The organism is Dactylosporangium aurantiacum (assembly GCF_000716715.1).
In the GTDB taxonomy this organism is placed as follows: Bacteria; Actinomycetota; Actinomycetes; order Mycobacteriales; family Micromonosporaceae; genus Dactylosporangium; species Dactylosporangium aurantiacum.
On the sequence record NZ_JNYJ01000014.1, the window covers coordinates 1 to 114,128 of the forward strand.

A 114,128-nucleotide genomic window follows, 5' to 3' on the forward strand; every position below is an offset into this window, starting at 1 on the left:
TGGTGCACGCCGCGGCGACCCCGGGCAGCAAGGGCTTCGCCGTGCCGGACACCGCGAAGGAGCTCGTCGACGCCTGAGCCGCATCACCACGACACAGCCACGGGACCCGGGCCTCCACCAGGAGCGCCCGGGTTCCGGCGCGTCGCAGGTCCGTCAGGTACCGGCTACGATGTGCGCTCGACGGGTGGGTCAAGGTGAAGGACGACGTGTGACGGTGACCAGCGGGCACGTCCGCGGTGTCGTCCGGTGCCTGTACGCGGCACCGGCGCTGCTCGCCGGGGTGCTCGGCTGTCTCGGCGCCCAGGGGCTGACCGGCCGGCTGCTCGCCCACACCCACGGCGCCGCGCACGGCATGGCCGCGGGTGTGCCGCACGTGCACGACCGGCTCGCGGCGTCCGCGCTGCTCGCCGGGTGCCTCGTCACGGTGTCGCTGGCGGCCGCCCTCGCCGCCGCCGGGCGCCGCGCCGCCACCCGCGCCGCCGTCATGTGGGCGAGCGGACTGTCGATCATCGCGTTCGTCGTCATCGACCGGCTGTCGCACGGCACCGGCGATGCGCTGCGGCCGTCGTCTCCGCTGCTGGTGCTCACCGGGACCGCCGTGCACGTGTGCGTCGGCGCCGGTGTCGGCCTGCTCTGGTGGCGCTGGCTCGACGGGGTCCGGCCACCGGTCAGCGCCGGCCCGCCCGACCCGCCGGCCGTGGCGCGGCCGGCCCGGAGGCCGCGGCGGGCCGAGCGGTTACGCCGGCCGTGGTGGGTGTCGCCGATCGCCGGGCGCGCACCACCGTGCCGCACCGTGTGAGCACAGCACCGCCGCCAACGCCGGTCCTCCGCCGACCGGATCCCTTTCGCCGCACACGTACGCCGCTGCCGCCAGCCGGTCCCGGCCGGTGCCGCCCGGCGACGACAGCACCGGGAGCATGCATGCGACTCGACGACCACGACGACCACGACAACGACGGCGACAACGACGGCGATGACGACCGGGCCCGGGTGCAGGGCTCAGGGGCGATGATCCTCCTCGGCGTCATCGGCATCCTCGTCATCATCGGTTTCCTGTACTCCGTGATGGCCCAGTGACGTTCCGCCCGGTGGCGGGGTCCGCGGACCCCGCCACCGGGACGCGGACGGGTCATCCGGCCCTGGCCCGGGCGGCCCGCGAGGGCGCAGCCTGGAACTGACCTCCCCGGCGGTGCCTCGTGCCCCCGATCTGCCACACGGCACCCGGCCGGCCGGGACGGCGGTGACGGACGGAGGGCCGCACGGTGTGGTGGCGACGGCGCGAACAGATCCTGTTCCTCGCGACCGGGGTGCTGACGGTGGCCGGCGTGGCCGGCTGGGTGGCCGGCGGGGCCGGCATCGCGACGGCGGCCTGGACGGCCGCGACGGTGGTCGGGCTGCTGTACTCGACCGGCTCGCTGGCGGTCGCGGTGCGCCGCCGCCAGCCGAGCGTCGACGTGATCGCCTGGCTGGCGCTGGCCGGCGCCCTGGCGGTCGGTGAGGTGTTCGCCGGCGCGGTGGTCGCGGTGATGCTGGCCAGCGGCGCGCTGCTGGAGGCCCGGGCCGCGGCCCGGGCGCGACGGGAGCTGCACGCGTTGGTGGCGCGGGCACCCCGCACGGCGCGGCGGCAGACTCCGCACGGGGCGGTCGAGGTGCCCGTCGACCAGGTGGCGGTCGGTGACCGGCTGCTGGTGGGCGCGGGCGAGATCGTCCCGGTCGACGGCCGGCTGCTGGACGACGCGGTGCTGGACGAGTCCGCGTTGACCGGTGAACCGCTGCCGGTGACCCGCCGGGCCGGCGACGACGTGCGCAGCGGGACCGTCAACACCGAGGCGCCGGTCGGGCTGGTGGCCACCACCACCGCGGCGGCCTCGACGTACGCGGGCGTCGTGCGGCTGGTCGAGCAGGCGCAGGCGGGCAGCGCCCCGTTCGTGCGGGTCGCCGACCGGGTCGCCGTCGCGTTCGTGCCGGTGACGCTGCTGCTGGCCGGGGCCGCGTGGTTGGCGGCCGCGGACCCCACGCGGGCGGTGGCCGTGCTGGTGGTCGCGACGCCGTGCCCGCTGCTGCTGGCCGCGCCGATCGCGATCATGTCGGGGTTGTCCCGGGCGGCGCGCGGCGGGGTGATCGTCAAGGGTGGTGCCGCGCTGGAGCGGCTCGCGACCGGGAAGGTGCTGCTGTTCGACAAGACCGGCACCCTGACCGGTGGCCGGCCGGCCCTGACCGACGTGGTCACCCCACCCGGCGGGCTGGACGCCGACGAGGTGCTGCGCCTCGCCGCCGGCCTGGAGACGGTGTCCGCCCACGTGCTGGCCGCGGCGATCGTGACCGCGGCCCGTGACCGTGGCCTGCCCGCCGGCGGTCCGCACCAGGTACGTGAGGTGCACGGCTACGGCGTCGAGGGGGTCGTCGACGGCCGGCGGGTCCGGCTGGGCAAGGCGGCCTGGATCGTGACCGGCCAGGCGCCGGCGTGGGTCCGGCACGCCCGCCGGCGGGCGGCCCTGGACGGGTCGCTGGCGGTGTTCGTGGCGGTGGACGGCGCACCGGCCGGCGTCCTGCTGTTGGAGGATCCCGTACGGCCGCAGGCACCCCGGATGGTCCGTGCGCTGCGGGCCGCGGGCATCGCCCGGGTCGTGCTGGTCACCGGCGACCGTGCCGAGACCGCCGAGGCGGTGGGCCGCGTGGTGGGCGTCGACGCGGTGCACGCGGACTGCGACCCGGCGGACAAGGTGGCGCTGGTCCGTGCCGAGCAGCGGCACGGGCCGACGGTCATGGTCGGCGACGGCATCAACGACGCTCCGGCCCTGGCCGCCGCGGGTGTCGGCGTCGCCCTCGCGGCGCGCGGGGCGACGGCGTCGGCCGAGGCCGCCGATGTGGTGCTCACCGTGGACCGGATCGACGCGCTCGCCGACGCGGTCCTCATCGCCCGCCGGTGCCGCACGATCGCCGCGGCGGCCGTCGGTGCCGGGATGGGTGCCTGCGCCGTGGCGATGGTCGTCGCCGCCGCCGGCCACCTGCCGCCGGCCGTGGGTGCGGTGCTGCAGGAAGGCATCGACCTCGCCGCGATCGGCATCGCGCTGACCGCGCTGCTGCCGGTACGGCTGCACACGGTCGCGATGCGCCCGGCGGACGTCGCGGTCGCGCGGCGCCTGTACACCGAGCACCGCGGGGTGCGCGCCCTGGTGGAGCAGGTCCGGACGGTCGCCGACGACCTGCTGGACCCCCCGTTCGACCTGGCCCCCGTCCGGGTGCTACTGGCCCGGCTGCAGGCCGAGCTGCTGCCGCACGAACGGGCCGAAGAAGCGCAGCTGCTGCCGATCGTGGCCCGGGCGCTCGGCGGGTCCGGGGCAGCCGGTGCGCTCAGCCGCACGCATGCCGAGATCGAGCACCAGGTCAGCCGGCTCCGCCGGAGCCTGGAGGACCTGCCGGACAGCGCCCAGCCCGAGGACGTCGTCGACGTCCGGCGGGTGCTGTACGGCCTCTACGCCGTCCTGCGGCTGCACAACGCCCAGGAGGAAGAGGACGCGTTCAGCCTCATCCCGGCGCGGCGGCGGGCACCGGTGTCGGTACGGTCCTGAGATACCCCAGGGGGTATATTCCCGCGAGGTCGAGTGAGATGTGCCGCCCTGCGGGCCGGTTGACGCCGCCGCTGGTCGAGCTATGGTTGCCGCATACCCCCGGGGGTATCTAAACCGGAAGTTTCCGGACCATGGCCGGTGGCAGGGGATCAGTGCGCGGGTGCGCGCGGACCGGCCGACGGTCCTCAGCGGGCACACCGCGGTCCGGGCCACCTTCCGGGCCCGTTGTCCGAAAGGAACATTCCAGTGCCGCACATCTTGCCGATCGACACCGCGACCCTCGGCGACCGCAGCTACCTCGTCCATGACGGGCGGGTCGCGTTCGTGGTGGACCCGCAGCGCGACATCGACCGGGTCCTGGACCTCGCGGCCGCCGCGGGTGTGGCGATCACCCACGTGTTCGAGACCCACATCCACAACGACTACGTGACCGGCGGCCTCGCGCTCGCGCAGCGCACCGGCGCCGCGTACCACGTCAACGGTGACGACGCGGTCGCGTTCGACCGGGTCGCGGTCCGCGACGGGGACGTCGTCGCCGTCGGCGAGTCCATGACCGTGGAGGTGCTCGCCACCCCGGGACACACCTTCACCCACCTGTCCTACGCGCTGCGCGAGCACGACGAGCCGGTGGCGGTGTTCTCCGGCGGGGCGCTGCTGTACGGCTCGGTCGGCCGGCCCGACCTGCTCGGGCCCGACCACGCCCGCGACCTCGCCCACCACCAGTACGCCTCCGCGTGGCGCCTCGCCGGTGCCGTGCCCGAGTCCGCGGCGCTGTACCCGACCCACGGGTTCGGCAGCTTCTGCTCCGCCGGCCAGAGCGACGCCGTCGCGTCCACGATCGGCCACGAGAAGCGCGTCAACCCGGTGCTGCTGAGCGACGAGCAGGCCTTCGTCGAGGAGATCCTGACGGGACTGGACGCCTGGCCCGCGTACTACGCCCACATGGGCCCGGCCAACGCCGCCGGCCCCGGCGCGCCGGACCTCTCCACGCCGGCACGGGCCGACGCCGAGCAGCTGCGCGCCCGGCTCGCCGCCGGCGAGTGGGTCGTCGACCTGCGCAACCGGGTCGCGTTCGCCGCCGGCCACGTCGCGGGAACACTGAACTTCGGCCTCGACGGCAGCTTCGCCACCTACCTCGGCTGGCTCATCCCCTGGGGCACCCCGCTCACCCTGCTGGCCGAGACCGCCGAGCAGATCGCCGAGGCGCAGCGGGAGCTCGTCCGCATCGGCATCGACCGGCCGGCGGCGCACGCCACCGGGGCACCCGCCGGCTGGAGCACCGAGCCGCTGGCCTCGTTCGCCCGGGCCACGTTCGCCGACCTCGCCCAGGTCCGGCACCACCGGCCGGTCAACGTGCTCGACGTCCGCCGCGACCTCGAGGTCGCCGCCGCGCGGATCGACGGCACCGTCCACGTGCCGCTGCACGAACTGCCCGGCCGTCTCGCCGAGGTCCCCGACGGCGAGGTGTGGGTGCACTGCGCCGCCGGCTACCGGGCCTCCATCGGCGCGTCGATCCTCGCCGCGGCCGGCCGCCGGGTCGTCGCCGTCGACGACGCGTTCGACCGGGCCGCCGACGCGGGACTGCCCGTCGTCACCGCGACGCGCGAGCCGTCCATGGCCGAGCGCTGAACCCACAACCCACCCGCCACGGGCGGCAGCGCCCGCCCCGTCCGATGATTCCGACCGCCCGACGAGGAGCACCATGCGCACCACCGACCCCAGCTGTCCCGCCGTCATCGACGTGCCCACCCTGCGCCACCGGCTCGACGGGGGTGACGCGCCGCGGATGCTCGACGTGCGGACCCCCGGCGAGTTCCAGGCAGGCCACATCCCGGGCGCCTACAACGTCCCTCTCGACCTGCTGCGGGAGCACCGCACCGAGCTGCTGGCCCACCTCGACGAGGAGGTCGTGCTCGTCTGCCGCTCCGGCGCCCGGGCCACCCAGGCCCAGCAGGTCCTCGGCCAGGCCGGGCTGCCGAACCTGAAGGTCCTCGGCGGCGGGATCGCCGCCTGGCAGGCCGACGGAGCGCCGATGCGCCACGGCCGCCCCCGCTGGGACCTCGAACGGCAGGTCCGCCTCGTCGCCGGCGGTGTCGTCCTCGCCAGCGTCCTGATCTCCGTCGCGGTGCCCGGCGCGCAGTGGGTCGCCGCCGCGATGGGCGCGGGGCTCACCGCCGCCGCGCTCACCGACACCTGCGCGATGGGCATGCTGCTGTCCCGGCTGCCCTACAACCGGGGCGCGGCCTGCGATCTGGACAGCGTCGTCGGGCAGCTGCGCGGCACCGCACCCGCCGGCGGGCGGCCGTGACCGCCCTGATCGTGACCGTCGTGCTGGCCGGCGCCATCGGTGTCAGCCTCGGCCTGCTCGGCGGCGGCGGGTCCATCCTCGCCGTCCCCCTGCTCGTGTACGTCGCCGGGCTGCCCGCCAAGGAGGCGATCGCCACCTCGCTGCTCGTCGTCGGCGCCACCAGCGCCGTCGCCGTCGTGCCGCACCTGCGCGCCGGCCGGGTCCGCTGGCGCACCGGCCTCATCTTCGGCCTGGCCGGCATGACGGGTGCCTACACCGGTGGGCGGCTGGCCGCGTACATCCCCGCCGGTGTCCTGCTCACCGGGTTCGCGGTGATGATGCTGGCCACGGCGACCGCGATGATCCGCGGCCGGCGCGGCACCGGCGGCGAGCCGGCCCCGCGCGAGCTGCCGCTGCCGCGGGTCGTCGCCGACGGGGTCGTGGTCGGGCTCGTCACCGGCCTCGTCGGCGCCGGCGGAGGCTTCCTCGTCGTGCCGGCCCTCGCGCTCCTCGGCGGCCTGTCGATGCCGGTCGCTGTCGGCACGTCGCTCGTCGTCATCGCCATGAAGTCCTTCGCCGGGTTCGCCGGGTACCTGTCCGGCGTCAGCGTCGACTGGACGCTCGCCGCCGCCGTCACGATCGCCGCCGCGGCCGGCAGCCTCATCGGTGCCCGGCTCGCCGGACGCGTCCCCGCCGAGGTGCTGCGCAAGACGTTCGGCTGGTTCGTCGTCGCCATGGGCACCTTCGTCCTCGCCCAGCAGCTTCCCGGGGGTCTGCGCGGCGACCCGGCGTTCCTGGCGGCGTGCGGCGCGACCGCGGTCGTCGTGGTGGCGGCGTCCGTGGTGCGCCGCCGGACGCGCCGGGCCCGCCCGCCCGGCAGGCCGGAACTCCAGGGTGTGCCCGGGCGCCGGACCGTCCAGGAGACCCGGGAAGCGGCCCTCTGAACCAGGTGGTGACGTCCGGCACCGGTGCCGGACGTCACCGGTTCGAGCACCGGCGGCCGATGCCCCCGGGGGTATTCTGGGGAGCCGGGACGAAGGGAACGACGGCATGCAGATCGACGGCGACGCGCTCGGCGACGTGATCAAACGCCTGCGGCGCGCCGAAGGGCAGATCCGCGGCATCATCGCGATGCTGGAGGACGGCCGCGACTGCGCGGACGTCGTCACCCAGCTCGCCGCGGTGTCCAAGGCCCTGGACCGGGCCGGTTTCAAGATCATCGCCACGGGTCTGCGGCAGTGCGTCACCGCGGAGAGCGACGGCAAGGACCCGTCCATCGACGTGGCCCAGCTGGAGAAGCTGTTCCTCTCCCTCGCGTGACCGGGGCGGGCGCCGCCCGTCAGCGCCCGCGGGTCGACACGGCCGGCGTGCGGTCCCACACCGCCCGGGCGCCCGAGTCGCCGACCCGGTAGACCTGCACGAGGTTGGCCGCGGCCACGACCAGGGCGAGCACCGACAGCGTGACGCCGAGCGCGCCGCGACCCGCCGGGCCGGTCCGGGCGCGGCGGCGCGTCCAGACCAGCGCCACGGCGACGGCGAGCAGCGGTATGGCGAACCAGATGAGGGTGTCGCCGAGGTGGGCGTGCGCGCCGGGGTCGCCGACCCGGTGCTCCAGGTCCTCCCCGGTGCTGGTGGCGACCGGGATGGACACCGTCGCGAGCGCGGCGACACCGACGATGAGGGACCCGAACCGGTCCGCCAGCGCCGGACGGACGGCGAGCGCGGTGACACCGAGCACGGCGAGCGGGAGCAGCACGACCACGGCGTGCACGACGAGCGGGTGCAGCGGCAGTCCGTTGAAGGTGGGCATGGGCACCACCCTGGCAGCGCGATCTTCGAGGATTCTTAGCCGGCGGCGTGCCAGGCTTGCGCCATGCCCACCGCCGAGGACGCCGCGCCGGCCCTGCTCCTGGTCGAGGACGAGCGCGAGCTGTCCGACATGCTGGTCGAGGTGCTCACCGACGAGGGGTACCGGGTCGACCGCGCCCGCGACGGCCAGGAGGGCCTGCATCTCGGGCTCACCAGGCGCTACGACGTCATGGTGCTCGACCGGGGCCTGCCCGCGATCGACGGCCTCGACCTGCTGCGCAGGCTGCGCGGGCGGGGCGTCGCGACGGCGGCCCTGCTCCTGACCGCGCGCGGCGCCGTCGCCGACCGGGTGGAGGGCCTGGACGCCGGCGCCGAGGACTACCTGGTCAAGCCGTTCGACCTGGCGGAGCTGCTGGCCCGGCTGCGGGCGCTGCGGCGCCGCCACCAGCAGCACGCCGACCGGGTCGCCGTCGGCGGGCGCTGGCTGGATCTCGACGCCAGGCAGGTCCGCGACGACGCCGGCCGCGCGGTGACCCTCTCGGACCGCGAATGTGCCCTGCTGCGCACGCTGGCCACCCGGCCACGGCAGGTGTTCAGCCGCGACGACCTGCGCGCGCTGGTGTTCAACGCGGCCGAGCACCCCGGCGTCGTCGACACCTACGTGCACTACCTGCGGCGCAAGCTCGGCCGCGACGTGATCCGCACCGTGCACGGCCTCGGCTACCAGATCGGCCCGGCGGAGGGGCCGGCGTGAGCGCGGCGCCCGACGCGCGGATGGTCCGCCGGGCGGCCGTCGGCATCGCCGCCCAGGTCGCCGCCGCCGTCGCGGCCACCGTGCTGCTCGTCAGCGTGCTCGCCCTCTCGCTCACGGTGCTCGCCGAGCACCGCGACGAGGAGCGGACGGTCCGCGAGGTGACCGTGGCCGCCGGACCGCAGCTGATCGGCGCCGACGGGGTGGTGCTGCTGCACCGCGACCCGTCCGGCACCGTGCGCGCGGGACCGGCGGTGCCGGACCCGGTGACCCGGCTGGACCTCGGGCGGCTGCCTGCCGGCCGGGGCAACGCCAGGGTCGCCGGGCGCGAGTACGAGACGTACGCGGTCGACCGGCCCGACGGCGGCCGGACCGTCGGGCTGCTCGACGTGACCGTCCGGGAGGAGTCGGGAGAGCGGCTCGTGGGATCGCTGGTCCTCGGCGGCCTCCTCGGCATCGCCGCCGCCGGCGCGGCCGGGCTGCTGCTCGGCCGCCGCGCGGTCCGGCCGCTGGCCAGGGCGCTGGAGCTGCAGCGGCGGTTCGTCGCCGACGCCAGCCACGAGCTGCGCACGCCCCTGGCGGTGCTGCACACCCGGGCCGAGCTGATCCAGCGCCGGCTCACCCAGGCCGGGGCGCCCGCCGGGGACCGGCTCCGGGCCGACGTCGCGCAGCTGACCGCGGACACCCGCGCCCTGGGCGAGGTGGTGGAGGACCTCCTGCTGTCGGCCGAGCTGCAGCACCGGCCCGCGGCGGGGGTCCCGGTCGACGTCGGCGACCTCGTCGCCGAGCTGGTCGCGGCCGTCGCGCCGGTCGCCGAACGCCGGGGCGTCACCCTCGCCGCCGACACCGGCGACGGGCGGCTCACGGTGGAGGGCGTGCGCTCCTCGCTGCGCCGGGCGCTGGCCGCGCTCGTCGACAACGCCCTCGCCCACGTCGACGCGGGCGGCACCGTCACCGTCGGCGCGCACCGCGGCGCCGGCCGGGTCCGGATCGCGGTCACCGACGACGGCGACGGCCTGGATCCGGCCGAGGCACGCGAGCTGCTGCGCCGCTTCGCGCGCGGCAGCGGCCACGCCGACCGCGAGGGTCGCCGCTTCGGTCTCGGGCTCGCCCTCGTCAGCGAGGTCGTCGAGGCGCACCGCGGCCGCCTGGAGATCAGCGGCAGGCCCGGCCACGGCGCCCGGTTCGTCATCGACCTCCCCGCCGCACCGCACCGATGACGCCGCACCGATGACGCCGTACGGACGACGCCGCACCGATGACGCCGTACGGACGACGCCGCGCGGCGGGTCTAGTCGCCGGCGACGGCGGCCGGCTCGGCGGACAGTTCGAGCATCCGGATGCGGGTCGCCTGCATGCGTTCGACGACCACCGCGATGAGCCGCCGGGTCAGCTCGTAGCCGAGCTCCGGCTCCGCGGCGCACATGGCGCGGATGCCCGGGCCGTCGAAGGCGATCGCCAGGACGGCGGTGTCGGCGGTGGCGCCGAAGTGCCACCGGTACGGCGGGAACATCCACGACCAGCCGAGCACCTGCCCGGGGCCGATCGTCTCCAGCACCACGTCGCCGCGGCCGGGCAGGTGGGTGTCGAGGCTGACCAGCCCGTCACGGATGAGCCAGAACCGGTCGGCCCGCCCGCCCTCGCGGAAGATCCGGGTGCCGGCGTGGAACGTGGCGCGGTGCGAGTAGTGCGCCATCCGGTCCAGGAACCGGTCCGGTACACCGGCCATGAACGGGTGCGCGACGAGCAGGTCGTGTGCGGTGATCACTGGTCTCACCTCCGCCAGCGGTGTGGTGCTTCCGACTCCAGCGAACCCCGCGGGCGGGCCCGCCGGTAGGGCCGCTCGCCACCCCGCGCCCGGGACCTACGGCCCTGCCGAGCCCGTGCCCCGCCGCCGGTCAGGTGGCCGCCGGAGGGTGGACGATCAGCACCGGGCACTCCGCGTGGTGGATGAGCTGCTGCCCGACGGAGCCGAGCAGCAGCCCCGCGAAGCCGCCGTGCCCCCGGCTGCCCACGACGACCAGCTGTGCGGTGCGGGAGGCGCCGATGAGCACCTGGGCCGCGCGGCCGTTGCCGAGCAGCGGCACGATCGCGACGGACGGGTACTTCTCCTGCCACCCGGCGATCGACGCCTCCAGCACCTGCCGTTCCGTCGTCTCGATCACGCTGTACGGCAGCGCGGTCACCGCCGGCGGGACGTAGGCGCGCACGGCGACCACCCCCGTGCCGCGGGAGCGGGCCTCGTCGAGCGCGACGCCCAGCGCGGCGTCCGAGCTGGCGGAGCCGTCGACCCCGACCACGACGGGGCCGTCGGTGGCGTCGTGCCGACCCCGCACCACGACGACCGGCGTGCGGGCGTGCGTCGCGACCTGCAGGCTGACCGAGCCGATCAGCAGGTTGGTGAGCCCGCCACCGCCCCGGTTGCCGACGACGAGTAGGTCAGCGGCGGCGTCGAGCAGCGTCGGCGCGGGTGCCGCATGGACCGCCGAGCCGGTGACGTCGACGCCGGTGCCGCGCCGCCGCACGTGGTCGACGACGTCGGCGACGAGCCGGTCCGCGTGCCGCTGCGCCTCGGCGACCAGGTCCGTGACCGGCCCGTCGTACGCGGCGCCGGGCCAGGCCAGCTGGTATGCGTAGAGGACGTGGAGCCCGGCGCCCGAGCGCTGCGCCGCGGCGGCGGCCCAGTCGACCGCGTCACGGGCCTCGATCGAGCCGTCGTACCCCACGACGATCCGCTGCGTGTGCATGACATCCTCCTTCGCGAACCCTCCGGGCCCAGCCTGGAACCGGCCCCCGCCGACGTGCCAGGGACGGTGGATCGGGACGGGCGGGACCTTCGACCCTGCGCCGGGTCAGGCCGCGCCCGGCGCCCGCTGCCGCCGCTGCCACGGCCGGGGCACCGTGCACGCCGAGGCCGGACGCCGGGGACTGCCCGGTGCCGCCCGGCCGTAACCGATGCGCAGGATCATCTGCGGCCACCGGTGGGCCCCCGTACCGGCGAGCAGCATGCGCACGTCGGGCAGCTCCAGCGCCTGGGTCATCGGCTGGACCGCGACCCCGCGGACGGTCGCCGTCAGCAGCACCCGCTGCAGCGCCTGGCCGGTGCGCAGCCACGCGGCGCGGTCGTCGCCGTCGCCGTACAGCATCAGCAGCTGCGGCTCGGCCTCGAACCGGGCGGTCTGCCGCTGCTGATGCGGCACGGACAGGCCGAAGTCGCGCACCGCGACGGCCGACGTCGCCGGCCGCGGACCGAAGGCCTGGGCGGGCACCCCGTCGTGCCGCGCACCGTCCTGCCCGGTCCACGCGATGATCTCCCGCCGGTACGCCGGATCCGCGCGTTGCCGCGTGTCGGCCGTCCAGGTCAGGCCGAGCACGGCGGCGCGCCGGACCGGGTCCAGGGCGGTGAGCGCGGCCCCGGTGCCGTCCGCGGCGGCCCGCAGCTCCCGCACCGTGCCGGGCGGGACCTGCGCACCGTGGTACGGCAGCCGGTTCGTCCGCCGGCGGGTGATCGCCGCGGCCAGCAGCCGCGTGCCCGGCGCGGGCATCCGCCGCTGCCCGAGCTCGACCCGGGCGACCTGGTCGGCGTCGCCGGACACCGGCACGAGCAGCGGGGTGTGCCCGGCGGCCGCGAGCGCCAGCCGCAGGTTGAACACGGCCGCGCCGAGGCTCAGGTACATCGCCCGCCGGTGCGGGTCGATCACGTCGAGCCCCCGGTCGTGGTCGGCCAGCACGTCGAACCCGCCGTCCCGGACCCGGAACCGCCACGGCTGCGTGTTGTGGATGGACGGTGCGGCGACCGCGGCGTTCAGACCGGCGGCGACCGCCCGGTCCGTCAACCCTCCGCTCATGAGGAACCTTCCTTGCGCGGGTGTGTTCCCGGCCCGGGACGGGCGACGATGACCGGGCAGTTGGCGTGGTGGACGGCGGCCTGGCTCACCGAACCCAGCAGCAGCCCGGTGAAGCCGCCGTTGCCGCGGGCGCCGACGACGAGCAGCTCCGCGCCCGTCGAGGCCTCGGCGAGCACCCCGCCGGCGCGGCCGACCACCACGTCGAGCCGGACGTCGACCTGCGGGTACTTCTCCTGCCAGCCGGCCATCGACTCGGCGAGGGCCCGCCGGGCGCCGGCGAGCGCGTCCTGCTCGCCGTAGATGGGCGCGGCGACGCCGTCGCGCTGGCCGGCGACCTGCCACTGGCAGGCGTTGACCGCGGTGAGCCCGGCCGAGCGGAACGCGGCCTGCTCGAACGCGACGGCGACGGCGAGGTCCGCGTCGTGGGAGCCGTCGACGCCGACGACGACCCGGCCGGCGTTCGCGCCGCCGGAGCGGTCCGCGCCGCGGACGATCACCACCGGGCACGACGCGTGCGCCGCCAGCTCGACACCGGTCGAGCCGACCAGCAGCGCGGCGAACCCGCCGAGACCGCGGCTGCCGACCACGACCAGCGAGGCCTGCCGGGAGGCGGCCAGCAGCGCCGGGACGCAGAGCCGGCTCGTCGACCCGGCGCTGATCTCCAGGTCGCCGCCGGCGTCGCGGGCGTGGGTCACGGCGTCGGCGAGGAGCCGCGCCGCGGTCTGCGGCGTATCGGTCTGCGTGACGACCGGCAACGCGAGTCCGACCGGCGGGTACGCGAACTCCGGCCAGCCGTGCGCGTGCAACAGGTGCAGCGGGCGGTGCCGCCGCGCGGCGTCCGCGGCGGCCCACCGCACCGCCCGCAGGCTGTCCGCCGAGCCGTCGACACCGACGACGACGGCGGTGGCCGCGATGGATGACGTGGTCATGACGGCTCCTCGGGTCGGTCCTGCGTCGCCGGTGCGGCGGCATCGCCCGGTGCGCCGGCGGCCTTCGTTCCCACCCTCGTCCGCGCGGCGTGCCGGTGGTAAGGCCGCAAGCCCGGCCGCGCCCGGGACCAAGGTCCCGAGTCGCGGCCGGCCCCGGTCCGGTGCCACGGCGGCGCATAGGGCCGGTCGTGACGGGCAGAACCCCCCGATGCGAGCGATGAACGCCTGGCGCGTCGAGCGGCCGGGCCCGATCGGCACCGGGCCGCTGCGGATGGCGTCGCTGCCGGTACCGGAGCCGGGGCCGGGCGAGGTGCTGCTCGAGGTGCGCGCCTGCGCGGTCTGCCGCACCGACCTTCACCTCGCCGAGGGTGACCTGCCGCCGCGCCGGTGGGGTGTCGTGCCCGGGCACGAGGTGGTGGGCGAGGTCGAGCGGCTGGGGCCGGACACCGGGGACCTGCGGGTAGGGGAGCGGGTCGGGGTGGCGTGGCTGCGGCACACCTGCGCCACCTGCCGCTACTGCCGGCGCGGCGCGGAGAACCTCTGCCCGTTCTCGGAGTACACCGGGTGGCACGCCGACGGGGGGTTCGCCGGGTACTGCGTCGCGCCGGCGTCGTACGTGTACCGCCTCCCGCCACGGTACGACGACGCGCACGCCGCCCCGCTGCTGTGCGCCGGGATCATCGGCTACCGGGCGCTGCGCCGCGCGGACGTGCCGCCGGGCGGCCGGCTGGGCCTGTACGGCTTCGGCGCGTCCGCGCACCTGGCGGCCCAGGTGGCGATCGCGCAGGGCGCCACGGTGCACGTGCTGACCCGCTCGGCGCGGGCCCAGCGGCTGGCGCTGGACCTGGGCGCCGCGTCGGCGGGTGACGCGACGGCCGCGCCGCCGGAGCCGCTGGACGCGGCGATCCTGTTCGCGCCCGTGGGCGAGCTGGTGCCGGTCGCGCTCGCCGCGCTCGACCGGGGCGGCACGCTCGCCGTCGCCGGCATCCACCTGACCGACATCCCGGTGCTGCGGTACGCCGAGCACCTGTTCCAGGAGCGTTCCCTGCGCAGCGTCACGGCCAACACCCGCGAGGACGGGCGGGACTTCCTGGCCTTCGCGCAGGAGCACCCGCTGCGGGTGACCGTCTCGCCGTATCCGCTGTCCGCGGCGGACCGCGCGCTGGCGGACCTCGCCGCGGACCGGGTGCAGGGCGCCGCCGTGCTGACGCCGCAGCGCTGACCCTCAGCGCACCACCGCGACGGGGCACCCGGCGTGGTGGATCAGGGCCTGGCTGACCGAGCCCAGCAGCAGCCCGGTGAAGCCGCCCCGCCCCCGCGAGCCGACGACCATCAGCTCGGCCCCCCGCGACAGGCGGGTGAGTACCGCGGCGGCGCCACCGCGGACCGTCGACTGGCGCACCTCGACGTCGGGGAACTTGTCGGCCCAGCCGGCGACGGACTCCGCGAGCGCCCGCCGCTCGTCGTCACGCAGGTCGGCGCGGTCGTAGACGAGTGGCAGCATGTCGCCCGGTCCGGTGGTGTCCGGCCACACGTACGTGTGGACGGCGGTCAGCCCGGCACCGCGGAACGACGCCTGCTCCAGCGCGAACCGCATGGCGCGGTCGGCGTTGTGCGAGCCGTCGACACCGACGATGACGTGCCCTGCCTCCGGGCCGGCGTCGTCGTCGCCGGCGGCCGACCGGATCACCACGACCGGGCAGGCGGCGTGCGCGGCCAGCTGCACACCGACGGAGCCGAGCAGCAGGCCGCTGAACCCTCCGAGCCCGCGGCTGCCCACCACGACGACGTCGGCCCGCTGCGACGCCTTCACCAGCGCCGTCGCGGCCGGCTCCAGCGCCGTGGCGGTGGTGACCGGCACGCCGGCCGCGACCGCCGCGGCCCGCGCCACCGCGGCGCGCAGGATGCGGTCGGCCGCCTTGCGCACGGCCTTGCGCAGCGCCGCCGTCGGCTGGGCGCCGAGCGGCGGGTGGACGACCGGCCACGCGTACGCGTGGATGAGGTGCAGCCCGCGTTGCCGGCGGGCGGCGTCCAGGGCGGCCCACTCCACCGCGGCGATGCTCTCGGATGAGCCGTCGACCCCGACGACGACCTCGGACTGCTGCTGCATGGCCCGGCCTCCGTTCACGCTTGCGCGGTCCCGACGCCTCCAGCGTCCTGCGGCGGGCCGCGATCGGCGAACGCCCGGCCGGCGCGGCGGTTCAGCCGCCCAGCAGCCGGATCGCCACCAGCCGGTGGTCCGCGTCCCGCGGGGCCGGCTGGCGGCGGCGGTAGACGGTCAGCGCGTCGTCGTAGCCGGGGTCGCCCGGGGCCAGAGCCACGGCGTGGGCGTCGTACGGGTGCCGGCGGATCGTCACCGTGGCGCCGCGCCCGACGCCGGTGAAGTTGCGCCACCAGCGTTTCGTGGCGGCGCGCCCGGCCATGACGACGACCCGGTCGCGGTCCTGCGCGTACTGGACCGGCAGTGCGTGCCGGGCGCCGGTGACGGCACCCGTGTAGGCCAGCTCGCAGACGCGCCCGCTGAGCAGGGCGTGCGCGGGCGAGGCCAGCAGGCGCAGTACGGTCCGGTTGCCGCGCTGGTGCGTCATGTCGATCACTCCCAAGGGGGCGGGGCCGCCGCCGGGTGCCGGGTGGGATGGGGGCGGCATGCACGACACCCGCCGCGGCGGGGGCATCCCGGTGCGGTGACCATCTTGGTGATGGCGAACCTGACGGCCCGACCCGCCGTCCGTATGTTCCGCTCGCCGGGACCCCCGCGCCGCTCGGCGGGTGTCGCACCTGCGACCTTTCCCGCCGCCGCCGGGAGACGGCAGGGGAGAAGGTCCCGCCTCCGGGGGCCGTGCGCCCCCGGAGGCCGGTCCGGTTCAGCCGGTCTTCCTGACCGGCTTGACGGTCTCCACGGTGACCGGGATGTGCCGCCCGGTCTGGCGCGGCTCGCCGACGGCGACGGTGACCTCGAGGATGCCGTCGCGGTACACCGCCGACAGCGTCTCGTCCTTGGCGCCGGGCGGCAGCTGGACGGTGCGGTGGAACGTGCCGTAGCGAAACTCGGAGTGTCCCTTGTCCCGCTGGGTCTCGGCGCGGGTGACGCTCAGCCGCAGGACGCCGTCGGCGTAGGCGATGTCGACGTCCTTGGCCGGGTCGACGCCGGGCAGCTCGGCCCGCACCGTGTACCGGTCCTCGTCGAGGTCGTCCTCGATGCGGATCGCCGGCTCCGTGAACGGGAACCAGGACGGCCCGTTCAGGTCGAACGACATGAGTGGGGCGGTGCGCAGTCTGGTGGCCAGCATGATGCTCCTCCTTCTTCCCGGGTCCAGCTCAGCACCCCGGCCCGCGCGGCACGCGGGGCGTAGGTCCCGGCCGACCCGTATCGAAGGGCCCGGATCTCAGTGGGTGGTGAGCACCTCGGACCAGGCGCGGCGGGGGGAGGGCGGGGCCGGCAGGGCGTAGCCGATGCGCAGGATCATCTGCGGGAACCACGGGTCGGCGGGGTCGGCCACCACCCGGCGCAGCCGCGGCAGCTCCAGCACCTGGGTCATCGGTTGCACGGCCAGACCCCGCACCGTGGCGGTGAGCAGGACCCGTTGCATCGCCTGCCCGGCCCGGACCCGGGCGGCCCGCGCGTCGCTGCGGCTGCTGAGCACCACCAGCTGCGGGTGCGGCTCGAAGGCGACGGCGGGGCGGCCGGGGGCGGCCGGTCCCGGGTCGAAGTCCCGCAGCGGCAGCCGGCCCGCCGCGTCCCGGGGCCCGAACAGCGCCGGCGGGATGCCGTCGCGGCGGGTCGGGTCGGCGGCCGTCCAGGTCGCGAGCTCCCGCCGGTACGCCGGGTCGCCGCGCTGCGCCGCGTCGGCGGTGATCATGAGCGCCAGCAGCGCGTCGCGGCGCACCCGGTCCAGCGCGGTCAGCTCGGCGCCTTCCGCGGCCGCCGCCGCGCGCAGCTCGTCGAGGACGCGGGCCGGCACGACGGCCCGCGCGTACGGTCCGCGGTTGGTGTGCCGCCGGAACACGGCGCCGCCGAGGGCGCGCAGTCCCGGGCCGGGGCGGCCGGGGCGGCCGGGCTCGATCCTGGCGACGGTGACGCCGTCGGCGGGGAACGGCCGCAGCACCGGCAGCCGGCCGTCCAGGGCGATGGCCAGGCGCAGGTTGAACACGGCGGCGCCCACGCTCAGCAGCATCGAGCGGTGGTCGCGGTCGATGACCCGCAGCCGGCGGGCCGGGTCGGCGCGCACGTCGATCCCGCCGTCGTGGACGCTGAACCGCCACGGCTGCGTGTTGTGCACCGACGGCGCGGCGACCGCCGCGTCGAGCCAGCCGCCGGTCGTCCCATCGTCCGCTCGCAGTGCCATGGCCGGTCATCTCCACCGTGTCGCGGGTCCTGCCCCGGCTGCCAGCCTCGCCGCCGCCGGCCGGGCGGGGAAGTGGCGTTGGTCTCGTGGCGGGGTGCCGGAGGTCCCGCCGGTCAGGGCCCGTCGAGCGCGGCGCGGACCCGGTCGAGCAGGACGTCCTCGGAGAACGGCTTCTCCACCAGGATCACGCCCGGGTCGAGCGTGCCCTGGGAGGCGAGCACCGGCTGGGCGTAGCCGGACATGTACAGCACGCGGACACCGGGGTACCGCTCGCAGAACTTCGCCGAGAGCTCCTTGCCGGTGGCGGGCAGGTACGCGCTGAACGCGGTGCCCGCGCCGGGGCTGGACTGGATCTCGGCGGTACCGCCGGTCTGGGTGATGATGCCGTACACGGTGGCCAGCCCGAGCCCGGTGCCCTTGCCCTTGGGCTTGGTGGTGAAGAACGGTTCGAAGACACGTTCGGCGATCTCCGGCGGGATGCCGGTGCCGGTGTCGCCGACGCGCAGCTTCACGTACCGGCCGGCGGGGCAGGTCCGGGCGTTGCGCGGCGCCGTCGACGCTGACGTTGGTGGTGTCGATGCTGAGGGTGCCGCCGTCGGGCATCGCGTCGCGGGCGTTGACGGCCAGGTTCACCAGGACCTGTTCGAGCTGGCCCGGGTCGGCCAGGACCGGCCACAGCCCGGGCGTGCGGGTGGTGTGCGGCTGGATGTGCTCGCCGAGGGTGCGTTGCAGCAGGCTCTCCACCTCCGCGACGACCGTGTTGAGGTCGAGCACCTGGGGACGCACGACCTCGCGCCGGCCGAACGCGAGGAGCTGGTGGGTCAGCTCGGTGGCCCGCTGGCCGGCCCGCTGCACCTGCTGGAGGTCCCGGCTGACCTGTGCCCAGGGCCCGCCTTCCCGCGCGGCGGCGGCGTCGATCTCCTCGGCGACGAACGTCGTGTAGTTGAGCATCACCGCGAGGAGGTTGTCGAAGTCGTGGGCGACGCCGCCGGCGAGCCGGCCGAGGCTCTCCAGCCGTTGCGACTGGTGCAGCTGCGCCTCGAGCCGCTCGCGTTCGGCGGCGGCCTTGAGCCGCTCCCGTTCGGCCTGAGCCTCCAGCCGGTCGGTGACGTCGCGGATGGCGGCGGACACCATCGGGCCGTCCTCGGTGTCCAGCGCCGACAGGCTGATCTCGGCGGGGAACTCGCTGCCGTCCTTGCGCCGCGCCGCCAGCCGCGTCCCGGCACCCATCGGCCGGGGCTGCGGCTGGCGGAAGTACGCGTCCCGGTGCGCCGGGTGCACGCCGCGGGCCGGGTCGGGCACGAGGATCTCGACCGGCTCGCCGAGCAGTTCTTCGCGCCGGTACCCGAACAGTCGCTCGACCTGCGCGTTGACCAGGGCGATCAGGCCGGCCGCCGTCACCGCGACGATCGCGTCCGGGGTCGCCTCCAGCAGCCCGGCCGCGTCGACGTCCGGTTCGGTGCGCATGTCGATCGCCTCATCCACCGTGCAGAAGATGACCAGGACATTTTCCCGTGACAATCCGAAAAAATCCGACATATTTACTCGGGCGGATTCGGGTCGCGGTGTGGTGCGGGCGGGTCCTACGGTCCCGTCGGGACGTGCCGTTCGGCCCTGCCGCCGCTCCCGGCGCGTCCGAAGGATCAGGTCCATGGACGCGCTCGATCTCGCCCGGTGGCAGTTCGCGATTGTCACCGTGTACCACTTCATCTTCGTGCCGATCACGATCGGCCTGTCGGCGCTCGTGGCGGGGCTGCAGACCGCCTGGGTGCGCACCGGGCGCCCCGAGTACCTGCGGGCGACGAAGTTCTGGGGCAAGCTGTTCCTGATCAACTTCGCGATGGGCGTCGTCACCGGCATCGTGCAGGAGTTCCAGTTCGGCATGAACTGGAGCGCCTACTCCCGCTTCGTGGGCGACATCTTCGGCGCGCCCCTGGCGATCGAGGGCCTGCTCGCGTTCTTCCTGGAGTCGACGTTCCTCGGACTGTGGATCTTCGGCTGGGATCGGCTGCCCAGACGGGTCCACCTCGCCACGATCTGGCTCGCGTCGATCGGGACCATGCTGTCGGCGTACTTCATCCTCGCCGCGAACTCCTGGATGCAGCACCCCGTCGGGTACACCGTCAACGCCGAACGCGGCCGCGCCGAGCTCACCGACATCGGCGCGGTGCTCACCAACTCCACGACGCTGGTGACCTTCCCGCACACGATCACCGCGTGCTTCCTCACCGCCGGCGCGCTCATGCTCGCCGTCAGCGCCTGGCACCTGCGCCGCGGCAACCAGACCGAGGTGTTCCGGCCGGGCCTGCGGCTCGGCGCGTGGGTGGTGCTCGCCGCCGGTGTCGGCGTGCTCGTCACCGGCGACCTGCAGGCCCGCGTCATGACCGAGCAGCAGCCGATGAAGATGGCGGCCGCCGAGGCACTGTACGAGACCTCACAGCCCGCCTCCTTCTCGATCTTCACCATCGGCTCGCTGGACGGCCGCGAGGAGGTCGCCAGCGTCCGCATCCCGTCGCTGCTGTCCTTCATGGCCACCGGCAGCCCCGACGGGCAGGTCGAGGGCATCAACGACCTGCAGCGGCTGTACGCCGACCGCTACGGCGAAGGCGACTATGTGCCGTACGTGCCCGTCACGTACTGGTCGTTCCGCCTGATGATCGGGTTCGGCGCGCTCGCCATGGCCGTCGCGGCGCTCGCGCTGTGGCGCACCCGCAAGGGCCGGCTGCCCGGCGGGCGCTGGCTGTGGATCGCCGCCGTCGCCACCGTCGCCATGCCGCTGCTGGCCAACTCCTTCGGCTGGATCTTCACCGAGGTCGGCCGCCAGCCGTGGACCGTCTTCGGCGTCTTCAAGACCTCGCAGAGCGTGTCCCCGACGGTGGGCGCCGGCACCGTCGCTACCTCGCTCGTCGTCCTGACGCTGCTGTACGGCGCGCTCGCCGTCATCGAGCTGATGCTCATGCTGCGGTACGCCCGGGCCGGAGCACCCGAAATTGTCGTACCTCACGACGAGGATGACGAAGACCGTCCGCTGACCTTCGCGTACTAAAGGGACGTCGACATGGAACTCACCACCGTCTGGTTCGCGCTCATCGCCGTGCTCTGGGCCGGCTACTTCCTCCTGGAGGGCTTCGACTTCGGCGTCGGTATGCTGCTGCCGGTGCTGGCCCGCGACGAGCGGGAGCGGCGCCTGCTCATCAACACCATCGGCCCGGTCTGGGACGGCAACGAGGTCTGGCTGCTCGTCGCCGGCGGCGCGACGTTCGCCGCGTTCCCCGAGTGGTATGCGACCCTGTTCTCCGGCTTCTACCTGCCGCTGCTGCTCATCCTCGTGGCGCTGATCGTGCGGGGCCTCGCGTTCGAGTACCGCGGCAAGGTCGACAGTCCACAGTGGAGGGCCCGCTGGGACCTGTGCATCATCGCCGGCAGCTTCGTCCCGGCGCTGCTGTGGGGCGTCGCCTTCGGCAACATCGTGCGCGGCGTGCCGATCAACGCCCAGCACGAGTACGTCGGCTCCTTCTTCACGCTGCTCAACCCCTACGCGCTGGTCGGCGGGCTCACCACGCTGTCGCTGTTCGCGCTGCACGGCGCGGTGTTCCTGGCACTGAAGACCGACGGTGACGTGCGGGAGCGGGCCGGGCGGCTGGCGGTGCGGCTCAGCCTGCCCGCCGTGGCGCTCGCCGCCGGGTTCCTGCTGTGGACCCAGCTGCGCCACGACGACGCGTGGGGCTGGGCGCTGTCCGCGGCCGCCGCCGCGGCGCTGGTCGGCGCGGTCCTCGCCGCCCGGGCCCGCCGCGAGGGCTGGGCCTTCGTGGCGACCGGCGCGACCCTCGTCCTCGCCGTCGCCGCGCTGTTCGTCACCCTGTTCCCCGACGTCATGCCGACCACCCTCACCGGCGGCGAGAGCCTGACCGTCACCAACGCGGCGTCCACGCCGTACACGCTGAAGGTCATGACCTGGGTCGCGGTCTGCTTCACCCCGATCGTGCTGGGCTACCAGTCCTGGACCTACTGGGTCTTCCGGCGGCGGCTGCGGGTCGAGCACATCCCGGTGAGCCACCCGTGAAGCCGCTCGACCCGCGGCTGCTGCGGCACGCGAGGGCGACCCGCACCTACCTGGTGCTGTCCGTCGCCCTCGGCGTCGCCCTCGCCGCCCTCGTCGTGGCCCAGGCGACCCTGCTCGCCGACGGCATCACCGCGGTCTACCTGCACGGCGCAGACGTGCACCGCATCGCGCCGACGCTGGCCTGGCTCGCCGCCGTCGTCGCGCTGCGGGCCGCGGTCGCCTGGGCGCAGGAGGTCGTCGCCGCCCGGTCCTCCGCCGCCGTCAAGCACCAGCTGCGCTCCCGGCTGCTCGCCCACGTCGCCGCCCTCGGACCGGGCGCGGCCGGCGACAGCGGCAAGGTCGCCACCCTCGCCACCCGCGGGCTCGACGCGCTCGACGCGTATTTCGCGCGGTACCTGCCACAGCTGGTGCTCGCCGCGCTGGTCCCGGTCATCGTGCTGGCCCGCATCGCCCCGGTCGACCTCGTCGCGGCCGGCACGGTCGCGCTCACGCTGCCGCTCATCCCCGTGTTCATGGCGCTCGTCGGCCTGCACACGGAGTCGGCGAACCGGCGCCAGTTCCGGCTGCTGGCCCGCCTGTCGCACCACTTCCTCGACGTCGTCGCCGGGCTGCCGACCCTGCGGGTCTTCGGCCGCGCCCGCCGGCAGGCCGGGATCATCGCGCGGATCAGCGCCGAGCAGCGCACCGTCACCATGCGCACCCTGCGGGTCGCGTTCCTGTCCTCGCTCGTGCTGGAGCTGCTCGCGACCCTGTCGGTCGCGCTCGTCGCGGTCGGCATCGGGCTGCGTCTCGTCGACGGCGGCCTGGGCCTCGCCACCGCGCTGCTGGTGCTGATCCTCGCCCCGGAGGCGTACCTGCCGCTGCGCCAGGTCGGCGCCAACTACCACGCCAGCGCCGAAGGGCTCGCCGCCGCCACCGAGGTGTTCCGGATGCTCGACACGCCGGTTCCGCCGCGCGGGGCGGCCCCCGCGCCGTCCGGCGTCATCCGGTTCGAGGGCGTCACCGTGCGCCACGACGGGCGCGCCGAGGCGTCGCTGCCGCCGCTCACCGCCGAGATCCGCCCGGGGGAGCTCGTCGCCCTGACCGGCCCCAGCGGCTGCGGCAAGTCCACCGCCCTGGCGGTGCTGCTCGGCCTCACCGCACCGACCACCGGCCGGGTCACCGTCGGCGGCCACGACCTCGCCGGCGTGTCCCCGGACGCCTGGTGCCGCCGGGTCGCGTGGCTGCCGCAGCGCCCCTGGCTGAGCGCCGGCACCATCGCCGACAACATCCGCCTCGGCGCCCCCGGTGCCACCGACACCGCGGTGCGCCGCGCCGCCGAGCAGGCCGGCGCCCTCGACTTCATCGACGCGCTCCCGGCCGGCCTGGCCACCGAGCTCGGCGACGACGGCGCCGGCCTGTCCGCCGGCCAGCGGCAACGGGTCGCGCTCGCCCGCGTGTTCCTCCGCGACGCGCCGCTGGTCCTGCTCGACGAGCCGACCGCCAACCTCGACGCCGACACCGAGGCCGGCATCCTGGCCGCGATCCGCGCCCACGCCGCCGGCCGGACGGTCGTCATGACCGCCCACCGGGCGACGCTGGTCGCCCTCGCCGACCGCACGATCCTGGTCGGTGCCGTGCCCGACCTGGTGACGGCGGCCGTCGCCGCTGCTGCGGAGGCGGCGGCATGACCGGCGTTGTCGCGATCCGGGGCCGTGCCGTCGGCGGGGCCTGCGCCGCGCCCCGGGTCGTCCGCGGCGTCCCGCGCCCCGGGTCGTCCGCGGCGTCCCGCGCCCGCGTCGCGTGCCGGGCCGCTGCCGTCCCGGGGACGGTTGGTGTCTGCTGGGCCGATGATGTGAGGCGGGCGATCGTCACCAGCCGGCCTCGGGGTGCTTGCCGGGCCGGTGCGGCGAGGCGGGCGGGTCGTGCGAGGCAGGCAGTGGTTCATGGTGCTCGCCGAGCCGGTGCTTGTGAGGCGGGCTCTTGGTATGAGGCGCGTCGGTGCTCGGAGCTGGGGCGTTGCGGTGACCGTTCGCCGTCGGGTTCCCGTCGCGGCCGCCGGCCGCACATGCCTGTCACCTCCGCCGACCGCGCGGGGCTCGGCCGGTGCCCGGTGCTGTTCGCCGCGCCCGGTCGTGCCCGCCGCGCCTCCGCCCGACGGCGTCCCGCCGAAGGTCCCGTCGTGACCGGCATCCACGCCGCAGTGCCGTTCGGTGTCGAGGCGCCGTTCGGTGTCGTGCCGTTCGGTGTCGTGCCGTTCGATGTTGCGCCGTTCGGTGTCGCCCCATGTGGTTTCGTGCCGTTCGGTGTCGGGGTGTCGGTTGGTCTCGCGGTGTCGGTTGGTGGCGTGGTGCCGGTTCCTGCCGGGTCGCCGGTCGGTGGCGGGGGTCGCGCCGTTGCGGCGGGAGCTCATCGGCCGGCACGTGGGACCTTCGGCGGTCGAGCGGTTCCAGAGCGGCGACGGGAGCGGCGAAGCGCCGTGGCGGTGGCGGCATGAGCGGATCGGGGCGTCGTGGCGGAGGTGGCGGTATGCGCGGGTCGGAGCGTCCGGGCGGTGACAGCGTGAGCGGTTCGGAGCGTCGGGGCGACGGTATGCGCGGGTCGGAGCGTCGGGGCGGTGACGGTGTGGGCGGGTCGGAGCGTCGGGGCGGTGACGGTGTAGGTGGGTCGGAGCGTCGAGGAGGTGGCGGCGTGAGCGCGGTCGGGGCGGTGGTTCGGCTGTGCCGGCCGGCGGCCGGGCAGCTGGCCGTCGCGGTCATCGCCGGGGTCGGTGCGGCGGGGGCCGGGGTCGGGTTGATGGCGACGTCGGCGTGGCTCATCTCGCGGGCCGCGCAACACCCGCCGGTGCTGCACCTCATGGTCGCCATCGTCGCCGTGCGGGCGTTCGGGCTGGGCCGGGGCGTGCTGCGCTACGTCGAGCGGCTCACCGGGCACGACGCCGCGTTCCGGGTGCTGGGGGCGTTGCGGGTGCGCACGTACCGGCGGCTGGAGCGGCTCGCGCCCGCGGGGCTCGGCGCGTTCCGCCGCGGGGACCTCGTCGCCCGCCTCGTCGACGACGTGGAGTCCGTGCTCGACGTCATCGTGCGGGTGCTGCTGCCGATCGTGGTCGCCGCGGTCACCGGCGCCGCTACCGTCGCCCTCGTCGGCGGGCTGCTGCCCGTCGCCGGTGCCGCCCTCGCCGCCGGCCTGCTCGTCGTCGCAGTCGGCGTGCCGGTGCTGCAGGCCGCCGCGGCGCGCCGCACCGACGCGCGGCTCGCACCGTTGCGCGGCGCCCTCGCCGCCGGCACCGTCGACCTGGCCCACGGCCTGCCGGACCTCATCGCGTACGGCGCCGTCGACGACGCGCTCGCCGCGCTGGACCGCACCGACCGGCAGCTGCTCGCCGCCGCCCGCCGCTCCAGCGCCACCACCGGCGTGTCCGCCGCGGTGACCGCGCTGTGCACCGGCCTCGCGGTGCTGGCCGGCCTCGCCGCCGGTGCCGTCGCGGTGCGGGCCGGCACCCTGCCGGGCGAGCTGCTCGCCGTCGTCGTCCTGACCCCGCTCGCCGTCTTCGAGACCGTCGGCGCGATCCCCGCGGCCGCCCAGCGCCTCGCGGCGGCCCGCGCGGCCCTCGGCCGGCTCGCCGAGATCGCCGCCGCCGCCGACCCGGCGCCCGAGCCCGCCGCACCGGCGCCGCTGCCGGCCGGCCCGCCGCTGCTGCGCCTCGAGGCGGTGTCCGCCGGGTGGGTCCCGGGGCAGCCGGTCCTGCGGGACTTCAGCCTCACCCTGCCGCCCGGTCGCCGCGTCGCGCTCGTCGGCCCGAGCGGCGCCGGCAAGAGCACCGTCGCCGCGCTGCTGGTGCGCTGGCTCGACCCGACCGCCGGCCGGGTGACCCTCAACGACGTCGACGTGCGTGCCCTGCGCGGCGACGACCTGCGCACCGTCGTGGGCTACCTCGGCGACGACGCGTACCTGTTCGACAGCACGATCGAGGCGAACCTGCGCATCGGCCGTACCGACGCGACGACGGCCGAACTGGAGACCGCCCTGGCCGCCGCGCGCCTGCTGGACTGGGTGCGCACGCTGCCCGCTGGTCTCGCCACCCCCGTCGGCGAGCACGGCGTCGCCCTGTCGGGCGGCCAGCGCCGCCGGCTCGCCCTGGCCCGCGCGCTCCTCGCGGACTTCCCGGTCCTCGTCCTGGACGAGCCCACCGAACACCTCGACGACGCCACCGCCACCGACCTGATCCGCGACCTGCTCACCGCCGCCGGCGCCCGCACCGTCCTGCTCATCACCCACCGCACCGACGTCCTGACCGCCGTCGACGAGGTCGTCACCCTGCAGCCGCGCTCGTTCGAGGCCCCGCCGGCCCGGAAGACGGCCGCGGTGACCGTCTGAGCGCCGGCGCCGCACCGTCAGGATGATGACCGCCGAGGCGTGGGGAGAACGACCCGCGGGTGGACCCGCCGCGCAGGGCCGTCCGCGACGACGTGGAAGTGCTCGACCACCGGCTGCGTCATGATGCGGGTCTGCCACCGGGGCACCTGGCCGGTGAGGCGCCGTCGCCCGGGCGGCCGACCGCGGCAGGCCGTGCTGTCATGACAGCAGCTCGACGTACCCGTCGGTGCCGTGGACGCGGATGCGCTGGCCGTCGCGGATGCGGCTGGTCGCGTGCTCGACGCCGACGACGGCGGGGAGGCCGTACTCGCGGGCGATCACGGCGCCATGGGTCATCAGGCCGCCGACCTCCGTGACGAGGCCCGCGATGCCGACGAAGACCGGGGACCAGCTCGGGTCGGTGTGGACGGTGACGAGGATGTCACCGGCGGAAAGCTCGGCGTGGGCGATGTCGAGCACGACGCGGGCCCTGCCCTCGACGGTCCCGGCGGACACCGGCAGGCCGGTCAGCGCGCCGGGCGGCACGTCGTCGCGGCGGTACGCGCCGGACAGTGCCTCGCCGTCGGAGGTGAGCACCCGCGGCGGGGTGAGCGCGCGGAACGAGCGGTACGCGTCCCGGCGCCGCCGGATCAGCCCCGCGTCGGCGTGGTGGGTGCGGGCGGCCTCGTGGAGCTCCTGGAACGTGAGGTAGTAGGCGTCGTGCGGGGCGGCGAGCACGCCGGCGTGGGCGAGGCGCTCGGCCTCCGCCAGGAGGGCCTGCCGGTAGACGAGGTACCGGCTGACGATGTTGTACTTCGGGTACTCGCGGTACCCGATGAAGATGCGGACCCGGTCGATCATCCGCTTGGTCTCGGCGGCCTTGCGCTCGCCGTCGGGCAGGGCGCGCAGGCGCGCCAGGATGTCCCGCTCCTTGCGCAGCGCGGCCTGCCGGCCCTGGTCGAAGCGGCGGCGGGCGGCGCCGGGCTCGAAGTTCCTGACGTTGTCCAGGATCGCGGGCACCAGTGTGGACGGTCGTTCGACCCAGCGGGGGCGGGTGATGTCGATCTCGCCGGCGCAGCGCATGCCGTACCGGTCGAGGTAGGCCTCGACGGCGTCGCGGGCCTCGGCCCCGCCGGCGAGCTTGGCCAGGCCGTCGAGGAAGTCGTCGCCGACACCCTCACCCGGTCCGCGGCGCAGGTACGCGACCACCTCCGGATGGGGCCGGATGGCGTCGGCGACGTCGAGCAGCGCCAGCCCCATCTCCGAGGTGATGTTGCCCGGGGCGGACAGCGTGAGGGTGTCGGCGGCGTTCTTCTCGCCCAGCCACTCCCGCAGCGTGTCGTTGAGCCACCAGGTGGCCTCCATCCCGGCCATGATCGCCTGGAAGCTCAGCGGGTCGCTGAGGACCCGCTTGTGCTCCTGGAAGGACTCCAGCAGGAACTCGAACAGCGCGGGACCGGTCCGGCCCTGGATGTCGCGGCGCAGCGCGGCGAGGGACGCCTGGCTGCGCTCGACGAGCGTGGTGACGATCGCCGGGTCGTTCTCGATGGCGGCGGCCGCGGCCGGTGCCGAGCCCCCCGCGCCACCAACCGCGCCCGCCCCCTCCTGGTCGGGCACGGACGCGACGACGCCGCGGTCCAGGAGGGTCTCCAGCGCGTCGCGCATCAGCGGGTCGGAGCGGCCCATCATGGCCAGCAGGGCGGCGCGGCCGGCGGGGGAGCCGAGCCGCGGGGTGACCTCGACGAAGAGCCGGCCGCCGGCCTCGTGCATCGGCGCCATGGCGGTCAGCTGCCACATGGAGATCCCGAGCGGCTTCATGGCGTCGGTCATCATCTGCTGGTGGCCGACGGAGAGGTAGACGTGCAGCTGCCCGTCGCTGGTCTCGGGGACGGGGAACAGCGTGGTGATCGGCCGGCTCTGCACGACCTGGAAGCCGTCGCCGTCCAGGCACCACTCGATGTCCTGCGGGCGGCCGAAGTGCGCCTCGATGCGTCGTCCGAGGGCGACCAGCGCCACGACCTGCTCGTCGGTGAGCACCGGCTGCCGCTGCCGCCCCGGGTCGACCGGCACCTCGCGGGTACCGCCGCCGGGCAGCGCCTCGACGGCGCGTTCCTTGGCGGCGACCGTCCTGCTGACGACCGCGCCGTGGCGCACCGCGTACACGTCGGGGTTGACCAGGCCGGAGACGAGGGCCTCGCCGAGGCCGAACCCGGCGTCCACGGTGGCGACCGTCCGGTCGCCGGTGACGGGGTCGGCGGTGAACAGGATGCCGGCCGCCTGCGGCTCGACCATCCGCTGCACGACCACGGCCATGTCGACGGCCCCGTGGTCGATGCCGTTGCGCCGGCGGTACGTCACCGCCCGCTCGGTGAACAGCGACGCCCAGCACCGGCTGACGTGCCGCAGGACCGCGGCCGGACCGACGACGTTGAGGTACGTGTCCTGCTGCCCGGCGAAGGACGCCGTCGGCAGGTCCTCGGCGGTCGCGCTGGAGCGCACGGCGAAGGCGTCGTGCGCGCCGTACGCGGCGAGCGCGCCGGTGACCGCCGCCGCGAGGTCGTCCGGGACGGCGACGTCCTCGATGACCCGGCGCAGCTCCGCGCTGAGTTCGCGCACCCCGTCGAGGTCGTCGGCGTCCAGGCCGGCGAGCCGGTCGAGCCGGTCGCCGACCGGGGCCGCCGCCATGATCCGCCGGAACGCCGCCGTCGTGACGCAAAACCCGGGCGGCACCCGCACACCCTCGACGCGCGAGAGCGCCCCGAGGTGCGCGCCCTTGCCGCCGACGAGCGCGAGCGCCGTCTCATCGACCTCGTGCAGGCCCGTCACGTACCGCTCAGACACCGCAGGTCCCCCGTCCGTCGACGCATTCGCGCAGGTAGTGGCCACGGCCGACGATTCTGCGTCAGGACCCGGGTCTTGCCGCAAGCCCCCCGGTGCGGTATATGTTAAGAGTGGCAGGGAGAAGCACTCCTTGCCGTTTTTGTTTACATCTTCGTCTTCGGGATCTCCACCGGGCGCTCGACGGCGTCCTGCGCCGCCATGGCGGCCAGCGCGGCCCGGTAGGACGCACGGTCCAGCGAGCCGGCCAGCAGGCGGCGCGTCGCGGCGGTCTCCGCGCGGCCGCGGCGGCGTTCGTCACCGGCGGCGAGCCATCTGGCGATCCGTGGACGGTACCGCTCACCGGGGCGCTCACCACCCCGGATCGCCAGGACGTGCATGGCGATCAGCGCGACGTAGACGGTCGCGATGATCGTGGCCACGAGCATGATCGCCACCATCGGACTCACCCTCTCCACCGCGTACGACAGGCCTCCGACTGTCACAGTAGGCATCGAAGGCCCGCCGCCGGGAGGGCCGGAGGTCACAACCTGAACGCGTCGCCGGTCCCGAAGGTCGACGCCCGGTTCGGGTGGGCGACCAGCACCGGGCACTGGGCGTGCTGCACGAGCCGCTGGCCGACGGAGCCGAGCAGCAGGCCCGTGAAACCGCCGTGGCCGCGGCTGCCGACGACGACGAGCCGCGCGGTGCGCGACAACCCGATGAGCACCTTCGCCGCGCGACCGGCGGTCAGGCGGGCCTCGAGTCCGACCGACGGGTACTTCTCCGGCCAGCCGGCCAGCGACGCCCGCAGCGCCGCGCGCTCGTCGGCCTCGACGGCGCTCAGCGGCAGCACGGACGGCGCCGGCGGGACGTAGGTCCGCACCGCGACGAGCGGCGCGCCGGCCGCGGCGGCGGCCTCGAAGGCGAGGCCGAGCGCGGTGCCGGTGGCCGGTGAACCGTCGACCCCGGCGACGACCGGGCCGTCCGGCGCGCCGGGGCCGCGCACGACGACGACGGGGACGCGGGCGTGCATGGCGACCTGCTGGCTGACCGAGCCCGCGAGCAGGTCGGCGACCCCGCCCGCGCCGTGGCCGCCGACGACCAGCAGCCGGGCGCCGCTGTGGGCGATGTCGAGCAGCGTGGCCGCCGGCGCGGCGTGCACGACGGTCGCGACGACGTTGATGCCGGTGCCCCGGGCGCGGACGGCGTCGGCGGCGTCGGCGGCCAGCCGCTCGGCGCGTCCCCGGACCGCCGCGGACTCCTCGGCGGTCGGGCGGTAGTAGCCGCCCGCGGGCCAGCCGACCTGGTACGTGTGCACGATCTGCAGCGGGGCGCCGGTCCGTCCGGCCTCGTCGGCGGCCCAGTCCACCGCGCGCCGCGACTCGTCGGATCCGTCGTACCCGACGACGATCCTGGTCCTGTCCATGGCTTCCTCCTCGGTACGCTCGCCGTCAGCTTCTGCCGGCGGCATCCGCGGTGATAGAGGAATTTGGATCGGTCCGGACGGGTCGTTGGTCCCGGCGCGGTCAGGTCAGCGGCAGGCCGAAGGTGCGCCCGGCGGCGCGCAGGCCGTCCCGCGCGGCGGGGTGCGCGGCCCGGTCGACGATCTGCTGCGCCTGCTCGACGCTGTCGCGGGCCCAGATGGCGGCGGTGCCCTGCTCGGTGACGATGTAGCTGTGCTGGAAGGACGTCACCGGCCCGGAGACGAGCGGCACGACCGAGGACACGTCGGCCTTCGGGTGCCAGGAGCGCAGCGCGATGACGGCGTGGCCGCCGGGGGAGTGCATGGCGCCGACGATGAAGTCCGTCTGCCCGCCGAAGCCGGAGTGGGTGCGGTTGCCGACCCGGGTGGCGTTGGCCTGCGCGAAGAGGTCGACCTGCAGGGCGCTGTTGACGCTCATGAGGTTGGGGTGCGCGGCGATCGTGCCGGGGTCGTTGGTCTTCTCGGTCCGCAGCATCCGCACGCGCGGGTTGTGGTCGACCCAGTCGTACAGCTCGGCGGAGCCGAAGCAGAACGAGGCGGTCACCGGGGTGTCGCGGTCCAGGCAGCCGGCCTTCTCCAGGGCGAGGGCGCCGTCGCTGAACATCTCCGACCAGATGCGCAGCTCCCGCCGGTCCAGCAGCGCGTCGAGGGTCGCGTCCGGGATCGCGCCGATGCCCAGCTGCAGCGTCGCGCGTTCGGGCACCAGCGCGGCGACCCGCTCGCCGATGGACGCCGACACCGCGTCGGGCGCGGCGACCGCGTGGGTGGCGAGGGGCTCGTCGACCTCCAGGAGATAGTCGACGGCCTCCAGCGGCACCATCGCGTCGCCGTACGTGACCGGCATCGCGGAGTTGGCCTGCGCGACGACGATGCCGCCGCGGGCGCGGGCCGCCTCGATCGCCGCGGGCAGCACGTTGACCTCGACGCCGAGGCTGACGGCGCCGCCGGTGGGCCGGGACGTGTGCAGCAGCACCACGTCGGGTGCGAGGCGCTGCCGGAACAGGTGCGGCACCAGTGACAGCCGGCACGGGAAGTAGTGCAGCCGAGGGTGCGCGCGCATGCCCGGACCGACGAACGCCGACTCGTACGTGACGCCGTCGCGGTCGGGCAGGCCCGGCTGGGCGTTGAGCATGAACAGCCGGAACTGTGCGACGGCCGCGTCGGCGGCGGCCAGCAGCCGGTCCGGGGCGGCGTAGTTGCCGCTGGCCACGATCCGCGGTCCGTCCGGCAGCGCGCCGAGAATCCGCCGCAGCTCCGGCTCGCTGACTGTGCGCATGCCACGCTCCTCGTCGAAGGGGCGGCCGTGCGGCGGCCCCGGGCTCGTGGATCACGGTAGGCAGCGCCGGTACGGCACAGCAGGGCCGAACGGCACCGGTCCCGGCGTACCAAGGTCCCGCCGGTCAGTTCGAGCGGATGGCCTGCGCGGTCCTCGTGGCCCAGGCCATCGCGGCCAGCTGCCGGGTGAGCACGTCGTGGTGGGTCAGCACCGCCGCGCCGCCCGCCGAGTCGGGCGCGCCCCGCTCGTGGGCGTGCACGGTGGCGAGGACGTCGCCGAGCGGTCCGGTGCCGTCCAGCAGCGCGTCGCGGACGATCGGGGCGAGGGGCAGCCTGCCGGCGAGGTCCTCGATCGGCAGGCCGAGCAGGGCGGCGACGGCGTCGAGCAGGCCGGCGGTGAAGGCCTCGTCGCCGTCGACGCCGTTGCCCTCGGCGACGAGCCGGCACAGCTGCGCGTGCACGAGGATGTCGGCGGTCTGCTCCTCGCCGGCCTCGGTGAGGTCACCGATCAGCATGAGCGTCACCCAGTTGCGGATCTGCGCGGTGCCGAGCATGACGACCGCCTCGTGGACCGACGAGACCCGGTGCGCCGCCCCGGCGGCGGCGGTGTTGACCGCCTGCAGCATCCGGTAGCTCAGCGCCGGGTCGCTCGACACGATGGACACGATGCGGTCCAGGCCGACGTCCGGCGCCATCAGCAGCCCGAGCAGGTGGACGCAGCGCAGCCGCGACGCGCTCAGGGTCCGGGCGGTGACGACCGCCGGGCGGCTCAGCGCGTAGCCCTGGAAGAGCTCGTACCCCCGGTCGTGGGCCTCCGCGACGTCCGCGGCGGTCTCCAGGCGCTCGGCGACGAACCTCAGGTGCGGGTGGGCCCTGCGCACGTCGAGGATCGCCTGCCGCTGCGCGGGCGTGGTGCCCAGGAAGTCGACCTTGACGTAGGTGGCCAGCTCGAACAGCCGCTCGTGCCCGGAGCCGGACACGAAGTCGTCCAGGGCGATGACGTACCCGCGCTCGACGAGGTTCGCGACGCCGGCCACGAGCCGGTCGTCGACGTCGACGGTCTCCAGGACCTCCAGGACGGCGTGTTCGGGGGCGAACGGCACGGGCAGCTCGCCGAGCAGGAAATCCGCGGTCAGGTTGATGAAGCAGGGCCGGCCGCCGGCGAGCTCCCGCACGCCGACGGTGGTGAACGCGGCCACCATCACCTGGCTGGTGGCCAGGACCCCGCCGTTCGTCGCGGACCTCGCCCCGGGCGAGTTGCGGAAGAGCAGCTCGAAGGCGGCGACGTCGCCACGCCGGTCGTAGATCGCCTGCCGGCCGACGTGGACGTCGGCGACCTCAGGTATGACGTTGGACATGCGGCTTCCCGATCCGTACACGCGCGGACACCTTCCGCAGTCGATGGTGACCGGCGGACGGACCGGGCGGCGACCCCCGGACGAACGCGAAGCGCGCCGATCGGCGGACACCGGCCGGTCGCCCCGACCCGCCGTCCGGGCGACCTGACCGGGCGACCTGACCGGGCGACCTGACCGGGCGACCTGACCGGGCGACTTAGCTGGGCGACGGCAGGGGGCCGACGAGGTGCCGGCGGGCGTGGTCGATGGCCGCGACCGTGTCGGGGAAGATCAGGCCGTCGCGGCGCAGTTCCTCGGCCACGCCGAGCGCCGCGAGGACCTGGTCGTGGCCGGTGAGCACGCCGGACAGCAGCACGGCGATGCCGCGGCGGCGCAGGTGGGTGATCGCGTCGCCGAGCACGTGCGCACCGGTCGCATCGATGGTGGTGACCCGCGACATGCGCAGGATCACCACCCGCACGTCGGTGACGTCCGACAGCTCGATGAGGAAGTGGTGCGCGGCGGCGAAGAACAGCGGGCCGTCGAGCCGGTACGCCACGATGTGCTCGGCGAGCAGCCGGTGCTCCTCGTCGCTGTGGTCGCCGGGCTCCAGCGGCACCTGCTCGAGCCGGGCGCTGCGGGCCACCGCCCGCAGGGCCAGCACCGCCGCCACGCCGATGCCGACGGCGACCGCGGTGACCAGGTCGAACACGACCGTCACAGTGAACGTGAGGATCAGCACGAGGGCGTCGCCGCGGGTCGACCGGGCCAGCGCCAGCAGCGTGCCGGCCTCCACCATCCGCACCGTGGTCGCCAGCAGCACCCCGGCGAGCGCGGCGAGCGGGATGCGCGACACCAGCGGCGCGGCCGCCAGCACGATGAGCGCCAGGGCGACCGCGTGGGTCAGTGCCGCCAGCTTCGACCCGGCGCCGGCGCGCACGTTGACGGCGGTGCGGGCGATCGCCGCGGTCGCCGGGATCCCGCCGAACAGCGGCGACGCGAGGTTCGCCAGCCCTTGGCCGAACAGCTCCCGGTCGGGGTCGTGGCGCTGGTTGACGCTCATGCCGTCGGCGACGGTGGCCGACAGCAGGCTCTCCAGCGCCGCGAGGGCCGCCACGGCGAGCGCGGAGGGCAGCAGCGTCCCGACGGCGGCGGGGTCCAGGAAGGACAGCGTCGGCGCGGGCAGGCCGGCCGGCAGCTCGCCGATGCGGGCCAGGCCGAGCGGCGCGACCTGCGCGACGAGCGTCGCCGCGGCGACCGCGAGCAGCGAGAACGGCAGCCCGGGCCGCAGCCGCGCGCCGCACAGCATCACCGCCGCGACGCCCGCGGCGACGCCGACCGGCGCGAGGTGCGGGTCGCGGGCGAAGCGGGCGAGCGCGTCGGCGGCCACGGCCCAGACCTTGTCGCCGTGCGCACCGGCGACGCCGAGCGCGGCCGGCACCTGCTGCAGGGCGATGACGACCGCGATGCCGGCGGTGAACCCCTCGATGACCGGCGTCGGCAGGTACCGCACGGCACGGCCGATCCTGGCCACGGCGAGCACGATCAGCACGACGCCGGCCAGGGCACCGACCATGAGGACCCCGCGGGCGCCGAACCGCTGCACGACGGGCACCAGCACCACGGTCATCGCGCCGGTCGGGCCGGACACCTGCAGGTTGGACCCGCCGAAGACGGCCGCGACCGCGCCCGCCACCACCGCCGTGACCAGGCCCGCCTGGGCGCCCAGGCCCGAGGTCGCGCCGAAGGCCAGGGCGAGCGGCAGGGCGACCACCGCCACCGTCAGCCCGGCCAGCAGGTCCCGGCGTGGGGCGCGGCGCACCGCCGCCCAGTCGGCCGGCTGCGGCAGCAGGCCGGTCAGACGGCGGCCGGCGCCGCGCAGCCCCACCGCCCGGCTCATCGGCCCTGCGGCTCGGCCTGGAGCTGCACCAGCAGCCCTTCCCGGTCGGTCAGCACCGCCCCGAGGATCCGCCGCCCCGCCGCCAGCAGGTCGGCCACCGCCGGGGTGCTCAGCTCGTACACCACCGACGACCCGTCGCGGGCCGACGTCACCAGGCCGGCCCGGCGCAGCACCGCCAGCTGCTGCGACAGGCCCGACGCCTCGACCTCGATCTCGGCCAGCAGGTCACGCACCGGCCTGGGGCCGTCCTGCAGCAGCTCCAGCACGCGGATGCGCACGGGGTGGCCCAGGGTGCGGAACAGCTCGGCCTTCGCCTGGTAGAGGGGCACGGAGGTTGCGCGATTCACCACATGCTCACTTTAGCAGTTGCAAAAATCTGCAACTCGTCCGGCGGGGCCGTGGGCCCGCGGTGAGGGGACCTTCGGCCCGTGTGCCGCGTCAGCACCGGGGTCAGGGTGGGGGAACAGGGACGCACACCCACGGAAGGAGCAGGTCGATGAGTTCGCTGTCGGTACGGGATGTGATGAGCACCGGTGTCGTCACCGTCGCGCCCGATCTCGGGTACAAGCAGATCGTCGACCTGCTCGTCGAGTTCGGGGTGAGCGCGGTGCCGGTCGTCGACGGCCACCGGCACGTGCTGGGCGTGGTGTCCGAGGCGGACCTGCTGCACAAGGTGGAGTTCAACGGCGCCGACGTGCACGCCCGGCTCTTCGAGCGCCGCCGCCACCGGCTGGCCAAGGAGAAGGCGGCCGGCGAGACCGCCGAGTCGCTGATGACCGCCCCGGCCGTCACGATCGGCGCGGACGCCACGCTGACCAGCGCCGCCCAGCTCATGGAGCACCGTGACGTCAAGCGGCTGCCCGTGGTCGACGACGAGGGCAACCTCATCGGCATCGTGTCGCGCCGCGACCTGCTGCGCCGGTACCTGCGCGAGGACGCCGCCATCCGCGCCGACGTCATCGACACCGTGCTGCGCGGCACCATGTGGATCGACCCGATCGAGGTCGACGTCACCGTCACCGGTGGGCACGTCACCCTCGCCGGGACGATCGACCGGCGCAGCAGCGCCCAGATCGCCGTGCGGCTGATCCGCGCCCTCGACGGTGTCGTCGGCGTCACCGACGACGACCTCGCGTGGGGCTTCGACGACACGTCCACCCGGCTCAGCCACGCGTTCGACGCCTGAACGCCGAGCGCCCACCCGACGGGAGGCCGACATGCCAGCACGGATCAGGATCGTCGTGGGGTTCGACGGCTCCGCCGACTCGTGGGCCGCGGCCCGGTTCGCCGCCGCCGAGGCCGCCGCCGGTCACGGCACCGTCCGCCTGGTGCACTCGTTGCTGGACCGGGTCGCCTACGCGACCCTGCTGCCGCCCGACCTGCCGCCGGACCTGACCGCCGACGGCCCGGCGGAGGCCCAGCGGCTGCTCGACCTCGCCCGTGCGGAGCTGGCCGTGGCGTGCCCGGGCGCCGACGTGCAGACGGCGCTCGTCCAGCGGGCGCCCGGCGCGGCGCTGGTGCGCGTGTCCCGCTCCGCCGACCTCGTCGTCCTGGGCCGCCACGGGCACGGCAGGGCACCGGCCGGCGGCGGGTTCCAGCGGGTCCACGCCGGCGCGGTCGCCACGCACGTGATGGCGTACGCGTCGTGCCCCGTCGTCGTCGCGACCGCGGTGGACGCCGAGACGGTGCGCCGCCCGGTCGTGCTCGGCCTGGACGCGGCCGCGCCGTCGGCGCCCGCGATCGCCTGCGCCTTCGAGGCCGCCGCCCGCCGCGGCACCAGCCTGCGCGTCTGCTACGTCAACGCCGGCCGGCTCGGCCCGCGTGACCACCCGCAGGACGACGCCGACGCGCGGCGGCTGCTCAGCCAGGCGCTGTCCGGGTGGCGCGCCGCGTTCCCCGACGTGCCGGTCGCCCTGGACGTCCTGCACGGCGTCGACCCCGCGGCCCGCCTGCTCGACGCGGCCGCGGCGGCGTCGCTGGTCGTCGTGGGCGCCCGGGAACGCGCCGGCGCGCCCGCGCCCGGCCCCGGCGGCGCGGTGCCGGACACGCTCGTGCGCAACGCCACCTGCCCGGTCGCCGTGGTGCGGACCCAGCGGCAGCCGGCCGACCACCCGACCGCGGTCAGCTGAGGCGGGACCTTCGGCATCCCCCATCCGGGCCCTCGGGCACTGTGGCCTCCCGGGCGGGCGCCGAAGGATGAGGGTGCGGACCACAGCGGTCCGCGCCGCCCCGCGGGAAGGATGTGATGACGGTGACCGGGACCCTCGCCCCGCCGCTCGCCGAAGAGATCGACGTGCCCGTCGAAGGGACAGCACCGGCGATCGACCGGCTGGTGACCCGGGCCCTGCGCGCGCTGGACGCCTACGCCGCGCTGAGCCAGGAGCAGATCGACCACATCGTCAAGAAGGCGTCCGTCGCGGCCCTCGGCGAGCACGGCCGCCTCGCCGAGCTGGCGATCGAGGAGACCGGCCGCGGCGTGTTCGAGGACAAGGCGGTCAAGAACGTCTTCGCCTCCGAGCACATCGCGCACAGCCTCGCCGGCCTGCGCACCGTCGGCGTCGTGTCCCGGGACGAGATCAACGGCATCGTCGAGATCGCCGAGCCGGTCGGCGTCGTGTGCGCCGTCACCCCGGTCACGAACCCCACGTCGACCACGGTCTTCAAGGCGCTGATCGCGCTCAAGACCCGCAACCCGGTCGTGTTCGCCTTCCACCCGGCCGCGCAGCGGTGCAGCGCCGAGGCCGCCCGGGTCGTCCGCGACGCCGCGATCGCCGCCGGCGCCCCGCGCGACTGCGTGCAGTGGATCGAGTCGCCGTCCATCGAGGCGACCCAGGCGCTCATGCAGCACCCCGGGGTGGCCGTCATCCTCGCCACCGGCGGCGGCGCGATGGTCCGCGCCGCGTACTCGGCCGGCAAGCCGGCGCTGGGCGTCGGCCCCGGCAACGTGCCCGCGTACATCGAGCGCAGCGCCGACGTGGTGCGCGCCGTGCACGACATCGTGGTGTCCAAGACCTTCGACAACGGCATGATCTGCGCGTCGGAGCAGGCCGTCATCCTCGACGAGGCCGTCGCCGAGCAGGCCGTCGCGCAGTTCGAGCGGCTGCACGCGCACGTCGCGACCCCGCACGAGAAGCAGCTGCTGGAGCAGTTCATCTTCGGTGCCGTCGCCGGCGCCAACTGCGCCGGGGCGAAGCTCAACGCCGACGTCGTCGGCCGCTCCGCGGCCTGGATCGCCGCCGGGGCCGGCTTCGAGGTGCCCGCCGACACGTCGGTCATCCTCGTGCCCGTCGACGGCGTCGGCCCGCACGAGCCGCTGACCCGGGAGAAGCTGTGCCCGGTCCTGGCCATGCTGCGCGCCGGCTCGACGGACGAAGGGTTCCGCCTCGCCGAGCAGATGGTCGAGCTCGACGGGCTCGGGCACAGCGCCGTCATCCACACCGCCGACGCCGCGACCGCGGAGGCCTACGGGCAGCGGGTCCGGGCGGTGCGCATCATCTGGAACTCCCCGTCGTCGCAGGGCGGCATCGGCGACGTGTACAACGCCTTCCTGCCGTCGCTCACGCTGGGGTGCGGCAGCTACGGGCGCAACTCGGTGTCCGGCAACGTGTCCGCGGTCAACCTGCTCAACATCAAGCGGATCGGCCGGCGGACCAACAACCTGCAGTGGTTCAAGGTCCCACCGAAGATCTACTTCGAGCCCAACGCCATCCGGTACCTCGCCGACATGCCCGACGTGCACCGCGTCGCCATCGTCACCGACCCGACGATGACCCGGCTCGGCTACGTCGACCGCATCCGCGGCGTACTGCGCGGCGGCGCCAACCCGGTCACCGTGCAGATCCTCGACAACGTCGAACCGGAGCCGACGATGGCGACCGTCGAACGCGGCGCGGAGCTCATGCGCTCGTTCCGGCCCGACACCATCATCGCGCTCGGCGGCGGGTCGCCGATGGACGCGGCGAAGGTGATGTGGCTGCTGTACGAGCACCCGGGCGTCGAGTTCACCGACATGCGGGAGAAGTTCTTCGACATCCGCAAGCGGGCGTTCACGTTCCCGACCCTGGGCCGGCTGGCCCGGCTCGTGTGCATCCCCACCACCTCCGGCACGGGCGCGGAGATCACCCCGTTCGCCGTCATCACCGACACCGCGACCGGCAAGAAGTACCCCCTGGCCGACTACGCGCTCACCCCGAGCGTGGCGATCATCGACCCGGTGCTGACCGCCGACCTGCCGCCGAACGTCACCGCCGACAGCGGGTTCGACTGCCTCACCCACGCCACCGAGGCGTTCGTGTCCGTGTACGCCAACGACTACACCGACGGCCTGGCCCTGCACGCGATCAAGCTGGTGTTCCAGTACCTGCCGGCCGCCGTGCACCGCGGCAGCAGCGACCCGGTGGCGCGGGAGAAGATGCACAACGCCGGATCGATCGCCGGGATGGCCTTCGGCAACGCGTTCCTCGGCATGGTGCACGCCCTGGCACACACCCTCGGCGCCACGTTCCACATCGCCCACGGGCGCACCAACGCGATCCTGCTGCCGCACGTGATCCGGCACAACGGGCAGGTCCCGGCGAAGCTGACCGCGTGGCCGAAGTACGAGCGGTACGTCGCCCCGGAGCGCTTCCAGCAGATCGCGCAGGCGCTCGGGCTGCCGGCCCGCACGCCGGAGGAGGGCGTGGAGTCCTACGCCGCCGCGGTGGAGCGGCTGCGCGCCGAGGTCGGCATCGAGCCCTCGTTCCAGGCCGCCGGCGTCGACGAGCGGACGTTCCTGGAGGCGCTGCCGCAGCAGGCGATGAACGCCTACCTCGACCAGTGCGCCCCGGCGAACCCGAGGATGCCGATGCTCGACGACCTCCGCGACATCATGCGGACCGCGTACTACGGCACCACCCGGGACTGACCCGGCGCTCCCCGCCCGCCCGGGCCGCCCGGGCGGGCGGGGGAGCCGCGCCGGGTTTGGCGCCGCGGCGGCCGGGTAGCGGCCGCCGGTGGTGATCGGTGCGCGACTGCCCCGCCGCGAGGACGAACGGCTCGTCCGCGGGGCCGGGCGGTTCGTGGCGGACCTGCGCGTCCCGCACTGCCTGGAGGCGGCCTTCGTCCGCGGTGACACGGCGCACGGCCGGCTGCGCGACGTTCGGCTCGACCGGGTCCGGTCGGTGCCGGGCGTGGTCGCCGCCTTCGCCGCCGCCGACCTCGCGGCCGACCTCGCGGCCGTACCGGTGACGCCGCCGATGATGGACCCGCGGTCCGCCCGGGACCGGCCGTGGCCGGCGCTGGCGACCGACCGGGTGCGGCACGTCGGGCAGCCGGTCGCGGTCGTGCTGGCCGCGGACCGGTACGTCGCGGAGGACGGCCGCGACGCCGCCGAGGTCGACATCGAGCCGCTGCCGGTGCTGCTGGACCCGGCGGAGGCCGCCGACGGTGTGCCGCTGTTCGAGGGCCTGAGCAACGTCGCCGGGGTCACGGAGTTCGGCGCGCCGGTCGACGAGGCGGTGTGGCGGGACGCCGCCGTGGTCGTCGAGGGCACCTACCGGCAGCAGCTGCTGGCGCACACCTCCCTGGAGCCGCGGGCGGTGCTCGTGCGCCCGGACGGCGGCGACCGGTTCACCGTGTGGTGCTCGCACCAGGCGCCGCACCGGCTGCGGCGGGATCTCGCCGCGGCGTTCGGGCTGGCGGAGGAGCAGGTCCGGGTGATCGTGCCGGACGTGGGCGGCGCGTTCGGCGGCAAGAGCGAGACGTACCCGGAGTACCTCGCCGTGTTCGCCGCGGCGCGCCGGCTGGACCGGCCGGTGCGGTGGCTGGAGGACCGGGCGGAGGCGCTGGCCGGCCCGCCGCACGGCCGCGGGCAGCATCAGCGGACCCGGATGGCCGCCACCGCCGACGGCCGGATCCTCGCCTACGAGCTGCTCGTCGACGCGGACATCGGCGGGTACCCGCACACCGGCGCGTTCGTGCCGTGGGCGACGTCCATGATGGCCAACGGCGCGTACGTCATCCCGCACCTGTACGTGCGGGCCCGCGCGGTGCTGACGACGACCGCGCCGACCGCCCCGTACCGGGGTGCCGGCAGGCCCGAGGCGGCGTCGGCGATCGAACGCACCGTCGACCTGCTCGCCCACCGGCTCGGCCTTGACCCGGCGGAGCTGCGGCGGCGCAACCTCATCCCGCCGGACGCGTTCCCGTACCCGACGGTCACCGGGTACACCTACGACAGCGGCGACTACGCGACCGCCCTCGACGTCGCGCTGCGCGCCGTCGGCTACGACGGGTGGCGGGCGGAGCAGGCCCGGCGGCGCGGCACCGGCGGCACCCCGCTGGGCATCGGCCTGTGCACGTACGTCGAGCGGTCAGGGGCGGGCGGGGAGTTCGGGGCGGTGGAAGCCTGCCCGGACGGCACGTTCGTGGCGGTGTCGGGCTGCTGCTCCACCGGGCAGGGGCACGAGACCTCCTTCCCGCAGGTGGTCGCCTCGGTCCTGGGCGTCGCGCCGCGGCGGGTCCGGCTGGTCGAGCGGGACACGGCGCTGGTGCCGGAGGGCATCGGCTCCTACGCCAGCAGGTCCATGCAGACCGGCGGGGCCGCCCTGCAGCGGGCCGCCGGCAAGCTCGTCGACGAGGCCCGCCGGCGTGCGGGCGAGCTGTGGGGACTGCCCGTCACGGCGGTCGAGCACCACGCCGGCACGCTGTCGTGCGGCGGGCACCGGCTGTCCATGCAGGAGCTCGTGGCGGCGACCGGGGCGCTGCGCGCCGAGGAGACGTCCGCGCCGCCGGAGGCGTTCCCGTTCGGGGCGTACGCCGCCGTCGTCGAGGTCGAACCGGAGCTGGGCGAGGTCCGGGTGCTGCGGCTCGTCGCGGTCGACGACTACGGCGTCGTGGTCAACCCGCTGATCGTGGACGGCCAGGGCCGCGGCTCCGCGGTGCAGGGCCTCGGGCAGGCGCTGTTCGAGGAGTTGCGCTACGACGCCGAGGGGCGGCCGGAGCAGCGCGGGCTGCTCGACTACCTGCTGCCCACCGTGTCGGAGCTGCCGCCGATGACGTTCGAGGAGACCTGCACGCCGAACCCGAACACCCCGCTGGGCGCCAAGGGCGCGGGCGAGGCCGGCTGCATCGGCGTGCCGCCGGCGCTGGTCAACGCCGTCGCCGACGCCCTGCAGCTCGACGACCGCGACGCGCTGCAGATGCCGCTCACCCCGTACACCTGCTGGTCCGCGGCCCGGGTGGCGGTGCGGTGAAGCCGCCGGCGTTCGGCTACGTCGTCGCGCACACCGCGGGCGAGGCCGTCGACGCGCTCGCCGACGGCGGCACCCAGGTGCTGGCCGGTGGGCAGAGCCTGGTCCTGGAGCTGAACCACCGCGCCGCACGGCCGGCCAGGCTGGTCGACATCAACCGGGTGCCGGGCTTCGACCGGCTCACCGTCGCCGACGGCGGCCTGCGGGTCGGGCCGCTGGTGCGGCACAGCGCCTTCGCGGACCTGGACCACGGGCCGCTCGGGACGCTGCTGGGCCGGGTCGTGCGGCACATCGCCCACCCGCCGATCCGGGCCCGGGGCACCATGCTGGGCAGCCTCGCCTACGCCCACCCGGCCGCCGAGTGGGCCGCCGTGGCCACCGCGCTCGACGGGCGCCTCGTGCTCACCGGCGCCGGCGGCACGCGCATCGTCGCCGCCGAGGACTTCTCCACCGGGCCGTTCGCCACCGTACGACGCCCCGACGAGCTGCTCACCGAGGTGCGGCTGGCGCTGCTGCCGGCCGGCACCGGAGTGGGGTTCGCCGAGCACCGCCGCACCCACGCCAGCTTCGCCCAGCTCGCCGCGCTCGCCACGCTCACCGTCCGCGGCGGCCGGGTGGGCGCGGCGCGGGTGGGCCTGGTCAACGCCGCCGACCGGCCGGTGCGCGCCCGGGCCGCGGAGCGCGTCCTGCTCGACCGGCCCCTCGACACGGCGGCGTTCGCCGAGGCCGGGCGGGTCGCGGCCACCGAGGACGCGGACCCGCGCCCGCAGCCGTACGCCGACGTCGCCTACCAGCGGCACGCCGTCGCCGTGCTCGTCCGCCGGGCGCTCGACGCGGCCCACCGTGACCTCACCCCGACCGGAGGATGAGCCGTGCGCGTCAGCCTGACCGTCAACGACCACCGGTACGACCTGGACGTCGAACCCCGCCGCACCCTCGCCGACGCGCTGCGCGACGACTGCGGTCTCACCGGCACCCACCTCGGCTGCGAGCACGGGGTCTGCGGCGCGTGCACGGTGCTGGTCGACGGCGTCGCGGTCCGCTCGTGCCTGATGCTCGCCGTGCAGTGCGACGGCACCGGTGTGCGGACCGTCGAAGGGCTCGCCGCGGCGGACGGCACGCCGCACCCGTTGCAGGCGGCGTTCCACGCCGAACACGCGCTGCAGTGCGGTTTCTGCACCCCCGGGTTCCTGATGCTGGCCGCCGGTGCCCTCGGGTCGGACCCGGGCCTGGTGGACGACCCGGAGCGGCTGCGCGAGCTGCTGACCTCGAACCTGTGCCGGTGCACCGGCTACGAGGCGATCCGCCGGGCCGTCGTCCGCGCCGCCGCGGCGGACTGACCCGCGCGGCGGTGACCGTCGATGCCGGGGACCGGTGGTCCCATCGATACGGGACCACCGGCCCTGCCGCCGGGACGGCGCGCGGACGAGAGTTGGCGGTGAGCCCACCGACAGGGAGCCTGCCATGACACAGCATCTGCGAGCCGAGATCGACCAGGTCGCCGAGGCCTCGATCGCGGCACTGCGCGCCCCGTCCATCCTCAACACCCAGCCGTGGCGGTGGCGGCTGGCCGGCAACCACGCCGAGCTGTGGGCCGACCGGTCCCGCCAGCTCGACGGGCTGGACCCCGACGGCAGGCTCCTGCTGCTCAGCTGCGGCACCGCGCTGCACCACGCCACCGTGGCGCTGCTCGCCGCCGGCTTCGCCGCCGACATCGCCAGGCTGCCCGACCCGGCCCGGCCGGACCTGGTCGCCCGGATCCGGCAGGGGCAGCCGTGCCCGCCGGACAACCGGCTGTACCGCTCGATCTACCGGCGGCGCACCGACCGCCGCCCGTTCAGCGACGACCGGCCGTCCCAGGCAGTCCTGGACGAGCTGCGCGCGGCGGCCGAGCGGCACGGCGTGCACCTGCACGTGGTCCGCGACGACCAGCTGACCGCGTTCGCCTCGGCCGTCGCCCACGCCGGCGACGTCGAGCACGGCGACGCCCGCTTCCGCGACGACCTGCTCACCTGGACGACCCGTACCCGCGAGGACCGCGACGGCGTGTCGGCCCGCAGCGCGGTGCCGGCCGTCCGCCGCACCATCGCGCCGCGCGACTTCGAGCTGGCCCGCCCGGCCGCGCTCGACCCGGGCCCCGGCACCGACCGCGGCACCGTCTACGCCGTCCTCGCCGTCGACGCCGAGGAACCCGCCGACTGGGTCGCCGCCGGCGAGGCGCTGTCCGACGTGTGGCTCACGCTCACCGCCGGCGGCCTGGCCGCCTCGCCGATCAGCGAGGTCGTCGAGGTGGTGGCGGTGCGGGTGGCGCTGCGCCGGCTGCTCGGCGGCGTCGGCCACCCGGCGATCGCCCTGCGGGTCGGCGTCCCCGTCGACGGCATCGACCCGGTGCCCGCGTCCGTGCGCCGCTCCGGCACCGACACCATCGGCCCGCCCGGGCAGTGAGCTGTTCACCCGATGATCCCCGCACCGCGTCGTCCGGCGGCGTAGGGTCGGGATGGTATGCCCGGGACGGACTGCTGCCGTACACGACCACAGCCTGAACACGCATATCGGAGAAAGGACGTCCGGTGACCACTGTCGCGGACCGCACCACCGACGAGAACCTGACCGCCGCGCTCGCCCGGCCGACCGACGACGAGGTCGCGCAACTGGACGCATGGTGGCGCGCGAACAACTACCTCACGGTGGGCCAGATCTACCTGCAGGGCAACCCGCTGCTGCGCCGCCCCCTCGAGCCGGGTGACATCAAACCCCGGCTGCTCGGGCACTGGGGCACCAGCCCAGGCCTGTCGCTGATCTACGCGCACGTGTCGCGGCTCATCCGCCGCACCGGCCAGGAGGCGATCTACCTCGCCGGACCCGGCCACGGCGGGCCCGCGCTGGTGGCCGCCGGCTACCTGGAAGGCACCTACAGCGAGATCTACCCGGCCGTGTCGCAGGACGAGGCGGGGGTGCTGCGGCTGTTCCGGCAGTTCTCCAGCCCCGGCGGCATCCCCAGCCACGTCTCGGTCACCACCCCCGGCTCCATCCACGAGGGCGGCGAGCTCGGGTACGTGCTGGTCCACGCGTTCGGCTCGGTGATGGACAACCCCGACCTGCTGACGATCGCCGTGGTCGGCGACGGCGAGGCGGAGACCGGCCCCCTGGAGGGCTCCTGGAAGGGCATCTCCTTCCTCAACCCCACCCGCGACGGCGCCGTCCTGCCGATCCTGCACCTCAACGACGCGAAGATCGCCGGTCCGACCGTGCTGGGCCGCAAGGACCCGGCCGAGGTGCGGTCCCTGCTGGAGGGGCACGGCTACGAGGTCATCGAGGTCACCGGCGACGACCTGCCCGGCATGCACCACCGCTTCGCCGCCGCCCTCGCCGACGCGTGGAGCCGCATCCGCGCCATCCAGCGCGCCGCCCGCGACGGCGAATGGGACGGCAAGCGCCCGCACTGGCCCATGATCATCCTGCGGTCGCCGAAGGGCTGGACCGGACCCGACCAGGTCGACGGCATCCAGGTCACCGGCACGTGGCGCTCCCACCAGGTGCCGCTGTCCGGCGTCAAGGACAACCCGGAGCACCTGGAGATCCTGGAGCGGTGGCTGCGCTCGTACCGGCCGGAGGAGCTCTTCGACGCCTCCGGCGCCCCGGTCGACCTGGTGCGGGGCCTCGCCCCCGACGGCGACCTGCGCATGAGCGCCAGCCCGCACGCCAACGGCGGCCTGCTCACCCGCGACCTCGACCTGCCGGACTTCCGCGACTACGCCGTCGAGGTGGGCACCCCCGGCGACTCGCACGCCGAGTCGACCCGGCGGCTCGGGGAGATGCTGCGCGACGTGTACCGCGCCAACCCCGACCGGTTCCGGCTCTTCTGCCCCGACGAGACCAACAGCAACCGGCTCGGCGCCGTGTTCGAGGTCTCCGACCGGGCGTTCGCCGAGCGGGTCACCGACGCCGACGTCGCGATCAGCCGCGACGGGCGGGTCATGGAGGTGCTCTCGGAGCACAACTGCCACGGCTGGCTCGAGGGGTACAACCTGACCGGCCGGCACGGCATGTTCGCCACCTACGAGGCGTTCGCGATGGTGTCGGCGTCCCAGACCGTCCAGCACGGCAAGTGGCTGCAGGAGGCGAAGCGGCTGCCCTGGCGGGCGAAGGTCCCCAGCCTCAACGTCCTGCTCACCTCGACCGCCTGGCGCAACGACCACAACGGCTTCTCCCACCAGGGTCCCGGCCTCATCCAGGTCGTGCTCACGCAGCGCGGTGACGTCGCCCGGGTGTACCTGCCGCCGGACGCCAACTGCCTGCTGTCCGTCGCCGACCACTGCCTGCGGTCGCGCTCGTACATCAACCTCATCGTCATCGACAAGCAGCCGCAGCTGCAGTGGCTGACGATGGAGCAGGCCACGGCCCACTGCGCGCAGGGCGCCGGCATCTGGGACTGGGTCGGCACCGACGACGGCAGCACCGACCCCGACATCGTCCTGGCCTGCGCCGGTGACGTCGTCACCATGGAGACCGTCGCCGCGGCCCAGATCCTGAAGGCCCGGCTGCCGAAGCTCAAGGTCCGCGTCGTCAACGTGGTCGACCTGATGACGCTGCCCCGGCCGAAGGACCACCCGCACGGGATGAGCTCGACCCGGTTCACGGAGCTGTTCACCGACACCGTCGACGTCGTCTTCGCCTTCCACGGCTACCCGGGCGCCATCCACCAGCTGGTGCACGGCCGTCCCGACGCCGACCGGTTCCGGGTCCGCGGCTTCATCGAGGAGGGCACCACCACGACCCCGTTCGACATGACGGTGCGCAACCGGGCCTCGCGCTACCACCTCGTGATGGACGCCATCAACAACGCCAAGCGGCTGCCCCGCGGCGCCGCCGAGCTGAAGGCGTGGTGCGAGCAGAAGCTCGCCGAGCACGAGGCGTACGTGGTCGAGCACCTCGAGGACATGCCCGAGGTGCGCGGCTGGACCCTCGGCGACTGGGCCCAGCAGGGATGAGCACGGCGAGTGAGGCGCTTGCCCGGGCGGCGGACACCGCCCGGCTGGCGCCGTCCGTGCACAACACGCAACCGTGGCGGTGGGTCGTGCGGGGCGACTCGCTGGAGCTGTACGCGGTGACCGACCGCCAGCTGCGCGAGCAGGACCCGGCGGGCCGCCTCATGCTGCTCAGCTGCGGCGCGGCGCTGCACCACGCCCGCGTCGCCCTGGACGCCGCGGGCTGGACCCACACGGTGCGGCGGCCGGCCGGCGAGCCGCTCGCGGTCGTGCAGGCGGCGGCGCCCGGCCCCGCCGACCCGGCCGCGATGCGCCGGCTGCAGCTGCTGCAGGTGCGGCGCACCGACCGCCGGGCGGTCAGCGACGAGCCGGTCGCCCCCGAGGCCGTGCAGGCCATCACCGCCGCCGCCACGGCCGGCGGCGCCCGGCTGCACGTGCTCAACCGCGACCAGGTCCTCGAGCTCGCCGTCATGATCGAGCACGCCGGCGACGCGGAGCGCCACGACGAGCGGATGCGGGCCGAGACCGCGTCCTGGGTCGGCGGCGAACGGCCCGCCGGCACCGGCCTGCCCGACGCCGTCATCCCGGTGGAGCTGCCCCTGACCACCGTCGCCGAGCGCGACTTCGGGGTCAGCGGCACCCTGCAGGCCGGCACCGGCCACGACACGGCCGCCGCCTACGCCGTGCTGTACGGCGACGGCGACGAACCCGCCGACTGGCTGCGCGCCGGCGAGGCGCTCAGCGAGGTCTGGGTCGCCGCGACCGACCACGGCGCGGCGGTGCTGCCGCTGAGCAGCCCCATCGAGCTGGACTTCACCCGGCAGGCGCTGCGGCGCATGCTGGGCGAGGTCGGCTACCCGTTCCTGGTCATGCGCCTGGGCACCACCGACCCCGACCACGCGGGGCCGGCGCACACCCCCCGACTGCCGGTCGAGCAGGTCATCGAGATCGTCGAGGACTGACCGGGTCACCGCCGCCGTCCGCCGGGCTCTCCGCAGCCCGGCGGGCGGCTTCGCGTCGTCGCCCGTGCCCGTGCGGCTGCGGCGCCGCACCGTCGCCGGCTGAGCTGAGCTCGACCCGCCAGCGGCCGGGCAGGGCGAACGTGACCGCCGCGCCGGTCGGGTCGGTGAGCACCGCGACGTCGGCGCCGCCGTGCAGGACCATCGCCAGGGGAGCCTCCGCCGCTCAGTCGGTGACGGCCCCGTCGGGCCCGGCCCAGGTGACTCAGTCCTGCGGCGACACCGGGACCGGGTCGACCCGCCAGATCCGCTCGCGGTAGTCGCGGACCGTGCGGTCGGCGGAGAAGAAGCCGCACCGGGCCGTGTTCACCACCGACATCCTGGTCCACCGCTCGGTGTCGCACCAGGCGGCGTCGACGGCGTCCTGACAGTCCACATAGGAGCGGTAGTCGGCCAGGGCGAGGTACTCGTCGTAGGTGAGCATGACGTGGACGATGTCGGCGAACTCGGCCCGGTCGCCGTGGGAGAACACCCCGCCGGCGATGGCGTCGACGGCGGCGCGCAGCTCCTCGTCGTTTTCGTAGTGCCGCCGCGGCGAACAGCCCTCGGCCCGGACCGCGGCGGCCTCGCCGGCGTCGAGCCCGAACAGGAAGAAGTTGTCCGCCCCGACCCGGTCGCGGATCTCGATGTTGGCGCCGTCGAGCGTACCGATGGTCAGCGCGCCGTTCAGGGCGAGCTTCATGTTGCCGGTGCCGGACGCCTCGGTGCCGGCGAGCGAGATCTGCTCGGACAGGTCCGCGGCCGGGACGATCAGCTCCGCGCGGGTGACGTTGTAGTCGGGCAGGAACACCACGCGCAGGTGCCGGGACACGACGGGGTCGGCGTTCACCGTGGCGGCCACCGCGTTGACCAGCCGCATCAGCCGTTTCATCGCGTGGTAGCCGGGCGCGGCCTTGCCGGCGACGACGAACGAGCGGGGGACCCGGTCGGCGTCCGGGTCGGCGTGGATGCGGTTGAAGAGCGTGACCACGTGCAGGATCTTGAGCAACTGCCGCTTGTAGGCGTGGAACCGTTTGATCATCACGTCGCACATGGCGTCGGGGTCGAGCACCACGCCGGTCGCCTGCGCGGCGTAGACGGCCAGGGCCGCCTTGTTGCGGCGCTTGACGGAGCGCCACCGGTCCAGCAGCGCCGGGTGCTCCGTCACGGCGGTCAGGCCCTCGAGCCGCTCGAGGTCGGTGAGCCAGCGGTCGTCGCCGAGCTCGGCGGTGATGAGCGCGGACAGCCGCGGGTTGGCCAGCCGCAGGAACCGTCGCGGGCTGACGCCGTTGGTGACGTTGTGGAAGCGGTCCGGCCACAGCTGCGCGAAGTCCGTCAGCGTGGTGTCCGCCAGCAGCCTGGAGTGCAGCTCGGCGACGCCGTTCACCGCGAAGCTGCCGACGGTGGCGAGGTGGGCCATGCGCACGCTGCGGACCGGCTCCTCCTGCACGATCGACAGGCGGCGGACCTTCTCGGTGTCGCCGGGGTAGCGGTGCCGGACCTCGTCGAGGAAGAAGTGGTTGATCGCGTAGATGATCTCCATGTGCCGGGGCAGCAGCCGCTGGACGAGGTCCGTCGGCCAGGTCTCCAGCGCCTCCGGCATGAGGGTGTGGCAGGTGTAGGCGAACGTCCGCCGGGTGATCGACCACGCCTGCTCCCACGCCACCCCGTGCTCGTCGACGAGCAGCCGCATCAGCTCGGCGACCGCCATGACCGGGTGCGTGTCGTTGAGCTGGATCACCACCTTGTCGGCGAGGCCGTCCCAGCGGGAGTTGCGCAGGTGGTACCGCCGGATGATGTCGCGCAACGAGCAGGAGACCAGGAAGTACTGCTGTTTCAGGCGCAGCTCGCGGCCGGGCTCGGTGCTGTCGTCGGGGTACAGCACCTTGCTGATGTTCTCCGAGCGGACGATGTCCTCGACGGCCTCGACGTACTCGCCGGCGCTGAACCGTTCGAGGTTGAACGACTGGCGGCTGGCCCGGGCCTGCCACAGGCGGATGATGTTGACCGTCTGCGTGCCGTACCCGGGGACCAGCATGTGGCTCGGCTCGCCGCGCACCACCTCGCCGGGGATCCAGCGGCGCCGCAGGCCGGTCGGGTCGTCCTCCACCGGCTCCGTCGTGCCGTAGAAGCCGACCAGCTGCCGGTCGTCGGGCGCGGCGAACTCCCACGGGTTGCCGTAGAACGCCCAGTCGTCGGGGCGCTCCAGCTGGCCGCCGCCGTCGGTGAACGCCTGCTTGAAGATGCCGAACTCGTACCGGATGCCGTAGCCGACCGCCGGGATGTCCGACGTGGCGAGGGCGTCCAGCAGGCAGGCGGCGAGCCGGCCCAGCCCGCCGTTGCCGAGGCCGGGCTCCACGTCGTAGCGGGCCAGCTCGTCCAGCGACAGGCCGAGCTCGGACACGATGGCGGCGAGCGGCTCCTCGGTGTCGGTGCTGAGCATGTTCTGGGTCAGCTGCCGGCCCAGCATGTACTCGGCCGACAGGTAGTACAGGAACCGCGGGTTCGCGGCGTAGTGCGCCGCCGTGGTGCGCGCGTACCGGTCCACGAGCCGGTCACGGACGGTCAGGGCGAGCGTGTAGTAGGCGTCGTAGCTGCTGGCCGACTGGGTGGTCGTGCCGCGCTGGTAGTAGAGGTTGCTGACCAGCTCCTGTTCGAGGTGCTCCCGGGTGGTGCCGACGGCCCTGCGCTTCGCTCTGGTGTGGACGGTGGTCACGGTGGTCCTTCCCCCGGGCGTCCGGCGTGCTCACTGTAAGTATCGCCCAGGTGGCGGCCAGTGATCGGCGAAGTTGGGGCATTGGCCTCAGCGCATCGCGGCGATGAGCTCCTCCACGTCGACGGAGGCCACCGAGCACGCCCGGTCCGAGTACGCGTACGGCAGCACCAGCCGGCCCCCGTGGACCAGCCCGCCGCAGGAGTACAGCACGTTCGGCACGTACCCCTCCCGCTCGTCCTCGTCGGGCTCCAGCAGCGGCCGCTCGAGCCGCCCGAGCACCACGCCCGGGTCGTCGCGGTCCAGCAGCATGGCGCTCATCACGTACCGGCGCAGCATGCCGACGCCGTGCGTCACGACCAGCCAGCCGGCGGGCGTCTCGACCGGTGAGCCGCAGTTGCCCATCTGGACCAGCTCCCAGTCGTGCACCGGGTCGGCCAGCGGCCGCGGGTCGTCCCAGTGCACGAGGTCCGGCGAGGTCATCACGAACAGCCGCTGCCCGTCCTGGCGGCCCAGCGCCCACCAGCGCCCGCCGACCTGCCGGGGGAACAGCGCGATGCCCTTGTCCGACACGCCGGGACCGGTCATCGGCCGCACGGTGAAGGTGGTGAAGTCGTCGGTGCGGATCAGCTTGATGGTGATGTCCCGGCCGTTGTACGCGGTGTACGTCGCCGCCCAGCTGGTGGACCCGTCGGGCAGCCGCAGCGGCACGAACCGCGCGTCCTCCAGCCCGAGCGTCTCGTCGGGCGCCGCCGCGTACAGGACCCGCTCGTCCAGCGGCGTCGCCGGGTCGAAGCGCACCGTGTACCCGTCCGGCCCGGGGGTGACGTGGCCGGGGGTGGCCCACCGTCCCGCCGGGTCCAGCCGCAGCCGGCCGGCGGCGTCGACGGTGCCGGTGCGGAACTCCACCGTGGAGCGGTGCCCCTCGCCGATCGCCCGGAGGCTGACCACGACGCGCAGCTCACCCGGGCCGGCGCCGCGCTGGTCCGGCGCGGGCACGATCGACGGGTTGCACAGCGCGGCGGCCTCCACGGCGTACTCCATCGTGGTGTACGCGGCCGCGAGCAGGCGCCGGTCCTCGCCGATGCCGGACGGGTCGAGGTGCAGCAGGTCGACGAGCTCGGCCCAGCGGCGGCGCAGCTGGGCGGTGAGGTCCCGGTGCCGCCAGCCGAAGCGGCCGGTCATGTCGCGCAACGCCTCGGCGGCCTGCGCGTCGGTGCGGCGCAGCACCCGCTCGACCCGCTCCGCCAGCACCGCGGGCGCGAACTGCAGCGGCAGCGCCACGACCCGCGCCGGGTCCGGCTGCAGCCGCAGCTCCTGCCGCGCCACCGCGACGCCGGTCCCGCCGCGCGCGGAGGTCTCCAGCAAGGTCCCGCCGCGCGCTGGGGTCTCCAGCACGGTCCCGCTGCGCGCGGACGTCTCCAGCATGCTGAGCACCGGTGCCTCCTGTCCCGGCCCCGCGGCGGGCCCGTTTCCATCCGTGGACCGGACGCCGCGGTGCGGCCGCGGTACGCCCGATGGAAACGATCCCGGGCCCGCGACAGGATGCGGGTCCCGCGGGGTTGCCGGCCGGTGGTCAGGCCGCGACGGCGGCGAGCAGCAGCAGGCACGCGCCGATCTCGATCATGCCGACGTGCTTCGGCGCGAGGCGGAACCTCGGCACGAGCACGGCCCGGGCCAGCAGGAGCGCGAACACGACCGCCGGCAGGGCGCCCAGGAGGGTGGCGGCCACGGCGGCGCCCGCGTGGTAGGCGACCGACGCCCGCAGGTACGCGGGGTTGCCGCGCTCCCGGATCATCGTCTTGACGTACAGGACGGTGCCGGTGAAATACAGCAGGACCGCGGCGAACACGGGCGCCACCGCGCCGGGCGGGGTGCCGGCGACGGTGGCGGCGACGAAGACCATGACGCAGCTCTGCACGACCGAGGCGACGTCGTTGAGCAGCGCCCGCTCCCGGCGCCGCCGGGCGTACAGGACGTTGCCGGCCAACAGCAGCGCGTACACCGGGGCGTACGCGAGCACCTGCGGCCGCACGGCGACCACCAGCCCGGTCAGGGCCGCGGCGGCCGGCGCGTACAGCAGCAGCTGCGCCCGGAACCGGGCCGGGCGGCGCGTCTTGACCGCCTGCAGCACGTAGTACGAGCACAGGTAGCCGGCGAGCCACGCGCCGAGCAGCGGCAGGTGCACCCACCGGAAGCCGGCGGTGAGCACGCCGGCGAGCCAGGGCACGGCCAGCATGGCCCAGGCGCCGTGCTGCGGCGGGACGAACTGCCGGGCGCCGGGCCGGCGGGCGGGGCGCCGCGTGATCGTGCTCGTCATCGGGTCACCGGCGACCGGCGGAGCGCAGGTAGGTCACCAGTCCCGGCACCGCCGCCACCGCGGCGCAGCCGAGCGTGCCGGTCAGCGTGAGCGCCTCGGTGCCCAGCAGCGTGTGCAGCGGCGCCAGCCAGACCGCGGCGAGCTGCAGGACCAGCGACAGCCCGACCGCCGCGTCGAGGCCCCAGTTGCGCCGGCCGGTGCCGCGGGCCCGCAGCGCCAGCGCCACCCCGAGCTGGGCCAGCCCCAGCACCAGGAACAGCACGCTCTGCCAGGGGCCGCCCGCGTGCCTGGTCCACAGCGCGGCGGCCAGGGCGGTCACGGTGATCAGGGCGCCGGTGACGGCGATCGGTGCCGCCAGGCGGGCGAGGATGGCCTGGTCGGGTCGGCGGGGCGGGCGCCGCATCAGCCCGGGTGCGGCCGGCTCGCCGCCGAGCGCCACACCCGGCAGGCCGTGGGTGATCATGTTGATCCACAGGATCTGCGCCGGCAGCAGCGGCACCGCCAGACCCAGCCACGGGCCGGCGAGCATGATGAGCACCTCGGCGGCGCCGCCGGACAGCGCGTAGACGAGGAACCGGCGGATGTTGGCGTAGATGCGCCGGCCCTCGCGGACGGCGGTGGCGACCGTGGCGAGGTTGTCGTCGGCGAGGACGAGGTCCGCGGCCTGGCGGGCCGCCTCGGTGCCGCCGCGGCCCATCGCCACACCGATGTCGGCGCGGCGCAGCGCGGGCGCGTCGTTCACGCCGTCACCGGTCATGGCCACCACGGCGCCGCCGCGCTGCAGGGCCTTGATGATGGCGAGCTTGCGTTCGGGGCTGGTGCGGGCGTACACGACGGCCGGCGCGCCGGGGTCGACCCGGTCGTCGCCGAGCGCGACCCTCGCGCCCGGGGCCGCGATGCCGACCCGCTCGGCGATCGCGGCGGCCGTCGCCGGGTGGTCGCCGGTGATGAGGACCGGCTGGATGCCGGCGTCGTGGAACGCCCGGACCGTGTCCGGTGCCGCGTCCCGTACCGGGTCGACGAGGGCGACCAGGCCGAGCAGCCGCAGCCCCCGTTCGACGTCGTCCGCGCCGGCTCCGGCACCGCCGTCGCGGTGCGCGGTGGCGACGGCGAGCACCCGGTACCCGTCACCGGCGAGCCCGGCGGCGGTGCGGGTGGCCCACGCGCGGGTCCCGTCGTCGGCGTCGACCGGGCCGCCCGGGGCGAGCAGCCCGTCGGGCGCGCCCTTGCACACGATCAGGTGGCCGCCGTCCGGGTCGGCGTGCACCGTGGTCATGCGGCGGCGGTCGGCGTCGAACGGCACCTCGTCCACCCGCGGGTAGCGCTCCCGCACCGCCGTGCCGATGCCGCACCGGCCGGCGGCGGCCAGCAGCGCGGCCTCCATCGGGTCGCCGACGGGTGCCCACGCCGTGCGCTCCCCGCCGGGAGCGGCCAGGTCGGCGTCGGTGCACAGCACGACGGCCCGGGCGAGCTCCAGCGCGGCGTCGCCGGGGGCGGGCGTCGCGCTGCCGGCCGGGTCGTACCCGGTCCCGTGCAGGGCGACCTCGGCGCGGTCCGGCAGCAGGAACCGCTCGACGCTCATCAGCCCTTCGGTGAGGGTGCCGGTCTTGTCGGTGGCCAGGACCGTCACCGAGCCGAGGGTCTCCACGGCCGGCAGCCGGCGCACGATCGCCGAGCGCTGCGCCATCCGGCGGGCGCCCAGCGCCAGCGCGAGGGTCACGACCGCGGGCAGCGACTCGGGCACCGCCGCGACGGTCAGGCTCACCGCCGCGAGCAGCATCTCGGCGACCGGCTGGCCGCGCAGCACCCCGACCAGGAACACCACCGCCGACAGCGCCACCGCGGCCGCGGCGAGCACCTTGCCGAGCCCGGCGAGCCGCCGCTGCAGCGGCGTCGCCCGCCGGGGCTGCCCGGCGACCAGCGCGGCGATGCGGCCCAGCGCGCTGTGCGGGCCGGTGCGCAGCACGATCCCGGTGGCGCGGCCGGTGGCGGTCACGGTGCCGGCGGACAGCTCCCCGCCGACGTCCTTGGCCACCGTCATCGACTCGCCGGTGAGCGCCGACTCGTCCGCCGTCAACCGGACCGCCTCGACGATCCGCAGGTCGGCGGGGACGATGTCGCCGGCCTCGACGCGTACCAGGTCGTCGGGGACGAGGTCGCCGGCCGGGACCGACACGTCGGTGCCGTCGCGGCGCACCCGGGCCGACGGCGCGGCCATGCGGCGCAGCGCCGCCACCGCCCGGTCCGCGCGCAGCTCCTGCACCACGCCGACGGTGGTGTTGAGCACGATCACCAGCAGGATGACGACGAGGTCGCTGATGTCCCGCAGCAGCGCGGTGACCACCATCGCGGCGAGCAGCACGACGATCAGCGGGTCCCGCAGCTGCGCGCCGACGCGCGCCGGGACCGACGGCGGCCGGGCCGCGGGCAGCTCGTTGCGCCCGTGCCGTTCGCGCAACGCGGCGGCCTGCGCGGTGGTGAGCCCGTCCCGGTGCGTCGTCAGCGTGGGCGTCATGTCTCGACCGTCGCACCGCCGGTCCCGCCCCGGCCAGGGGCGAAGGTCCCGTGCGGCCCGGGACCGGTGCGGGGTGCGGGCCCCGCACCGGTCACCGGGTCACGCGGACTTCGGCGCGTGGGCGATCAGCACCGGGCATTCCGCGTAGTGCATCAGCTGCTGGCCGACGGAGCCGAGCAGCAGCCCGGTGAAGCCGCCGTGGCCGCGGCTGCCGACCACGACGAGCTGCGCCGTGTGCGACATGCCGATCAGCACCTTCGCGGCCCGGCCGGCGGTGACCACGGCCGCCAGCTTCACGCCCGGGTACCGGTCCCGCCAGCCGTCCAGCGACGACTCGAGCGCGGCGCGCTCGGCGGCCTCGGCGGCGTCGCGCGGCACGACGGTCGCCGGTGGCGGCACGTAGGCGCGGACGGCGACGACCTCGGTGCCGCGTGCGGCGGCGGCCTCGAACGCCAGCCGCAGCGCCGTCTCCGCCGACGGCGAGCCGTCGACACCGACGACGACCGGGCCGGCGGCGGCGTCGCAGTGCCCGCGCACGACGGCGACCGGGGTCCGCGCGTGCGTCGCGACCTGCTGGCTCACCGAGCCCAGCAGCAGGTTGCTCACGCCGCCGGCGCCGCGGCAGCCGACGACCAGCAGGGACGCGGCGCTGTCGCCGAGGTCGAGCAGGGTGGTGGCGCCGGGCGCCTGCACGGCGGTGCCGAAGACGTCGATGCCGTCGTGACGGTCGCGGACCCGGCTGACGGCCTCGGCGACGAGCTGCTCGCCGGTGCGTTCGGCCGCCTCGATGAGCTCGGCCGTGACGTCGTAGTAGATGCCCGGCCACGCGACGTGGTAGCCGTGCACGATCTGCAGCTGCGCGCCGGTCCGGGCGGCCTCGTCGGCGGCCCAGTCGACCGCCGTGCGGGCCTCGTCGGAGCCGTCGTAGCCGACGACGATCCGCTGGGCGTTCATGGTGTCCTCCTTCGGCGGCCCCGCGCGTCCGGCGCGGGGCGGCGTGCTTCAGCGTCCCCGCGCGTCCGGTGCGGGGGCGGCGTTCGTCGGGTCAGGTGGCGGGTCCCCGGCGCGCAGGGCCGCCGCGATGTGCCGCGCCCAGCCGCGGACCTCGCCGGGGTCGGGTTCGAGGGCGTGCGGCGCCCACGGCCGCCCCGGCGGGTGCGCGGCCAGGAACGGGCGGTGGTCCAGCGCCTCGACGGCGTCCTCGACGGCGCCGATGTCGATGCGCTGCTGCGGGGTGACCGCGTCACCGGCCGGGCTGTTGGAGAACAGCCAGACCGGCACGCGGCGCAACCGCTGCCGCTGCGCCATCGCGAACCGCACCGTGCGCCGCGGCCAGTGCCCGCCCCGGGCCGGCCCGCCGAGCACGACCGCGTCGAAGCCGCCGATGCCGCCCTCGCCGGTGCGTTCGGCGGGGACCTCGCGCACGACGCTGTCCAGCCCGTGCCGGTGCAGCGTGTCGCCGATCAGCCGGGCCGTGTCGGCGGACGCGCCGTCGTCGTCGGTGTACGCGACCAGGACGCGCATGTCGTCACCCTCCAGGGGTCAGCGGGTGTGCAGTGGTCAACGGGTGTCGGAGCCGGTCGCCGCGACGGCGCTGCGGCCCGCCTCCAGCCGGGCGACCGGCACCCGGAACGGCGAGCAGGACACGTAGTCCAGCCCGGCCTCGTGGAAGAAGTGGATGGACGCGGGGTCGCCGCCGTGCTCGCCGCAGACGCCGATGTGCAGGTCCGGCCGGGTCCGCCGGCCCTCCTCCACGGCGATGCGCACCAGCCGGCCCACCCCGTCGCGGTCGATGGACTCGAACGGCGACACCCCGAAGATGCCGAGCTCCAGGTAGCGGGCGAAGAACGCCCCCTCGACGTCGTCGCGGGAGAAGCCCCAGCCCATCTGGGTGAGGTCGTTGGTACCGAACGAGAAGAAGTCCGCGGCGCGGGCGATCTCCCCGGCGGTCAGGGCGGCCCGCGGCACCTCGATCATCGTGCCGATCCGCGCCCGTACGCCGAGCGGGCCGAGCAGCCGCAGCGCCTCCTCGCGGACCGCCTCCAGCTCCTGCACGGCACCGACGAGCGGCACCATGATCTCGGGGTGCACGGCGACGCCCCGCGCGCGGCAGGCGAGGGTGGCCTCGGCGACGGCACGGATCTGCATCGCGAACAGGCCGGGCACCACCAGGCCGAGCCGGACCCCGCGCAGGCCGAGCATCGGGTTCTCCTCGTGCATCCGCTGCACCGCGTCCAGCAGCGCCCGGTCGTGGCCGTCCGGCTCGCCGCGCGACTCGGCCAGGGCGACCTTCACCGACAGCTCGTCCAGCGGCGGCAGGAACTCGTGCAGCGGCGGGTCGATCAGCCGGATCGTCACCGGCAGCCCGTGCATCGCCTGGAACAGCCGCTCGAAGTCCGCGCGCTGCAGCGGCAGCAGCTCGGCCAGGGCCGCGTCGCGGTTCTCGTCGGTACGGGCGAGGATCAGCCGTTCGACGAGCGGCCGCCGCTCGCCGAGGAACATGTGCTCGGTGCGGCACAGCCCGATGCCCTGCGCGCCGAAGCGGCGGGCGCGGGCGGCGTCGTCGAACGTGTCGGCGTTGGCGCGCACGGCCAGCCGCCGCACCTTGTCCGCGTGGCCGAGGATCCGGTCGACGGCGGCGACGAGCGGGTCGGCGCCGGGGGAGAGGGTGCCCTCGAAGTAGCGCACCACCGGCGACGGCTGCACCGGCACGGCACCGAGGTACACCCGGCCGGTGGTGCCGTCGATGGACACCACGTCGCCCTCCGAGACGACCCGGCCGGCCACCGTGAACCGGCGTGCGTCGACGTTGACGTCGAGGTCCTCGGCGCCGCACACGCACGTCTTGCCCATGCCGCGGGCGACCACGGCGGCGTGCGAGGTCTTGCCGCCGCGGCTGGTCAGGATGCCCTGCGCGGCGATCCCGAGCTGCGCGCCCGTCACCCGGGTCAGCGCCTCGTCCATGTCGATGACGCCGTCGTCGACGAGCTGCGCGGCGATGACGAACGCGGCCGCCGCGGTCCGCTTGCCGACCCGGGTCTGCAGCATCCACAGCTTGCCGCGCTCGATGGTGAACTCGATGTCGCACAGGTCGACTGGAAGACCGCCCGGATCGACCGGTCGAGCTGCTCGCGCGGGTCCTGCGGGAAGTCGCGGCCCGTGTGCGCACGGAAGATGTCCTTGTACGTGCCGACGAGCGCCCGCAGGTCGGCGGCGTCCAGGCCGAGGTCGTCGGTGGTGCCCTTGGCCGCCTTGGCCGCGTCGAGCGCCGCGTCGAAGCGGTCGCCGGGCACGTCGCAGACGGTCCTGCCGTACATCTGGATCAACCGCCGGTAGGAGTCCCACGCGAAGCGGGCGTCGCCGCCGGTCTGCCCGGCGAGGCCGGCGACGGTCGCGTCGGTCAGGCCGACGTTGAGGATCGTCTCCATCATGCCCGGCATCGAGAACTTCGCCCCGGAACGCACCGACACCAGCAGCGGGTCGGCGGTGTCCCCGAGCCGCCGCCCCGCCTGCCGCTCCAGGCGCTCCAGGTGCAGGCCGATCTCGTCGGCGAGTCCGAACGGCTCGTCGCCGGTGCGCAGGTACGCCCGGCAGGCGTCGGTCGTGACGGTGAACCCGGGCGGCACCGGCAGCCCCAGCCTGACCATCTCCGCCAGGTTGCCGCCCTTGCCCCCGAGCAGGTCCTTGAGCTCCATGCCACCTTCGGCGAAGTCATACACGTACTTGGTCACGACCGGCCTCCTTCAGCGCGGTGGGGGCCGCCGGCGCCGGCCGGCACTGGCGGGTGGTGATGGTGCCCCGTACGCAGCCCAGGTCGTCTACGACGAACGCGACGTCCGCGCCGGCGTCGGTGAGGACCCGGGACGCCCGCGCCACCGGCCAGGTGTCGGCGACGGCGGTGGCGGGTGTCATGAGGTCGCCGGCGACCGCCTCGCGCCGCCCGGCCCGCCGGCGGCGGTGCCGTGGCGTGCCCGCGACGCGGGGGCCGGCGGCGTGGCCGAACAGGTCCGGGTGGTCGGCCGGGTCGATGACGCCGAGGAGCCGGCCGAAGCCGTCCACCACCCCGACCTCGGCGGCCGCGCCGCCTTCGACGAGGTCGACCACCTGCCGCAGGTGGGCGTGTTCCTCGACGGTCACCGCGCCCGCGCTCATCCGGGTCGCCACGGTCAGCGTCACCGTGCACCTCCAAGGGTCCGACTCGAAAGCTATGCACGGTCCACGGCCGCGGACAGGGCCGATGGACCCGGGTTGCCGGGCCGGTCGAACGTCACCCCCGGACGTGCCGTTGGGCCCTGCTGCGCGGCTGCGGCCCGGCCGTACGGTCGGCCCGAGACACCGCGACGAGCTGCGGGAACGCCAGAAGGAGGCAGGCCATGGGCCGCTGGAACGTCGCCGACGTGATGACGATCGGCGCGATATCGGTGCAGGAGGACACGCCGTTCAAGGAGATCGTCGACCTTCTGGAAGCGCACGAGATCAACGCCGTCCCGGTCGTGGACAGGTTCGACCGCGTCGTCGGCGTCGTGTCGTCGGCGGACCTGGTGCCGAAGATCGAGTTCGCCGGCGACGACGACCACCTGCGGCTGTTCGAGAACCGGCACACCCGGCAGGCCCGCGGCAAGGCCCACGCGACCGCCGCCGGCGAGCTGATGAACGCCCCCGCCGTCACCGTCATGAGCACCACGTCCGTGGTCGCCGCGGCCAGGATCATGGAGACCGAGGAGCTCAAGCGGCTGCCGGTCGTCGACGACATGGGCCGCCTCATCGGCATGGTCACCCGCCGTGACCTGCTCAAGGTGTTCCTGCGCACCGACGACGAGATCCGCCGCGAGATCCTCACCGACGCCCTGGACGGGCTGGTCGGCGCCGAACGCGCCCAGCTGCGCGTCGAGGTCGACGACGGTGTCGTCACCCTCCTCGGCGAGGTGGACCGGGCGTCGCTCGTCGCGCCGCTCATCCGCCAGATCGAACGCGTCGACGGCGTCGTCGACGTCGTCAGCCACCTCTCACCGGTGGTGGACGACACCGGCGACCAGACGAAGGGCTACCGCGCCCCGGTGATGTTCTGACCAGCGGCCCGGCAAGGGGTGGACGGCGTTGACCGTCCACCCCTTGTGGTCTAGTATCCTAGGAAGCATTACACGAAGTGCCGTGCCTCACCCCAGGAACACGGCAGGTCAGACGGTCTCGGGACGGAGGTTCCGCAGGTAGGGGTCGGGTTCGGCACCGACTGTGCACAGCCGCAGCCGTACGCCGCCAACCGTGCACCCGGCCGCGGCGCCGTCCTCCCCGGCCTGGATCGGGTCCAGGTCGAGTTCCGCGATCTCCGGCACGTCCTCGGCCAGCCGGCCCAGGCGCAGCAGGAGGTCCTCCAGCGCGGCGGTGGCGGCGGGTGCGGCGCCGGGGAGCAGCTGCCGGCACATGCCCGCCGCGTCCCGGTCGGTGAGCGGCAACAGCCGCACGACCCGGTCGCCGCGCCACCCGCCGGGTCCGCCGAGAGCGCCGAGAGCGCCGGGCCCGCCGAGAGCGCCGAGAGCGCCGGGGTCGCGGAGTCCGCCGGGGTCGCCGAGAGCGCCGAGTCCGCCGAGTCCGCCGGGGTCGCCGACAGCGCCGAGCCCGTCGAGGTCGCCGACAGCGCCGAGCCCGCCGGGGTCGCCGGGGCCGCCGGGGTCGGCGTCGGCAGGGACGCGGGGGCCGGCAGGGACGCGGGGGCCGGCAGGGGAGAGCGTCACGAGTGAACCGAACAGCGGGTCGTGGGTGATTCCCGCGGCCAGCTCCACCCCTGCGGTGCGGAGCGCGGCCCGGGTCGGGATGCCGTACGCGGCGAGCAGCTCGCGGGCGACCCCGGGCGGTTGCCACCCGCCGCCGGCGCGGACCGCCGTGTCCACGAGTGTGCGGGCCGCGGTGGTCCGCAGGCCGTCGAGCGGTGGGCGCCTGCCGAGCGGTTCGCGGCGCCAGGCGGCGTAGCGGGCGGCCCGGCCGAGGGCGCGGACCGCGGGTTCGGGCAGGTCGTACACGGGGACGTGGCGCCGGCCGAGGGTCGCCGGTGGGTCGGTGACCCCGACCACGACGACCGCGACGGGCAGGTGCGCGGCGTCGTCGACGGCGGCGGCGAGGGCGCGCAGGGTGGCGGTGCCGTCGTCGGTGCGGGTCGCGGCGTACGCGACGAGGAGCAGGTCCGCCTCGCCCGCGGCGGCCACGGCCCGGACCGTGGCGGCGATGGCGCCGGCGGTCGCGCCGGTGCCGAGGTCGACGGGGTTGCCGAGGTCGGCGAGGGTGGTGGCCCCGGCGGTGGCGCCGGGCGCCAGGTGGGGCGGCCGGTCGGTGGTCGCGGCGGTGCGCGGCGGCACGGTCAGGCCGGCGGCGTCGGCCGCGCCGGCGGCCAGGGCGTTGAGCCCGCGGGCGTTGCCGACGACGGCGAGCCGGTCACCGGCCGGCAGCGGCTGGTCCACGAGGACCCTGGCGGTGTCGAGCAGGTCGCCAAGGGTGTCGGTACGGATGACACCGGCCTGTTCGAACAGCGCCTCGACGGCGACGTCGGCGGCGGACGTGCCGGCGCGCCGGGCGCCGCGCACGGCGAGGACCGGTTTGCGCCGGGCGAGGGCGCGGGCGGTCCAGGCGAAGCGGCGCGGGTTGCCGAACGACTCCAGGTACAGCGCGACCGCCCGGGTCGCGGGGTCGTCGTGCCAGTACGCGAGGAGGTCGTTGCCGCTGACGTCGGCCTTGTCGCCGAGCGACACGAACGTGGACACCCCGATGCCGTGCCGGGCGGCGGCCTCGAGGATCGCCACGCCGATCGCGCCGGACTGGGACGCGACGGCGAGCCCGCCGGGCGGCGGGAGGGTGCGGGCGGTGGTCGCGGTGAGGCGGACCGCCGGGTCGGTGTTGAGCACGCCGAGGCTGTCGGGGCCGACGAGCCGCATGCCGTGCCGCCGCGCCTGCCGGACCAGGTCGGCCTGGGCGGTGCCGTCCAGGCCGGCGGTGAGGATGAGGGCGGCGCGGACCCCGGCGGCGCAGCAGTCGCGCAGCACCTGCCGGGCGGCGGCCGGCGGCACGGCGACGACGGCGAGGTCGAGCGGTTCGCCGACGAGGGCGACCGACGGCAGGGCGGGCAGGCCGCGCACGTCGCGGGCGCGGGGGTTGACCGCGAACAGCTCGCCGTCGTAGCCGCCGGCCTGCAGCGCGGCGAGGATCTCGTGGCCGAGGCCGCCGGGTCGCCGGCCCGCGCCGATGACGGCGACGGACGCCGGGGCGAGCAGCGGCCGCAGCGAGCGGTGCGCGGCGGTGCGGTCCCGTTCGCCGACCGCGGCGAGGGCGGCCTCGTCCGGCAGGGTCGGGATGCGGACCCGCACGACGCCGGGATCCCCGGCGCCGCGTGGCACGCCGGGGGCGAGGTCGCCGCTGACGCGCAGCATCGCCCGGTTGCCGGCCAGCACGTCGCCGACGAGCTCGGTGAGGCCCTGGCGGCGGGCGGCGGCGGCCAGGTGCTCCAGCAGCAGCGTGCCGAGGCCCTCGCCGTGGTGGTCGTCGTGCACGATGACGGCGAAGTCGGCCCGGTCGGCGTCGAGCCGCTCGTACGACCCGGCGGCCAGCACGGTGCCGGCCCGCTCGACGAGCAGCGCGAGGTGCTGGTCGTCGGCGGGTCTGGTCAGCCGCAGGACCTCCGCGTCGAGGGCGGCGCCCGCGCTGAAGAACCGCAGGTACCGGTTCTGCACCGACATGCCCTCGTGCAGCGCGAGCAGCGCCGGCACGTCGGCGGCGGTGACCGGCCGGACCCGCACGACGCTGCCGTCGGCGGTCAGGCAGTCGGCCGGTGCCGCCGTGGTGCTCATCCGGCGTCCGTGGCCGGGTCCCGTTCGGACTCGTCCGGTGCCGGCTCGGACACCACGAAGGACACCGGCGGGACGGCGGCCGCGGGCGGCACCGCGGACACGGTGAGCGTGCCCGGCGCGCTGATGGTGTCCACGACGCCGTACACGCCGTCCAGGCCGCTGGCGATCCTGATGGCCGCCATGACGTCACGCTGCGGCGCGCTGCCCGCGAGGGTCACCACGCCGTCCTGGACGGTCCCGGTGACGCCTTCGTCGCCGCGGCGCAGGCCGTTGACGAGCAGCTCGTCGAGCAGCTCGCGTTCGATCGCCTCGTCGGAGCGCAGGGCGCCGCGCAGCAGGTCGCGCACGGTCACGATGCCGACGAGGATCCCGGTGTCGTCGTCGAGGACCGGCAGCCGCTTCACCCCGTGCCGTTGCATGAGGCCGGCGGCGGTGCTCACCGGTGCCCCGGCGGTCACGGTCACCGGCGGGGCGGTCATGAGCGCGCCGGCGGTGTCGGCATGGGTGCCGTGCCGGGTGGCGGTGCCGGTGCGCGTGCCGTGCCGGGCGACGGTGCCGGTGTCCGGTTCGCGTCCGGCGGCGGTGCCGGTGTCCGCCGGGCCGAGGGCCGCCGCGCCGGCCGGTTGCAGGCTGGGCAGCAGGTCGGCCTCGGAGATCATGCCGATCACCCGGTCGTCGTCGCGCACGACAGGGACGCCGCTCACCCCGAACTCGGTGATGACGTCGACGACGTGCCGGCTGGTGCAGTCGGCGGTCACCACGACCACCGACGGGTTCATGACGTCGCGGACCCGCAGGTCGTGCGCCGGTCGTAGGTCGTTCATCGGTCCACCCCCTTCGGCGCTCACACTGCCCCGCCCTTGCCGTCGGTACACGGGGCGAAGGTCACCTGAGTCCGGGACCGTCGTCCTGCCGTGGCGGCTCGGGGCCGGTGACGGGGCGCGGGTCGGCGTCCCGGGCGGCGAGCGACGTCATGATCCGCCGGTACTCGGCGGCGTCGAGCCGCCCGGCAACGAGCCGCCGGGCGGCGTCGGCCTCGGCGGCCTCGAGGGGGTCGTCCGCCCCGACCGGCTCGGCGGGTGCCACCGGGCCGGCGGGTGCCATCCGGATGCCGTCCCCGGCGGCACCGGCCCGGGTGGCACCGGCCCGGGTGGCGCCCCGGCCGGTGCCGGGTCCGGCTCCGGGCCCGCCGGTGCCGGCCCGGTAGACGACCAGCACGGCGATGCCGGCAGCGCCGTACACCAGCAGGACGACGGCGGTCACGATCAGCGTGTGCATCATGCGGTCCAGCTCCCGTCGGGCTACGCGACCAGTGCGCTGCCGTACTTCACGACCACCAGCAGCGCCAGCGCCAGCAGCCAGATGGTGACCGCGATGGCGTCGAGGTCGGCGTCGAGGGCGGCCCGCAGCGCGGGTGCGGCGCGGCGGGGCAGCGGCAGGTGGCCGTCGCGGATGTTGACGTGGGTCAGGGTGGAGAACACCAGCGTGGTCGACACGGTGACCAGCAGGCACCATGGGCACAGGGCGCCGATGACGAACGACGACTGGTAGAACAGCCAGTAGGCGAAGACGACGCCGAGGGTGTAGACGGTCTGCGCGGCGAGCATGAACCAGCGGGGGAACCGGACCCCGCCGAGGCTGGCGACCGCGACCGTGATGACGACCGGCTCGGCGACCAGGCCGAAGAACGCGTTCGGGAACCCGAACAGGTGCGCCTGCCAGGAGCTGCCGACGGTGCCGCAGGACAGCACGGCGTTGATGTTGCAGGTGAGGTCGGCGGCCGGGTCGGCGGCGAGGCGGACCGCGTCGACGGACAGCACGAACGACGCGATGAGGCTCAGCACCGCCGACAGCAGCATCGTGCCGTAGATCCAGCCGGCGCGGTGCCGCAGCCGCCGCACCCGCGTCAGGGTCGACGTCATGCCTGCCCCTTGGCGGCGGTGATGGCGGCGGTCAGCGGGCCGGCGGTGTACAGGTCACCCTCGAACACCTTGCCGTTGATCTTCACGGTGGGGGTGCCGGTGACGCCGTCGCGCTGGAAGGCGGTCTCGGTGGAGGAGGCGACCCAGCGTTCGAACAGGCGCTGGGTGAACGTCGCGGTGACGTCGGCGGGGACGCCGGCGCCGGTCGCGATCGCCGCGATCCGTTCGTCGGTCAGCCCCGGGCCGCCCTCGGCCGGCTGCTGCGCGAACAGCGCGGCGTTGAACGCGAGCACCGCCGCCGGGGCCCGGTCCGCCACGGTGGCGATGGCGTTCGCGGTGCGCGTGGAGTACCGCGTCCCCTGCGACGCCTTGTCCAGGAACGCCAGGGGGTGCAGCTCCAGCCGGACGGTGCCGTCGGCGACGAGCCGCTCCAGCTCGGTGCTGTTGGCCCGCTCGAACCGGCCGCAGTACGGGCACAGGTAGTCGAGGTAGACCGTCACCGTGACCGGCCCGGTGCCGGTCACGATCGCGCCGGTGGCGGTGGCCCCGGCCGGTGCCGCGGTCGAGGACGGCGCGGGCGCGGCGGTGTCGTCGCCGCCGGCGGCGTCGAACAGCACCCACCCGATCGCGGCGAGCAGCACGAGGATGACGGCCCCGCCGGTCGCCGCCAGGTAGCGGTGCCGGCGCTGGGTGCGCCGCAGCGCCTCGGCCCGGGCCTGCTGGGCCCGGGCGTGCTGGGTGCGGCGTGACGCGGTGCGTGCCTGTGTGCCCATGGCGGTGGTCCCCCTGTCGGCTGGTGTGCGCCGTGTCAGCCTGCGGGCGGCCCGCGTGCCGGCGGATGAGGCGAACGTCATCGGCCCGGGCCCGGTCGGCCCGGTCCCCGCGGGACCTTCGCCCCGGGCGGCCCCAGACGTGCCCCGACATACCCCGGGCGTCCCCGGGCGGGACCTTCGTCCCGCTGGTCGGTGCGAAGGACTCTGCTGACGCCGGTCGATCCGCGCGAACCTGGGCGTGTCAACGATCAGGGCCGATATCTCACCTCGAAGGGAAGCGAGCACCATGGCCACCCTCGCCCCCAGCACCGCCACCACCACGACCGGCGCGACGGCGGGCACCGCGGGCCGCTACGTCTTCGCCGGCGTGCGCATCGCGCTCGGCTGGGTCTTCCTGTGGGCGTTCCTCGACAAGCTGTTCGGGCTCGGCCACGAGACCACCGAAAAGGCCGCCTGGATCAACGGCGGCAGCCCCACCAAGGGGTTCCTCGGTCGCGCCGTCGCCGGGCCGTTCGAGGGCGTCTACCACGACCTCGCCGGCGCCGGCTGGGCCGACTGGCTGTTCATGCTCGGCCTGCTCGGCATCGGCGTCGCGCTCATCCTCGGCATCGGCATGCGGGTCGCGGCGGTCGCCGGCGCGCTGCTGCTGGTGCTGATGTGGACCGCGGTGCTCCCGCCGGCGAACAACCCGTTCATGGACGACCACCTCATCTACGCCGGCACCATCGTCGGGCTCGCCCTCACCCATGCCGGTGACACCCTCGGCCTCGGCCGCTGGTGGGGCGGGACGGCCCTGGTCAGGAAGGCACCGTGGCTGCGGTGAACACCGGACCCGCGTCCCGGGGCGGCAGGACTTCCGGCCCTGCCGCCCCCGGGCGTGCCGCGACAGGCTGGAACCGCAGCAGGAAACTCTCGAGGAGGACAGCGATGACCACCATCAGCGCCCCGGCCGAGCTCGCCGCCTGGCGGGGCTTCCAGGGCGGATCGTGGCGTGACCAGGTCGACGTGGCCGGGTTCGTCCGGGCGAACGTGCGCCCGTACACCGGCGACGAGGGGTTCCTGAGCGGTCCGACGCCGCGGACCACCCACGTGTGGGGATTGTTGACCGCGATGTTCCCGCAGGAACGCGAGCGCGGCATCTACGACGTCGACCCGCACACGCCGGCGTCGATCACCGCGCACGCGCCCGGGTACATCGACCGTGACCGCGAGCTGATCGTCGGCCTGCAGACCGACGCGCCGCTGCGCCGGGCCATCATGCCGTTCGGCGGGCTGCGGATGGTGGAGAACGGGCTGAAGGCCTACGGCTACGAGCTGGACCCGGTCGTGAAGGAGATCTTCACCCGGTACCGCAAGACGCACAACGCGGCGGTGTTCGACGCGTACACGCCGCAGATCCTCGCCGCGCGGAAGGCCGGCGTCATCACCGGCCTGCCCGACGCCTACGGCCGCGGCCGGATCATCGGCGACTACCGGCGGGTGCCGCTGTACGGCGTGGACTTCCTCATCGCCGCGAAGCGGCTGGACAAGGCGTCGCTGGACGACCACGCCGCGACCGCCGACGTGATCCGCGACCGGGAGGAGCTGGCCGAGCAGCTGCGCGCCCTCGACGAGCTCAAGACGATGGCGGCGAGCTACGGCTACGACATCTCCGGGCCGGCCCGCACCGCGCGGGAGGCGGTGCAGTGGCTGTACTTCGCGTACCTCGCCGCGGCGAAGGAGCAGAACGGCGCGGCGATGTCGCTCGGGCGCACCTCCTCGTTCCTGGACGTGTACCTCGAACGTGACCTCGCCGAGGGCACCCTCACCGAGTCCGGCGCGCAGGAGCTCATCGACGACTTCGTGATGAAGCTGCGCATCATCCGGTTCCTGCGCACCCCCGAGTACGACCAGCTGTTCTCCGGGGACCCGACCTGGGTCACCGAGGCGATCGGCGGGATGGGCATCGACGGGCGGACCCTGGTGACCAGGACGTCGCTGCGGTACCTGCAGACGCTGTACAACCTGGGCCCGGCGCCGGAGCCGAACCTGACGGTGCTGTGGTCGCCGGACCTGCCGGAGCCGTTCAAGCGGTTCTGCGCGAAGGTGTCGATGGACACCAGCGCCATCCAGTACGAGAACGACGACCTGCTGCGCCGCTACAGCGACGACGACACCGCGATCGCCTGCTGCGTGTCGGCGATGCGGGTCGGCAAGGACATGCAGTTCTTCGGCGCCCGGGTCAACGTCGCCAAGGCGCTGCTGTACGCCATCAACGGCGGTCGTGACGAGATGAGCGGGGCGCAGGTCGCGCCGGCGACGGCGCCGCTGACCGGGGACGTGCTGCGCTACGAGGACGTCCTCGCCGCGTTCGACGGCACCCTGGACTGGCTGGCCCGCACGTACGTCGACGCGCTGAACATCATCCACTACATGCACGACAAGTACGCCTACGAGCGCATCGAGATGGCGCTGCACGACCACCCGGTCCGCCGGTTCCTCGCCTGCGGCATCGCCGGGCTCTCGGTGGCCGCCGACAGCCTCGCCGCGATCCGCTACGCGAAGGTCACGCCGGTGCGCGACGAGACCGGCCTGGTCGTGGACTACACGATCGAGGGGGAGTACCCGGCGTACGGCAACGGCGACGACCGCGCCGACAGCATCGCCGTGTGGCTGGTCGAGACGTTCATGGCGAAGGTCCGGGCCAACCCGAGCTACCGCGGCGCGATCCACACCCAGTCGGTGCTCACCATCACCTCGAACGTGGTGTATGGCAAGCACACCGGCAACACCCCGGACGGGCGGCGGGCCGGTGAGCCGTTCGCGCCCGGCGCGAACCCGATGAACGGCCGCGACACCCACGGCATGGTCGCCTCGGCGCTGTCGGTGGCGAAGCTGCCGTACGCGTCGGCCCGCGACGGGATCTCCCTCACCAGTACCGTGACCCCCGACGGCCTGGGCCGCGCCGACGCCGAACGGGTCACGAACCTGGTCGGCATCCTCGACGGCTACACCGGCGCCGGCGGTTTCCACCTCAACGTCAACGTCCTGGACCGGGCGACGCTGGTGGACGCGATGGCGCACCCGGAGCGGTACCCGCAGCTGACGGTGCGGGTGTCCGGCTACGCCGTCAACTTCGTCCGGCTCACCCCGGAGCAGCAGCGTGACGTGGTCAACCGCACCTTCCACGGCACGACATGAACCACCTGACCGTCCCACCGGCTGCCCCCCGCGGCGGGACCACCCCACCGGACGCCACCGGTTCCCCCGGCTGGTGGCGTCCGGTTCAGGGGCGCCTGCACTCCTGGGACATCTCCACCGGCGTCGACGGTCCCGGCACCCGGTTCGTGGCGTTCACCGCCGGGTGCCCGTTGCGCTGCCTGTACTGCCAGAACCCTGACACGTGGCACATGCGTGACGGCACGCCGAGCACGGCGGAGCAGGTCGTCAACCAGGTCCGTGGTTTCGTCGCGTTCGTGCGCACCGCCGGCGGCGGTATGACCGTCAGCGGCGGTGAGCCGCTGCTGCAGCCGGCGTTCACCCACGCGCTGTTCACCGGCGCCAAGGAGCTCGGCCTGCACACCGCCCTGGACACGTCCGGCGCGCTCGGCGCCCGGGCCGGCGACGCGCTGCTCGACGTCACCGACCTCGTCCTGCTCGACATCAAGTCGTGGGACCCGGCCCGCTACCACCGGCTCACCGGCGCGGCGATCGAGCCGACACTGGCCTTCGCCCGCCGCCTCGCCGACCGGGGCACGCCGGTGTGGGTCCGGTACGTGCTGGTGCCCGGCCTCACCGACGACCCCCGCGACGTCGAGGGCGTCGCCGGGTTCGCCGCCGCCCTCGGCAACGTCGAACGCGTCGACGTCCTGCCGTTCCACCGGCTCGGCGCCGCCAAGTACGACCGGCTCGGCGTCCCGTTCACCCTGCGCGACACGGCACCGCCGGACGCCGCGCTGCTCACCCGGGTCCGCGACACGTTCACCGCCGCCGGGCTCACCACCTACTGACCTTCGAGGAGGTCGCCATGCGTACGAAGGCCGCCGCGGCACAGTTCCTGGCCAGCCGGCGGATCGCGGTGACCGGGGTCTCCCGCACCGCCCGGGGCCACGGCAGCAACGTGGTCTACCAGCGGCTGCGTGACCGCGGCTACCAGGTGTTCGCGATCAACCCGCGCGCCGCCACGGTCGAGGGCGACCGCTGCTACCCGGACCTCGCCGCGGTCCCCGGCGGCGTCGACGCCGTCGTCATCGGCACCCGCCCGGAAGCCGCCGACGCCACCGTGCGCGAATGCGCCCAGCTCGGCATCCGGCAGGTGTGGATGCACCGTTCGCTCGACGCCGGCAGCGTCTCGCCCACCGCCGTGGAGTACGCCCGCGACCACGGCATGACCGTCATCGACGGCGGCTGCCCGCTCATGTACGACCCCGCCGCCGACCCCGGCCACAAGCTGATGCGGTGCGTGCTGTCGTGCACCGGCCGGATCCCCAGGACCGTGTGAGGTGGCTGCCGTGCGCGTGCTGAGAACGGCCGGCCTGATCACCGCGGCCGCCGGCCTGACCGCCGCGGCGGTGTACCCGCTGCTGCTGCGCCACTGGTGCCTCACCTGGGGCGCCACCGCCGACGAGGAGACCCGCCCGATCCCCGGCGACGCCCTGCTGCCCCACCCGGACATCTGCTCCACCCGCGCGGTCACGATCGCCGCCCCGCCCGCCACCGTCTGGCCGTGGCTGGTCCAGATGGGCAGCGGCCGCGCCGGCGCCTACACCTACGACTGGATCGAGAACCTGCTCGGCCTCGACATGCACAGCGCCGACGAGATCCTGCCCCAGTTCCAGACCCTCCGCACGGGTGACGTGCTGCCCTTGGGCGAGCGGGGGCCGCGGATGCGCGCGGCGGTCGTGGACCCGGCACGCACGCTGACGTTCCAGTCCGAGGACGGCCGCTGGGTGTGGGCGTTCGGCCTGTACCCGTCGGCCGGCGGGACCAGGCTGGTGAGCCGCAACCGGATCGCGACCCCGGACGCGACGGCGCTGCACCGGCTGGCCGACCTGCTGGTGATGGAGCCGGGCAGCCTGATCATGGAGCGCAGGATGCTGCTCGGCATCAAGGAACGCGCCGAGACGCGTGCGCCCGGCCGGCGCTCCGCCGCGGTCTGAGCGCCGGCCGTCTGGCCGCGGGGACGAGCAGCCGAAGAATTGCACGGAATGACCTGATCGGCGCCGCGTTTTGCGGCGGCACCAGGCGCGGGGTGAAACTGGACAATTTGCATAGGTGAGGCCGGTGGGAAATTCGGCATCACCCTTCTTCCTGGCCGTTCTTCGTAGGATTTCCGCGACAGTCCGCTCCTATGCTGGCGCGGTGTCCGTGAAAGCCCCCGCCGCTGATCAGACGGTCGAGATCACCGCTGCCGGTGACGTGTCAGCGCCCGTGTTCGTCGATACGACGGGCCGCCGTGGACGGCGCGTCCGTTTCTTGTTCCATATGTCCGGCGCAGCGGCGGTGGCCTATGCGGTGCTGGTGATGATCGCCGCGTTGTTCGTCACCGGCCCGCTGGATCTGCTGTCGCTGCCGGCGCCGGGACAGTCCGCGTCCGGGGCGGTGCCGGCCGGGCAGCGGACACCGGTGCCCGTCCTGCCCGGCGGCACCGGCAAGCGCGCCGGTGGTGGCCCGTCCGTCCGCAGCAGCCCGGCGCCCGGCGCGGCGAGCCCGTCGGTGCGGCCGAGTGGCACGGTGACCGCCGCGCCGTCGCCCGGGCCCGCGACCCCGGCGCCGTCGGCCGCCCCGTCGGCCGGACCGTCGCCAGGGTTGTCGGCGGGGCCGACCGCGACGGGCACGCCGGACCCGACGGCGCCGCCGAGCGACCCGCCGACCTCGGTCCCCGGCGTCACCGTCCTCGTCATCGTGGGCCCGGCGTGACCGTCGCGCGGCGCCGGGTGCCGCTCGGCCGGCTGATCTTCGGTGGGATCGTGCTCAGTGTGCTGGCCGGGGCACTGCTGGTCGAGGCCTACGCCAACGCCGAGTTCCACCCCGACCCCACCGTGCGGGCCGGGCAGCGCACCAAGGTCCCGGCCGAGGTCATCGGCGGCGGGCCGATCATCGACACCCGCGGCGGCACGGTGCGCTCCTACCGGCTGCCGGAGCGGACCATCGCCCTCATCTTCGACGACGGCCCGGACCCGCAGTGGACGCCGAAGGTCGTGGAGGTGCTGCGCCGGCACCACGTCAACGCCACGTTCTTCGTCGTGGGCTCCCAGGTGGTCCGGCACCCGGAGATCGTCGCCGGGCTGGTCCAGGGCGGTGACGAGATCGGCGTGCACACGTTCACGCACCCGCAGCTCGACCGGCTGCCGCGGTGGCGGCGCGAGCTGGAGTACTCCCAGACACAGCTCGCGGTCGTGCACGCCACCGGCACCAAGTCGGCGCTGCTGCGGCTGCCGTACACGTCCAGCGCCCGGGCCGTCGACGACACCACGTGGCCGCTGGTCCAGGAGGCGGGCCGGCTCGGGTACCTGACGGTCATGGCGGACACCGACAGCCGGGACTGGAGCCGGCCCGGCGTCGACGCGATCATCGCCGGGGCGACCCCGCCGGGTGACTCGGGCGCGATCGTGCCGATGCACGACGGCGGCGGCGACCGCGCGCAGACCGTCGCGGCCCTGGACCGGTTCATCCCCGCGATGCAGCGGCGCGGCTACACGTTCACCACCGTGTCGGAGGGCCTGGCGCGCGCCCTGCCGGGGCAGGCCGTCGTCGTGGACGCGCCGACCGGTGCGGTCGACCGGCGGCGCGCCTTCGCGCTGGCCACCGCCGTCGTGCTGGCCGACTGGGTGACGGCCGCCCTGCGCGTGCTGTTCGTGGCCGCCGGTCTGCTGACGATCGCCCGCACCGTGGCGCTGTTCGTGCTCGCCGGCCGGCACGCGCGGCGGCGGCGGGCCGCGTCGTGGCGGTGGGGGCCGCCGGTGATGCTGCCGGTGTCGGTGATCGTGCCGGCGTACAACGAGAAGGAGGGGATCGAGGCGGCGGTGCGGTCCCTGGCCGGTGGCGACCATCCGGGCGGGATCGAGGTGGTGGTCGTCGACGACGGCTCGACCGACGGCACGGCGGCGCTGGTGGAGGCGATGCGATTACCGAACGTGCGGGTGGTGCGCATCGCCAACGGCGGCAAGCCGAACGCGCTCAACGTCGGGGTGGCGATGGCGCGGCACGACCTGATCGTCATGGTCGACGGCGACACCGTCTTCGAACGGGACGCGATCCGGCACCTGGTGCAGCCGTTCGCCGACCCGTCCGTCGGCGCGGTCGCGGGCAACGTCAAGGTCGGCAACCGCCGCTCGATCGTGGCCCGGTGGCAGCACATCGAGTACGTCATCGGGTTCAACCTGGACCGCCGGCTGTACGACATCATGCGCTGCATGCCGACCATCCCGGGCGCGATCGGCGCGTTCCGCCGCGAGGCGCTGCAGCACATCGGCGGGATCAGCCACGACACCCTGGCCGAGGACACCGACGCCACCATGGCGCTGTGCCGCGCCGGCTGGCGGGTCGTCTACGAGGAACGCGCCCGCGCCTGGACCGAGGCCCCCGCCACCCTGCGGCAGCTGTGGCTGCAGCGGTACCGCTGGAGCTACGGCACCATGCAGGCGATCTGGAAGCACCGCCGGTCGCTGCTGGACCGTGGCCCATCGGGCCGGTTCGGGCGGGTCGGCCTGCCGTTCATCGCGTGCTTCGGCCTCGCGCTGCCCCTGCTCGCCCCGCTCATCGACGTCATGCTCGTGTACGGGCTGTGCTTCACCGGCTGGCAGGTCACCACCGGCGCGTGGCTGGTCATGTTCGCCGTGCAGGTCCTGACCGCGGTGGTCGCGTTCCGCCTGGACCGGGAGAAGCTGCGCGTACTGTGGGTCCTGCCGCTGCAGCAGATCGTGTACCGGCAGCTCATGTACCTGGTGCTCCTGCAGTCCCTCGGCACGGCGCTGACCGGTGCCCGGCTGCGCTGGCACAAGCTGCACCGGGCCGGCACCGCCGCCGCGGCCGCCCCGCGACCCGTGGCGGCGCCGCCCCTGGTGCCCGCGGTGGTCCCGGCGCAGGGCCGTAGGCCCGGCCCGCCGACCGGCGGTGCGTTCGCGCCGGCTCAGGCGGCGGCGGTGCGCGCCGGCTCCGCGGCCGGCACCGTCTCCGCGGTGACCGGGGACGGCCGGAAACCCTTGACGATCAGGTAGACGCCGAGCGAGAACTCCCAGACCGCGATGGGCAGCGCGGCGACCGCGGCCACCGGTGACAGCCGGTCCCAGGCGCCGAAGAGCGTGCCGGCGTCGGAGGCGACGAGCAGCGGCGCCCCGATGAGCCCCAGCACGGGCAGGATCCGGGGGACCAGGCGCGACTGGTACAGCAGCGTGCCGAGCAGCACGGCGTTCACGGCCGGGATCAGACCCTGGCTGAGGAGGAAGACGGCGTCGTAGAAGGCGACCAGGGCCTGCCCGGTGGCCGCGGCGTCCGCGCCGGCGCCGGCCCGGCGCAACGTCAGCAGGGTCATGAGCGTGGCGACGCCGATGAGGATGGCGCCGGCCTCCACGACCCGGGCGCCGACGAAGCCCAGGGCGCGGGCCTGGCCCTGCCGTTTGAGCACCGGGTAGAGCGCGACGGCGGTCCCGACGCAGGCGACGGCCACGATCATCTCCAGGATGCCGCCGGCGACGACGCCGGTGTCCGGGCCGGTGCCGTTGATGTAGCCGTCGTCGTGGACGCGGCCGTACAGCCCGACGGTCGGCACCGAGACGAAGGTGATCACGTAGAAGATGCCCGCGACCAGGGAGGTCCTGCGCGGCGAGCCCGTCGACGTCTGCATGCTCAGTATCTTCGCGTGACCGAACGGCCGCTGTCGATGGTGTGCCGCGGCGGCGGCACCACCACGACCGGGCAGCCCGCCCGCCGCACGCACCGCCCGCTGGTCGAGCCGAGCAGCGCGCGGCGCAGCCGGCCGTGGCCGTGGCTGCCGAGCACCAGCAGGCGGGCGCGGCGGGCGGCGGCGAGCAGCACGGTGACCGGGTCGCCGGCCACGACGGACATCGCCGTCCCGGCGGCGTCGACCTGGGCCACCTCGTGCCGGCAGAGCAGCCGCGCGAGCTCGCGTTCGACGCCCGGCCCCGCGCCGGTCGGCGGCACGCCGTCCCAGGTCCATGCGGTGACGGCCTCGACCGGCACGCCGGTGCGCAGGCCCTCGGCGACCGCCCAGCGCAGCGCGTGCCGGGCGGCCTCGGTGCCGTCGACCCCGACGACGATGCGGTCCCTGATCGTCATGCCCGCAGCGTCCCCCGGTGCGGGCGCCGGGCGGCAGGGCGCACCGGCCCGCGTGCACCGGGGCGAAAGGCCCGCAGTAACGCCGGCGGCCGGTGTACCGCTCCTTACTGCGAGGGCAGGCCGGGTCGGTGGAGGTGGATGTGGGCGCGTTCGGGCTGTGGCTCGGATCCGGCGCGGCGGCGCTGCGCCGCCGGCGCCAGCGGTCCGCCGTCACTGAGCACATGGTGTCGATCCAGCCGCCGGTGACCATGGACGCGTTCCGGGCCGCGCTGCGGTATGTGCTGGAGGACCCGCGGCTGGAGGTCTACGTCTGGTCGGCGGACCGGCAGCAGTACGTGGACGGCACGGGCACGGCGCCGGCGCCGGACGGTGCCGGTCTGTGGCGCCACGACGTCCATGACGCCGACGGCGGCCCGCTCGCCCTGGTCGTGACCTCCGTCGATCCGGGGGCCGGCACGGTGCTGCTGGACGCCGCCGTGCGGGCCGCCGCGCCCGGGCTCAGGCAGGTGCGGGAGCACGCCGAGCTGCTGGCCCGGCTGCGTGAGCTGGAGTCCGCCGGCGCCGGCGGCGACGCGGGACACGGCGGGCACCGGCGCACGCGGGAGGTGGCGGCGATCATCGGCTCGACCCGGGCCGCCGCCGACCCGGCCGTGCGGGCCCTCACGGCGCGCGCGGAGACGGTGCTGCGCCACGCGCTGCGGGACCTGTGCGACGCGGCGCTCGGCGGCGAATGGCCGGCGGAGCCGGACGACCTCGAGTCGTCGGTGCGGGCGCTCGCGGCGGCCATGCCGTTGCCGGTGCGGGTCACCGCGGAGGTGGGTCCGCTCCCGCCGGCGGTGGCCGCGACCGTGTACGGCGCGATCTGCGAGGCGCTCGCCAACGTCGTGGGGCACGCCCGGGCGCGGCAGGTCGTCGTCACGCTGCGCCGGCACGGTCCGACGGTGCAGCTGGCGGTCAGCGACGACGGCGACGGCGGCGCGCAGCCGGTCATCGGCGGGGGCATCGTCGTGCTCGCCGCCCGGGTCGCCGCGCTCGGCGGCCTGCTGCACCTGGACAGCCCGGCCGGCAGCGGCACCCACCTGACCGTGGAGCTGCCCGCCGGTCCGTGAGCCGGGGACGGCTCAGTCGTGGCCGGTTACCGGCAGGCGCACCTCGGCGCGTGTGCCGCCGCCGGGCCGCGCGGCGACCGTGACGGTGCCGACGTCCAGCGGCGTGTGCCCGGAGTCCAGGGCGGCGACGTCGAGCAGGTCGTCGACGATGCCGCGCAGGTGGGTGCTGTTGCGGTGCACCACGTCGAGCAGGTCCCGCACCTCGCCGAGCGGGGCCCCGGGCGGTTTGCGTGGATCAGGTGGCCGGCGCGACGGTCACCGGGATGCCGTTGAGGACGCTGTTGCCCGACAGCGGGTCGATGACCCGGTCGTCGGTGAGCAGGTTGCTGTTGACGCCGGGGCTGGCGGCGGCGACCTTGGCGCGGGTGCCGGGCGCGCCGTGGCCCCAGCCGTGCGGCAGGCTCACCACGCCCGGCATGACCGTGTCGGTGACCTCGACGGCGACGGTGAGCGTGCCGACCCGCGACGCGACGGTCGCTGCGGCGCCGTCGGTGAGGCGCAGCGCGGCCGCGTCGCTCGGGTGGACCTGCAGCGTGCACCGGTCGCGGCCCTTCATCAGTCCGGGCACGTTGTGCATCCAGCTGTTGTTGGAACGCAGGTGCCGCCGGCCGACGAGGACCAGGCCGTCGGCGGGGCGCTCCAGCGCGGCGCGCAGCCGGGCGACGTCGGCGGCGACGGGCTCCGGGCACAGCTCGACCTGCCCGCTGGGGGTGCGCAGCACCTCCGGGATGCGCGGCCGCAGCGGCCCCAGGTCCAGGCCGTGCGGGTGGTCCAGCAGCGTGCGCAGGGTCAGCCCGTCCGGGGTGGCGCCGAAGCCGTCGCCGTACGCGCCGAGCCGCAGCCGGGCGTCGAGGAGGCGTTCGGCGGGGCCGTCGCCGTCGACGAGGGCCCGCAGGTCGGTCACGGACCGCCCGGCGACCGGCGAGTCCGGGTCGTCGGCGGCGCGCTGCAGCAGCTGCGCCAGCAGGTGCTCGTGCCCGGCGGCGACGTCGGCGGCGGTGCCACCACCGGCGCCTCTGCCGGCGGCGATGAGGGTGAGCCGGGCGAGGATGTCGCTCTCGTCCATGCCGCCGGGGTCCTTCGGCAGCACCGGCGGGGAGTACGCGGCCATGTTGTGCACGACCAGGGTCAGGAACGCGAAGTCGTAGTGCCCGACGCGGGCCGGGTCGGTCGGCGGCAGGATCACGTCGGCGTGCCGGGTGGTCTCGTTGAGGTACGGGTCGACGCTCACCATGAACTCGAGCCCGGCGAGGGCCCGGTCCAGCTGGGCGCTGTTCGGGGTGGACAGCACCGGGTTGCCGGCCACGGTGACCAGCGCCCGGACCTGCCCGTCGCCGGGGGTGGCGATCTCGTCGGCGAGGGTCGCGACCGGCAGCTCGCCCTTGACCTCGGGCAGGCCACGGACCCGGCTGGTCCACCGCCCGACGGTGAAACCCCGGCCGCCGGGCCGGGTCGCGGTGCGCGCGTGCGGCGCCAGGGGGAACATCGCCCCGCCGGGGCGGTCGAGGTTGCCGGTGAGGACGTTGACGGCGTCGACGAGCCAGCTGGTCAGGGTGCCGAACTCGACCGCGCAGGTGCCGATGCGGCCGTACACGGCGGCGGCGGGCGCGGCGGCCAGCTCCCGGGCGAGCCGGCGGATGTCGGCGGCCGGCACGCCGCAGCGGTCCGCGACGACCTCGGGCGCGAAGTCCTTGGCGAGGACCGCGAGCCGCTCGACGCTGCGGACGTGCCCGTCGAGCCGGCCGAGGTCGGCGAGGCCCTCGTCGAACAGGGTGTGCACCAGCCCGAACAGCAGCAGCGCGTCGCCGCCGGGCCGGATGAAGATGTGCTCGTCGGCGAGGGCCGCGGTGCGGGTGCGGCGCGGGTCGACGACCACGAACCGCCCGCCGCGGGCCTGCAGGGCGGCGAGCCGGCCCGGGAAGTCCGGGGCCGTGCACAGGCTGCCGTTGGACTCCAGGGGGTTCGCGCCGATGAGCAGCAGCAGGTCGGTCCGGTCGACGTCGGGCACCGGGATCGCGTCGGGGTTGCCGTACAGGTATCCGCACGCGACGTGTTTCGGCATCTGGTCCACGGTGCTGGCGGAGTACACGTTGCGGCTGCCGACCGCGCGCACGAGGGGCCCGCCGTACAGCGGGCCCGCCATCGTGTGCACGTTGGGGTTGCCGAGGTAGACGGCGACGGCGTCGCGGCCGTGCCGGGTGAGCACGCCGGTCAGCCCGGCCTCGACCGCGGCGAACGCCTCGTCCCAGCTCACCTCGTGGTGCTCGCCGTCGGCGCCGCGCAGCAGCGGCCGGCGCAGCCGGTCGGGGTCGTGCACGAGCTGCCCGAAGGTGGCGCCCTTCGGGCAGACGAAACCGGCGCTGAGCACGTGCTGGCGGTCGCCGCGGGCGGCGGTGATCCGCTCGCCGGTGACGGTCAGCTCGAGGCCGCAGACGGCCTCGCACAGCGGGCAGGTCCGGTAGGCCGTGCGGGTGCCGTTCGGTGCGCCGGTCATGTGCCTCACCACCGTTGGTCGAGGTTGCGGTCGCCGTCAGCTTGGCCGGTGGGACGCCGTCCCAGCAAGCACCGTGTGAGGTTTCCGGCTTCAGGTGGCGTCCGGTTTCAGGTGACCGGCACGTCGCGCCGGCGGAAGCCGGCGAGCCCGGCGAGCACCAGCGCCACGGTGAGGGCGGTGAGGATCAGCAGCGGCGCCACGGTGACCGTCCCGCCGGGGACGCGGGGGATGTGGGTGAACGGGGACACGTCCAGCAGCACCTGGCTCAGCTGCAGTGCCGCGCCGATCTGGCCGAGCACCACGCACACCGACAGCGCCGCCCAGCCGACCGCGGGGGCCCGGCGCGGCGCCAGGCCGAACACCGCGACGGTGAGCGCCGCGAGGACCCACACGGCGGGCAGCTGCACCAGCGCGCCGGCCAGCACGCGGGGGACCGCCCGGCCGACGTCGCCGGTGGTCGCGCCGTAGCACAGCCCGGCGGCCAGGCCGGTGACGAGCATGACCGCGGTCGGGCCGAGGAACGCGAAGACCAGGTGGCTGGCCGCCCACCGCAGCCGGCTGACCCCCGTGGCGAGCAGGGCCTCGCTGCGCAGCGCGGCCTCCTCGGTGCGCATCCGCAGCGCGGCGGCGATGCCGTACGCGGCGACGGCGATCGCGCCGATGCCGAGGGTGCCGGCGAGGAACACGTCCGCGGCGCCGGACGTGCCGCCGATGCGTTCCAGGATCTGCCGCAGCTGCTCGTTGTCGGCCAGCAGGTCCGCGGAGGTCTTGGCGACGCCGCCGAACAGCAGCCCGCCGACGATGCCGAGGCCGACGAGCCAGCCGTACAGGCTGCCGCGATGCAACCGCCAGGCGAGCGCGAGCGGACCGGACAGCGCCGGTGCCGCGGCGGCCGGGCCGAGGCGCGGTGGGAGCAGCCCGGCGCCGACGTCGCGGCGGGCCGACAGGCGCAGCGCCAGCGCGAACCCGGCGAGCGTGGCCACGGCGACCACGCCGAAGATCCACCAGCGGTTGTCGGTGTACGCGTGCACCTGGTAGATCCAGCCGAGCGGGGAGACCCAGGGCAGCCACGACAGCCCGGCCGCGACGTCGCCGGCGCCGCGGACCCCGAACGACAGGCCGACGACCGCGACGCCGATGCCCCTGGCGGCGCCGGCGCCCTCGCTGAGCTGCGCGGTCACCGCGCCGACCGCGGCGAACAGGATGCCGGCGCCCGCCCAGGCCAGGCCCATCGCGAACGCGCCGGCGGCCGGGGTGTCCTGGCTGATCATGCCGAGCGCGACGAGCACGCCGACGGTGAGGCTCGCGACGGTCATGGTGAGCAGCGCGGCGGCGACGGCGGCGTGCCGGCCGACGACGGTGGCGCCGAGCAGCTCCCGGCGGCCGGCCTCCTCCTCGACCCGGGTGTGCCGGATGACGAACAGCACCCCGATCAGCGCCATGATCACCATGCCGGTCGCGGCGCGCCAGAAGATCAGCGCACCGAGGTTCGGGTCGGCGGGTTTGGTGCCGTAGAACAGCAGCAGCAACGGGCTGCTGCCGAGGTCGTCGATGTAGCCCTGCCGCTCGGCGTCGGTCTTGTACAGCGTCGCCGTGCCGGACGCCAGCGACAGCGGCAGCACGGCCATGAACAGCATCCAGATCGGCAGCAGTACGCGGTCGCGGCGCACGGTCAGCCGGGCGAGGTTGCCGGTGCCGGTGAACGCGGTCATTTCGCCGGCTCCGTTTCGTGGCGGCGGGTCCCGGTGCGCTCGGCGTCGCCCGTCTCGTAGTGGCGCAGGAACAGCTCCTCCAGCGTCGGCGGCTGGCTGACGAGGCTGCGCACACCGTGCGAGACCAGCCGGCGCAGCACCGGGTCGAGCTGGGCGGAGTCGACCTGGAGCCGCACCTGGTTGCCGTCCAGGTGCAGGTCGTGCACGCCGGGCAGCTCGGCCAGGCCGTCGGGCGACGTGGTGAGCTCGGCGGAGATGAACGTGCGGGTCAGGTGCCGCAGCTGGGCGAGGGTGCCGGTCTCGACCGTGCGGCCCTGCCGGATGATGCTGACCCGGTCGCAGAGCGCCTCCACCTCCGACAGGATGTGGCTGGACAGCAGCACGGTGCGCCCACGCTGCTTCTCCTCCGCGATGACCTGCCGGAACACCTCTTCCATCAGCGGGTCGAGGCCGGAGGTCGGTTCGTCGAGCAGCAGCAGCTCCACGTCGGAGGCGAGCGCGGCGATGAGGCCGACCTTCTGCCGGTTGCCCTTGGAGTAGGCCCGGCCCTTCTTGCGCGGGTCCAGGTCGAAGCGCTCGAGCAGCTCGTTGCGGCGGGCCGGGTTGAGCCCGCCGCGCAACCGGCCGAGCAGGTCGATGACCTCGCCGCCGGACAGGTTGGGCCAGAGCGTCACGTCGCCCGGCACGTACGCGAGGCGGCGGTGCAACGCGACGGCGTCGTGCCACGGGTCGCCGCCGAGCAGGCGCACGGTGCCGCCGTCGGCGCGCTGCAGGCCGAGCAGGATCCGGATGGTGGTGGTCTTGCCTGCCCCGTTGGGGCCGAGGAACCCGTGCACCTCGCCCTGCGCGACGGTCAGGTCGAGACCGTCCAGCGCGGTGGTCTGGCCGAACCGCTTGATCAGGCCGTCGACCGAAATGGAATTTTCCATGGTTCAGACGCTACACTCATTTCACACAAGTGTGAAAGTACGTGTTGGACAATTGACGGATGGAACCGCACATGCCCCAGCGACCGCAGCGCGACGAGGCGGCCCTCCGCGCCTTCGTCGAGGACATGGCCAGGCTCCTCGGCGACTGGGGGTTCCCGCGCATGGCCGGTCGGGTCGTGTTCACCCTGATGGCCTCCGACGAGCGGTCCCTGAGCGCCGGTGAGCTCGCCGACCGCCTCGGGGTGAGCGCCGCCGCCATCTCCGGCGCCGTGCGCTACCTGTCGCAGATCGCGATGGTGACCCGCGAGCATGTGCCCGGCTCCCGGCGCGACCGGTACCGGCTGGTCGACGACTCCTGGTACGAGGTGACCGTCGCCAAGATGACGCTGCTGAAGACCCTCGCCGACGCGGCCGGTGAGGGCGCAGCGGCGGCCGGCGGGCCGGCCACCCCGGCCGGGGCGCGGCTCGCCGGCATGCGCGACTTCTACAACTGGGTCCAGGAGCGGATGCCGACCCTGCTGGACCAGTGGGCCGAGCACAAGGCCGCCAAGGCCGGGCAGGACCCGCCGGCGCCGACCCCTCCGGCGGTCGCGGACCCCGCCGTCCGGCCGTGGTGACGCCCGCCGCCGCGGTGACATCGGCTGCCTCGGGTGCGGCTGCGTCGGCTGCCGCTGCGTCGGCTCCGTCGGGTGCGGGCGCGGCTGCGTCGGGTGCGGCCGGGCTGGGTGCGGCTACGTCTGGCGGCGCGGTCGGGTGGCGGGCGGCTACGCCGGACTGCGTACCGGCGGCCGCCTGACGGCCCAGGACGGCCCGGCCCTCGAACCGTGACGATCGGTCCTGACAGCTGATCGTCCACGGACTCGAAGGGACCTGCCATGTCTGTCCTGCACCTGCTCGCCGCCCCGGACCTGCTCGCCGCCGGATACGAGGTCGGCACCGGCCGGCTGGTGCCCTCGGCGGCCGCCGTCGCCGGCCTCGCCGGCGTGGTGCTCGGCGTCCTCGCCGCCACCCGCCCCGGCCGCCCCGGTGCCGCCCGCCGCGCCGTCATCGCCGTCGCCGCCGGGGTCGTCAGCGCCGCCGTCGGCGGCGTGCACTGGGCCAACGTCGCCGGCGGTCTCGGCACCGGCAACGGCCTGGCCGGCGCCGTCATCGCCGTCGCGCTGGGCGCGGTCGCCGTCGCCGCCGGCGGCCTGGCCCTCGTCCGCACCCGACGCACCGCCTGAGCGCTCCTCGACCCCAGCCGGGACCCCGGTCAGGACGTCTGCCAGAACCGGCCAGGACGCCGATCAGCACGCGCCAGGACGGCCGCCACGACCCGGCCAGGACCCTGCCAGATCCCGGCCGGGATCCCGGCCGGATCGGCGTCGTCACTGTGCGGCCGGATCGGCGTCGTCACTGTGCGGCCGGATCGGCGTCGTCACTGTGCGGCCGGATCGGCGTCGTCACTGCGCGGCCGGGGCGGTGTCCACCTCGCGCAGCAGCAGGACCGGGCAGTCGGCGCGCTGCAGCAGGTGATGGGTCACCGGCTCCAGCAGCGCGCCGATGACGCTGTCGCGGCCGCGGCCGTCGAGCACGACCAGCTGCGCGCTGCGCGAGGCGGCCACGAGGACGTCGGCGGGGTTGCCGGCGGCGGTCTCGACCTCGACCGGCACCGCCGGGTACCGCTGCCGCAGCCGGGCGAGCCCGCCGGACGTGTCCTCGACCGTGTGGACCGCGACGAGGCCGCAGCGGCGGCGGTACGCCTCCTCGAAGGCCACCGTCAGGACCCGCTCGCCCGCCGGCCCGTCGCCGACGCCGGCGACCACGGGCCCGATCGCGGTGTGTGCCCGGCCCCGCACGACGACGACCGGGCCCTCGGCGTGCGTGGCGACCTGCAGCCCGACCGAGCCCAGCAGCGCCGAGGCGAGCGCGCCGCGGCCGTGGGAGCCGACGACGAGCAGCGCCGCGGTCTTCGCCTCGGTGAGCAGCGCGTCGGTCGGCAGGCCCAGCACGGCGCTGCCCTGCACGTCGAGGCCGGGCCGGGCACCGCGGGCGTCGGCGACGGCCGCCGCCACGACGGCCTCGGCCTGGCCGCGGGCGGGCGCGTCCATCTCGGTGGGCGAGCCGATCGGGCCGGGCAGGTGCCACTGGTACACGCACACGACCCGCAGCCGCGCGCCCGTGCGTGCCGCGTGGTCCGCGGCCCACCGGACCGCGGACGTGCCGGACGTCGAGCCGTCGGTGCCGACCACGATGTCGGTGTGCTGCATGTTCGCTCCTTGGGGGACGGGGGTGAAGCTCAGGCGAACCGGGCGACGAGCACCGGCGTCTCGGCGTGCTCCAGGACGTGCTGCGTGACGCCGCCGATGCGCAGCCCGGCGAACCCGCCGTGGCCGCGGGCGCCGAGCACGACCATCAGCGCGTCTCGGGCCGCGTCCAGCAGGACCTGCACGGGCGGGCCGTGCACCACCCGCGGCTCCAGCCGCACCGCGGGGTCCTTGGCCTGCAGCTGGCCCAGGTCGGCGGCGAGGTCCGCGGCCAGCCGGTCCGGGTTGACGCGGCGGGCCAGCCGGCTCGCCGGCTCCTGCCACGCCCGCACCGCGACCAGCGGCACCTTGCGCGCCGACGCCTCGCGGAAGGCCAGCTCCAGCGCCTGCTGCCCGCCCGGCGAGCCGTCGGCGCCGGCGACGACCGGCCGGTCCGACGGCAGCACCGCCTCCGGCCCGGCCCAGCGCTCGGCGTGGTGGACGACGAGGACGGGGCAGTGCGAGTACCCGGCCAGATGCACCCCGACCGAGCCCACCAGCAGCGCGTGGAAGCCCCCGTGCCCCCGGCTGCCGACGACGACCAGCTCCGCGTGCCGGGACTGTTCGCGCAGGACGCGCACCGGCTCGCCGTACCACGTCGAGGTGGTCACGTGCAGCCCCGGGAACCAGTGCCGCGCCTCGGTCGCGGCGTCCAGCGCCAGGCCGTGCTCGTCGGTGATCTCCTCGTACGGCCCGGGCACCCCGAGCGCGTGCATGATGCGCAGCGGACGGCCCATGCGGACCGCGATGTCGGCCGCCCAGCGGACCGCGCCGAACGCGGCCGGCGACCCGTCGACACCCACGATCACCGGCCGATGGATGATGCTCATGACGGCCTCCTCACGGTGCGAGCTGTGCAGCTTCCACCGTCGCGCACCCCGGTGGGCACCGGAAGGGCCGATGGTCCCGTCCCGCCCCGGACCGTGCCCGGCGGCACCCCGGCGCGGTGCGGCGTTTCGGGGTCCGGCGCTCGGGCAAGGGACCCGCATGCATAGGTTGCTCGCCAGACTTGAAGGTGCCGGCTCGCTCGACCGGGCCGCCAACGCGCTGCGCCGCTTCGCCGGGGCCACCGCCGGAAGGGGCCGGCTGCGGTCGGTGCTGCACGGGGAGTGGTTCGGCCACCCGCTGCACCCGGCCCTCGTGCAGTTTCCCGTCGGCGCCTGGATGAGCACGGCCGTGCTCGACCTGATGCCGGGCACGGAGCGGGCCGCGGCGGCGCTGCTGACCGTCGGCACCGCCGGGGCGCTGCCCGCCGCCACGACCGGCCTCGCCGACTACACGACCCTGTCGCGGCAACAGCGGCGGGTCGCGCTCGTGCACGTCGGGGCCAACACCGCCGCGCTCGGGTGCTTCGCCGCGTCGATCGCGGCCCGGATGCGCGGCGACCACCAGCGCGGCAGGATGCTGTCGTACGCCGGGCTGAGCATCGCCGGCATCGGCGCCTACCTCGGCGGGCACCTCGCCTACAGCCAGGCCGCCGGCGTCGACACCGACGCGGTCCGCCAGACGGCCACCCGCGAGGAGCTGCTGGAGACCGCGCCGCGGTAGGTCAGTACGGGTCCCCGGTGCCCGGCAGGCGGCCACGCAGCAGCCCGCCGGGCCGGCCCGCCATCGTGGCCGCGTCGGACAGCGGCGGCGCCTCGGTGTGGGCGTGGGTCGCCATGCCGTCGACGAGCTCCCGAAGCGCCGTGGCCGCGTCGGTGCGGGGGCGCCAGCCGAGCTGCGTGGCGGCCCGCTCGCAGGACATGAGCGGCGCGTTCAGGGCGAGCCGCACCCAGCCGCTGTCGACCGGCTGCAGCCGCAGCCGCCAGGTGACCCCGGCGGCGACGCGCAGCAGCCCGCCCGGCACGCCGACGGCGCGGCCGTGGAACAGCGCCGCCGCGACCTGCGGGGTGAGCACCGGGTCCGCGGCGATGTTGAACGCGCCCCGCACGTCGGCCGCGACCGCCCGCGCGTAGGCGTCGGCGACGTCGTCGGCGTGCACCGCCTGCACCCGCAGCGCCGGATCCGACGGTACGAGCGGAATCCGGCCGAACCGCAGCAGCCCGGTCGGTGCCAGCGGACCCAGGAAGTAGCGGCCGATCTCGGTGCCGGCGTCGCGCTGGAAGATCAGGCCGGGACGCAGCCGCACCACGCGCAGCGACGGGTGCTTCTCCTCGGCCCGGTCCAGCAGCGCCTCGACCGCGGCCTTGTGCATGCTGTACGACGAGCCCGGCACCCCGGTGTGCGGCCAGCTCTCGGCGACCCGCTGGTCCTTCGGCCCGGGCGCGTACACGCCGACGGACGAGGCCACGACGAGGGCGGGCACCCCGGCCCGGACCGCGGCCTCGATCACCGCCCGGCTGCCGCCCACGTTCGTGCGGTGCAGCCGCCGCTGGTCGTGGCTCGGCTGGATCTGCCAGGCCAGGTGGACCACCGCGTCGGCGCCGTCGAAGAGCTCGGCGAGGCGGTCCGTGGCGCCGTACGCGCCGATGTCGCAGGAGTGCCAGCGCACCCCGTCGTACGGCGCCGCCGACGTCTGCGGCACGCGCCGCACGACTCCGGTGAGCTCATGGTTGCCGTCCTGATGCAGGCGCCGCAGCAGCGCCGTCCCCGCATTGCCGGACGCACCGACGATCACGATGCGCAGCCCACTGGTCGATGCGTTCATGCGTGCCGGGTCCCTTCGCCGTGCCTGACCGGCATCTACCCGGGACCCCTGCCCGGAAACACGCCGGGCCCGGCCCGGGTCACGACGGCGGCAGCCGCCCGCCGCCCATACCTGAACGGTAGTGGATTCCCTACAGTGCGCGGTGCCGCCGCCGATGACAGGAGCACCCGCTTTCGGATTGGTGCACGGATGACGCGAGCTGTTGAGGTGGCCACCGGCGACCGGATCGGTGCGGTGCTGGCGGGGCGTCTCGTCCAGCCGGTCTTCCAGCCCATCGTGGACCTGTCCACCCGGGCCGTCGTCGGCCTGGAGGCCCTCGCGCGTGGCCCGGCGGGCACCGCCCTGGAGTTCCCGGATCGGCTGTTCGCCGCGGCCCGCGACGCCGGGCGGCTCGGTGAGCTGGACATGCTGTGCGCCGAGCGCGCCCTGGAGCTCGCGGTGGCGGCGTCGGTACCCCCACCGCTGCTGTTCGTGAACGCCGAGCCGGCCGTGCTGGACCAGCCGCTGTCACCGCGGCTGATCGAGCTGGTGCAGGCCGGGCTGCCGTTCCGGGAGGTGCTGGAGTTCACCGAGCGGGCGCTGCCCGCGGTGCCCGGCAGCCTGCTGCGCCTCGCCGCGCTGGTGCAGCAGTGGGGCAACAGCATCGCCCTGGACGACGTCGGCGTCGACCCGATGTCGCTGGCGTTCCTGCCGGTGCTGGAGCCGGAGGTCATCAAGCTGGACATGAGTCTCGTCCGGGCACCGGACACGTCCACCGCCCGGACCGTCGCCGCGGTGGTGCGTGCGGAGTCCCACCGCACCGGCGCACTGGTGATCGCCGAGGGTGTCGAGACGGAGGACGACCTGCTCGTCGCCCGCGAGCTCGGCGCGCACTGGGGGCAGGGCTGGCTGTTCGGCCGGCCGGGCCCGATCGAGACGGCGGGCCGGCGCTTCGACCCGGCCGCGCCGAGCCTGCTGCGGGCGCCGCGCCCGGGGTTCCACGCGGCCGCCGGGTCCCCGTTCGAGGCCGCGGCGGGCGGCCGGCCGCTCGGCACCGCGGAGGCGCTCGGCGGGCTGCGCCGCGTCCTGGCCGCCGAGCCGACCGCCGTCGTGCTGCTGTCGTGCCCCGAGGACGGCGTGCCCGGCTTCACCGTCGCCCTGCCGGACCTCGCCGGCCAGGCCAGGTCGGTCATCGTCATCGAAGACCCGGTCCCGGGCGAGTTCGCCGCCGTCGTCATCGGCGCCGGGCACGGCCACGCACTGTGCGCGCGGGCGTCGGACCCGCCGCAGGTCCGGGTCACCGAGGACCTGCCGACGGTCGCCGCCGTCACCCGCGCCCTGCTGCACCGCCACACCTGAGCCCGCCGCCGGCCGGAGCCGGCGGCGGGGACGGCGCGGGTCAGACGTCGTCCGGGTCGCCGCCGGAGCGTTCGACGTCGGCGCGCAGGTCGTCCCGGCCGACCGGGGTGCCGTCGGAGTCGCGCACGACGCCGTCACCGGTGGCGGGGCCGGTGTCGTCGTCCGGCAGGACCGGCACGATCGGCGGGAGCGGCTGCTGCGAAGGGGTCGTCACGGTGCACCTCCAGGTCGGGGATCGACCCCCGTGGTACCCATTCCGGCGCCGGTCACGCGGACCCGGTCAGCACCTCGTGCAGGTCCGGGCGGCAGTCCAGGGCGGCGTCGCGCAGCCTCGCCACCCGGGCCAGCTGCGCGTCGGCCGGCAGCGCCCGCAGGGTCGCGAGCGCCCGGTCGACGAGGTCGCGGTCCTGGACCCACAGCTCCTGCGGGGCGGTGCCGGCGCCGCGCAGCCACCGGCCGGCCGCGACCCGGGCCGCGTCGATGCGGGTCCAGGTGGCGGTGTCGGCGTCGGCGGCGCCGCACTTCCAGGTGCCCGCGCCCTCGAGGATGTCGTCCTCGATCGAGCCGCTGCCGGTGGCGATGGTGCCGTCGGCGTACACGGTGAGGCTCAGGTGCACGGTGTCGCGCCGCTGCGCGACGGGGGTGCCGTAGCGGGCGGTCTCCTGCACGACGGCGGTCGGCGGGTCGGGCAGCCGGGCCAGCACCCGCAGCGCCCGCCGCGCCGGGCCGGTCAGCCGCGGCAGCAGCGGCTCGTACAGGCGGGTGACGCACACCCGGGGCGTGCCCTCGGCGCAGACCAGCTCGGCCGCGTGCGGGTCGCGCGGCGCGGCCCGGTCCGCGGGTGGCAGCACCGGCAGGGCGGCCGCGGCGCCGAGCAGCACGGCGAGCGGCGCCACCAGGCGGCGCCGGCCGGCGGCCAGCAGGGCGGCGCCCGCGGCGGCCAGGGCGGCGAACCACAGCGCCTGCCCGGCGACCGTCCGGCCGTCCACAGTGGAGTACTCGTCGGTGCCGCCGAGGTGGCCGGGGATCAGCAGCAGCGCCCGCGCGCCGGAGTCCGGCCAGGCCAGCTGCGGCGCGACGAGCACGGCGAGCGCACCGGCGGCGAGCAGCGGCGCGGTGAGCCGCGACGGCAGCAGCCGGCCCAGGCCCAGACCGAGCAGCCCGGACGCGGCGAGGCCGAGCGCGCCGGTCAGCACCGGCCAGTACCAGCCCGGCGGCCGGTACGACGCGTGCAGGACCGCCCGGGCCAGCCCGTCGAGCAGGCCCAGGCCGTAGCCGGCGGCGAGGCAGGCCGCGACGACCGCCGCCAGCGGCGCGGCCCGCCGCGCGGCCGGGCGCGGGGTGCTGCGCAGCAGCTCGGTCATGCCCGCGGCCCGGTCCCGGCGCCCCTGCCACGCCCCGGCGGCCAGCGCCACCGGCCACAGCAGCGTCAGGTTGCCGTGGTGCACCAGGACCGCCGCCATCCACAGGCCGTCCCAGCGCTCCGGGTCGCCGGCCAGCGCCCAGCCGAGCGCGGCGGCGAGGGCACCGATCCACGGCGCGGCCGAGCGGCGCAGCTCGACCGCGGCGACGCGGGCGGTCACGACCGGCCGCCGTGGGCGCGGTGCCGGCGCAGCAGCGCGGCATATCCCCGCTCGGCGGTGCTGCCGCCACCACCGCCGTCACCGCCGCGGGCGCCGCCGCCGCCGTCACCGCCGCCACCGTCGTCGGCGCCGGCCGCGGCCTCGAGGTCGCCGGGTGCGCCCTGCAGCACCAGCCGCCCACCGTCGAGCAGCACCACGCCGGTGCACGCCGCGGCGACGTCGTCGACCAGGTGCGTCGCCACGACCACGCAGCTGTCCCGGCCGAGGTCGCGCAGCAGCGCCCGCACCCCCATCCGCTGCTCCGGGTCCAGGCCGGCGGTCGGCTCGTCGAGCAGCAGCAGCGCCGGGTCGCTCACGATCGCCTGGGCGATGCCGACGCGGCGCAGCATGCCGCCGGACAGCGACCGCAGCCGGCTGCCGGCCCGGCCGGTGAGCTCGACGCGGTCGATCGCGCGCTGCACCGCGTCGGGCACGGCCCGCGCCGGCATCTCCTTGAGCCACGCGACGTGCTCGACGAACTCGCGCACGGTGAACCAGCGGTAGTAGCCGAAGTCCTGCGGCAGGTACCCCAGCGCCCGCCGGACCGGCCGCAGGTCACCGCCGTCCTGCACCGGCCGGCCGAGCAGCTCCAGCCGTCCGGCCGCGGGCCGCAGCACCGTCGCCAGGGCCCGGATGAGGGTGGTCTTGCCGGCGCCGTTCGGCCCCAGCAGGCCGTGCACACCGTTGCCGAGCGCCAGGTCGAGCCCGTCGACCGCGGCGCGGCGCCCGGCCGTGAGCCGCAGCCCCTGGGCGTGCACCGGCCAGGCGTACGTCGTCGGTGCCGTCTCCTCGTCGCTCACCGCACGAACCATGGGACCTCAGCCTTCCGTTGCTCAGCGGGTCGCGGCGCGCTGGAACGCGTCGCGACGCAGGTAGACGGCGCCGGCGGCGAGGACGGCGCAGGCCGCCCAGACCGGCATGAAGCGGGGCTCCAGCACCGCCGCGGGCCGCGACCACAGCAGGCCGGGCGCCGCCACCGCGCAGACCCAGCCGGCGGTGACGGCGGCGGCCGCGCGGCCGACCCCGACGGACGCGCCGAGCGCGAGCGCGCCGGCGGCGAGAGCGAACCCCGGCAGCAGCCAGCGGGCCGGGTCGGCGCCGGTCGCCGCGCCGGACACCACCAGCGGCGGCACGACGAGCAGGGTGCCCGCCAGGGCGCGGCGCAGCGCCAGGCCCAGGCCGGCGCGGGGGCTGCTGGCGACGAGGGCGTGTGCCGGGTCGAGGTGCCGGCTCCACGACGCGGCCAGTCCCAGCAGCGGGACGACCGGCGCGACCAGCAGCACCGCGGACCGGCCGGTGGTCAGCTCCAGCAGCGCCGCGACGAGCGGCACGAGCACGGTCGCGGCCAGCCACGGCAGCGCGGCCGGGGTCAGCCAGCGCAGCAGGAGCGGTCGCCGCCGCCGTCGTGCCGGAGTCTCCGCCTGTACCACCGCCGCCACCGCCACCCACGCCGACTCCACGACGGTCAGCACGGCCGGGTCGTGCGCGCCGGCGGTGTCGCCCAGCCGCCCTCGGCACGCGGCGCAGCCCTCCAGGTGCGCCTCCAGGGCCCAGGCGGCGTCGGCCGGCAGGTCGTCCCCGGCGGCGTACCTCGCGATCAGACCCGGCGACGCGTGCGCGGTCATGACGCCCCGTCCCGCGGCGGCGCCGTCGACGCGGGCGCGGTCGTGACGTCCCCGTCCCGCGGCGCCGGGCATGCGCGGCCCGTCATGACAGCACCTCCCGCAGCAGGGTCCTGGCCCGCCGGGCCCGGGTCTTGACCGTCCCCTCCGGCACGCCGAGCAGCACCGACGTCTCCCGCACCGACAAGCCGTCCAGCACCATGGCCTGCACCACCTCCCGCAGCTCCGGAGCCAGCTCGCGGACCGCCCCGGCGACCGGGTCGTCCAGGACCGGCCCGACCACCTCGTCCTCCGCCGCGGGCGCGGTGACGTCCGAGGCGAGCGGCGCCGGCACCGGCTGGTCCCGCCGCGCCCGCACCCGGTACGCGTCCACCAGCCGCCGCGCCGCGATCGTCCACAGCCAGCCCGCGGCGCTGCCCCCGGCGGCGGTCCCCGCGTAGCCGGCCGCGGCCCGCCAGACGGCGACGTACGCGTCCTGCATGACCTCGGCGACGATGTCCTGGTCGGCGCAGCGGCGGCGCAGCCGGACCGCCAGCCACGGCGCCGTGCGCCGGTAGAACTCCTCGAACGCGGCGCGGTCACCGCGGGCGGTGCGGCGCAGCAGCGCCTCCTCATCCGCCTGCGACACGTCCACCGCGTCAGGTCCTCTCACACCGGGCTAGACGTCGCGCACCCTACCCGCGGTTCTCGCCAGGATGTGACCTGCGTCTCCCATCGGCTCCGCATCGGGCGCCACCGGTGCCGCTGCCTCGGCGCCGCTGCCCCGGTGCCCGGGCGAGGGTGGAGATCGGCCGCAACTCTCCCGGGTGAATCGTCGCCCGGACCGGCGCCGCACGAGCCGGCAACCAGGCGCGCAACCGTCCGGGACGACCCGGGGAAGTCTTGCTCGCACACACAGGGCCCGAGTATGGTCACCGGCCGTGAGCGTTGTTGAACGCAACAGCGTCAATGTCATCGGTCCCCGGGTCGACCTCGCGAACGCGGGGGACCGGCGGACGCTGGTCTTCTCACACGGCTTCGGCTGCGACCAGAGCATGTGGCGCTTCGTCGCCCCCCGCTTCGCCGACGAGCACCGGGTCGTGCTGTTCGACCACGTCGGGGCCGGCGGTTCGGACCTGTCCGCGTACTGCCCGCAGCGGTACGGCTCGCTGGACGCGTACGCCGATGACCTGCTCGACATCCTGCACGAGCTGCATCTGCACGACGTGGTGTTCGTCGGGCACTCGGTGAGCGCCATGATCGGGGCGCTGGCGGTGATCAAGGAGCCGGACCGGTTCGCGGGACTGGTCATGGTGGGGCCGTCGCCGCGGTACATCGATGACGACGGCTACCGCGGCGGGTTCAGCGCACCTGAGATCGACGAGCTGCTCGAGAGCCTCGACAGCAACTATCTCGGCTGGTCGGCGGCCATGGCGCCGGTCATCATGGGCAACGCCGACCGGCCCGAGCTCGGCGAGGAGCTCACGAACAGCTTCTGCCGCACCGACCCGGCCATCGCGCGGCGGTTCGCCGAGGTGACGTTTCGCGCGGACCACCGCGCCGAACTGCGCCGGGTGAGCGTGCCGACGCTGATCCTGCAGTGCTCCGAGGACGTCATCGCGCCGCACGAGGTGGGGGTGTACTGCCACGCGAACATCCCCGGCAGCACGATGGTCGTGCTCGAGGCGACCGGGCACTGCCCCAACCTCAGCGCGCCGGACGAGACGTACGCGGCGATCGACGGCTTCCTGTGGAAGGGTTGAGGCGTGCCGGAGTCGCTGCCCGAGGAGAACGCCGAGGACGTGTACGACAGCGCACCGTGCGGGTACCTGATACTGCGGGCCGACGGCACGATCGTGCGGGTCAACCAGACCTTTCTGCGGTGGACCGGGTACCGCCGCCAGCAGCTGCAGGGGCGGCGCGTCCACGAGGTCTACTCCGCCGGCAGCCGGATCTTCCACGAGACGCACCTGGCCCCGTTGCTGCACATGCAGGGGGAGGTACGGGAGATCGCGGCCGAGTTCCGCAAGGCCGACGGCACCCGGCTCGACGCGTTCGTCAACGCGTCGCTGCACGCGGGGGCCGCCGAGGGGCAGGCACTCGTGCGGATGACGGTGTTCGAGGCACGGGACCGCCGCACCTATGAGCGGGAGCTGCTGGCCGAGCGCCGCATCGCCGAGCGCACCGCCACCCGGCTGCGGCTGCTGCAGGACATGGTGGTGCGCTGCGCGGCGATCGAGCGCGCCGAGGAGATCGTCGCCGCGGTCGTGCGGGTCGGCGTCGATGCCTTCGCCGCCACCACGACCCGGGTGTGGCTGATCGCCCCGGCCGAGGGGGCGCTGCGCCCGCTGCACGGGCCGCCGCACGACCGGGCGGAGCCGGTCGGGGCGCACGACGCCGGGACCGGCCGCGGCACGAGCGAGCTGATCTCCCTCGACGACCAGGCCCCGGAGGCGCGGGCCACGGCCCTGCTGGACGTCGTCCGGCACGCCGAGGACGACGGTGGACTGCGGATGGTCACACCCCTGGTCACGGACCAGCGTGTGCTGGGGGTGGTGTCGTTCGGGTTCGCGCCCGACCGGCCACAGGAGGCCGGGCCCGCGCGGCCACGCGTCTTCGGTGCCGACGAGATCGAGCTCATGCGCACCGTCGGGCGCCAGGCGGGGCAGGCCCTGGACCGCGTCCGGCTGCTGGAGGAGACCACCCGGCAGGCACGGCAGTCGGGGTTCCTGGCCCGGCTCAGCCGCGACCTGGACGAGACGGTCGGCTTCACCGCGCGGGCCGGCCGCCTCGTGGAGCTGCTGGTGCCAGACGTCGCCGGGTACGCGCAGGTCGACCTCGAGCCCGCGGCCGATCCGCACGGCGGGGCCGGGTGGCAGGCGGCCGCGCCGGCCCGCCCGGGCGGCGGATGGACCCTCCCGAACGACGTGCTCGCGGCGGTGCACGCGGCCGGGCGGGCCGGGACGCTGGTCGCCGTCCCGTTGACCACCACCAACGGCGCCCGGGCGCTGGTGCTGCCGCTGCGGGCGCGCAACGCGGTGCTCGGCACGCTGCTGCTGGCCGGCGACGGTATGGCCGCGGCCGGGCACGTCGGGCCGGAGTTCCTGGCCGACCTCGCCGACCGGGCCGGGCTGTCGCTGGACAACGCGCGGCTGGCCGAGCGCGACCGGGAGGTGGCGCACACCCTGCAGCGCAGCCTGCTCGCCGGGCAGTGGCCGGCGGACCCGCGGTACCGCGTCGCCACCGCCTACCGGCCCGCGGTGCACACGCTGGAGGTCGGCGGCGACTGGTACGACATCTTCGCCACGTCGGCCGAGAGCGTCGGGATCGTCGTCGGCGATGTGGTCGGCCGGGGGTTGGGCGCGGCCAGCGCCATGGGCCAGCTGCGCAGCGCCGTGCGGGCGTTCGCGACCGCGCACGGCGGGCCGGCCGACGTCCTGCGGCACATGGACGAGTTCGTGTCGCAGTTCGCGGCCGGGCAGATGGCGACGCTGGCATACGCGGACCTGGCGCTGGACAGCGGCGAGCTGCGCTACGCGTGCGCCGGGCATCCGCCGCCGGTGCTGGTGGACCCGGGCGGGGAGACGAGCTTCCTGTGGGGTGCCCGGTCCGGTCCGCTGGGTGCCGCCACGGCGTGCCGGGAGCGCGGCGAGGCACGGTTGACGCTGTCCCGAGGTTCGAGACTGGTCCTGTACACCGACGGGCTGTTCGAGCGCCGCGGTGAACGTCTCCACCAAAGCCTGGAGCGGCTCGCGGCGGCGGTCGCGGCGCACTCGCGCGCGCCGCTGGACGGGCTCGCCGCCCAGCTCACCGACGCGATGGTGCCCGGCGGCGGCGGGCACGACGACATGTGCCTGCTGGCGCTGGACTATGCCGACGTGCCGCAGTTGCGGGCCGAGGTGGTCGCCCGGATGGAGTCGCTGTCCGGGTTCCGTGCCGACCTGGATGCCTGGCTCGGGGCGCAGGGCGTCGGTGACTACGACCGGTTCGGTGTCGTGCTGGCGACCGCGGAGGCCGTGGCGAACGCGATCGAGCACGGGTACGACGTGGACGGGGCCCGCAGCGTGCACGTGCTGGCCTACGTCGACGGGGGCACCGTCGTGGTGCGCGTCAGCGACACCGGCCACTGGCGCCCGCCGCGCGCGGCGCTGCAGCGGGGGCGGGGCCTGGCGCTCATCGGGCGCCTCATGGACGAGCTGATGATCGACCGGGGCGCGGGCGGCACGACGGTCCTGATGCGCCGCCGGACCGGGGACGGGAGACGCTGAGATGCACGCTGAGCGTCAGGTACGGGTGTACAGCAGGGGCGGCTGCGAGGTCGTCCAGCTGATCGGCGAGATCGACCACGCGACCGCGTCGCTCGTGGAGCGCGACGTGCTCGTGAGCGTCCGCGCCGCGAGCGGTGTCGTCGTCGACCTCACCGAGACCACGTTCCTGGACAGTGCCGGGCTGCGGTGCCTGGACCGGGTGGTGGCGGCGTTCGGCGACCGGGGCGCCCCGGTGCGGGTGGCGGCGCCGGCCGACGGCATGGTGCGCTTCACGCTCGAACTCATCGGGTTCCTGCCCGACCTGCTGGTGGAGGACGTCGGCACCGCCATGACCGGGATGACGAACTGACCCGGTCGCCGCCGTGCCGCGGACCGACGTTTCGGATCCTGCGAAGTGGGCACCGTCTCTGCATGCAACCAGGCACCTCAGCAGCGGACGTCTTGCCCCTCGTGCAGGTGGGGATGCGCGTCGTCGACCCGGCGGGTGAGCAGGCCGGCACCGTGACCGCGGTGCAGGAGGCGGGCACCGACGTGCGGCCCGACACCATCGCCGGCATCGCCGAGCACCTGATGGCCACCGGCTACATCCGGGTCGACGGGACCGGCTTCCTGTCCAACGACGCGTACGCGGCCGGCAACCAGATCAGCGGCGTGTCCGGTGACACCGTCGAGCTGGCGGTCGTGCGCGAGGAACTGCACCGCGCCGCCAGCTGATCCCGCACGGTGCGGACGCGTTGCCGCCGCCGCTACGCCACGGCGCTGGTGACCAGGGCGCACAGCGCCAAGAGCCGGACCGCGACACCATCCGCGCCGGCCCAGCCAACCAGATCGTGCTGCGGCGGCTGCCACCCTCGGCCGGTCGCCCCGTCGAGCAGTCCGTCGGTGTAGCTCGCCAACGCCGTGAGCGTCGGCCGACGGCCGCGGACGCCGAGCAGGTCGCGCACCTCGGCGGCGTGCTGGTCGACCTGCGCCGACAGGCCGGGAAGCACGGCTGCCGCGGCGAGGCCCACGGCGCCGACCTGCCGGTGGAGGCGATCCAGCAGCAGCTGCGCGGTCACGCGGTCGGCGCCCAGGTTCGAGGTAGGGATGGTCATGAGGTACGACCATAGAGAGGCCGTACCGGGACGAAAAGGCCGCAACGGCTGCTTTACCGCATCATGACCGTTCGGCTACCGTGCCTGACCGACCGGGCGAGCACCCGTGTCACCGGGCGGCCGGGGGACGCTGACCGGTCTGCGGCGGCACGGCCCGCTGGTCGTCGTCCACCGCGGACGCTGGATACGGCGGGCGGCCGGCATGCTGGCCGACCGGCTGGTCACGGTGTGCCGGCGGGGGCTGTTGGCCGGCGGCGGTCGGCGCGGCGGCCGGCTGCCGCTGTTCTGCCATCAGCCGGTCGGCGTCGCTGCGGCCGGCGGTGTACGCGGTCGAGCGCTCGGAGCGGCCGGCCGACTCTGTCTCCACCCGGTCCAGCCACCTGTCCCAGCGCGCCTGCATCGGCTTCACCAGCCCGCCACCGACGCCGACGATCAAGATGCCGGCCACGGTGCCGAGCACCGCGATCAGGACGGGGGTCGTGACGGTGGTCGCCACCCCGATCTGGTTGAGCGCGGCGATGACCCCGATACCCAGGATGAACACGGCGGCGATGTTCGCCACGGCCCTGCCGTAGGACAGTCCACCCAACGCGGTGGACACGATGTCCCGCACCGCGGAGGCGATCGCCGCGGCGATCACGACGATCAGGATCGCGACAAGGAGCCGCGGCAGCCAGGCGATCACGGCCGAGATGAGCGTTGAAACCGCATTCGGGCCCCAGACGTCGAACGCCACCCGCAGGGTGATTAGCAGCACCGTGTAGAAGACGAGCTGCGCGACGATGCTGGAGGCGTCGTAGCGGGAGCGTGCCAAGGCGGTCTTGAGACCGCCGCGTTCCACCAGCCGGTCGAAGCCGACGCGCTCCAGCAACTTGTCGACCGCCGTACGCAGCAGGCGAGCCACGACGTAGCCGACGATCAGGATGACGACGAACGCGAGCGCGCGAGGGAGGAAGGCGGCCGCGGATCGCAGCATGTTGCCGATCAGGCTGCCGATTTCCACGCTGCGCACGGCGAGGTACTCGGACATCATGACTCCTCGAATGTGGCCGGGAACTGAATCAATCTCGGATACCCGATAAATCACCCGAAAACCACAAATCGTCACGCCGGCCCGGCGCCGTGGTGGCAGGCGCCGGGCCGGCGTGGAGGTGACCGGAGAAGGCGGTCTGATCAGCCCTTGATCTGGCGCAAGCCGGTGCTGCCGGCACCGACGCTGATCTTGCGGGGCTTGGCGTGCTCGGACACCGGGATGCGCAGGGTCAGCACGCCGTTGTCGTAGGTGGCCTCGAGCTTGTCCGTGTCGAGGGTGTCACCGAGGAACAGCTGCCGGCTGAACACCCCCATCGGGCGCTCCGAGATCACGGTCTCGACGCCCTCCTTGGCCGGGCGCTGCCGCTCGGCCTTCACCTGCAGCACGTTGCGCTCGACCGTGACGTCGATCGACTCCGGGTCGACGCCCGGCAGGTCGAAGTAGACGTTGAACCAGTCGCCGTCGCGGTGGGCGTCGACGTGCATGACCGCCGGCCGGCTCATGGTCCCGGCGAGCTGCTCGAAGACGCGGTCGAAGTCGCGGAACGGGTCGGTACGCAGCAGCATGGCCATCTCCTCCTTGGTCTCCTTCACCAAGCGGTGGTCCCGGATCGCCCGGGGTTGAGTGCCATCGACTCAACTTGTTTCAACGGATACCCCCGAAGCGGTGCCGCCGTCAACTCTGCGTATGTGGTATACGCCACAGTGTGAGAGTTGACAGCATAAGGCTCAAGTTTTAGGTGTTGAAGGGTCAGGAGCCGTCGAGGGGAGTGCGACCGTGGCCACGACGACAGGTGACTACTACGAGGTGCTGGGGGTCGAGCGCACCGCCGGACAGGAGGAGATCCAGCGTGCCTACCGCCGGCTGGCCCGCCGGTATCACCCCGACATCAACAAGGACCCGGACGCCGAGGAGCGCTTCAAGCGGATCAACCAGGCGTACGAGGTGCTGTCCGACGCCAAGAAGCGGGCCCGCTACGACCGGTTCGGCGAGGCGTGGCGGCACGTGCCGGAGGACTACGACGGCCCGGTGCCGGGCGGCGACGGCCACCAGGGCGGCGGCCGGCGGGTGTACGTCAACACCGGCGGCGGCTTCGACGAGGCCGGCTTCGCCGGCGTGGACCTCGACGACCTGCTCGGCGGCCTGTTCGGCGGCGGCATGCCCGGCGGACCCGGCGGGTTCAGCGGCGGCCCGGGCGGCTTCGGCGGTGGCTTCGATGGCGGCGGGTTCGGCGGCGGGCCGGGCCCGGGCCCCGGTGCGGATGTCGAGGCCGAGATCGAGCTGACGGTGCCGGACGCGTACGCCGGCGGGCGGCGGCGGCTGACCCTGCGGACCCCGACCGGGCCGCGCAGCTTCGAGGTGGCGATCCCGGCCGGTGTGGCCGACGGCCAGCGCATCCGCCTCGCCGGGCAGGGCGCCGAGGGGTTCGGCGGCGGCCGGCGCGGCGACCTGTACCTCGTGGTGCGGCTCGCCCCGCATCCCCGGTACCGCGTCGACGGCCGGGACATCACCGTCGAGCTGCCCGTCGCGCCGTGGGAGGCGGCGCTCGGCGCCCGAGTGCCGGTCGAGACGCCCGGCGGCCAGGTCCAGCTGCAGGTGCCCGCCGGGTCGTCGTCCGGGCGCCGGCTGCGGCTGCGCGGCCGCGGCATGCCCAACCCCAAGGGCGCGCCCGGCGACCTGTACGCCGAGGTGAGGATCGTCGTGCCGGCGCAGCCGGGCGACGCGGAGCGGCAGCTGTGGCAGCAGCTGGCCGAGGCGTCCGGGTTCGCGCCCCGCGACCCGCAGGCGGCGCGCGGCCGGTGACGACCGTGCATGCCCGCCGTGCGCCGCCGCCGGGGACATGTGACCTGGTGACGCCGCACGGCGGCTGTGTACTGTGGGGCCCATGCGCCGGGCCGGGGTCATCGACACGGCCGGAGGCCTCGGGCAGCACGATCACCTCTGCTGGGTGTTCGACACCCGGCAGGACTACCGCGCCACCGTCCAGCGGTTCCTCGCCGACGGGCTGGCCGGCGGTCAGCGGGTGGTCCTCGTCGCCGACTGGGCCGGCCACGACGACCTCGCCCGCCTCGCCGGTCTCGCCGGCCCGGACAGTCCGCCCGGCGCGGCGCAGCTGCGCGACGTCGGCGCGTATGGCGGCGGGTCGCTGACCGATCCGGCCGCCCAGGTCAGGACCTATGCGGCGATGACCGAGCAGGCGGTGGCCGACGGCTTCAGCGGGCTGCGGGTCGCGGCGGACGTGACGCCGCTGGTGCGCAGCCCCGAGGCGCGCGCCGCGTTCGCCCGGTACGAGTTCCTCGCCGACGGCTACATGGCCCGGCACCCGATGTCGGCGATGTGCGGGTATGACCGCGCCGAGCTGGGCGCGGCCGCGGTGGCGGAGCTGGCCGGCATGCACCCGCTCGCGTCGCCGGACGCCACCGCGCTGCGGCTGTTCGCCGCCGACCCGGGCGACACGGCGGCCGCCGCGGTGCTGGCCGGTGAGATCGACATCGCCGGTCACGCCCAGCTGCGGGCCGCGCTGTCCCGCGTCGACCTGGCGCCCGTCGGCGGCACGGTCAGCATCGACGCGCGGCAGCTGACCTTCATCGACCACACGGCGCTGATCGCGCTCGTGGAGCACGTCCGCGGCCGGGGCGCGGCGACCGAGCTGCTGGTGGACCGGCGCAGCGGCGTGCCCCAGCTGGCCGGGCTGCTGCGCCTGGCCGACCTGCGGGTGGTGGTGGCATGAGGACCGGGCCGGCGCGCGGGCGCGACGGGCTCTTCCACGAGGCCGCCTTCTACGCGTCCGACGAGGAGTTCCTCGAGGTCGTGGTGCCGTTCCTGGCGGGCGGCGTGGCCGCGGGCGAGCCGACGGTCTCGATCTTCGCCGACCACCGCCAGCGGCTGCTGCGGGGTGCGCTGGGCGCCGACAGCGGCGTCGTGTTCATCGACGGCGGCCGCCACTACAGCCGCCCGGCCGCGGCCATCCGCCGGCACCGGGAGATGCTGGCCGGCTACGTCGCGGACGGCGCGACCCAGATCCGCATCACCGGCGACGTGCCGCACCCCGGCGTCGGGGTGCCGTGGGAGTGGTGGGCCCGCTACGAGGCCGCCGCCAACGAGGTCTATGACGAGTTCCCGATGTACGGCCTGTGCCCGTACGACACCCGCACCACCCCGCATGACGTGCTCGACGACGTGCGGCGCACCCACACGCACGTGGTGGCGCCCGACGGGCAGCGGCTGCCGAGCCCCGTGTACCAGGATCCGCGGCAGTTCCTCGCCACGGCGGTCACGTCATGGCCGGACCCGATCGAGGCACGTCCGCCCGCGTGCGAGCTGACCGATCCGCCGCCCGCCCAGGCCCGCGCCGCGGTCACGGACCTGCAGCGGGTGGCCGCGCTCGGCGACGACGACCTCAACGGCATCGTGCTCAGCGTCAGCGAGGCGGTCACCAACGCGCACATCCACGGCCGCCCGCCGGTGCGCATGCGCGCCTGGGCGGAGCCGGGCCGCATCGTCGTCACCGTCTCCGACACCGGTCCGGGACCGGCGGACCCGGTGGTCGGCATGATGCCGGCCGGCGGGCCGGGCGGGCTCGGCCTGTGGCTGACCCACCAGATGTGCGCGTACGTGTCGCTGCGGCGCGACCCGTCGGGCTTCACGATCCGCATGATCGCTGGGACGAGTGATTGACCGGCATCGCTGAATAGTGGCAGAATCGCGGTCCCCGCCCATCCCTTTCCGCCAAAAAGGGACCGCCATGAGCCTCACCGCCCCGCGCCTGCGCGCCGCCGCCCTCACCGCCGTCCTCAGCGCCGCCGTCACCGTCACCGTCGCCGCACTGCCGGGCACGGCGGCCCACGCCGCCGCGCCGACCGGGCGGTACGTGGCGCTCGGCGACTCGTACACCTCCGGACCGCTCATCCCCGACCAGGTCGACCTCAACTGCGTACGGTCGAACCGCAACTACCCGTCGCTGGTCGCCCGCGCGATCGGCTCCGCCGCCTTCGCCGACGTCAGCTGCGGCGGCGCGACGACCGGCGACATCCTCAACCCCGGCAAGGGCACGCTCGGGCTGCCCGTGCCGGCCCAGATCAGCGCCGTCACCGCGGCGACCGCCCTGGTCACGATCGGCATCGGCGGCAACGACATCGGCTTCTCCGGCATCGTGTCCGCCTGCGCCCAGGACGGCGCCGGCAACCCGTTCGGCACCCCGTGCAAGGACCGGTACACCGCCGGCGGCACCGACCAGCTGCAGGCCCGCATCGCCGCGGCCGCCCCGAAGGTCGCCGCGGTCGTGCAGGCCGTGCGCGCCGCCGCGCCGGGCGCCCGCGTCGTCGTCGTCGGCTACCCGGCGATCCTGCCGGACAGCGGCTACGGCTGCTGGCCGGTGGTGCCGTTCGCGTTCGGTGACGTGCCGTACCTGCGCGGCGTGGCGAAGTCGCTCAACGGCATGCTGGCGGCGACCGCGGCGGCCAACGGCGCGCAGTACGCCGACGTGTACACCCCGTCGATCGGCCACGACGTGTGCCGGTCGAAGAGCGTGCGCTGGGTCGAGGGCCTCGTGCCGGAGAACACCGCCGCGCCGTTCCACCCCAACGCCGCCGGCGAGCAGGGCATGGCGACCGCCGTCACGGCCCGCCTCACGGCCTGAGCGGCCCGCCTACCGCGACGGGGTGATCCGCAGCATCACCCTGTCGCGCCGCCCTCCGGCGACCCGCTCGACGAGCTGCAGCACCCGGTACTCCAGGCCGTACTTGCGCCGCACGAGCCGCATCATGCGCCGCATGACCGCCGGGTCGGTGATGATCGTCGCGGTGCCCGGGACCGGCCGGTCGCCGTCGCGGACCTTCCCGGTGCGGCCGCACGGCACCAGCAGCACCCGCGGGTTCCGGCGCAGCCGCTTGACCTTCCAGCTGTCCGCGGGCGTGGTCACCACCAGCGCGTCGCCGTCCTGCGCGACCCACACCGGCGTGGCGACCGCCGAGCCGTCCCGCTTGAACGTGGTGAGCGAGACGAACCGCTGCGCGCCGAGCGCGTCGGTGGCCGTCGGGTGAACCTGCGTCATGAGCGCCGTCGTACCCGGCGCCGGCCCGGTGGATGCGAATCGACGCACCGGCGGCGCCGTGTAGCTTCGTCGTGAGGAACCGAACGACAGAGGGACGATCGTGGACGCACTGCCCGTAGCCCGCACCGCCGACCCCGCGGACGCACCGCCGATCAAGTGGGGCGTCATCGCGCCCGGATGGATCGCGGAGCAGTTCGCCACCGCGGTGCACCGGTACTCGAAGTCGCGGATCGTCGCGGTCGGCTCCAGCTCGGCGCAGCGCGCGGAGGCGTTCGCCGCGCGGCACGGCGTCGAGCGCGCCTACGGTTCCTACGAGGCGCTGGTCGACGACCCCGGCATCGACGCGGTCTACGTCGCGTCACCGCACAGCCACCACTTCGCGCAGGCGCTGCTGGCGCTGCGGGCCGGCCGGCCGGTGCTGGTGGAGAAGGCCTTCACCCAGAACGCCACCCAGGCCGCACAGCTCATCGACCTGGCGCGCGGCGCGGGCCTGCTGCTCATGGAGGCCATGTGGAGCCGCTTCCTGCCGCACTACGACGTCATCCGGCAGGTCCTGGCCGACGGCGGGCTCGGCGCGGTGCAGACCGTGATCAGCGACCACGGCCAGCACTTCGACATCCCGCCGACGCACCGGCTGCTCAACCCCGCCCTCGCCGGTGGCGCGCTGCTGGACCTCGGCATCTACCCGATCTCGTTCACGTCGTTCGTCCTCGGCGCACCCGAGCAGATCCAGGCGACCGGCACCATGACGACGACCGGCGTCGACGCGCAGGTCTCCGCGGTGCTGCGCACCGGCAGCGCGCACGGCATCATCTCCACCACCCAGACGGCGGCGTCCCCGACCACCGCCAGCATCTCCGGCACCGCCGCCCGGCTCGAGATCGCCGGCCCGTTCTACCAGCCGCAGGCGGTCCGGTTCACCGCCGTGACCGGCGAGACGCGGCAGAGCGCGCCGGCCGCCGTGACCGGCCATGAGGGCCTCGTCTACCAGGCGGCGCACTTCGCGGAGCTGCTGAGCGCCGGCGCCACCGACTCGCCGCTGCTGCCGCTGGACGAGACCCTGTCGATCATGCGGACCATGGACGAGATCCGGCGCCAGATCGGCCTGGTCTACCCGGACGAGGCCGCCCTCAACGGGTGACCTGTCGCAGTGCCGCGTCGGCGCGCTCGACGTTGCCCGGCCACGGCCGCGCCGGCACCACCGGCACGCCGGCGCACGCCGCCCGGGCCCGCAGCTCGGCGTCGAACCGGGCGCTGACCGCGGCCCGCGCGCGCTGCGCGGCCGCGGCCGGCTCGCGGGCCAGGAGGTTCGCGACGATCTGCGCCTCGTCCGGCTCCGAGACCAGCACGGCCCGCACGTCGCCGTCGAACCCGGCGACGACGTCCGGCAGCAGGTAGTCGCCCTCCATGACGACCGGCGCCGCCGCCGCGACGTGATCGGCGACGACGGCCTCGATCCCGGGCCGCAGCAGGTGCGCCACCTCGATCGTGTGCTCGACGACCCGCGCCGCAGTCCAGTCCCGTGCCGAGGCGTCCGTGTCCCACCGGTGCAGCGTCGGCGCCTGCTCCGGTGTGGTCAGCGCCTTCACCGCGGTCACGAGATCGTCGACCTCGGCGAGCGGCACGCCGTACCGGCGGGCGAGCGCCGCCGCGACCCGGGACTTGCCGACGCCGGACGCGCCGCAGACGAGCGTGACGGTCCAGCCCGGTGGCGCGGGTGCGGTGTCCATGCCGACGATGATCGGTGCCGCCGCCACGGCGCGCCAGCGCGGCCGCGCTGGCGGCGGGAAATCGGGCGACGCACGGTGGTCGGGCGGTTACCGTGGCCGGCGTGAGCAGGATCCTGTCGGTCAACCTCGCGGTGCCGGAGCCCAACCCGGCCAAGAGCGTCGGCGTCACGGGCATCACCAAGCGGCCGGTGGACCACCTCGTCGCGGTGCGCGCGCCGGGGCCGAAGACGACCGGGCTGCACAGCGGCCTGGTCGGCGACCAGATCTTCGACGTCGAGCACCACGGCGGCGACGACCAGGCGGTGTACGCGTACGCGCGGGAGGACTACGACTGGTGGCAGGCCCGGCTGACCCGCCGGCTCGCCAACGGCACGTTCGGGGAGAACCTGACGACGGAGGGCGTCGACGTCAACGGCGCGGTCATCGGCGAGCGGTGGCGCATCGGCCCGCAGCTGGTGCTCCAGCCGACGTTCGGGCGCGTCCCGTGCGTCACGTTCCAGCGCAAGATGGGCGAGCCCCGCTGGATGAAGACCTTCACCCGGTCGATGCGTCCCGGCGCGTACCTGCGGGTGCTGGCGCCGGGCACGGTGTGGGCCGGTGACCCGGTGACGGTGGAGGACCGGCCCGCGCACGGGGTGACGATCGCGCTGGCGTACCGGGCGTACCTGACCGAGCCGGAGCTGCTGCCGGGCCTGCTGGAGCGCGACGGGCTCCCCGCCGACCTGCGCGAGACCCTCAGCGATCGGCTGCCGCGCCGGCGGTGACGCGCGAGCACGAGGTGGACTACGGCTGCGCCCACCAGCCGTCCAGCGGCGTCACCGGCAGGGCGCGCTTGTGGCGGGTCGCGTGGTACACCGACTCCAGCTTCGCCGCCACCTCCGGCGCGACGTCGGCACCCTCGAGATAGTCGTCGATCTGCGCGTACGTCAGGCCCAGCGCCACCTCGTCGGGCAGGGCCGGGCGGTCGTCCTCGAGGTCGGCGGTCGGCACCTTCTGCCACACGCTGTCGGGGGCGCCGAGCTCCCGCAGCAGGGCCGCGCCCTGACGCTTGGTCAGGCCGGTCAGCGGGGTCAGGTCGACGCCGCCGTCGCCATGCTTGGTGAAGAAGCCGGTGACCGCCTCGGCGGCGTGGTCGGTGCCGACGACGAGCAGGTTGAGCTGGCCGGCGATCGCGTACTGGATCACCATGCGCTCGCGGGCCTTGATGTTGCCGCGGACGAAGTCGCGCAGCCGGGGCGCGCCGCCGAGCAGGTCCGCCAGCCCGAGCGCGGTCTCGGCGGCGACGGCGTCCGCGCCGGGCCGGACGTCCACGGTGACCGTCCGGTCCGGCCGGATGAACCGCAGCGCGGTCTGCGCGTCCTGCTCGTCGGCCTGCGTGCCGTACGGCAGCCGCACCGCGACGAACGTGACCGCCTGCCCGTCGGCGCGCAGCTCCTCGACGGCGAGCTGGCACAGCCGGCCGGCGAGGGTGCTGTCCTGGCCGCCGCTGATGCCCAGCACGTACCCCTGCGCCGGGGTGGCGCGCAGGTAGTCCTTGAGGAAGCCCACCCGTCCGCGGATCTCCGCCGCCGGGTCGATCGTGGGCCTGACGCCGAGCTCGGCCAGGATGCGCTGCCGTTGGTTCGCCATGCCCGCACTGTACTGAACAAGATCCGGATGCGCCGGACGGTCCGCGGCATAGACAGGCGGCTTAATCGTAAGGAATGTTGACAGTTGGCGTATCGACTCGTACCTTACCGATGGTCACGCCGACGAGAGGGGGACTCGTGTCGGGAGCTTTGTCTTTCGGTCAGGAACGGCTCTGGTTCCTGGACCAGCTCGATCCCGGTGACGCCTCCTACAACATCCCGCTGGTCCTGCGGCTGACGGGTGACCTGGACGCGGCCGCGCTGCACGCCGCGCTGCACGGCGTGGTCGAGCGGCACGAGACGCTGCGCACCAGGTTCCCCGCCGTCGACGGCCGCCCGCACGCGACCGCCGGGCCCGCCCCGGTGCTGCGGGAGGTCGCCTGCACCGCCGCCGAGCTCGACGCGCTGCTCGCCGAGCGCAGCAACGCCCCGTTCGACCTGGCCGAGGGGCCGCTGCTGCGGGCCACCCTGCTGCGCGTGACCGACCGGCCCGGCGAGCACGTGCTGAGCCTCGTCGTGCACCACATCGTCGCCGACGGATGGTCGCTCAACGTGCTGCGCGACGAGCTGGCCGGCCGCTACGCCGGCACCTTCGACGCGCCGCCGCTGCCGACCACGTACGCGGCGTTCGCCCGGGCCCAGCGCGACGCCGGCGCCGAGCAGGACACCACGTTCTGGCGGGAGCAGCTGACCGGCGCCGCCCCGCTCGAGCTGCAGCCCGACCTGCGCCGGTCCGCGGCCAGGACGTCCGACGGCGCGTTCCACACCCGCCGCGTCGCCGGCGTCGCCGCCCTCGACGCGTTCGCCCGCGAGCAGCGGGTCAGCCCGTTCATGGTGCTGCTCGCCGTGTACCAGGTGCTGCTGCAGCGGCACACCGGCCAGGACGACATCAGCGTCGGCGTGCCCGTCGCCGGGCGCAACGACCCCGACCTCGAGCCGCTCGTCGGCTACTTCTCCAACACCCTCGTCCTGCGCGGCGACCTCGGCGCCGACATCACGTTCCGGGAGCTGCTGCGGGCCACCCGCCGCACCGCCCTCGGCGCGTTCTCCCACCAGGACCTGCCGTTCGAGCGGCTCCTCGACGAGCTGCACGTGGCGCGGGACCTGTCGCGCAACCCGCTGTTCCAGACCCTGCTCACCGTGCACAGCCAGGACGGCGACCGGCACGGCGTGCCACGGCCGTTCGGCCCGCTGACCGCGGTGGAGATCGACGGCGGGCACAGCCAGACCAAGGTCGACGTCATGCTCGACGTGTGGCGCTCCGGCGAGGACCTGCTCACCGTCTTCGGCTACCGCCGCGACCTGTTCCGCCCCGGGACGATCGCCGCCCTCGCCGAGCGCTTCGAGCTGCTGCTGCGCGCCGCGATCGCCGCCCCGGACACCCGCCTGCGCGACCTGCCCGTGCTCACCGAGGCCGACCGTGCCTTCGTCGTCCGCGCCGCCCGTACGACCACCGCCCCGCCCACCGGCACCGTCCTGGACGAGCTGGCGGCGAGGGTGGCCACCCACCCCGACACGGCGGCCCTGGACACGACGACCTACGACGAGCTCTGGCAGGCGTCGGGCCGGCTGGCGGGGGCGCTGCTGGCGGCGCTGCCGGACGGCGCGCCGCGGATCGTCGGGGTGTGCCTGCCCCGCGGGCCGCACGCCGTCGTCGCCATGCTCGCCGCGTGGCGGGCCGGCGCCGCCTACCTGCCGCTCGACCCGGCGTACCCGGCGGCCCGGCTGGCGTTCATGGTCGCCGACAGCGGCGCCGCCGTCGTCGTCACCGACGACCGGCACCCCTTCGACGGTGTGCGGACCCTGCCGGTCACCGCGACCGGCACCGGGCAGCCGGTGCGCCCGGATCCCGAGGACACCGCGTACGTCATCTACACCTCCGGCTCGACGGGCACGCCGAAGGGTGTCCTCGTGCCGCACCGCGCGCTCGCCGCGCGGGCCGCCTGGATGCGCGACGGCTACGGCATCACCGCCGCCGACACGGTCGCGCAGTTCGCGGCGCTGAGCTTCGACACCCACGCCGAGGAGCTGTGGCCGGCGCTGACCGCCGGCGGCACCGTCGTGTTCGCCGACGCCGACCTGCCGCAGTTCCTCACCACCCCGGCCGGCGCGGCCGTCACCGTGCTGGACCTGCCGACGCCGTACTGGCACCGGCTCGTCGACGACCTCGGCGGCGTGCCCTGGCCCGCCGGGCTGCGCCTGGTCATCCTCGGCGCCGACCAGGTCGAGGCGGCCGCCGTCGCCGCGTGGCGGGCCGCGTTCGGCGACCGGGTCCGGCTGGTGAACTCCTACGGCCCGACCGAGACCACCATCATCGCCACCGTCGCCGACCTCACCGGCGCGGACCCGGACGGCGACCCCGGCGACCGGCCGCCGATCGGGCGTCCACTGTGGGACACCACGGTCGCCGTCACCGACCGGCACGGCCGCCCGGTGCCGCCCGGCGTCCCCGGTGAGCTGCGCATCGGCGGCGCCGGCGTGGCCCACGGCTACCTCGGCCGCCCCGGCCGCACCGCCGAGGCGTTCGAACCCGACCCCGACGGCCCGCCCGGCGCCCGCCGGTACCGCACCGGCGACCGCGTCCGGTGGCGGCCCGACGGGCAGCTGGAGTTCCTCGGCCGCCTCGACGAGCAGGTCAAGGTCCGCGGGTACCGGATCGAGCCCGGCGAGGTCACCGCCGCGCTGCTCGCCCTGCCCGGCGTCGGGCAGGCCGCCGTCGTCGCCCGCGCCGACGCGCTCATCGGCTACGTCGTCCCGGCCGCCCCGGAAGCGGGCCGCGACACGGCCGCCGTCGACCCCGCCGGGCTCCGGCAAGCGCTTGCCGCGACGCTGCCGGCGCACCTGGTGCCCAACGCGATCGTCACGCTCGACGCGCTGCCGCTCACCGTCAACGGCAAGCTCGACCGGGCCGCCCTGCCCGACCCGGAGGTCCGCTCGGCGACCGGCTACCTCGCGCCGCGCACCGACGCCGAGGACCTCGTCGCCGGGGTGTGGGCCGAGGTGCTCGGCGTGGAGAAGGTCGGCGCGCTCGACGACTTCTTCGACCTCGGCGGCCACTCGCTGCTCGCCACCCGCATGGTGGCCCGGATCCGCGCCGCCGTCGATCTGGCGGTGCCGATCCGCACCCTGTTCACCCACCGCACGGTCGCCGGGTTCGCCGCGGCCGTCGAAGCACTGCTCATCGCCGAGATCGAGGCGATGAGCGAGGAGACGGCACAGCACATGCTCACGGGGGACCAGTTATGACCGATCCGCAGCGCAGTCAGTCAGGCAGGCGCCGGAGCGCAGCGGAGGCGAACGCATGACCGTCGAGGACCTGTCCGCCACGAAGCGGGCACTGCTCAGCGCGAGACTCCGCAGACGACCGGCCGCCGCCGAGGCGAGCATCCCGGTCCGGCCGGCGGGCACCACCCCGCCGCTGTCGTTCGCCCAGGAACGACTCTGGTTCATGGAGCAGTTCGCTCCCGGCACCGCCGCCTACCACATCCCCGTCGCCCGCCGGCTGCGCGGACCGCTCGACGAGGCGGCCCTCGCCCGATCCCTCGACGACGTCGTCACCCGGCACGAGTCGCTGCGCACCCGGTACCCGGTCACCGACGACGGCAAGCCCGTCCTGGAGATCGCCGCGGCCGGCAGCCCGGACGCGCAGGTCACGCTGACCGTCGTGGACGCCGCCGACGAGCAGGCCGCCGCCCGCATCGTCGACGAGGCCGTCGGGCGCCTCTTCGACCTCGTGCACGGCCCGCTGCTGCACGCGCTGCTGGTGCGCATCACCGGACCGGCGGACAGGCCGGTGACCGACGACCACGTGCTGCTGCTCGTCACCCACCACAGCATCAGCGACGGCTGGTCCAGCGAGGTCCTCGTCGGCGAGGTCCTCGCCGGCTACGACGCGCACGCCGCCGGGGTGCCGTCACCGGTGCCGCCGCTGCCCGTGCAGTACGGCGACTTCGCCGCCTGGCAGCGCGAGCGGCTCACCGGGGCGGCGCTGGCCCGCGAGGTCGACTACTGGCGCACCGAGCTGGCCGGCGTCGAACCCCTCGCCCTGCCCACCGACCGGCCCCGGCCCAAGCAGCAGACGTTCGACGGCGCCGGCTACGGCTTCGACATCGACCGCGCGCTGCTCGACGGGCTCACCGCCCTGGCCCGCACCCACGGCGCCACCGTCTACATGGTGCTGATGGCCGCGTTCCAGGTCGTGCTGGCCCGGCACAGCGGGCAGCGGGACTTCGCCGTCGGCTCGCCGATCGCCGGGCGCCCCGAGCCGGAGCTGGAGCGGCTCATCGGCATGTTCGTCAACGTGCTGGCGATCCGGGCCCGCCTCGACGGCGACCCGACCTTCGCCGAGCTGGTCGAGCGCACCCGCGAGACGTGCCTGTCCGCGTACGCGCACCAGGAGCTGCCGTTCGCGCAGCTGGTCTCGGAGCTCAACGTGCCCCGGGACGTGAGCCGCTCACCGGTCTTCCAGGCCGTCCTCGCCGTGCAGAACTACGCGACCGCGGCCACCGCGGACGCCGGCGGCCCGCTGGACGTCAGCCCGTTCGGGCTGCGGGCCACCGGCACCCGCTTCGACCTCGAGCTGTTCGTGATGGAGGACCCGACCGGGCTGCGCGGCGCCTTCAACTACAACGTCGACCTGTTCGACGAGGCCACCGTCGCCCGCATCGGCCGCCACCTCGACCAGCTGCTGCGCGCCGTCGTCGCCCGGCCCGACGTCCCGGTGTCCACCGTGGACCTGCTGGAGCCCGCCGAACGCGAGCTGGTGCTGCACGCCTGGAACGACACCGCCGCCGACTTCCCGGACGGGGCGACCCTGCCGGGGCTCATCGCCGCGCAGGCCGCCCGGACCCCCGACGCGGTGGCCGTGCAGTTCCAGGACCGCCGCCTCACCTACCGCGAGCTGGAGGCCGCCGCCGACCGGGTCGCGCGCCGGCTGCGCGCCGAGGGCGCCGGCCCCGGCGGGCTCGTCGCGGTCAGCGCCGAACGCTCCACCGATCTCGTTGTCGGCCTGCTCGGCGTGCTGAAGGCCGGCGCCGCGTACGTGCCGCTCGACCCGGACTACCCCGCGGACCGGCTCGCGTTCATGCTCGCCGACGCGGCCGCGCCGGTGCTGCTGACCCAGTCGAGGCTGCCGGTGCCGGACACCACCGCCACCGTCATCTTCCTCGACGACCCGTCAGAGTTCCAGCAAGGGTTCGCCCGGAAGCTGCCGCCGGTGCCGGACGCGCCGCAGGCCGGCGACGTCGCGTACATGATCTACACGTCGGGCTCGACGGGGAAGCCGAAGGGCGTGCCCAACACGCACCGCGGCATCGTCAACCGCCTCGACTGGATGCAGCGCACGTACCGGCTCGACGGCACCGACGTCGTGCTGCAGAAGACCCCGGCGAGCTTCGACGTGTCCGTGTGGGAGTTCTTCTGGCCGCTCATCACCGGTGCCCGGCTGGTACTGGCCAAGCCCGGCGGGCACAAGGACGCCGCGTACCTGCGCGACCTGATCGTCCGCGAGGGCGTCACCACCACCCACTTCGTGCCGTCGATGCTCGCCATGTTCCTCGCCGAGGACGGCATCGCCGCCTGCACCAGCCTGCGCCGCGTCGTGTGCAGCGGCGAGGAGCTGCCGGCCGACGCCGTCCGCGCGTTCGCCGCCGCCCTGCCCGCCACCGCGTTGTGGAACCTGTACGGCCCGACCGAGGCCGCCGTCGACGTGTCCGCCTTCCGGTGCGAGGGCGACGCCGGCACCGTGCCGATCGGCGCGCCGATCCAGAACATCCGCCTGTACGTGCTGGACCCCGCCGGCCGGCCGGTGCCCCCGGGCGTCCCCGGCGAGCTGCACATCGGCGGCGTCGGCCTGGCCCTGGGCTACCACGACCGGCCCGGCCTCACCGCCACCCGGTTCGTCCCGGACCCGTTCGGGCCGCCCGGCGGCCGGCTGTACCGCACCGGCGACCTCACCCGGTGGCGCACCGACGGCACCATCGAGTTCCTCGGCCGCATCGACCACCAGGTGAAGCTGCGCGGCCTGCGCATCGAGCTCGGCGAGATCGAGGCCGCGCTGCGCGCCCAGCCGGGCGTCACCGAGGCCGCCGTCACCGTCCGCGAAGACCGGCCCGGCGACAAGCGCCTCGTCGCCTACCTGGTCGGCGCCGCCGAGCCCGACGCCGCCGCGCTGAAGACCGCGCTCAAGAAGGCGCTGCCGGACTACATGGTGCCCAGCGCGTACGTCGGCCTCGACCGGCTGCCGCTCGGCCCCAGCGGCAAGCTCGACCGCCGTGCCCTGCCCGCACCGGTCGCCACCGCCGGCGGCGCCGACAGCGCACCCCCCACCACGCCGGCCGAGCTGGTGTTCGCCGCGATCTGGTGCGACGTGCTGGGGCTGCCGTCCGTCGGCGTCGACGACGACTTCTTCGACCTCGGCGGGCACTCGCTGCTGGCCACCCAGGTCGTCGCCCGGGCCCGCAAGCAGCTCGACGGCGTCGGCCAGCCGGTCAGTGTCATGGACGTGTTCACCCTCAAGACGATCCGCGAGCTGGCCGCGTTCGCCACCATGGCCGAGGAGGACCGCGGGCCGCGGCGGCTGCTGCACCGGCTGTCCAAGGACGCGGGGACGCCGGGCAGGACACCGCAGCTGTCGCTGGTCTGCGTGCCGTACGGCGGTGGCAGCGCCGTGGTCTACCAGCCCCTGGCGGACGCGCTGCCGGCCGGGCACGCCCTGTGGTCCGTGGCGATCCCCGGCCACGACGTCGGGCTCACCGAGCAGCGGCTGCCGTTCGAGGAGCTCGCCGACCGCGTCGCCGCCGAGATCCAGGAGCGGGTCAGCGGACCCGTCGCCCTGTACGGGCACTGCGGCGTCGGCAGCGCGCTCATCGTCGCCGTCGCCCGCCGCCTCGAGCACGCCGGCCGGGACCTCGAAGCGGTCTACATCGGCGCCCAGTTCCCGTTCGCCCGCCCGCGCAGCCGGGTGCTCAGCGCGCTGAGCCGGTTCGCGGCCCTGGAGCCGCTGCTGGGCAACCGCGTCTACGAGAACTGGCTGACCTCGATGGGTGCCGACGTCGCCGACCTCGACGAGACCCAGAAGCAGTTCATCATCGGCAACATGCGCCGCGACTCGGTCGCCGCCGAGGAGTACTTCACCGCCACCCTCGACGGCGGCAACGGCGGGAAACCAGAGCGGCTGCGCGCCCCGATCGTCTCCGTCATGGGCACCCGCGACCCCGCCGCGGACTTCTACCAGGAGCGATACAAGGAGTGGCTGCTGGTCGCCGACCGGGTCGCCCTGGTGCTGCTGGACGAGGCGGGGCACTTCTTCCTCAAGTACCGGGCGAAGGAGCTCGCGGAGATCGTCAGCCGCACCCACCCGACCCTCACCGCCGGCGGCCCCGAGCCGCGCGACGTGCTGCCGTCCACGGCGGGGGAGACGTCGTGGTGGCTGCACGGCACCGGCGCCGCGGCGCCCGCACCCGCCGACCCGGCCGAGGCGAGACCCGTGCCGCAGCCCGGCATGGGCCGGTTCCTCATCGTGGCGCTCAGCCAGCTGGTGTCCATCACCGGCTCGGCGCTCACCGAGTTCGCCCTGCCGATCTGGATCTACCTGGAGACCGGGTCCGTCGCCCGGTACGCCCTGTACGCCGTCATCGGCATGCTCCCCGGCATCCTCGCCGGGCCGCTCGCCGGCGCCATCGTCGACCGGTTCGACCGGCGCAAGGTGATGCTCGCCGGTGACATCGCCGCCGGCGCCACCCAGGCCGCGCTGCTGGCCCTGCTGGTCAGCGGGGTGCTCGTGCCGTGGCACATCTACCCGCTGCTCGGCGCGCTGTCGATCGCGCTGACGTTCCAGCGGCTCGCGTACGCCTCCGCGGTGCCGCAGCTCGTGCCGAAGCAGTACCTCGGCCACGCCAACGGCATCGTCCAGCTCGCCGGCGGCGTCAGCGCCTTCGTGGTGCCGCTCATCGCCGTCGGGCTCATGGCCGGCATCGGGCTCAAGGGCATCCTGATCCTCGACGTGCTCAGCTACACCGTCGCGGTCACCGTCCTGGCCGTCGTGAAGTTCCCGCGGACCCTGCCGTGGCGGCGCCGGGAGACGCTGCTCGCCGAGATCCGGCACGGCTTCGCTTACTCGTGGCACCACCGCGGGTTCCGCGCGATGCTGCTGTGGTTCGCCGGCCTCAACGTCTTCCTGTCCCCGCTGTTCCTGCTCATGACCCCGCTCGTGCTGTCGTTCACCGACCTCGACGCGGCCGCCCGGGTCGCCATGTGCGGCG

The 114,128-nt window shown here is 75.1% G+C and carries 99 protein-coding genes and 3 pseudogenes (1 of these 102 running past the window's edge); 49 read left to right on the plus strand and 53 right to left on the minus strand.

Translation table 11 applies throughout. From position 1 onward, the window contains the following. Window positions 1-208: 208 nt before the first annotated feature. From OP18_RS17640 to OP18_RS17665, 7 genes are all read left to right on the plus strand, one after another. Complete coding sequence (locus OP18_RS17640) at window positions 209-799, plus strand: hypothetical protein (protein ID WP_033360038.1); 591 nt, start codon at window positions 209-211, stop codon at window positions 797-799. 122 nt (window positions 800-921) lie between these two features. Next, on the plus strand, window positions 922-1,077 hold the full coding sequence (locus tag OP18_RS57250) for a hypothetical protein (protein WP_156089590.1): 156 nt from the start codon (window positions 922-924) through the stop codon (window positions 1,075-1,077). 185 nt (window positions 1,078-1,262) lie between these two features. Continuing rightward, the gene (locus OP18_RS17645; protein WP_033360039.1) at window positions 1,263-3,572 is read left to right on the plus strand and encodes a heavy metal translocating P-type ATPase; all 2,310 of its coding nucleotides are present in this window, start codon (window positions 1,263-1,265) and stop codon (window positions 3,570-3,572) included. A gap of 255 nt (window positions 3,573-3,827) precedes the next feature. Then, window positions 3,828-5,201 (plus strand): MBL fold metallo-hydrolase, encoded by a 1,374-nt coding sequence (locus tag OP18_RS17650; protein ID WP_211273584.1) that lies wholly within the window; start codon window positions 3,828-3,830, stop codon window positions 5,199-5,201. A gap of 73 nt (window positions 5,202-5,274) precedes the next feature. After that, complete coding sequence (locus tag OP18_RS17655; protein ID WP_033360041.1) at window positions 5,275-5,880, plus strand: rhodanese-like domain-containing protein; 606 nt, start codon at window positions 5,275-5,277, stop codon at window positions 5,878-5,880. Beyond that, the gene (locus OP18_RS17660) at window positions 5,877-6,803 is read left to right on the plus strand and encodes a sulfite exporter TauE/SafE family protein (protein WP_033360042.1); all 927 of its coding nucleotides are present in this window, start codon (window positions 5,877-5,879) and stop codon (window positions 6,801-6,803) included. Before OP18_RS17655 ends, OP18_RS17660 begins: the two co-directional genes overlap by 4 nt. 106 nt (window positions 6,804-6,909) lie before the next feature. Further along, window positions 6,910-7,179, plus strand: coding sequence for a metal-sensitive transcriptional regulator (locus OP18_RS17665; protein WP_033360043.1), 270 nt, complete (start codon window positions 6,910-6,912; stop codon window positions 7,177-7,179). A gap of 19 nt (window positions 7,180-7,198) precedes the next feature. Here the strand turns inward: OP18_RS17665 and OP18_RS17670 are convergent, their stop codons facing one another. Next, window positions 7,199-7,669 (minus strand): DUF2231 domain-containing protein, encoded by a 471-nt coding sequence (locus OP18_RS17670; RefSeq protein ID WP_033360044.1) that lies wholly within the window; start codon window positions 7,667-7,669, stop codon window positions 7,199-7,201. A gap of 63 nt (window positions 7,670-7,732) precedes the next feature. Here OP18_RS17670 and OP18_RS17675 point away from each other — a divergent pair, with 63 nt between their 5' ends. Together OP18_RS17675 and OP18_RS17680 are read left to right on the plus strand one after the other, a co-directional pair. Continuing rightward, a complete protein-coding gene (locus tag OP18_RS17675; RefSeq protein WP_156089592.1) occupies window positions 7,733-8,422 on the plus strand; it encodes a response regulator transcription factor in 690 nt (229 codons plus the stop codon). Further along, window positions 8,419-9,639 (plus strand): sensor histidine kinase, encoded by a 1,221-nt coding sequence (locus tag OP18_RS17680; RefSeq protein ID WP_052386885.1) that lies wholly within the window; start codon window positions 8,419-8,421, stop codon window positions 9,637-9,639. Before OP18_RS17675 ends, OP18_RS17680 begins: the two co-directional genes overlap by 4 nt. A 71-nt stretch (window positions 9,640-9,710) precedes the next feature. Here the strand turns inward: OP18_RS17680 and OP18_RS17685 are convergent, their stop codons facing one another. The 4 genes from OP18_RS17685 to OP18_RS17700 all read right to left on the minus strand — a co-directional run bounded on the left by OP18_RS17685 (window position 9,711) and on the right by OP18_RS17700 (window position 13,196). After that, window positions 9,711-10,187, minus strand: a complete 477-nt coding sequence (locus OP18_RS17685) for a Crp/Fnr family transcriptional regulator (protein WP_245635420.1) — start codon at window positions 10,185-10,187, stop codon at window positions 9,711-9,713. Window positions 10,188-10,317: 130 nt separating this feature from the next. Then, complete coding sequence (locus OP18_RS17690; RefSeq protein ID WP_033360045.1) at window positions 10,318-11,166, minus strand: universal stress protein; 849 nt, start codon at window positions 11,164-11,166, stop codon at window positions 10,318-10,320. 105 nt (window positions 11,167-11,271) lie between these two features. Further along, the gene (locus OP18_RS17695) at window positions 11,272-12,267 is read right to left on the minus strand and encodes an Acg family FMN-binding oxidoreductase (protein WP_063745534.1); all 996 of its coding nucleotides are present in this window, start codon (window positions 12,265-12,267) and stop codon (window positions 11,272-11,274) included. Next, window positions 12,264-13,196 carry a universal stress protein gene (locus OP18_RS17700; protein ID WP_033360046.1) on the minus strand — a complete coding sequence of 311 codons (933 nt, stop codon included), beginning with the start codon at window positions 13,194-13,196 and terminating at the stop codon, window positions 12,264-12,266. The genes OP18_RS17695 and OP18_RS17700 overlap by 4 nt, the downstream gene beginning before the upstream one ends. 217 nt (window positions 13,197-13,413) lie before the next feature. On the opposite strand from OP18_RS17700, the gene OP18_RS17705 reads away from it, so the two are divergent. After that, a complete protein-coding gene (locus OP18_RS17705) occupies window positions 13,414-14,418 on the plus strand; it encodes a zinc-dependent alcohol dehydrogenase family protein (protein WP_033360047.1) in 1,005 nt (334 codons plus the stop codon). A gap of 3 nt (window positions 14,419-14,421) precedes the next feature. Here OP18_RS17705 and OP18_RS17710 read toward each other — a convergent pair whose 3' ends face one another. The 6 genes and pseudogenes from OP18_RS17710 to OP18_RS62315 form a co-directional block, all read right to left on the minus strand. After that, window positions 14,422-15,306: a universal stress protein gene (locus OP18_RS17710; RefSeq protein ID WP_033360150.1), complete on the minus strand. Its 885-nt coding sequence runs from the start codon at window positions 15,304-15,306 to the stop codon at window positions 14,422-14,424. A 91-nt stretch (window positions 15,307-15,397) separates the two neighbouring features. Beyond that, window positions 15,398-15,784 carry a PNPOx family protein gene (locus OP18_RS17715; protein WP_033360048.1) on the minus strand — a complete coding sequence of 129 codons (387 nt, stop codon included), beginning with the start codon at window positions 15,782-15,784 and terminating at the stop codon, window positions 15,398-15,400. Between the two features lie 276 nt (window positions 15,785-16,060). Beyond that, window positions 16,061-16,486, minus strand: coding sequence for an Hsp20/alpha crystallin family protein (locus tag OP18_RS17720; protein WP_211273577.1), 426 nt, complete (start codon window positions 16,484-16,486; stop codon window positions 16,061-16,063). A 96-nt stretch (window positions 16,487-16,582) separates the two neighbouring features. Beyond that, window positions 16,583-17,542 (minus strand): Acg family FMN-binding oxidoreductase, encoded by a 960-nt coding sequence (locus tag OP18_RS17725; protein ID WP_052386887.1) that lies wholly within the window; start codon window positions 17,540-17,542, stop codon window positions 16,583-16,585. Window positions 17,543-17,655: 113 nt separating this feature from the next. Then, the gene (locus OP18_RS60600) at window positions 17,656-18,054 is read right to left on the minus strand and encodes an ATP-binding protein (RefSeq protein ID WP_052386888.1); all 399 of its coding nucleotides are present in this window, start codon (window positions 18,052-18,054) and stop codon (window positions 17,656-17,658) included. A 628-nt stretch (window positions 18,055-18,682) separates the two neighbouring features. Next, a pseudogene (locus tag OP18_RS62315) lies at window positions 18,683-19,252 on the minus strand (PAS domain S-box protein); the annotation flags it as partial. Between OP18_RS62315 and OP18_RS17735 the strand changes: the two are divergent. From OP18_RS17735 to cydC, 5 genes are all read left to right on the plus strand, one after another. Next, entirely contained in the window at window positions 19,194-20,588 is a 1,395-nt protein-coding gene (locus OP18_RS17735) for a cytochrome ubiquinol oxidase subunit I (protein WP_033360049.1), read from the plus strand. The pseudogene OP18_RS62315 and the gene OP18_RS17735 overlap by 59 nt on opposite strands. A gap of 12 nt (window positions 20,589-20,600) precedes the next feature. Then, a complete protein-coding gene (cydB, locus tag OP18_RS17740) occupies window positions 20,601-21,605 on the plus strand; it encodes a cytochrome d ubiquinol oxidase subunit II (protein WP_033360050.1) in 1,005 nt (334 codons plus the stop codon). Continuing rightward, window positions 21,602-23,275 carry a thiol reductant ABC exporter subunit CydD gene (gene cydD, locus OP18_RS51255; RefSeq protein WP_052386890.1) on the plus strand — a complete coding sequence of 558 codons (1,674 nt, stop codon included), beginning with the start codon at window positions 21,602-21,604 and terminating at the stop codon, window positions 23,273-23,275. The genes cydB and cydD overlap by 4 nt, the downstream gene beginning before the upstream one ends. 491 nt (window positions 23,276-23,766) lie before the next feature. After that, window positions 23,767-24,081, plus strand: a complete 315-nt coding sequence (locus OP18_RS57255) for a hypothetical protein (protein WP_156089593.1) — start codon at window positions 23,767-23,769, stop codon at window positions 24,079-24,081. A gap of 194 nt (window positions 24,082-24,275) precedes the next feature. Next, entirely contained in the window at window positions 24,276-25,961 is a 1,686-nt protein-coding gene (cydC, locus tag OP18_RS17750; RefSeq protein ID WP_063745535.1) for a thiol reductant ABC exporter subunit CydC, read from the plus strand. Window positions 25,962-26,159: 198 nt separating this feature from the next. Here cydC and rph read toward each other — a convergent pair whose 3' ends face one another. The 7 genes from rph to OP18_RS17785 form a co-directional block, all read right to left on the minus strand. Continuing rightward, window positions 26,160-28,781, minus strand: coding sequence for a rifamycin-inactivating phosphotransferase (gene rph, locus OP18_RS17755; protein ID WP_033360051.1), 2,622 nt, complete (start codon window positions 28,779-28,781; stop codon window positions 26,160-26,162). A gap of 143 nt (window positions 28,782-28,924) precedes the next feature. Beyond that, entirely contained in the window at window positions 28,925-29,218 is a 294-nt protein-coding gene (locus OP18_RS17760) for a hypothetical protein (RefSeq protein WP_033360052.1), read from the minus strand. An 83-nt stretch (window positions 29,219-29,301) separates the two neighbouring features. Next, complete coding sequence (locus OP18_RS17765) at window positions 29,302-30,186, minus strand: universal stress protein (protein ID WP_052386891.1); 885 nt, start codon at window positions 30,184-30,186, stop codon at window positions 29,302-29,304. A gap of 100 nt (window positions 30,187-30,286) precedes the next feature. After that, complete coding sequence (locus OP18_RS17770) at window positions 30,287-31,519, minus strand: acetyl-CoA hydrolase/transferase family protein (protein ID WP_033360053.1); 1,233 nt, start codon at window positions 31,517-31,519, stop codon at window positions 30,287-30,289. Window positions 31,520-31,643: 124 nt separating this feature from the next. Beyond that, window positions 31,644-32,897, minus strand: a complete 1,254-nt coding sequence (locus OP18_RS17775) for an EAL and HDOD domain-containing protein (RefSeq protein WP_156089594.1) — start codon at window positions 32,895-32,897, stop codon at window positions 31,644-31,646. A 175-nt stretch (window positions 32,898-33,072) separates the two neighbouring features. After that, window positions 33,073-34,755, minus strand: a complete 1,683-nt coding sequence (locus OP18_RS17780; RefSeq protein WP_033360055.1) for a SulP family inorganic anion transporter — start codon at window positions 34,753-34,755, stop codon at window positions 33,073-33,075. Then, on the minus strand, window positions 34,752-35,105 hold the full coding sequence (locus OP18_RS17785) for an ArsR/SmtB family transcription factor (RefSeq protein WP_245635421.1): 354 nt from the start codon (window positions 35,103-35,105) through the stop codon (window positions 34,752-34,754). The genes OP18_RS17780 and OP18_RS17785 overlap by 4 nt, the downstream gene beginning before the upstream one ends. Window positions 35,106-35,251: 146 nt before the next feature. Here OP18_RS17785 and OP18_RS17790 point away from each other — a divergent pair, with 146 nt between their 5' ends. The 9 genes from OP18_RS17790 (at window position 35,252) to OP18_RS17830 (ending at window position 47,934) form a co-directional block, all read left to right on the plus strand. Then, on the plus strand, window positions 35,252-35,941 hold the full coding sequence (locus OP18_RS17790; RefSeq protein ID WP_033360056.1) for a CBS domain-containing protein: 690 nt from the start codon (window positions 35,252-35,254) through the stop codon (window positions 35,939-35,941). 31 nt (window positions 35,942-35,972) lie between these two features. After that, entirely contained in the window at window positions 35,973-36,884 is a 912-nt protein-coding gene (locus OP18_RS17795; protein WP_081970851.1) for a universal stress protein, read from the plus strand. A gap of 116 nt (window positions 36,885-37,000) precedes the next feature. Then, the gene (gene adhE / locus OP18_RS17800; RefSeq protein ID WP_052386892.1) at window positions 37,001-39,658 is read left to right on the plus strand and encodes a bifunctional acetaldehyde-CoA/alcohol dehydrogenase; all 2,658 of its coding nucleotides are present in this window, start codon (window positions 37,001-37,003) and stop codon (window positions 39,656-39,658) included. A gap of 88 nt (window positions 39,659-39,746) precedes the next feature. Further along, window positions 39,747-41,987: a xanthine dehydrogenase family protein molybdopterin-binding subunit gene (locus tag OP18_RS17805; protein ID WP_211273578.1), complete on the plus strand. Its 2,241-nt coding sequence runs from the start codon at window positions 39,747-39,749 to the stop codon at window positions 41,985-41,987. Next, entirely contained in the window at window positions 41,984-42,853 is an 870-nt protein-coding gene (locus OP18_RS17810) for an FAD binding domain-containing protein (protein WP_033360058.1), read from the plus strand. Before OP18_RS17805 ends, OP18_RS17810 begins: the two co-directional genes overlap by 4 nt. A 3-nt stretch (window positions 42,854-42,856) precedes the next feature. Beyond that, entirely contained in the window at window positions 42,857-43,324 is a 468-nt protein-coding gene (locus OP18_RS17815; protein ID WP_033360059.1) for a (2Fe-2S)-binding protein, read from the plus strand. Window positions 43,325-43,448: 124 nt separating this feature from the next. Continuing rightward, window positions 43,449-44,429, plus strand: a complete 981-nt coding sequence (locus tag OP18_RS17820) for an Acg family FMN-binding oxidoreductase (protein ID WP_033360060.1) — start codon at window positions 43,449-43,451, stop codon at window positions 44,427-44,429. A 125-nt stretch (window positions 44,430-44,554) separates the two neighbouring features. Then, window positions 44,555-46,975, plus strand: coding sequence for a phosphoketolase family protein (locus OP18_RS17825; protein WP_052386893.1), 2,421 nt, complete (start codon window positions 44,555-44,557; stop codon window positions 46,973-46,975). Then, entirely contained in the window at window positions 46,972-47,934 is a 963-nt protein-coding gene (locus OP18_RS17830; protein ID WP_033360061.1) for an Acg family FMN-binding oxidoreductase, read from the plus strand. The genes OP18_RS17825 and OP18_RS17830 overlap by 4 nt, the downstream gene beginning before the upstream one ends. On the opposite strand, the gene OP18_RS17835 is transcribed toward OP18_RS17830, so the two are convergent. From OP18_RS17835 to OP18_RS17875, 10 genes and pseudogenes are all read right to left on the minus strand, one after another. Beyond that, window positions 47,912-48,136 carry a hypothetical protein gene (locus OP18_RS17835; RefSeq protein WP_033360062.1) on the minus strand — a complete coding sequence of 75 codons (225 nt, stop codon included), beginning with the start codon at window positions 48,134-48,136 and terminating at the stop codon, window positions 47,912-47,914. The two genes, OP18_RS17830 and OP18_RS17835, sit on opposite strands and share 23 nt — an antisense overlap. A 60-nt stretch (window positions 48,137-48,196) precedes the next feature. Beyond that, complete coding sequence (locus OP18_RS17840; protein ID WP_033360063.1) at window positions 48,197-50,686, minus strand: glycogen/starch/alpha-glucan phosphorylase; 2,490 nt, start codon at window positions 50,684-50,686, stop codon at window positions 48,197-48,199. Window positions 50,687-50,773: 87 nt separating this feature from the next. Further along, a complete protein-coding gene (locus tag OP18_RS17845; RefSeq protein ID WP_245635430.1) occupies window positions 50,774-52,111 on the minus strand; it encodes a glycoside hydrolase family 130 protein in 1,338 nt (445 codons plus the stop codon). Between the two features lie 148 nt (window positions 52,112-52,259). Next, the gene (locus OP18_RS17850) at window positions 52,260-53,003 is read right to left on the minus strand and encodes a YwiC-like family protein (RefSeq protein WP_033360064.1); all 744 of its coding nucleotides are present in this window, start codon (window positions 53,001-53,003) and stop codon (window positions 52,260-52,262) included. Window positions 53,004-53,007: 4 nt separating this feature from the next. After that, window positions 53,008-55,518, minus strand: a complete 2,511-nt coding sequence (locus OP18_RS17855) for a cation-translocating P-type ATPase (RefSeq protein ID WP_033360065.1) — start codon at window positions 55,516-55,518, stop codon at window positions 53,008-53,010. 99 nt (window positions 55,519-55,617) lie between these two features. Beyond that, window positions 55,618-56,472 (minus strand): universal stress protein, encoded by an 855-nt coding sequence (locus tag OP18_RS17860; protein WP_033360066.1) that lies wholly within the window; start codon window positions 56,470-56,472, stop codon window positions 55,618-55,620. Window positions 56,473-56,520: 48 nt separating this feature from the next. Further along, on the minus strand, window positions 56,521-57,042 hold the full coding sequence (locus tag OP18_RS52660; protein WP_052386894.1) for a flavodoxin domain-containing protein: 522 nt from the start codon (window positions 57,040-57,042) through the stop codon (window positions 56,521-56,523). Between the two features lie 36 nt (window positions 57,043-57,078). After that, window positions 57,079-58,940 (minus strand): annotated as a pseudogene (locus OP18_RS51260) (putative PEP-binding protein); the annotation flags it as partial. A 111-nt stretch (window positions 58,941-59,051) separates the two neighbouring features. After that, window positions 59,052-59,213: pseudogene (locus OP18_RS62890) on the minus strand (PEP/pyruvate-binding domain-containing protein); the annotation flags it as partial. 16 nt (window positions 59,214-59,229) lie between these two features. Next, window positions 59,230-59,694, minus strand: coding sequence for a CBS domain-containing protein (locus OP18_RS17875; RefSeq protein ID WP_033360067.1), 465 nt, complete (start codon window positions 59,692-59,694; stop codon window positions 59,230-59,232). Window positions 59,695-59,891: 197 nt separating this feature from the next. Between OP18_RS17875 and OP18_RS17880 the strand changes: the two genes are divergently transcribed. Next, window positions 59,892-60,587 (plus strand): CBS domain-containing protein, encoded by a 696-nt coding sequence (locus OP18_RS17880; RefSeq protein ID WP_052386895.1) that lies wholly within the window; start codon window positions 59,892-59,894, stop codon window positions 60,585-60,587. A 108-nt stretch (window positions 60,588-60,695) separates the two neighbouring features. Here the strand turns inward: OP18_RS17880 and OP18_RS51265 are convergent, their stop codons facing one another. The 5 genes from OP18_RS51265 to OP18_RS17905 all read right to left on the minus strand — a co-directional run bounded on the left by OP18_RS51265 (window position 60,696) and on the right by OP18_RS17905 (window position 66,045). After that, the gene (locus tag OP18_RS51265; protein WP_052386896.1) at window positions 60,696-63,350 is read right to left on the minus strand and encodes a GNAT family N-acetyltransferase; all 2,655 of its coding nucleotides are present in this window, start codon (window positions 63,348-63,350) and stop codon (window positions 60,696-60,698) included. Beyond that, on the minus strand, window positions 63,347-64,174 hold the full coding sequence (locus OP18_RS17890; RefSeq protein ID WP_052386897.1) for a CBS domain-containing protein: 828 nt from the start codon (window positions 64,172-64,174) through the stop codon (window positions 63,347-63,349). The genes OP18_RS51265 and OP18_RS17890 overlap by 4 nt, the downstream gene beginning before the upstream one ends. 61 nt (window positions 64,175-64,235) lie before the next feature. Then, entirely contained in the window at window positions 64,236-64,631 is a 396-nt protein-coding gene (locus OP18_RS17895; RefSeq protein ID WP_033360068.1) for a hypothetical protein, read from the minus strand. A gap of 20 nt (window positions 64,632-64,651) precedes the next feature. Then, complete coding sequence (locus tag OP18_RS17900) at window positions 64,652-65,272, minus strand: vitamin K epoxide reductase family protein (RefSeq protein WP_033360069.1); 621 nt, start codon at window positions 65,270-65,272, stop codon at window positions 64,652-64,654. Next, a complete protein-coding gene (locus OP18_RS17905; RefSeq protein WP_033360070.1) occupies window positions 65,269-66,045 on the minus strand; it encodes a DsbA family protein in 777 nt (258 codons plus the stop codon). The genes OP18_RS17900 and OP18_RS17905 overlap by 4 nt, the downstream gene beginning before the upstream one ends. A gap of 286 nt (window positions 66,046-66,331) precedes the next feature. Between OP18_RS17905 and OP18_RS17910 the strand changes: the two genes are divergently transcribed. The 7 genes from OP18_RS17910 (at window position 66,332) to OP18_RS17940 (ending at window position 74,243) form a co-directional block, all read left to right on the plus strand. Continuing rightward, window positions 66,332-66,868 carry a DoxX family membrane protein gene (locus OP18_RS17910; RefSeq protein ID WP_081970853.1) on the plus strand — a complete coding sequence of 179 codons (537 nt, stop codon included), beginning with the start codon at window positions 66,332-66,334 and terminating at the stop codon, window positions 66,866-66,868. Window positions 66,869-66,972: 104 nt separating this feature from the next. Continuing rightward, window positions 66,973-69,225 carry a formate C-acetyltransferase gene (gene pflB / locus OP18_RS17915; protein WP_169788959.1) on the plus strand — a complete coding sequence of 751 codons (2,253 nt, stop codon included), beginning with the start codon at window positions 66,973-66,975 and terminating at the stop codon, window positions 69,223-69,225. Beyond that, the gene (gene pflA, locus OP18_RS17920) at window positions 69,222-70,034 is read left to right on the plus strand and encodes a pyruvate formate-lyase-activating protein (protein WP_081970854.1); all 813 of its coding nucleotides are present in this window, start codon (window positions 69,222-69,224) and stop codon (window positions 70,032-70,034) included. The genes pflB and pflA overlap by 4 nt, the downstream gene beginning before the upstream one ends. A 17-nt stretch (window positions 70,035-70,051) precedes the next feature. After that, the gene (locus OP18_RS17925) at window positions 70,052-70,525 is read left to right on the plus strand and encodes a CoA-binding protein (protein WP_033360072.1); all 474 of its coding nucleotides are present in this window, start codon (window positions 70,052-70,054) and stop codon (window positions 70,523-70,525) included. Window positions 70,526-70,535: 10 nt separating this feature from the next. Further along, window positions 70,536-71,183 carry an SRPBCC family protein gene (locus tag OP18_RS17930; protein WP_156089595.1) on the plus strand — a complete coding sequence of 216 codons (648 nt, stop codon included), beginning with the start codon at window positions 70,536-70,538 and terminating at the stop codon, window positions 71,181-71,183. 325 nt (window positions 71,184-71,508) lie between these two features. Then, the gene (locus OP18_RS57260; RefSeq protein ID WP_156089596.1) at window positions 71,509-71,943 is read left to right on the plus strand and encodes a hypothetical protein; all 435 of its coding nucleotides are present in this window, start codon (window positions 71,509-71,511) and stop codon (window positions 71,941-71,943) included. Beyond that, entirely contained in the window at window positions 71,940-74,243 is a 2,304-nt protein-coding gene (locus OP18_RS17940) for a bifunctional polysaccharide deacetylase/glycosyltransferase family 2 protein (RefSeq protein WP_063745536.1), read from the plus strand. The genes OP18_RS57260 and OP18_RS17940 overlap by 4 nt, the downstream gene beginning before the upstream one ends. On the opposite strand, the gene OP18_RS17945 is transcribed toward OP18_RS17940, so the two are convergent. Together OP18_RS17945 and OP18_RS17950 are read right to left on the minus strand one after the other, a co-directional pair. After that, window positions 74,156-74,869 carry a DUF4386 domain-containing protein gene (locus tag OP18_RS17945; protein ID WP_033360074.1) on the minus strand — a complete coding sequence of 238 codons (714 nt, stop codon included), beginning with the start codon at window positions 74,867-74,869 and terminating at the stop codon, window positions 74,156-74,158. The two genes, OP18_RS17940 and OP18_RS17945, sit on opposite strands and share 88 nt — an antisense overlap. A gap of 2 nt (window positions 74,870-74,871) precedes the next feature. Next, on the minus strand, window positions 74,872-75,321 hold the full coding sequence (locus tag OP18_RS17950) for a universal stress protein (protein WP_033360075.1): 450 nt from the start codon (window positions 75,319-75,321) through the stop codon (window positions 74,872-74,874). Window positions 75,322-75,449: 128 nt separating this feature from the next. Here OP18_RS17950 and OP18_RS17955 point away from each other — a divergent pair, with 128 nt between their 5' ends. Continuing rightward, window positions 75,450-76,430: a sensor histidine kinase gene (locus OP18_RS17955; protein ID WP_156089597.1), complete on the plus strand. Its 981-nt coding sequence runs from the start codon at window positions 75,450-75,452 to the stop codon at window positions 76,428-76,430. 12 nt (window positions 76,431-76,442) lie between these two features. Here OP18_RS17955 and OP18_RS17960 read toward each other — a convergent pair whose 3' ends face one another. From OP18_RS17960 to OP18_RS17975, 4 genes are all read right to left on the minus strand, one after another. Next, the gene (locus OP18_RS17960) at window positions 76,443-76,631 is read right to left on the minus strand and encodes a hypothetical protein (RefSeq protein ID WP_033360077.1); all 189 of its coding nucleotides are present in this window, start codon (window positions 76,629-76,631) and stop codon (window positions 76,443-76,445) included. A gap of 34 nt (window positions 76,632-76,665) precedes the next feature. Further along, the gene (locus OP18_RS17965) at window positions 76,666-78,924 is read right to left on the minus strand and encodes a molybdopterin oxidoreductase family protein (protein WP_033360078.1); all 2,259 of its coding nucleotides are present in this window, start codon (window positions 78,922-78,924) and stop codon (window positions 76,666-76,668) included. A gap of 107 nt (window positions 78,925-79,031) precedes the next feature. Next, entirely contained in the window at window positions 79,032-80,636 is a 1,605-nt protein-coding gene (locus OP18_RS17970) for an ABC transporter permease (RefSeq protein WP_033360079.1), read from the minus strand. Beyond that, complete coding sequence (locus OP18_RS17975; RefSeq protein WP_033360080.1) at window positions 80,633-81,565, minus strand: ABC transporter ATP-binding protein; 933 nt, start codon at window positions 81,563-81,565, stop codon at window positions 80,633-80,635. The genes OP18_RS17970 and OP18_RS17975 overlap by 4 nt, the downstream gene beginning before the upstream one ends. Window positions 81,566-81,624: 59 nt before the next feature. Here OP18_RS17975 and OP18_RS17980 point away from each other — a divergent pair, with 59 nt between their 5' ends. Together OP18_RS17980 and OP18_RS17985 are read left to right on the plus strand one after the other, a co-directional pair. Beyond that, window positions 81,625-82,182, plus strand: a complete 558-nt coding sequence (locus OP18_RS17980; RefSeq protein WP_156089598.1) for a GbsR/MarR family transcriptional regulator — start codon at window positions 81,625-81,627, stop codon at window positions 82,180-82,182. 258 nt (window positions 82,183-82,440) lie between these two features. After that, window positions 82,441-82,788, plus strand: a complete 348-nt coding sequence (locus OP18_RS17985; protein ID WP_033360081.1) for a DUF6223 family protein — start codon at window positions 82,441-82,443, stop codon at window positions 82,786-82,788. A gap of 219 nt (window positions 82,789-83,007) precedes the next feature. On the opposite strand, the gene OP18_RS17990 is transcribed toward OP18_RS17985, so the two are convergent. Together OP18_RS17990 and OP18_RS17995 are read right to left on the minus strand one after the other, a co-directional pair. Then, entirely contained in the window at window positions 83,008-83,814 is an 807-nt protein-coding gene (locus OP18_RS17990; RefSeq protein WP_033360082.1) for a universal stress protein, read from the minus strand. Between the two features lie 29 nt (window positions 83,815-83,843). Next, the gene (locus OP18_RS17995; protein ID WP_033360083.1) at window positions 83,844-84,680 is read right to left on the minus strand and encodes a universal stress protein; all 837 of its coding nucleotides are present in this window, start codon (window positions 84,678-84,680) and stop codon (window positions 83,844-83,846) included. A gap of 157 nt (window positions 84,681-84,837) precedes the next feature. Here OP18_RS17995 and OP18_RS18000 point away from each other — a divergent pair, with 157 nt between their 5' ends. Continuing rightward, on the plus strand, window positions 84,838-85,398 hold the full coding sequence (locus OP18_RS18000; protein WP_156089599.1) for a DUF2231 domain-containing protein: 561 nt from the start codon (window positions 84,838-84,840) through the stop codon (window positions 85,396-85,398). Window position 85,399: 1 nt separating this feature from the next. On the opposite strand, the gene OP18_RS18005 is transcribed toward OP18_RS18000, so the two are convergent. Further along, entirely contained in the window at window positions 85,400-86,479 is a 1,080-nt protein-coding gene (locus OP18_RS18005) for an NAD-dependent epimerase/dehydratase family protein (protein ID WP_033360169.1), read from the minus strand. A 210-nt stretch (window positions 86,480-86,689) separates the two neighbouring features. Here OP18_RS18005 and OP18_RS52665 point away from each other — a divergent pair, with 210 nt between their 5' ends. Further along, complete coding sequence (locus OP18_RS52665) at window positions 86,690-87,838, plus strand: EAL domain-containing protein (protein WP_081970855.1); 1,149 nt, start codon at window positions 86,690-86,692, stop codon at window positions 87,836-87,838. A gap of 40 nt (window positions 87,839-87,878) precedes the next feature. Here the strand turns inward: OP18_RS52665 and OP18_RS57270 are convergent, their stop codons facing one another. The 5 genes from OP18_RS57270 to OP18_RS18030 form a co-directional block, all read right to left on the minus strand. Continuing rightward, window positions 87,879-88,052: a hypothetical protein gene (locus tag OP18_RS57270; RefSeq protein ID WP_156089601.1), complete on the minus strand. Its 174-nt coding sequence runs from the start codon at window positions 88,050-88,052 to the stop codon at window positions 87,879-87,881. A 52-nt stretch (window positions 88,053-88,104) separates the two neighbouring features. After that, entirely contained in the window at window positions 88,105-89,421 is a 1,317-nt protein-coding gene (locus OP18_RS18015) for a hypothetical protein (RefSeq protein ID WP_033360084.1), read from the minus strand. After that, a complete protein-coding gene (locus OP18_RS18020) occupies window positions 89,418-90,272 on the minus strand; it encodes an ATP-binding cassette domain-containing protein (RefSeq protein ID WP_033360085.1) in 855 nt (284 codons plus the stop codon). The genes OP18_RS18015 and OP18_RS18020 overlap by 4 nt, the downstream gene beginning before the upstream one ends. 21 nt (window positions 90,273-90,293) lie before the next feature. Further along, the gene (locus OP18_RS18025; RefSeq protein ID WP_033360171.1) at window positions 90,294-91,085 is read right to left on the minus strand and encodes a zf-HC2 domain-containing protein; all 792 of its coding nucleotides are present in this window, start codon (window positions 91,083-91,085) and stop codon (window positions 90,294-90,296) included. An 82-nt stretch (window positions 91,086-91,167) separates the two neighbouring features. Continuing rightward, complete coding sequence (locus OP18_RS18030; RefSeq protein ID WP_211273586.1) at window positions 91,168-91,710, minus strand: RNA polymerase sigma factor; 543 nt, start codon at window positions 91,708-91,710, stop codon at window positions 91,168-91,170. A 292-nt stretch (window positions 91,711-92,002) separates the two neighbouring features. Between OP18_RS18030 and OP18_RS18035 the strand changes: the two genes are divergently transcribed. The 4 genes from OP18_RS18035 (at window position 92,003) to OP18_RS18050 (ending at window position 96,043) form a co-directional block, all read left to right on the plus strand. Then, entirely contained in the window at window positions 92,003-92,824 is an 822-nt protein-coding gene (locus tag OP18_RS18035) for an alpha/beta fold hydrolase (RefSeq protein ID WP_033360087.1), read from the plus strand. Between the two features lie 3 nt (window positions 92,825-92,827). Next, window positions 92,828-95,329, plus strand: a complete 2,502-nt coding sequence (locus OP18_RS18040; RefSeq protein WP_033360088.1) for a SpoIIE family protein phosphatase — start codon at window positions 92,828-92,830, stop codon at window positions 95,327-95,329. Between the two features lies 1 nt (window position 95,330). Beyond that, complete coding sequence (locus tag OP18_RS18045) at window positions 95,331-95,678, plus strand: STAS domain-containing protein (RefSeq protein WP_063745537.1); 348 nt, start codon at window positions 95,331-95,333, stop codon at window positions 95,676-95,678. A gap of 62 nt (window positions 95,679-95,740) precedes the next feature. Beyond that, a complete protein-coding gene (locus OP18_RS18050) occupies window positions 95,741-96,043 on the plus strand; it encodes a hypothetical protein (protein WP_245635422.1) in 303 nt (100 codons plus the stop codon). 32 nt (window positions 96,044-96,075) lie between these two features. On the opposite strand, the gene OP18_RS18055 is transcribed toward OP18_RS18050, so the two are convergent. From OP18_RS18055 to OP18_RS18065, 3 genes are all read right to left on the minus strand, one after another. Next, complete coding sequence (locus OP18_RS18055) at window positions 96,076-96,423, minus strand: DUF6401 family natural product biosynthesis protein (RefSeq protein ID WP_033360091.1); 348 nt, start codon at window positions 96,421-96,423, stop codon at window positions 96,076-96,078. A gap of 109 nt (window positions 96,424-96,532) precedes the next feature. Further along, window positions 96,533-97,453 (minus strand): mechanosensitive ion channel family protein, encoded by a 921-nt coding sequence (locus OP18_RS18060; RefSeq protein ID WP_081970867.1) that lies wholly within the window; start codon window positions 97,451-97,453, stop codon window positions 96,533-96,535. A 143-nt stretch (window positions 97,454-97,596) separates the two neighbouring features. Further along, the gene (locus tag OP18_RS18065; protein ID WP_033360173.1) at window positions 97,597-98,022 is read right to left on the minus strand and encodes an Hsp20/alpha crystallin family protein; all 426 of its coding nucleotides are present in this window, start codon (window positions 98,020-98,022) and stop codon (window positions 97,597-97,599) included. A gap of 211 nt (window positions 98,023-98,233) precedes the next feature. Here OP18_RS18065 and OP18_RS61860 point away from each other — a divergent pair, with 211 nt between their 5' ends. The 4 genes from OP18_RS61860 to OP18_RS18085 all read left to right on the plus strand — a co-directional run bounded on the left by OP18_RS61860 (window position 98,234) and on the right by OP18_RS18085 (window position 102,095). Continuing rightward, a complete protein-coding gene (locus tag OP18_RS61860; protein WP_033360092.1) occupies window positions 98,234-99,259 on the plus strand; it encodes a DnaJ C-terminal domain-containing protein in 1,026 nt (341 codons plus the stop codon). A gap of 82 nt (window positions 99,260-99,341) precedes the next feature. Continuing rightward, window positions 99,342-100,187 (plus strand): MEDS domain-containing protein, encoded by an 846-nt coding sequence (locus OP18_RS18075; protein ID WP_033360093.1) that lies wholly within the window; start codon window positions 99,342-99,344, stop codon window positions 100,185-100,187. Beyond that, complete coding sequence (locus tag OP18_RS18080; protein ID WP_033360094.1) at window positions 100,184-101,134, plus strand: sensor histidine kinase; 951 nt, start codon at window positions 100,184-100,186, stop codon at window positions 101,132-101,134. Before OP18_RS18075 ends, OP18_RS18080 begins: the two co-directional genes overlap by 4 nt. Window positions 101,135-101,201: 67 nt before the next feature. Beyond that, window positions 101,202-102,095: an SGNH/GDSL hydrolase family protein gene (locus OP18_RS18085; RefSeq protein ID WP_052386902.1), complete on the plus strand. Its 894-nt coding sequence runs from the start codon at window positions 101,202-101,204 to the stop codon at window positions 102,093-102,095. A gap of 9 nt (window positions 102,096-102,104) precedes the next feature. Here the strand turns inward: OP18_RS18085 and OP18_RS18090 are convergent, their stop codons facing one another. Then, window positions 102,105-102,509, minus strand: a complete 405-nt coding sequence (locus OP18_RS18090; protein WP_033360095.1) for a PPOX class F420-dependent oxidoreductase — start codon at window positions 102,507-102,509, stop codon at window positions 102,105-102,107. A 100-nt stretch (window positions 102,510-102,609) separates the two neighbouring features. On the opposite strand from OP18_RS18090, the gene OP18_RS18095 reads away from it, so the two are divergent. Continuing rightward, window positions 102,610-103,650, plus strand: coding sequence for a Gfo/Idh/MocA family protein (locus OP18_RS18095; protein WP_211273579.1), 1,041 nt, complete (start codon window positions 102,610-102,612; stop codon window positions 103,648-103,650). Here OP18_RS18095 and OP18_RS18100 read toward each other — a convergent pair. Further along, window positions 103,640-104,239 (minus strand): AAA family ATPase, encoded by a 600-nt coding sequence (locus OP18_RS18100; protein WP_033360176.1) that lies wholly within the window; start codon window positions 104,237-104,239, stop codon window positions 103,640-103,642. The two genes, OP18_RS18095 and OP18_RS18100, sit on opposite strands and share 11 nt — an antisense overlap. Before the next feature lie 101 nt (window positions 104,240-104,340). Here OP18_RS18100 and OP18_RS18105 point away from each other — a divergent pair, with 101 nt between their 5' ends. Further along, window positions 104,341-105,003 (plus strand): MOSC domain-containing protein, encoded by a 663-nt coding sequence (locus tag OP18_RS18105; RefSeq protein WP_033360177.1) that lies wholly within the window; start codon window positions 104,341-104,343, stop codon window positions 105,001-105,003. Window positions 105,004-105,022: 19 nt separating this feature from the next. Here the strand turns inward: OP18_RS18105 and nadE are convergent, their stop codons facing one another. Then, complete coding sequence (nadE, locus tag OP18_RS18110) at window positions 105,023-105,868, minus strand: ammonia-dependent NAD(+) synthetase (protein ID WP_033360096.1); 846 nt, start codon at window positions 105,866-105,868, stop codon at window positions 105,023-105,025. A 149-nt stretch (window positions 105,869-106,017) separates the two neighbouring features. Here nadE and OP18_RS18115 point away from each other — a divergent pair, with 149 nt between their 5' ends. Continuing rightward, a complete protein-coding gene (locus tag OP18_RS18115; RefSeq protein WP_211273580.1) occupies window positions 106,018-109,113 on the plus strand; it encodes a non-ribosomal peptide synthetase in 3,096 nt (1,031 codons plus the stop codon). A 55-nt stretch (window positions 109,114-109,168) separates the two neighbouring features. Continuing rightward, window positions 109,169-114,128, plus strand: the 5' portion of a protein-coding gene (locus OP18_RS18120) for a non-ribosomal peptide synthetase/MFS transporter (protein WP_033360098.1). The gene runs 593 nt beyond the window's last position; the window shows 4,960 of its 5,553 coding nt (coding positions 1-4,960); it begins with the start codon at window positions 109,169-109,171; its stop codon lies beyond the right edge, outside the window.

What these genes read in the sequence shown, in the direction of transcription:
- OP18_RS57250 (WP_156089590.1), top strand. Translation starts at nt 922, where the DNA reads ATGCGACTCGACGACCACGACGACCACGACAACGACGGCGACAACGAC.
- OP18_RS17655 (WP_033360041.1), top strand. Translation starts at nt 5,275, where the DNA reads ATGCGCACCACCGACCCCAGCTGTCCCGCCGTCATCGACGTGCCCACC.
- OP18_RS17665 (WP_033360043.1), top strand. Translation starts at nt 6,910, where the DNA reads ATGCAGATCGACGGCGACGCGCTCGGCGACGTGATCAAACGCCTGCGG.
- OP18_RS17670 (WP_033360044.1), bottom strand. Translation starts at nt 7,669, where the DNA reads ATGCCCACCTTCAACGGACTGCCGCTGCACCCGCTCGTCGTGCACGCC.
- OP18_RS17675 (WP_156089592.1), top strand. Translation starts at nt 7,733, where the DNA reads ATGCCCACCGCCGAGGACGCCGCGCCGGCCCTGCTCCTGGTCGAGGAC.
- OP18_RS17690 (WP_033360045.1), bottom strand. Translation starts at nt 11,166, where the DNA reads ATGCACACGCAGCGGATCGTCGTGGGGTACGACGGCTCGATCGAGGCC.
- OP18_RS17695 (WP_063745534.1), bottom strand. Translation starts at nt 12,267, where the DNA reads ATGAGCGGAGGGTTGACGGACCGGGCGGTCGCCGCCGGTCTGAACGCC.
- OP18_RS17700 (WP_033360046.1), bottom strand. Translation starts at nt 13,196, where the DNA reads ATGACCACGTCATCCATCGCGGCCACCGCCGTCGTCGTCGGTGTCGAC.
- OP18_RS17705 (WP_033360047.1), top strand. Translation starts at nt 13,414, where the DNA reads ATGAACGCCTGGCGCGTCGAGCGGCCGGGCCCGATCGGCACCGGGCCG.
- OP18_RS17710 (WP_033360150.1), bottom strand. Translation starts at nt 15,306, where the DNA reads ATGCAGCAGCAGTCCGAGGTCGTCGTCGGGGTCGACGGCTCATCCGAG.
- OP18_RS17715 (WP_033360048.1), bottom strand. Translation starts at nt 15,784, where the DNA reads ATGACGCACCAGCGCGGCAACCGGACCGTACTGCGCCTGCTGGCCTCG.
- OP18_RS17720 (WP_211273577.1), bottom strand. Translation starts at nt 16,486, where the DNA reads ATGCTGGCCACCAGACTGCGCACCGCCCCACTCATGTCGTTCGACCTG.
- OP18_RS17725 (WP_052386887.1), bottom strand. Translation starts at nt 17,542, where the DNA reads ATGGCACTGCGAGCGGACGATGGGACGACCGGCGGCTGGCTCGACGCG.
- OP18_RS17735 (WP_033360049.1), top strand. Translation starts at nt 19,194, where the DNA reads ATGGACGCGCTCGATCTCGCCCGGTGGCAGTTCGCGATTGTCACCGTG.
- cydB (WP_033360050.1), top strand. Translation starts at nt 20,601, where the DNA reads ATGGAACTCACCACCGTCTGGTTCGCGCTCATCGCCGTGCTCTGGGCC.
- OP18_RS17760 (WP_033360052.1), bottom strand. Translation starts at nt 29,218, where the DNA reads ATGGTGGCGATCATGCTCGTGGCCACGATCATCGCGACCGTCTACGTC.
- OP18_RS17765 (WP_052386891.1), bottom strand. Translation starts at nt 30,186, where the DNA reads ATGGACAGGACCAGGATCGTCGTCGGGTACGACGGATCCGACGAGTCG.
- OP18_RS17770 (WP_033360053.1), bottom strand. Translation starts at nt 31,519, where the DNA reads ATGCGCACAGTCAGCGAGCCGGAGCTGCGGCGGATTCTCGGCGCGCTG.
- OP18_RS17780 (WP_033360055.1), bottom strand. Translation starts at nt 34,755, where the DNA reads ATGAGCCGGGCGGTGGGGCTGCGCGGCGCCGGCCGCCGTCTGACCGGC.
- OP18_RS17790 (WP_033360056.1), top strand. Translation starts at nt 35,252, where the DNA reads ATGAGTTCGCTGTCGGTACGGGATGTGATGAGCACCGGTGTCGTCACC.
- OP18_RS17795 (WP_081970851.1), top strand. Translation starts at nt 35,973, where the DNA reads ATGCCAGCACGGATCAGGATCGTCGTGGGGTTCGACGGCTCCGCCGAC.
- adhE (WP_052386892.1), top strand. Translation starts at nt 37,001, where the DNA reads ATGACGGTGACCGGGACCCTCGCCCCGCCGCTCGCCGAAGAGATCGAC.
- OP18_RS17820 (WP_033360060.1), top strand. Translation starts at nt 43,449, where the DNA reads ATGACACAGCATCTGCGAGCCGAGATCGACCAGGTCGCCGAGGCCTCG.
- OP18_RS17830 (WP_033360061.1), top strand. Translation starts at nt 46,972, where the DNA reads ATGAGCACGGCGAGTGAGGCGCTTGCCCGGGCGGCGGACACCGCCCGG.
- OP18_RS17835 (WP_033360062.1), bottom strand. Translation starts at nt 48,136, where the DNA reads ATGGTCCTGCACGGCGGCGCCGACGTCGCGGTGCTCACCGACCCGACC.
- OP18_RS17845 (WP_245635430.1), bottom strand. Translation starts at nt 52,111, where the DNA reads ATGCTGGAGACGTCCGCGCGCAGCGGGACCGTGCTGGAGACCCCAGCG.
- OP18_RS17850 (WP_033360064.1), bottom strand. Translation starts at nt 53,003, where the DNA reads ATGACGAGCACGATCACGCGGCGCCCCGCCCGCCGGCCCGGCGCCCGG.
- OP18_RS17855 (WP_033360065.1), bottom strand. Translation starts at nt 55,518, where the DNA reads ATGACGCCCACGCTGACGACGCACCGGGACGGGCTCACCACCGCGCAG.
- OP18_RS17860 (WP_033360066.1), bottom strand. Translation starts at nt 56,472, where the DNA reads ATGAACGCCCAGCGGATCGTCGTCGGCTACGACGGCTCCGACGAGGCC.
- OP18_RS52660 (WP_052386894.1), bottom strand. Translation starts at nt 57,042, where the DNA reads ATGCGCGTCCTGGTCGCGTACACCGACGACGACGGCGCGTCCGCCGAC.
- OP18_RS17880 (WP_052386895.1), top strand. Translation starts at nt 59,892, where the DNA reads ATGGGCCGCTGGAACGTCGCCGACGTGATGACGATCGGCGCGATATCG.
- OP18_RS51265 (WP_052386896.1), bottom strand. Translation starts at nt 63,350, where the DNA reads ATGAGCACCACGGCGGCACCGGCCGACTGCCTGACCGCCGACGGCAGC.
- OP18_RS17890 (WP_052386897.1), bottom strand. Translation starts at nt 64,174, where the DNA reads ATGAACGACCTACGACCGGCGCACGACCTGCGGGTCCGCGACGTCATG.
- OP18_RS17895 (WP_033360068.1), bottom strand. Translation starts at nt 64,631, where the DNA reads ATGATGCACACGCTGATCGTGACCGCCGTCGTCCTGCTGGTGTACGGC.
- OP18_RS17900 (WP_033360069.1), bottom strand. Translation starts at nt 65,272, where the DNA reads ATGACGTCGACCCTGACGCGGGTGCGGCGGCTGCGGCACCGCGCCGGC.
- OP18_RS17905 (WP_033360070.1), bottom strand. Translation starts at nt 66,045, where the DNA reads ATGGGCACACAGGCACGCACCGCGTCACGCCGCACCCAGCACGCCCGG.
- OP18_RS17910 (WP_081970853.1), top strand. Translation starts at nt 66,332, where the DNA reads ATGGCCACCCTCGCCCCCAGCACCGCCACCACCACGACCGGCGCGACG.
- pflB (WP_169788959.1), top strand. Translation starts at nt 66,973, where the DNA reads ATGACCACCATCAGCGCCCCGGCCGAGCTCGCCGCCTGGCGGGGCTTC.
- pflA (WP_081970854.1), top strand. Translation starts at nt 69,222, where the DNA reads ATGAACCACCTGACCGTCCCACCGGCTGCCCCCCGCGGCGGGACCACC.
- OP18_RS17925 (WP_033360072.1), top strand. Translation starts at nt 70,052, where the DNA reads ATGCGTACGAAGGCCGCCGCGGCACAGTTCCTGGCCAGCCGGCGGATC.
- OP18_RS57260 (WP_156089596.1), top strand. Translation starts at nt 71,509, where the DNA reads ATGTCCGGCGCAGCGGCGGTGGCCTATGCGGTGCTGGTGATGATCGCC.
- OP18_RS17945 (WP_033360074.1), bottom strand. Translation starts at nt 74,869, where the DNA reads ATGCAGACGTCGACGGGCTCGCCGCGCAGGACCTCCCTGGTCGCGGGC.
- OP18_RS17950 (WP_033360075.1), bottom strand. Translation starts at nt 75,321, where the DNA reads ATGACGATCAGGGACCGCATCGTCGTCGGGGTCGACGGCACCGAGGCC.
- OP18_RS17965 (WP_033360078.1), bottom strand. Translation starts at nt 78,924, where the DNA reads ATGACCGGCGCACCGAACGGCACCCGCACGGCCTACCGGACCTGCCCG.
- OP18_RS17970 (WP_033360079.1), bottom strand. Translation starts at nt 80,636, where the DNA reads ATGACCGCGTTCACCGGCACCGGCAACCTCGCCCGGCTGACCGTGCGC.
- OP18_RS17975 (WP_033360080.1), bottom strand. Translation starts at nt 81,565, where the DNA reads ATGGAAAATTCCATTTCGGTCGACGGCCTGATCAAGCGGTTCGGCCAG.
- OP18_RS17980 (WP_156089598.1), top strand. Translation starts at nt 81,625, where the DNA reads ATGGAACCGCACATGCCCCAGCGACCGCAGCGCGACGAGGCGGCCCTC.
- OP18_RS17985 (WP_033360081.1), top strand. Translation starts at nt 82,441, where the DNA reads ATGTCTGTCCTGCACCTGCTCGCCGCCCCGGACCTGCTCGCCGCCGGA.
- OP18_RS17990 (WP_033360082.1), bottom strand. Translation starts at nt 83,814, where the DNA reads ATGCAGCACACCGACATCGTGGTCGGCACCGACGGCTCGACGTCCGGC.
- OP18_RS17995 (WP_033360083.1), bottom strand. Translation starts at nt 84,680, where the DNA reads ATGAGCATCATCCATCGGCCGGTGATCGTGGGTGTCGACGGGTCGCCG.
- OP18_RS18000 (WP_156089599.1), top strand. Translation starts at nt 84,838, where the DNA reads ATGCATAGGTTGCTCGCCAGACTTGAAGGTGCCGGCTCGCTCGACCGG.
- OP18_RS52665 (WP_081970855.1), top strand. Translation starts at nt 86,690, where the DNA reads ATGACGCGAGCTGTTGAGGTGGCCACCGGCGACCGGATCGGTGCGGTG.
- OP18_RS18020 (WP_033360085.1), bottom strand. Translation starts at nt 90,272, where the DNA reads ATGGTTCGTGCGGTGAGCGACGAGGAGACGGCACCGACGACGTACGCC.
- OP18_RS18025 (WP_033360171.1), bottom strand. Translation starts at nt 91,085, where the DNA reads ATGACCGCGCACGCGTCGCCGGGTCTGATCGCGAGGTACGCCGCCGGG.
- OP18_RS18045 (WP_063745537.1), top strand. Translation starts at nt 95,331, where the DNA reads ATGCACGCTGAGCGTCAGGTACGGGTGTACAGCAGGGGCGGCTGCGAG.
- OP18_RS18050 (WP_245635422.1), top strand. Translation starts at nt 95,741, where the DNA reads ATGCAACCAGGCACCTCAGCAGCGGACGTCTTGCCCCTCGTGCAGGTG.
- OP18_RS18055 (WP_033360091.1), bottom strand. Translation starts at nt 96,423, where the DNA reads ATGACCATCCCTACCTCGAACCTGGGCGCCGACCGCGTGACCGCGCAG.
- OP18_RS18060 (WP_081970867.1), bottom strand. Translation starts at nt 97,453, where the DNA reads ATGTCCGAGTACCTCGCCGTGCGCAGCGTGGAAATCGGCAGCCTGATC.
- OP18_RS18065 (WP_033360173.1), bottom strand. Translation starts at nt 98,022, where the DNA reads ATGCTGCTGCGTACCGACCCGTTCCGCGACTTCGACCGCGTCTTCGAG.
- OP18_RS18075 (WP_033360093.1), top strand. Translation starts at nt 99,342, where the DNA reads ATGCGCCGGGCCGGGGTCATCGACACGGCCGGAGGCCTCGGGCAGCAC.
- OP18_RS18080 (WP_033360094.1), top strand. Translation starts at nt 100,184, where the DNA reads ATGAGGACCGGGCCGGCGCGCGGGCGCGACGGGCTCTTCCACGAGGCC.
- OP18_RS18085 (WP_052386902.1), top strand. Translation starts at nt 101,202, where the DNA reads ATGAGCCTCACCGCCCCGCGCCTGCGCGCCGCCGCCCTCACCGCCGTC.
- OP18_RS18090 (WP_033360095.1), bottom strand. Translation starts at nt 102,509, where the DNA reads ATGACGCAGGTTCACCCGACGGCCACCGACGCGCTCGGCGCGCAGCGG.
- OP18_RS18100 (WP_033360176.1), bottom strand. Translation starts at nt 104,239, where the DNA reads ATGGACACCGCACCCGCGCCACCGGGCTGGACCGTCACGCTCGTCTGC.
- nadE (WP_033360096.1), bottom strand. Translation starts at nt 105,868, where the DNA reads ATGGCGAACCAACGGCAGCGCATCCTGGCCGAGCTCGGCGTCAGGCCC.